At 58.3% G+C, this 112,196-nt stretch carries 106 protein-coding genes and 16 pseudogenes (1 of these 122 running past the window's edge); 46 read left to right on the forward strand and 76 right to left on the reverse strand.

The features are described from left to right. Nucleotides 1-6: 6 nt before the first annotated feature. From LPU83_RS62185 to LPU83_RS62195, 3 genes are all read right to left on the reverse strand, one after another. Nucleotides 7-999, reverse strand: coding sequence for a hypothetical protein (locus LPU83_RS62185; protein WP_051509113.1), 993 nt, complete (start codon nucleotides 997-999; stop codon nucleotides 7-9). Nucleotides 1,000-1,466: 467 nt separating this feature from the next. Continuing rightward, a complete protein-coding gene (locus LPU83_RS62190) occupies nucleotides 1,467-1,670 on the reverse strand; it encodes a hypothetical protein (protein ID WP_244656157.1) in 204 nt (67 codons plus the stop codon). A 266-nt stretch (nucleotides 1,671-1,936) separates the two neighbouring features. Then, entirely contained in the window at nucleotides 1,937-2,212 is a 276-nt protein-coding gene (locus tag LPU83_RS62195; protein ID WP_024314161.1) for a hypothetical protein, read from the reverse strand. 676 nt (nucleotides 2,213-2,888) lie between these two features. Here LPU83_RS62195 and LPU83_RS62200 point away from each other — a divergent pair. Then, nucleotides 2,889-3,728: a hypothetical protein gene (locus LPU83_RS62200; protein ID WP_024314160.1), complete on the forward strand. Its 840-nt coding sequence runs from the start codon at nucleotides 2,889-2,891 to the stop codon at nucleotides 3,726-3,728. A gap of 176 nt (nucleotides 3,729-3,904) precedes the next feature. After that, nucleotides 3,905-4,141: a hypothetical protein gene (locus LPU83_RS62205; RefSeq protein WP_024314159.1), complete on the forward strand. Its 237-nt coding sequence runs from the start codon at nucleotides 3,905-3,907 to the stop codon at nucleotides 4,139-4,141. A gap of 147 nt (nucleotides 4,142-4,288) precedes the next feature. On the opposite strand, the pseudogene LPU83_RS75930 reads toward LPU83_RS62205, so the two are convergent. The 4 genes and pseudogenes from LPU83_RS75930 to LPU83_RS73225 form a co-directional block, all read right to left on the reverse strand. Continuing rightward, nucleotides 4,289-4,669: pseudogene (locus tag LPU83_RS75930) on the reverse strand (DUF1254 domain-containing protein); the annotation flags it as partial. Nucleotides 4,670-4,853: 184 nt separating this feature from the next. Next, nucleotides 4,854-5,396: a DUF1643 domain-containing protein gene (locus LPU83_RS62215; RefSeq protein ID WP_024314157.1), complete on the reverse strand. Its 543-nt coding sequence runs from the start codon at nucleotides 5,394-5,396 to the stop codon at nucleotides 4,854-4,856. Between the two features lie 867 nt (nucleotides 5,397-6,263). Then, nucleotides 6,264-6,449, reverse strand: coding sequence for a hypothetical protein (locus LPU83_RS62220; RefSeq protein WP_024314154.1), 186 nt, complete (start codon nucleotides 6,447-6,449; stop codon nucleotides 6,264-6,266). Beyond that, nucleotides 6,446-6,613: a hypothetical protein gene (locus tag LPU83_RS73225; protein WP_167371596.1), complete on the reverse strand. Its 168-nt coding sequence runs from the start codon at nucleotides 6,611-6,613 to the stop codon at nucleotides 6,446-6,448. The genes LPU83_RS62220 and LPU83_RS73225 overlap by 4 nt, the downstream gene beginning before the upstream one ends. A 280-nt stretch (nucleotides 6,614-6,893) precedes the next feature. On the opposite strand from LPU83_RS73225, the gene LPU83_RS62225 reads away from it, so the two are divergent. Then, nucleotides 6,894-7,235: a hypothetical protein gene (locus LPU83_RS62225; RefSeq protein ID WP_024314153.1), complete on the forward strand. Its 342-nt coding sequence runs from the start codon at nucleotides 6,894-6,896 to the stop codon at nucleotides 7,233-7,235. A 351-nt stretch (nucleotides 7,236-7,586) separates the two neighbouring features. Beyond that, complete coding sequence (locus LPU83_RS62230; protein WP_024314152.1) at nucleotides 7,587-9,872, forward strand: PBP1A family penicillin-binding protein; 2,286 nt, start codon at nucleotides 7,587-7,589, stop codon at nucleotides 9,870-9,872. 787 nt (nucleotides 9,873-10,659) lie between these two features. On the opposite strand, the gene LPU83_RS62235 is transcribed toward LPU83_RS62230, so the two are convergent. The 3 genes from LPU83_RS62235 to LPU83_RS62245 all read right to left on the reverse strand — a co-directional run bounded on the left by LPU83_RS62235 (nucleotide 10,660) and on the right by LPU83_RS62245 (nucleotide 14,667). Next, nucleotides 10,660-12,042 (reverse strand): IS701 family transposase, encoded by a 1,383-nt coding sequence (locus tag LPU83_RS62235; protein WP_037068948.1) that lies wholly within the window; start codon nucleotides 12,040-12,042, stop codon nucleotides 10,660-10,662. 979 nt (nucleotides 12,043-13,021) lie between these two features. Continuing rightward, the gene (locus LPU83_RS62240) at nucleotides 13,022-14,026 is read right to left on the reverse strand and encodes an inorganic phosphate transporter (RefSeq protein ID WP_024314151.1); all 1,005 of its coding nucleotides are present in this window, start codon (nucleotides 14,024-14,026) and stop codon (nucleotides 13,022-13,024) included. After that, the gene (locus tag LPU83_RS62245) at nucleotides 14,026-14,667 is read right to left on the reverse strand and encodes a DUF47 domain-containing protein (protein ID WP_024314150.1); all 642 of its coding nucleotides are present in this window, start codon (nucleotides 14,665-14,667) and stop codon (nucleotides 14,026-14,028) included. Before LPU83_RS62245 ends, LPU83_RS62240 begins: the two co-directional genes overlap by 1 nt. A 121-nt stretch (nucleotides 14,668-14,788) precedes the next feature. Between LPU83_RS62245 and LPU83_RS74495 the strand changes: the two are divergent. Together LPU83_RS74495 and LPU83_RS62250 are read left to right on the forward strand one after the other, a co-directional pair. Next, nucleotides 14,789-14,968: pseudogene (locus LPU83_RS74495) on the forward strand (LacI family transcriptional regulator); the annotation flags it as partial. 314 nt (nucleotides 14,969-15,282) lie between these two features. Further along, nucleotides 15,283-15,810 carry an NUDIX hydrolase gene (locus LPU83_RS62250; RefSeq protein WP_024314149.1) on the forward strand — a complete coding sequence of 176 codons (528 nt, stop codon included), beginning with the start codon at nucleotides 15,283-15,285 and terminating at the stop codon, nucleotides 15,808-15,810. 38 nt (nucleotides 15,811-15,848) lie between these two features. On the opposite strand, the gene mctP is transcribed toward LPU83_RS62250, so the two are convergent. The 9 genes from mctP to LPU83_RS62295 all read right to left on the reverse strand — a co-directional run bounded on the left by mctP (nucleotide 15,849) and on the right by LPU83_RS62295 (nucleotide 25,441). After that, entirely contained in the window at nucleotides 15,849-17,330 is a 1,482-nt protein-coding gene (gene mctP, locus LPU83_RS62255; protein WP_024314148.1) for a monocarboxylate uptake permease MctP, read from the reverse strand. Further along, a complete protein-coding gene (locus LPU83_RS62260; RefSeq protein ID WP_024314147.1) occupies nucleotides 17,320-17,520 on the reverse strand; it encodes a DUF3311 domain-containing protein in 201 nt (66 codons plus the stop codon). The genes mctP and LPU83_RS62260 overlap by 11 nt, the downstream gene beginning before the upstream one ends. A 199-nt stretch (nucleotides 17,521-17,719) precedes the next feature. Then, nucleotides 17,720-18,370 (reverse strand): two-component system response regulator MctR, encoded by a 651-nt coding sequence (gene mctR / locus LPU83_RS62265; RefSeq protein WP_024314146.1) that lies wholly within the window; start codon nucleotides 18,368-18,370, stop codon nucleotides 17,720-17,722. Next, on the reverse strand, nucleotides 18,367-19,746 hold the full coding sequence (gene mctS / locus LPU83_RS62270; RefSeq protein ID WP_024314145.1) for a two-component system sensor histidine kinase MctS: 1,380 nt from the start codon (nucleotides 19,744-19,746) through the stop codon (nucleotides 18,367-18,369). Before mctS ends, mctR begins: the two co-directional genes overlap by 4 nt. 590 nt (nucleotides 19,747-20,336) lie before the next feature. Continuing rightward, a complete protein-coding gene (locus tag LPU83_RS62275; protein WP_024314144.1) occupies nucleotides 20,337-21,074 on the reverse strand; it encodes an ABC transporter ATP-binding protein in 738 nt (245 codons plus the stop codon). Further along, on the reverse strand, nucleotides 21,074-21,916 hold the full coding sequence (locus LPU83_RS62280; protein ID WP_024314143.1) for an ABC transporter ATP-binding protein: 843 nt from the start codon (nucleotides 21,914-21,916) through the stop codon (nucleotides 21,074-21,076). Before LPU83_RS62280 ends, LPU83_RS62275 begins: the two co-directional genes overlap by 1 nt. Beyond that, nucleotides 21,903-22,805 (reverse strand): ABC transporter permease, encoded by a 903-nt coding sequence (locus LPU83_RS62285; RefSeq protein ID WP_024314142.1) that lies wholly within the window; start codon nucleotides 22,803-22,805, stop codon nucleotides 21,903-21,905. The genes LPU83_RS62280 and LPU83_RS62285 overlap by 14 nt, the downstream gene beginning before the upstream one ends. Beyond that, nucleotides 22,802-23,830: an ABC transporter permease gene (locus tag LPU83_RS62290; protein ID WP_024314141.1), complete on the reverse strand. Its 1,029-nt coding sequence runs from the start codon at nucleotides 23,828-23,830 to the stop codon at nucleotides 22,802-22,804. Before LPU83_RS62290 ends, LPU83_RS62285 begins: the two co-directional genes overlap by 4 nt. A gap of 15 nt (nucleotides 23,831-23,845) precedes the next feature. Beyond that, a complete protein-coding gene (locus tag LPU83_RS62295) occupies nucleotides 23,846-25,441 on the reverse strand; it encodes an ABC transporter substrate-binding protein (protein ID WP_024314140.1) in 1,596 nt (531 codons plus the stop codon). A 131-nt stretch (nucleotides 25,442-25,572) separates the two neighbouring features. Between LPU83_RS62295 and LPU83_RS62300 the strand changes: the two genes are divergently transcribed. The 3 genes from LPU83_RS62300 to kdgD all read left to right on the forward strand — a co-directional run bounded on the left by LPU83_RS62300 (nucleotide 25,573) and on the right by kdgD (nucleotide 28,305). Then, the gene (locus LPU83_RS62300) at nucleotides 25,573-26,283 is read left to right on the forward strand and encodes a FadR/GntR family transcriptional regulator (protein ID WP_024314139.1); all 711 of its coding nucleotides are present in this window, start codon (nucleotides 25,573-25,575) and stop codon (nucleotides 26,281-26,283) included. A 66-nt stretch (nucleotides 26,284-26,349) separates the two neighbouring features. Continuing rightward, nucleotides 26,350-27,330 (forward strand): mannonate dehydratase, encoded by a 981-nt coding sequence (locus LPU83_RS62305; RefSeq protein WP_024314138.1) that lies wholly within the window; start codon nucleotides 26,350-26,352, stop codon nucleotides 27,328-27,330. A 45-nt stretch (nucleotides 27,331-27,375) separates the two neighbouring features. Then, the gene (kdgD, locus tag LPU83_RS62310) at nucleotides 27,376-28,305 is read left to right on the forward strand and encodes a 5-dehydro-4-deoxyglucarate dehydratase (protein ID WP_024314137.1); all 930 of its coding nucleotides are present in this window, start codon (nucleotides 27,376-27,378) and stop codon (nucleotides 28,303-28,305) included. A 763-nt stretch (nucleotides 28,306-29,068) separates the two neighbouring features. Here kdgD and LPU83_RS75935 read toward each other — a convergent pair. Both LPU83_RS75935 and LPU83_RS62320 read right to left on the reverse strand, forming a co-directional pair. After that, nucleotides 29,069-29,368: a DUF982 domain-containing protein gene (locus LPU83_RS75935; RefSeq protein WP_024314136.1), complete on the reverse strand. Its 300-nt coding sequence runs from the start codon at nucleotides 29,366-29,368 to the stop codon at nucleotides 29,069-29,071. Nucleotides 29,369-29,413: 45 nt separating this feature from the next. Then, entirely contained in the window at nucleotides 29,414-29,653 is a 240-nt protein-coding gene (locus LPU83_RS62320; RefSeq protein ID WP_024314135.1) for a hypothetical protein, read from the reverse strand. A gap of 441 nt (nucleotides 29,654-30,094) precedes the next feature. Between LPU83_RS62320 and LPU83_RS62325 the strand changes: the two genes are divergently transcribed. Next, a complete protein-coding gene (locus LPU83_RS62325; protein WP_024314134.1) occupies nucleotides 30,095-30,298 on the forward strand; it encodes a CsbD family protein in 204 nt (67 codons plus the stop codon). A 1,465-nt stretch (nucleotides 30,299-31,763) separates the two neighbouring features. Beyond that, complete coding sequence (locus LPU83_RS62330) at nucleotides 31,764-32,210, forward strand: adenylate/guanylate cyclase domain-containing protein (RefSeq protein ID WP_024314133.1); 447 nt, start codon at nucleotides 31,764-31,766, stop codon at nucleotides 32,208-32,210. 129 nt (nucleotides 32,211-32,339) lie between these two features. On the opposite strand, the pseudogene LPU83_RS72845 reads toward LPU83_RS62330, so the two are convergent. From LPU83_RS72845 to oiaX, 19 genes and pseudogenes are all read right to left on the reverse strand, one after another. Then, nucleotides 32,340-32,487, reverse strand: a pseudogene (locus LPU83_RS72845) (transposase domain-containing protein); the annotation flags it as partial. A 58-nt stretch (nucleotides 32,488-32,545) separates the two neighbouring features. Continuing rightward, complete coding sequence (locus LPU83_RS62335; protein ID WP_024314132.1) at nucleotides 32,546-33,616, reverse strand: ABC transporter ATP-binding protein; 1,071 nt, start codon at nucleotides 33,614-33,616, stop codon at nucleotides 32,546-32,548. A gap of 21 nt (nucleotides 33,617-33,637) precedes the next feature. Beyond that, entirely contained in the window at nucleotides 33,638-35,158 is a 1,521-nt protein-coding gene (locus tag LPU83_RS62340) for a DUF5060 domain-containing protein (protein ID WP_024314131.1), read from the reverse strand. A gap of 34 nt (nucleotides 35,159-35,192) precedes the next feature. After that, a complete protein-coding gene (locus LPU83_RS62345; protein WP_024314130.1) occupies nucleotides 35,193-36,077 on the reverse strand; it encodes a carbohydrate ABC transporter permease in 885 nt (294 codons plus the stop codon). Then, entirely contained in the window at nucleotides 36,074-36,973 is a 900-nt protein-coding gene (locus LPU83_RS62350; protein ID WP_024314129.1) for a carbohydrate ABC transporter permease, read from the reverse strand. Before LPU83_RS62350 ends, LPU83_RS62345 begins: the two co-directional genes overlap by 4 nt. 90 nt (nucleotides 36,974-37,063) lie before the next feature. Next, entirely contained in the window at nucleotides 37,064-38,317 is a 1,254-nt protein-coding gene (locus LPU83_RS62355; RefSeq protein ID WP_024314128.1) for an ABC transporter substrate-binding protein, read from the reverse strand. 69 nt (nucleotides 38,318-38,386) lie between these two features. Beyond that, nucleotides 38,387-39,034: a dihydroxyacetone kinase subunit DhaL gene (dhaL, locus tag LPU83_RS62360; RefSeq protein ID WP_024314127.1), complete on the reverse strand. Its 648-nt coding sequence runs from the start codon at nucleotides 39,032-39,034 to the stop codon at nucleotides 38,387-38,389. A gap of 3 nt (nucleotides 39,035-39,037) precedes the next feature. After that, entirely contained in the window at nucleotides 39,038-40,042 is a 1,005-nt protein-coding gene (locus tag LPU83_RS62365; RefSeq protein WP_024314126.1) for a dihydroxyacetone kinase subunit DhaK, read from the reverse strand. Between the two features lie 55 nt (nucleotides 40,043-40,097). Further along, on the reverse strand, nucleotides 40,098-41,969 hold the full coding sequence (apnL, locus tag LPU83_RS62370; protein WP_024314125.1) for a D-apionate lactonase: 1,872 nt from the start codon (nucleotides 41,967-41,969) through the stop codon (nucleotides 40,098-40,100). After that, nucleotides 41,966-43,000, reverse strand: a complete 1,035-nt coding sequence (locus tag LPU83_RS62375; protein WP_024314124.1) for a Gfo/Idh/MocA family protein — start codon at nucleotides 42,998-43,000, stop codon at nucleotides 41,966-41,968. Before LPU83_RS62375 ends, apnL begins: the two co-directional genes overlap by 4 nt. A 1-nt stretch (nucleotide 43,001) precedes the next feature. Continuing rightward, on the reverse strand, nucleotides 43,002-44,066 hold the full coding sequence (locus tag LPU83_RS62380; protein ID WP_024314123.1) for an ABC transporter permease: 1,065 nt from the start codon (nucleotides 44,064-44,066) through the stop codon (nucleotides 43,002-43,004). Further along, nucleotides 44,063-45,613: a sugar ABC transporter ATP-binding protein gene (locus LPU83_RS62385; protein WP_040680813.1), complete on the reverse strand. Its 1,551-nt coding sequence runs from the start codon at nucleotides 45,611-45,613 to the stop codon at nucleotides 44,063-44,065. The genes LPU83_RS62380 and LPU83_RS62385 overlap by 4 nt, the downstream gene beginning before the upstream one ends. Further along, nucleotides 45,610-46,254 carry a DUF2291 family protein gene (locus tag LPU83_RS62390; protein ID WP_024314121.1) on the reverse strand — a complete coding sequence of 215 codons (645 nt, stop codon included), beginning with the start codon at nucleotides 46,252-46,254 and terminating at the stop codon, nucleotides 45,610-45,612. Before LPU83_RS62390 ends, LPU83_RS62385 begins: the two co-directional genes overlap by 4 nt. Before the next feature lie 73 nt (nucleotides 46,255-46,327). Then, nucleotides 46,328-47,269: a D-ribose ABC transporter substrate-binding protein gene (locus LPU83_RS62395; protein ID WP_024314120.1), complete on the reverse strand. Its 942-nt coding sequence runs from the start codon at nucleotides 47,267-47,269 to the stop codon at nucleotides 46,328-46,330. Nucleotides 47,270-47,348: 79 nt separating this feature from the next. Then, the gene (locus LPU83_RS62400) at nucleotides 47,349-48,176 is read right to left on the reverse strand and encodes a phosphogluconate dehydrogenase C-terminal domain-containing protein (RefSeq protein WP_024314119.1); all 828 of its coding nucleotides are present in this window, start codon (nucleotides 48,174-48,176) and stop codon (nucleotides 47,349-47,351) included. Between the two features lie 76 nt (nucleotides 48,177-48,252). Then, nucleotides 48,253-48,699 (reverse strand): D-erythrulose-4-phosphate isomerase, encoded by a 447-nt coding sequence (derI, locus tag LPU83_RS62405; protein ID WP_024314118.1) that lies wholly within the window; start codon nucleotides 48,697-48,699, stop codon nucleotides 48,253-48,255. Between the two features lie 11 nt (nucleotides 48,700-48,710). Beyond that, nucleotides 48,711-49,499, reverse strand: a complete 789-nt coding sequence (locus tag LPU83_RS62410; RefSeq protein ID WP_024314117.1) for a triose-phosphate isomerase — start codon at nucleotides 49,497-49,499, stop codon at nucleotides 48,711-48,713. Nucleotide 49,500: 1 nt separating this feature from the next. After that, complete coding sequence (locus LPU83_RS62415) at nucleotides 49,501-50,838, reverse strand: four-carbon acid sugar kinase family protein (protein WP_024314116.1); 1,338 nt, start codon at nucleotides 50,836-50,838, stop codon at nucleotides 49,501-49,503. A 5-nt stretch (nucleotides 50,839-50,843) separates the two neighbouring features. Beyond that, the gene (gene oiaX, locus LPU83_RS62420) at nucleotides 50,844-52,100 is read right to left on the reverse strand and encodes a 3-oxo-isoapionate-4-phosphate decarboxylase OiaX (protein WP_024314115.1); all 1,257 of its coding nucleotides are present in this window, start codon (nucleotides 52,098-52,100) and stop codon (nucleotides 50,844-50,846) included. A gap of 177 nt (nucleotides 52,101-52,277) precedes the next feature. Between oiaX and LPU83_RS62425 the strand changes: the two genes are divergently transcribed. The 3 genes from LPU83_RS62425 to LPU83_RS62435 all read left to right on the forward strand — a co-directional run bounded on the left by LPU83_RS62425 (nucleotide 52,278) and on the right by LPU83_RS62435 (nucleotide 54,389). Continuing rightward, complete coding sequence (locus tag LPU83_RS62425) at nucleotides 52,278-52,982, forward strand: transcriptional regulator NanR (protein ID WP_024314114.1); 705 nt, start codon at nucleotides 52,278-52,280, stop codon at nucleotides 52,980-52,982. A gap of 767 nt (nucleotides 52,983-53,749) precedes the next feature. After that, the gene (locus LPU83_RS62430; protein WP_141652548.1) at nucleotides 53,750-54,175 is read left to right on the forward strand and encodes a hypothetical protein; all 426 of its coding nucleotides are present in this window, start codon (nucleotides 53,750-53,752) and stop codon (nucleotides 54,173-54,175) included. Between the two features lie 49 nt (nucleotides 54,176-54,224). Next, nucleotides 54,225-54,389 carry a hypothetical protein gene (locus LPU83_RS62435; protein ID WP_157997381.1) on the forward strand — a complete coding sequence of 55 codons (165 nt, stop codon included), beginning with the start codon at nucleotides 54,225-54,227 and terminating at the stop codon, nucleotides 54,387-54,389. 782 nt (nucleotides 54,390-55,171) lie between these two features. Here the strand turns inward: LPU83_RS62435 and LPU83_RS62440 are convergent. Then, a complete protein-coding gene (locus LPU83_RS62440) occupies nucleotides 55,172-55,414 on the reverse strand; it encodes a hypothetical protein (RefSeq protein ID WP_024314112.1) in 243 nt (80 codons plus the stop codon). 170 nt (nucleotides 55,415-55,584) lie between these two features. On the opposite strand from LPU83_RS62440, the gene LPU83_RS62445 reads away from it, so the two are divergent. Then, a complete protein-coding gene (locus LPU83_RS62445) occupies nucleotides 55,585-57,585 on the forward strand; it encodes a BTAD domain-containing putative transcriptional regulator (RefSeq protein ID WP_024314111.1) in 2,001 nt (666 codons plus the stop codon). A gap of 367 nt (nucleotides 57,586-57,952) precedes the next feature. Here the strand turns inward: LPU83_RS62445 and LPU83_RS62450 are convergent, their stop codons facing one another. Both LPU83_RS62450 and LPU83_RS62455 read right to left on the reverse strand, forming a co-directional pair. Beyond that, complete coding sequence (locus tag LPU83_RS62450; protein ID WP_024314110.1) at nucleotides 57,953-58,954, reverse strand: NADP-dependent oxidoreductase; 1,002 nt, start codon at nucleotides 58,952-58,954, stop codon at nucleotides 57,953-57,955. A gap of 56 nt (nucleotides 58,955-59,010) precedes the next feature. Then, nucleotides 59,011-59,826 carry an oxidoreductase gene (locus tag LPU83_RS62455; protein ID WP_024314109.1) on the reverse strand — a complete coding sequence of 272 codons (816 nt, stop codon included), beginning with the start codon at nucleotides 59,824-59,826 and terminating at the stop codon, nucleotides 59,011-59,013. Nucleotides 59,827-59,917: 91 nt separating this feature from the next. On the opposite strand from LPU83_RS62455, the gene LPU83_RS62460 reads away from it, so the two are divergent. After that, complete coding sequence (locus LPU83_RS62460) at nucleotides 59,918-60,349, forward strand: winged helix-turn-helix transcriptional regulator (protein ID WP_024314108.1); 432 nt, start codon at nucleotides 59,918-59,920, stop codon at nucleotides 60,347-60,349. 189 nt (nucleotides 60,350-60,538) lie between these two features. Here LPU83_RS62460 and LPU83_RS62465 read toward each other — a convergent pair whose 3' ends face one another. Then, nucleotides 60,539-60,910, reverse strand: coding sequence for a VOC family protein (locus LPU83_RS62465; RefSeq protein ID WP_024314107.1), 372 nt, complete (start codon nucleotides 60,908-60,910; stop codon nucleotides 60,539-60,541). 975 nt (nucleotides 60,911-61,885) lie between these two features. Between LPU83_RS62465 and LPU83_RS62470 the strand changes: the two genes are divergently transcribed. Together LPU83_RS62470 and LPU83_RS62475 are read left to right on the forward strand one after the other, a co-directional pair. Continuing rightward, nucleotides 61,886-62,281: a DUF1236 domain-containing protein gene (locus LPU83_RS62470; protein WP_024314105.1), complete on the forward strand. Its 396-nt coding sequence runs from the start codon at nucleotides 61,886-61,888 to the stop codon at nucleotides 62,279-62,281. A 92-nt stretch (nucleotides 62,282-62,373) separates the two neighbouring features. Beyond that, nucleotides 62,374-63,276, forward strand: coding sequence for a DUF1236 domain-containing protein (locus tag LPU83_RS62475; protein WP_024314104.1), 903 nt, complete (start codon nucleotides 62,374-62,376; stop codon nucleotides 63,274-63,276). A 556-nt stretch (nucleotides 63,277-63,832) separates the two neighbouring features. Here LPU83_RS62475 and LPU83_RS72850 read toward each other — a convergent pair. Next, nucleotides 63,833-64,267, reverse strand: coding sequence for a hypothetical protein (locus LPU83_RS72850; protein ID WP_024314103.1), 435 nt, complete (start codon nucleotides 64,265-64,267; stop codon nucleotides 63,833-63,835). 75 nt (nucleotides 64,268-64,342) lie between these two features. Between LPU83_RS72850 and LPU83_RS74505 the strand changes: the two are divergent. Then, nucleotides 64,343-64,528: pseudogene (locus LPU83_RS74505) on the forward strand (hypothetical protein); the annotation flags it as partial. 299 nt (nucleotides 64,529-64,827) lie between these two features. On the opposite strand, the pseudogene LPU83_RS62485 reads toward LPU83_RS74505, so the two are convergent. The 5 genes and pseudogenes from LPU83_RS62485 to LPU83_RS62505 form a co-directional block, all read right to left on the reverse strand. Beyond that, nucleotides 64,828-65,478 (reverse strand): annotated as a pseudogene (locus LPU83_RS62485) (hypothetical protein). Between the two features lie 357 nt (nucleotides 65,479-65,835). Next, the gene (locus tag LPU83_RS62490; RefSeq protein WP_024314101.1) at nucleotides 65,836-66,030 is read right to left on the reverse strand and encodes a hypothetical protein; all 195 of its coding nucleotides are present in this window, start codon (nucleotides 66,028-66,030) and stop codon (nucleotides 65,836-65,838) included. Between the two features lie 10 nt (nucleotides 66,031-66,040). Then, nucleotides 66,041-66,187: a hypothetical protein gene (locus tag LPU83_RS62495; RefSeq protein WP_157997382.1), complete on the reverse strand. Its 147-nt coding sequence runs from the start codon at nucleotides 66,185-66,187 to the stop codon at nucleotides 66,041-66,043. Nucleotides 66,188-66,506: 319 nt separating this feature from the next. Further along, nucleotides 66,507-66,746 (reverse strand): hypothetical protein, encoded by a 240-nt coding sequence (locus LPU83_RS62500; protein ID WP_024314100.1) that lies wholly within the window; start codon nucleotides 66,744-66,746, stop codon nucleotides 66,507-66,509. Nucleotides 66,747-67,029: 283 nt separating this feature from the next. Next, on the reverse strand, nucleotides 67,030-67,308 hold the full coding sequence (locus LPU83_RS62505; protein ID WP_024314099.1) for an HU family DNA-binding protein: 279 nt from the start codon (nucleotides 67,306-67,308) through the stop codon (nucleotides 67,030-67,032). Between the two features lie 372 nt (nucleotides 67,309-67,680). On the opposite strand from LPU83_RS62505, the pseudogene LPU83_RS62510 reads away from it, so the two are divergent. The 4 genes and pseudogenes from LPU83_RS62510 to LPU83_RS62525 all read left to right on the forward strand — a co-directional run bounded on the left by LPU83_RS62510 (nucleotide 67,681) and on the right by LPU83_RS62525 (nucleotide 70,914). Beyond that, nucleotides 67,681-68,603 (forward strand): annotated as a pseudogene (locus LPU83_RS62510) (ArdC family protein). 346 nt (nucleotides 68,604-68,949) lie between these two features. After that, the gene (locus tag LPU83_RS62515) at nucleotides 68,950-69,489 is read left to right on the forward strand and encodes a hypothetical protein (protein ID WP_024318498.1); all 540 of its coding nucleotides are present in this window, start codon (nucleotides 68,950-68,952) and stop codon (nucleotides 69,487-69,489) included. Next, nucleotides 69,482-69,898, forward strand: a complete 417-nt coding sequence (locus LPU83_RS62520; RefSeq protein WP_024318499.1) for a phage holin family protein — start codon at nucleotides 69,482-69,484, stop codon at nucleotides 69,896-69,898. Before LPU83_RS62515 ends, LPU83_RS62520 begins: the two co-directional genes overlap by 8 nt. Further along, nucleotides 69,898-70,914 (forward strand): DUF3618 domain-containing protein, encoded by a 1,017-nt coding sequence (locus tag LPU83_RS62525; RefSeq protein ID WP_024318500.1) that lies wholly within the window; start codon nucleotides 69,898-69,900, stop codon nucleotides 70,912-70,914. The genes LPU83_RS62520 and LPU83_RS62525 overlap by 1 nt, the downstream gene beginning before the upstream one ends. 895 nt (nucleotides 70,915-71,809) lie before the next feature. Here LPU83_RS62525 and LPU83_RS74510 read toward each other — a convergent pair. Continuing rightward, nucleotides 71,810-71,911: pseudogene (locus tag LPU83_RS74510) on the reverse strand (AzlD family protein); the annotation flags it as partial. 121 nt (nucleotides 71,912-72,032) lie between these two features. Here LPU83_RS74510 and LPU83_RS62530 point away from each other — a divergent pair. Together LPU83_RS62530 and LPU83_RS62535 are read left to right on the forward strand one after the other, a co-directional pair. After that, on the forward strand, nucleotides 72,033-73,811 hold the full coding sequence (locus LPU83_RS62530; RefSeq protein ID WP_024318501.1) for an adenylate/guanylate cyclase domain-containing protein: 1,779 nt from the start codon (nucleotides 72,033-72,035) through the stop codon (nucleotides 73,809-73,811). A 19-nt stretch (nucleotides 73,812-73,830) separates the two neighbouring features. Further along, nucleotides 73,831-74,266, forward strand: a pseudogene (locus tag LPU83_RS62535) (LbetaH domain-containing protein); the annotation flags it as partial. A gap of 230 nt (nucleotides 74,267-74,496) precedes the next feature. On the opposite strand, the gene LPU83_RS62540 reads toward LPU83_RS62535, so the two are convergent. From LPU83_RS62540 to LPU83_RS62555, 4 genes are all read right to left on the reverse strand, one after another. Continuing rightward, on the reverse strand, nucleotides 74,497-75,351 hold the full coding sequence (locus LPU83_RS62540; RefSeq protein WP_024318503.1) for an aminoglycoside phosphotransferase family protein: 855 nt from the start codon (nucleotides 75,349-75,351) through the stop codon (nucleotides 74,497-74,499). Between the two features lie 196 nt (nucleotides 75,352-75,547). Next, nucleotides 75,548-75,739, reverse strand: a complete 192-nt coding sequence (locus LPU83_RS62545; protein ID WP_024318504.1) for a hypothetical protein — start codon at nucleotides 75,737-75,739, stop codon at nucleotides 75,548-75,550. 156 nt (nucleotides 75,740-75,895) lie between these two features. Then, entirely contained in the window at nucleotides 75,896-77,302 is a 1,407-nt protein-coding gene (locus LPU83_RS62550; RefSeq protein WP_024318505.1) for an adenylate/guanylate cyclase domain-containing protein, read from the reverse strand. Nucleotides 77,303-77,759: 457 nt separating this feature from the next. Next, the gene (locus LPU83_RS62555) at nucleotides 77,760-79,640 is read right to left on the reverse strand and encodes an ABC transporter ATP-binding protein (protein ID WP_024318506.1); all 1,881 of its coding nucleotides are present in this window, start codon (nucleotides 79,638-79,640) and stop codon (nucleotides 77,760-77,762) included. 450 nt (nucleotides 79,641-80,090) lie between these two features. On the opposite strand from LPU83_RS62555, the gene LPU83_RS62560 reads away from it, so the two are divergent. From LPU83_RS62560 to LPU83_RS74515, 3 genes are all read left to right on the forward strand, one after another. Next, complete coding sequence (locus tag LPU83_RS62560) at nucleotides 80,091-80,453, forward strand: DUF982 domain-containing protein (protein ID WP_374046223.1); 363 nt, start codon at nucleotides 80,091-80,093, stop codon at nucleotides 80,451-80,453. Between the two features lie 138 nt (nucleotides 80,454-80,591). Beyond that, the gene (ligD, locus tag LPU83_RS62565; protein ID WP_040680814.1) at nucleotides 80,592-81,632 is read left to right on the forward strand and encodes a non-homologous end-joining DNA ligase; all 1,041 of its coding nucleotides are present in this window, start codon (nucleotides 80,592-80,594) and stop codon (nucleotides 81,630-81,632) included. 666 nt (nucleotides 81,633-82,298) lie between these two features. Next, entirely contained in the window at nucleotides 82,299-82,502 is a 204-nt protein-coding gene (locus LPU83_RS74515; RefSeq protein ID WP_024318509.1) for a hypothetical protein, read from the forward strand. Nucleotides 82,503-82,623: 121 nt separating this feature from the next. On the opposite strand, the gene LPU83_RS62575 is transcribed toward LPU83_RS74515, so the two are convergent. The 10 genes and pseudogenes from LPU83_RS62575 to LPU83_RS62620 form a co-directional block, all read right to left on the reverse strand. Next, nucleotides 82,624-83,061: a hypothetical protein gene (locus LPU83_RS62575; RefSeq protein ID WP_141652617.1), complete on the reverse strand. Its 438-nt coding sequence runs from the start codon at nucleotides 83,059-83,061 to the stop codon at nucleotides 82,624-82,626. A gap of 304 nt (nucleotides 83,062-83,365) precedes the next feature. Beyond that, the gene (locus LPU83_RS62580; protein WP_040680815.1) at nucleotides 83,366-83,737 is read right to left on the reverse strand and encodes a DUF2934 domain-containing protein; all 372 of its coding nucleotides are present in this window, start codon (nucleotides 83,735-83,737) and stop codon (nucleotides 83,366-83,368) included. Between the two features lie 430 nt (nucleotides 83,738-84,167). Beyond that, nucleotides 84,168-84,449, reverse strand: coding sequence for a response regulator (locus LPU83_RS62585; protein WP_231052431.1), 282 nt, complete (start codon nucleotides 84,447-84,449; stop codon nucleotides 84,168-84,170). A 106-nt stretch (nucleotides 84,450-84,555) separates the two neighbouring features. Beyond that, nucleotides 84,556-84,678: a DUF2934 domain-containing protein gene (locus tag LPU83_RS76075; protein WP_082321293.1), complete on the reverse strand. Its 123-nt coding sequence runs from the start codon at nucleotides 84,676-84,678 to the stop codon at nucleotides 84,556-84,558. Between the two features lie 593 nt (nucleotides 84,679-85,271). Next, nucleotides 85,272-86,861, reverse strand: a complete 1,590-nt coding sequence (tnpC, locus tag LPU83_RS62595) for an IS66 family transposase (RefSeq protein WP_037069545.1) — start codon at nucleotides 86,859-86,861, stop codon at nucleotides 85,272-85,274. A gap of 54 nt (nucleotides 86,862-86,915) precedes the next feature. Then, a complete protein-coding gene (gene tnpB / locus LPU83_RS62600; RefSeq protein ID WP_037069548.1) occupies nucleotides 86,916-87,269 on the reverse strand; it encodes an IS66 family insertion sequence element accessory protein TnpB in 354 nt (117 codons plus the stop codon). After that, the gene (gene tnpA, locus LPU83_RS62605) at nucleotides 87,250-87,669 is read right to left on the reverse strand and encodes an IS66-like element accessory protein TnpA (protein ID WP_037069550.1); all 420 of its coding nucleotides are present in this window, start codon (nucleotides 87,667-87,669) and stop codon (nucleotides 87,250-87,252) included. Before tnpA ends, tnpB begins: the two co-directional genes overlap by 20 nt. Before the next feature lie 33 nt (nucleotides 87,670-87,702). Continuing rightward, a pseudogene (locus LPU83_RS75940) lies at nucleotides 87,703-88,295 on the reverse strand (chemotaxis protein CheB). 354 nt (nucleotides 88,296-88,649) lie between these two features. Next, nucleotides 88,650-89,423, reverse strand: a complete 774-nt coding sequence (locus LPU83_RS62615) for a phosphodiester glycosidase family protein (RefSeq protein WP_024318722.1) — start codon at nucleotides 89,421-89,423, stop codon at nucleotides 88,650-88,652. A 132-nt stretch (nucleotides 89,424-89,555) separates the two neighbouring features. Further along, entirely contained in the window at nucleotides 89,556-89,843 is a 288-nt protein-coding gene (locus tag LPU83_RS62620; protein WP_231052432.1) for a DUF982 domain-containing protein, read from the reverse strand. Between the two features lie 744 nt (nucleotides 89,844-90,587). Here LPU83_RS62620 and LPU83_RS62625 point away from each other — a divergent pair. Further along, a complete protein-coding gene (locus tag LPU83_RS62625) occupies nucleotides 90,588-91,019 on the forward strand; it encodes a hypothetical protein (protein WP_024318725.1) in 432 nt (143 codons plus the stop codon). Between the two features lie 561 nt (nucleotides 91,020-91,580). Here the strand turns inward: LPU83_RS62625 and LPU83_RS62630 are convergent. Further along, complete coding sequence (locus LPU83_RS62630; RefSeq protein WP_024318726.1) at nucleotides 91,581-91,736, reverse strand: entericidin domain-containing protein; 156 nt, start codon at nucleotides 91,734-91,736, stop codon at nucleotides 91,581-91,583. A 375-nt stretch (nucleotides 91,737-92,111) separates the two neighbouring features. Between LPU83_RS62630 and LPU83_RS62635 the strand changes: the two genes are divergently transcribed. Further along, nucleotides 92,112-92,348 carry a hypothetical protein gene (locus LPU83_RS62635; protein WP_029710515.1) on the forward strand — a complete coding sequence of 79 codons (237 nt, stop codon included), beginning with the start codon at nucleotides 92,112-92,114 and terminating at the stop codon, nucleotides 92,346-92,348. Between the two features lie 118 nt (nucleotides 92,349-92,466). Here LPU83_RS62635 and LPU83_RS75945 read toward each other — a convergent pair whose 3' ends face one another. Beyond that, on the reverse strand, nucleotides 92,467-92,709 hold the full coding sequence (locus LPU83_RS75945; protein ID WP_024318728.1) for a DUF6894 family protein: 243 nt from the start codon (nucleotides 92,707-92,709) through the stop codon (nucleotides 92,467-92,469). Between the two features lie 512 nt (nucleotides 92,710-93,221). Between LPU83_RS75945 and repA the strand changes: the two genes are divergently transcribed. The 9 genes and pseudogenes from repA to LPU83_RS74520 form a co-directional block, all read left to right on the forward strand. Further along, nucleotides 93,222-94,439 (forward strand): plasmid partitioning protein RepA, encoded by a 1,218-nt coding sequence (gene repA / locus LPU83_RS62645; protein ID WP_024318729.1) that lies wholly within the window; start codon nucleotides 93,222-93,224, stop codon nucleotides 94,437-94,439. Then, nucleotides 94,436-95,434, forward strand: a complete 999-nt coding sequence (gene repB, locus LPU83_RS62650; RefSeq protein WP_024318730.1) for a plasmid partitioning protein RepB — start codon at nucleotides 94,436-94,438, stop codon at nucleotides 95,432-95,434. The genes repA and repB overlap by 4 nt, the downstream gene beginning before the upstream one ends. 176 nt (nucleotides 95,435-95,610) lie before the next feature. Further along, entirely contained in the window at nucleotides 95,611-96,903 is a 1,293-nt protein-coding gene (gene repC / locus LPU83_RS62655) for a plasmid replication protein RepC (protein WP_024318731.1), read from the forward strand. A gap of 570 nt (nucleotides 96,904-97,473) precedes the next feature. Continuing rightward, nucleotides 97,474-97,790: pseudogene (locus LPU83_RS62660) on the forward strand (cupin domain-containing protein); the annotation flags it as partial. A 32-nt stretch (nucleotides 97,791-97,822) separates the two neighbouring features. Further along, nucleotides 97,823-99,139, forward strand: a complete 1,317-nt coding sequence (locus tag LPU83_RS62665) for an epoxide hydrolase family protein (RefSeq protein ID WP_029710519.1) — start codon at nucleotides 97,823-97,825, stop codon at nucleotides 99,137-99,139. Nucleotides 99,140-99,158: 19 nt separating this feature from the next. After that, nucleotides 99,159-99,317, forward strand: a pseudogene (locus LPU83_RS62670) (alkene reductase); the annotation flags it as partial. Continuing rightward, entirely contained in the window at nucleotides 99,317-99,739 is a 423-nt protein-coding gene (locus LPU83_RS75455; RefSeq protein WP_210163846.1) for an SDR family NAD(P)-dependent oxidoreductase, read from the forward strand. The pseudogene LPU83_RS62670 and the gene LPU83_RS75455, both read left to right, overlap by 1 nt. After that, entirely contained in the window at nucleotides 99,736-100,197 is a 462-nt protein-coding gene (locus LPU83_RS75460; RefSeq protein ID WP_210163847.1) for a Rossmann-fold NAD(P)-binding domain-containing protein, read from the forward strand. The genes LPU83_RS75455 and LPU83_RS75460 overlap by 4 nt, the downstream gene beginning before the upstream one ends. Before the next feature lie 19 nt (nucleotides 100,198-100,216). After that, nucleotides 100,217-100,501 (forward strand): annotated as a pseudogene (locus LPU83_RS74520) (VOC family protein); the annotation flags it as partial. Nucleotides 100,502-100,722: 221 nt separating this feature from the next. Here the strand turns inward: LPU83_RS74520 and LPU83_RS62685 are convergent. From LPU83_RS62685 to LPU83_RS62700, 4 genes are all read right to left on the reverse strand, one after another. Then, a complete protein-coding gene (locus tag LPU83_RS62685; RefSeq protein ID WP_024318734.1) occupies nucleotides 100,723-101,583 on the reverse strand; it encodes an MBL fold metallo-hydrolase in 861 nt (286 codons plus the stop codon). A 418-nt stretch (nucleotides 101,584-102,001) separates the two neighbouring features. Beyond that, nucleotides 102,002-102,238, reverse strand: coding sequence for a BrnA antitoxin family protein (locus LPU83_RS62690; RefSeq protein ID WP_024319207.1), 237 nt, complete (start codon nucleotides 102,236-102,238; stop codon nucleotides 102,002-102,004). 31 nt (nucleotides 102,239-102,269) lie between these two features. Continuing rightward, entirely contained in the window at nucleotides 102,270-102,533 is a 264-nt protein-coding gene (locus tag LPU83_RS62695) for a hypothetical protein (protein WP_024319208.1), read from the reverse strand. A 474-nt stretch (nucleotides 102,534-103,007) separates the two neighbouring features. Then, entirely contained in the window at nucleotides 103,008-103,259 is a 252-nt protein-coding gene (locus LPU83_RS62700) for a substrate-binding domain-containing protein (protein WP_231052434.1), read from the reverse strand. A gap of 54 nt (nucleotides 103,260-103,313) precedes the next feature. Here LPU83_RS62700 and LPU83_RS62705 point away from each other — a divergent pair. Next, nucleotides 103,314-103,731: pseudogene (locus tag LPU83_RS62705) on the forward strand (GMC family oxidoreductase); the annotation flags it as partial. A 29-nt stretch (nucleotides 103,732-103,760) separates the two neighbouring features. Here the strand turns inward: LPU83_RS62705 and LPU83_RS62710 are convergent. After that, a pseudogene (locus LPU83_RS62710) lies at nucleotides 103,761-104,131 on the reverse strand (NUDIX hydrolase); the annotation flags it as partial. A gap of 153 nt (nucleotides 104,132-104,284) precedes the next feature. Here LPU83_RS62710 and LPU83_RS62715 point away from each other — a divergent pair. From LPU83_RS62715 to LPU83_RS62725, 3 genes are all read left to right on the forward strand, one after another. Further along, the gene (locus LPU83_RS62715) at nucleotides 104,285-104,530 is read left to right on the forward strand and encodes a type II toxin-antitoxin system prevent-host-death family antitoxin (RefSeq protein ID WP_024319210.1); all 246 of its coding nucleotides are present in this window, start codon (nucleotides 104,285-104,287) and stop codon (nucleotides 104,528-104,530) included. Continuing rightward, nucleotides 104,523-104,918, forward strand: a complete 396-nt coding sequence (locus tag LPU83_RS62720) for a hypothetical protein (RefSeq protein ID WP_024319211.1) — start codon at nucleotides 104,523-104,525, stop codon at nucleotides 104,916-104,918. Before LPU83_RS62715 ends, LPU83_RS62720 begins: the two co-directional genes overlap by 8 nt. Nucleotides 104,919-105,325: 407 nt before the next feature. Next, nucleotides 105,326-105,640, forward strand: a complete 315-nt coding sequence (locus tag LPU83_RS62725; RefSeq protein ID WP_040680818.1) for a DUF736 domain-containing protein — start codon at nucleotides 105,326-105,328, stop codon at nucleotides 105,638-105,640. 45 nt (nucleotides 105,641-105,685) lie between these two features. Here LPU83_RS62725 and LPU83_RS62730 read toward each other — a convergent pair. From LPU83_RS62730 to LPU83_RS62745, 4 genes and pseudogenes are all read right to left on the reverse strand, one after another. Beyond that, nucleotides 105,686-105,962: pseudogene (locus LPU83_RS62730) on the reverse strand (HU family DNA-binding protein). Nucleotides 105,963-106,067: 105 nt separating this feature from the next. After that, nucleotides 106,068-106,308, reverse strand: a pseudogene (locus LPU83_RS62735) (WGR domain-containing protein); the annotation flags it as partial. A gap of 112 nt (nucleotides 106,309-106,420) precedes the next feature. Next, a complete protein-coding gene (locus LPU83_RS62740) occupies nucleotides 106,421-106,648 on the reverse strand; it encodes a hypothetical protein (RefSeq protein ID WP_037069868.1) in 228 nt (75 codons plus the stop codon). Further along, nucleotides 106,645-107,256: a ParA family protein gene (locus tag LPU83_RS62745; protein ID WP_231052278.1), complete on the reverse strand. Its 612-nt coding sequence runs from the start codon at nucleotides 107,254-107,256 to the stop codon at nucleotides 106,645-106,647. The genes LPU83_RS62740 and LPU83_RS62745 overlap by 4 nt, the downstream gene beginning before the upstream one ends. A 1,000-nt stretch (nucleotides 107,257-108,256) precedes the next feature. Here LPU83_RS62745 and LPU83_RS62750 point away from each other — a divergent pair. The 3 genes from LPU83_RS62750 to LPU83_RS62760 all read left to right on the forward strand — a co-directional run. Further along, complete coding sequence (locus tag LPU83_RS62750; protein WP_024319021.1) at nucleotides 108,257-109,051, forward strand: hypothetical protein; 795 nt, start codon at nucleotides 108,257-108,259, stop codon at nucleotides 109,049-109,051. A gap of 646 nt (nucleotides 109,052-109,697) precedes the next feature. After that, nucleotides 109,698-111,698 carry an ABC transporter ATP-binding protein/permease gene (locus LPU83_RS62755; protein ID WP_024319020.1) on the forward strand — a complete coding sequence of 667 codons (2,001 nt, stop codon included), beginning with the start codon at nucleotides 109,698-109,700 and terminating at the stop codon, nucleotides 111,696-111,698. A gap of 291 nt (nucleotides 111,699-111,989) precedes the next feature. Then, nucleotides 111,990-112,196 carry the 5' end (the start) of a N,N-dimethylformamidase beta subunit family domain-containing protein gene (locus LPU83_RS62760; RefSeq protein ID WP_040680819.1) on the forward strand. Its footprint extends 4,716 nt past the window's final position, so the window shows 207 of its 4,923 coding nt (coding positions 1-207); its start codon is at nucleotides 111,990-111,992; its stop codon lies beyond the right edge, outside the window.

Consider the following 112,196-nt stretch of genomic DNA (forward strand, 5'->3'; position numbering starts at 1 on the left):
TCTCGATCACTTCGGATCGCGCAGAACGTCATAGAAGTTGCGTATGACCTTGCAGGAACCGAGTTTTCGCACGATCGCTTCCATCTCGCGGATGTCTTCGCCGTCCTGTTCGTGCCCGGCATGACCGTGGGCGTGTCCGCCCATCGCTTCCCGACGGACTGAAGCAGTGAGGGCTTCAGGTGCACCGTGCGTCCAGCCCTCTTCGAGCTTGCCGGTCCAGGTCCCTATACAGGCAATTTCGCTCACTCTGTTGGCTGCGGCCCAACGGTCGATGCGGGAATCGACCCATCCATGCAGATACCAGAAGATCGGATTGACATGGCTCGAATTGGTGTCGCCTAAATAGTCGTAACTGGTCGCGTCCCATTTGGGATCAATGTCGCGTGTGTCGTCGAAGTTGGGCGAAGGCATGTAGCCGATCGGCACGCTGGCCCAGCGCATATGCAGATTGTTATGGATGGTCATCTCGAGCAGATTGCCCAACGCTCCGAGCGACAGCTGCGCGAGGTTGGCGGGGTTCGTATAAAATGCCTCCCACGTCACGATCGTGTCGCGGAAGTAGGCGTCTGATTTGACGCGCTGAAGCCTCGCAGTCATAGCCGCATTCGTCGCGGCGCTCTCCGAGGGATCGTCATAGCTCCAGGCCGGCGGAAGCGCAAAGTCGGGGTGTCCACCCGGCTTTGGGATGGAGCGCCAGAATGTGAGCGACTGCTCTTCCAACTGATCGAGGAGTTCACTGACTTCCTTGATCATCTGCCGATGCATATAGAGGAAGTCCTCCCCAGAATGATTGTCCAAGATTAGCTTTCTCTTGGCATCCAGAGGCACCCGGTCATTGGGTGGGCCCCAACCCTTGTCCCTGATGAAGGCTTTGACCTCATCGGTAAGCTGAGGATTGTTCCAGGCACTGCGCACCGCATGCCATAGGAAATGGCGCAGACGGTGGCGTCTGGAGGCAAGCATCTCGATGATCTGTGAAGGCAAAACCCGAATTGCCATTGGCCCCCCGGTCAAGACATAGGTTAGTGCACGAAAATATTATACTGGTGTGACGGCCAGCCGCTTTATTCGCACGTCGTCGAGCCTGCTCTTGCGAGATTTTGAATGGCGTCGAGCTCGACGATATTCTCGGATTGATCGCGTGAGTTTTCGGCACATTACAACCGAAAGTCAAGTCGCTCGTTTGAAGCGCTGCCAGCCCTTGCGGAATATCATCGCCGGGGAGGCGACTGCCTCCCGTTCGCAGAGATCATTAATGCTCGGTGTGATCGGTCCTGATCCCGCGTTCGTATATTTCGGAAGTTCGCCAATCAGCATCCGAAACGGCACAGACAGGATCGGGACCGTTCAATGTCCAGCTGTTTTGCCGGTTCGCGCAAATACCGCCCGCTGACCAACCACTTGCGTCGTTGCCTCGACGCTAAGACGTCACATCGCAGCAAACCGCTTCTTTGACGTTTAGGTCTTTAGTCGTTGATCGGATTCGCGTGGGATGGTGTCTCGATCGCCGTATTCGCCTCTTGTTGAAGGCGCATCGCCCTCAGCCGAGCGGTCTTCTCATTCCTGGCTGTCACGAGCGGGTCGATTTTCGAGCTCTCCCGCGTGCGGGTGAGAAATTGTGTCTGCGTCAATCCGAATGCCGCTTCCGCGCGTTCGCGGCTTTTGCTCATCGGTTCCTTCATAGATGGCTTCCTAGTTTTTATGGGGCTCATTTTCATGGCTGTTTTGGTACTGGCAACGGGCTTAACTACACTTCGCTCAGGCAAGGCCGACCTACATTCAACGTCAGAGGCTGTGTCCGTGACGCAGCGATGAAGTGCGTGCTTCCGGCAGACCTGCTCTATTGACTTCAGGACGATCGATCTTTTCGGTGTTCGGGCTCTGTTGGGAAAAGATCCCTCTAGCGTGAAACGCGTGCTGTCCGAGATGACCGGGGTTAGCGCGGTCGATTATTGGCACTTGCATCCTTCGCCTGGGCCGCTTCAAGTTCCTGTGGCGACACTCGCAGGCGCTGCCTGGTGCCAACGCGTGTTGCAATCGCGGGTATCTCAAGTTGGGTGTTGGTTCTCCTGAAGGCGGAGAACGATAGGCCTTCGATCTCTTCCTCATCGATAATCAGCCGATACGTTCCCGCTTCAAGCGGAACCATTAACGAACCGAGAACGAAGGGATGGGCGAAAGTTATTTCAGTTTCTGTCGTACGTTCCATCATGGGCGATTCCAGCAAGCGGCTTTTATGCTGTCCGGCAGCGACGGCACCAACCGAGGCTGATGCGTGTAGGTCAATTTCAAAATGCTCCTACCAGAGGACTCCCTTGAACGTGACATAAACAATGAACGCCACACTGATTGCCGGTGTCGATTTGATCAGAAGCTCCACATAGCGAAACCGCGCGGCGGCTCGCATCAGATTATTCTTAGGGTAGATACTGGTGGAGGCGGAAGACATCTTGTCCTCCTTTGTTGGGGCTGGAACGCTGTTGGCGTCCGCACCCGGCAGCGCCCGTTTCAGATGCTTCCGATACCACACATATGGGGAGTCTGCCTGTGAATTGCAACGTGCTAAATATTGCGACTTCATCCACCCCGCGCCGATGAACCTATTCCGGTTTTGAATTCGCTGGCGGACGCCGGATTGAGCGCTTCAATTGGCTTCACGTTGAAAATGAGTTTGAAGAGCTTTGATCGCCGAACGGCCTATGATGTAAGCACCGCATGAGCATGAATCATTTAAACGCGAGGCCGAATTGTCACCGAAAGCCGCCCATGAGACGCACCAACTCGGTATAGTGGCGCGAACGCTCGACGAACGCCTGGATGCAACTGGACCGCAATGTTCGGTACGCCCGACTGAAGGGCATTGGCGCATCTACTTGAATGACGCGCCCATGGAAAAAACGTTTGAGACATCTCGAAAGGCGTTGGCGGCCGCCCGTCACTACAAGGCGGATATGCATCAGCGAATTGCCGACGAATTCTTCAAGACAACAGGGCTCTCTGCCGATCAGTGGTCGCTGAATGCCCATGCGCTGGTCAACCGGGTCGATCCGGCAGAATTTGTTGTCTTCTATCGTCGGAGCTATATGGCCCACATTGGCTGCCATGCACTACCTTCACGCAAGACCATGCAGGAAGCGATCAAGCTCATCAATACGACGTTCCACCTTCCCGGTCCCATGCTTTTCGCGCTGGAGCAGGTCTATGGCGGGCAAGGCAAGCGCTTCGGTCCAGGAGCCGTCAACTGGTCGCTGTTCAACGTCTTGCAAGAGAAGGGCTTTATCAGCTTCGACGAAGGCGAGGAAGACAGGCACGTCCATTTGACGGCGGCCGGTCGAGCCGCCCTCACTCGTGATCCTCGCGGACTTTCACTTGAGCTTCGGGAAATCATCTTTACGGGGGCGTTGCCCGAAGAGCGGGAGTTGCGGTCTGTGTGGAACAACCTCATCGGATCCTCCATCTCAGGACAAGTGAACGCGCAAGGACTTCGCGCAGCCTTTGCCAATGGCTACGAACTTCGTGTGGAAGATGGCTCTGACGAAGGCAAGGACATCATTCTTCGCGGTAGCGGTACGGAGCCGGACGGGACGCCGATCACCGATCTGATGGTTGCGTCCTTTCCAAGTCAGTGGGAACCATTCAAGGTCGCCTCGAAAGGTTTGGCAGAGGCGATCGTGCGGCAGCAGTCGATATTGAAACGGCCGCCTTCCGCACCGGGGACAGTAGGCTGATCTTGTCGCTTCACGATATCCCTCCTTTGGCGGTGGTCGTGATAGCCCTATAGTTCTAGGCATTCATCCGCTAGGTGCGTGCTACGTCATTGTAGTTGGGAGACGGGGCCCAATGTTCGACTGGCCACGTTGACGCCGCAGTCGTAGTTTCTAGATTTCTCTGGACGGAGGCATCTATGACCAAACAGCAGGATTCTGAATTCAGATTGATGTCGGAAGCAGTCCAGGCCTGGTACCGCTTCTACGAAGCGCCACCTGACGATAGAGCCTCCCGCGTCCTCCGCATCGCGGCGATCGACTTGTACAATGAAGGATACAAGACAGCGGAAGACATCGCCTTCGTTCTCATCGGAACATATGTCGGCATCTGTTCGACGAAGATAAACGCCCCGACTTCGGCATCGGTACACTAGCAGTCCCATCGGTAGGCTATCTGTACCTCTACAGCTGGCGCGTCGTGCTGAAGACGAGTTGGCGGCCTACAGGACATTCCGGCGGATGATCCTAAGCCTGGAACGGGGAGAGATGAGGGCTGTTATTTAGGAGTCCCCACCAATCCAAGAATTGAGGCGTGTGTGCCACGAGTACGCGGTTTTCGAGGCGAGGGTTCGAGCACCGGTCGGCGGCAATGGTGCGAAAAGGCCTTCTTTGGTAATCATCGGCGGCGGCGTTTCCAAATTTGCACCACCCTCCCGCAGCATGTTTCCCCACATTGAACCTGGATAGTACAACCAATCTGGATGGGGCTCGCTGAAAAGCCAGCTTAGCGCACGGCTGGCCGCATTTCCAACCGCTGCGGCGTCGGTCAGAATTTTCTTCAACCGGTCGTCCGGCTTGAACTCCTTGCTTTTCACGATGCCGATTACTGCCAATTGCCCAGCAAGCTCAGGATTGTAGGAATCGGCGGCCTCGTCCTGAACATTGGCGTTGATCAGCCCGAAGTTCCTCCGGAAGATCTGACCCCAAAGCGCTGCGCCGGCTTGCTTGCCTCCTTCGGATATCGCCTTGGTACCGGCGCAGAGATCTCGAAGCTGACTGCCGAGAGACGGACCAGTCCTGCTTGCTTCGCCGTGACTTTGGCGGATCTTTCGAAGGCGCTGGATGTCGGCTTCTGATGCAATCACGCTACGGTAGCGCATCGCGAAACATGATGGGCTGCTGGTCGCGCGGAATGCGGTGCCGGCCACGTGACATCGGGTGCTTGGGCGAGCCGTCCCTGTTCTTGCCGAGGCAGATCAGGGCGACGGCGTGAAGGCGGGCGCGCGCAATGAACCATTCGTCGCGACCGAGGTGGTCGCCGCCATTGCCCCACGCGACGAGTAACGGCGTACCCTGATGGCAGGCAAAGGCGAATGCGGCCTCAATGAATTCGCTATTCTTCGGGCCGACGCACGCGGTCTGCGCCATCATCTCGCCAGGATGCGCGGCGCGGAGAGCATTGAGGTTGACGACGCTCAGACCGCCATAGCCCCAGAGCTTCGCGAAGTAGATCAGTTCGTGCAGTGTCGGATCGTCCGTCTCGTCGTCGGCGGTGGACGGATTGAGCATGCAGACGACCAGGAGGCGCTTTCGAGCATCCCAGATGCGGCGCAGCTCATAGCGGTAGCACCTGCAGTCGGAGATGACGGCGCTCTTGTGTACGGAAGGTCCAAGAAGATCGGTCTGCATCAGCATATCCCCATCGTCATCAGGATATAAAACTCGTCGAGTTCCGTCGTAGGTTCGCCTTGCCGGCGATCTGTATCGCGCCATGTGCCAGGGGCTGCAGGTCACCGTAGAGTGCGCATAGAGACGCGCGGACGGAAGCCGCCGAACAACGAGACGCGACCCACCTGGCCGCACGCATGACGCCGGATCAATTCGCCGAAACCAACGAAGTCGGCATTTCCTCCGTGCGCTTGCATCTGCCACGCTACGGTCTTATCGACGTTCTCAGGCCGCCGCCGCGCGCCCCGCAATCGCATTCGCCTGCAGGACGCACTTTCTCAAAGATGTTGATACCGTCGCTCCGACCACTGCCTAGCAAGGAACTCGCGTACACTTGGTAGGCAACCGGCAGGAGACCGCTAGGCCAGTCCCATCGTGAAAATACGATGTCTAGGGTCTCCTCTGGCGATCGGAGCCATCAATACAGGTGGCTTTTAGACAACATCGAAATTGCTGTCGATCGAGAACGCTCGCTCAGTTGCCATGCCCTGTCTCGCGGTCCCGAACGAACGAAAAATCTGGCGGAAAGCACTGCGCTGCATATTTGCAGCCGCCGTCAGCCCCGCCGGAGCCTCCCCAAAAGGAACCTATTGCCGGTGCGGTTCCCGCAGCAGGAACACTTCAATCTCTCGGCGATATTGGCAACGGGCATACGTTTTCCCAACAGCCGGCCAAGTTCCCACCGATCGATTGGCGTGCTATTCAGGCATGAGGGGCAGGCGGCCGCAAGGACAAACATCTCCGGCAGCGATGCGAGTGTCTCGTTCTCCAGGCTGACGGCATGGTTGGCAACTGACGCCAGATCGACGCTCCGGCGGTGGCGCATGTCTATCTCCGTTCGAGCATAGGCTTCCAGCCGCGTGTCATGCCACGACTCATGGCGCGTTCAGTCAAGACAAGCTGCTGACGCAGATGGCGGATATCCTCCAGCAGCGTAGCGATCGTCGCATTCACGTTATCGTCGTGCCACGCCAGGGCGGCCTGTACTTCAAAATCGACGTCTTCCTTTGTCATTGCAAATCCAGACTTAGTTGCTGGCCCTTCAGTGCGGGCAAGGGGCGACCGATCTCGATCTTTCCGAAAACGCGCTTGCGGCGTTCGGCGTCGCGTTCCCGCTCCGCTCGGCTGGCCGCGACCGCTGCTAAAGCATTCGCAATGACTTGCTCGGTGTGAGTCATGAGAACCTCCTTCGTCTGTTCCTATTTTGTTCTCATTGTTGGGAAAGTCAAGACCACCGTCCATTGCCAAGGAATTCCGCGGAATTAGCACCATCAGACTCCTCTGCGCTGAACTCTCGCGATCGTCGCGATCCTAAGAGACAATGGGTTCAGCAGCGCAACGAATATTGCTTTAGGCTCAACGGAATCTGCCACAAGAATTCATCTCATCGAATAAATACAGAAACTTGACCAGTATCCGGGATACGCCCATATTGCCCAGTACACAGGAGCAACGGCCATGTCCGCCAAAGAGCGCATCAAGAGATATAGGGAGACCGGAGGAGCTGCCGATCTTGTGAGGGTAGAAGTGCTGGTGCCAAGAGCACGTCGAGATGAGATCGTGAGTGTTGCCGCAGAATTTCGCTCCAAGCATCGCATCGAAAAGGATCGCCTCGGGGAATTCATCAGGATGGCGACTGAGCGATATGGCCTGAGGGTGTTCGACAACATAGATATCGACAAGTTAAACGATCTGTCGCAGAAGGCGCGCGTTGTCGCCAACGCTCTCATGGAACGGGGTGATGCGCAAGCTTATGCGATGGGACGCAAAATGGTCTCTGAACTCAGAGATGCACGCTGATGGCACTGACGGAGATCCAAAAGAATATCATGGCGTCCATCGCCGGGAACAGGTCCGACACCAGCTACATTGCTGGCGACTTGGTCTTGAATATAGATTGGCCACGACCGACCGAACGCGGCTATCCTTTTTGCTCTTGTCACCGGCCATGATATTCTCCTTCTCACGGTCTCGAACATTCGTGACCGTGGCGCGGTTCCCGCGAGCGTGACGCGTGACTTGGAAGAAAATTGCCACACCGACGCGCATCATTGACAAAGTATCAGCGACAGCTGTTGACGTCGGGGAAACCACCGGGGCTACCTTTTCTCTGCTTCACGAATTTGGTGAGGGTAATCAAAGAGAGCACGCATGGAGGAGACCACAACCGCATCGGGCAGCAGTCCCGAGAGCGAAGCGCCCAACGACCCTCTGTCCAACGAGAAGCCACATGCCGGGTTCGATCGTGCGGCGTTCGCGCGGACGGGAACAGCGCTTGCCGAACTTGGCCGAGCACTGCGGGGCGACTTGGCTGCCGCGTCGCGTCTGGCGGCCAAAAAGCTCCGAGCACTCGGCAGCCAGGCCCTGTCGCGGCTACGGGACATTGATTTTCAAGCCGCGAAGATTAGAGCCGCCGAGACCGCGGGGCGCTCTGCGGCAGTTTGGTCGCGGGTGTGGCTTTGGCGTTTGCGCTCGACTGATCAGCGAGCTGTCGGAGAGAAGCGGTCCCGCTGGCGGCAGTTTGGGTTGCGGACCGTTGCGACAGCAGGTGTCGCATGTCTTGTGCTCCTCGCTGTCCTCTTTTCTTGGGCACTAAGCGACGTGCCGTGGGAACAAATTGCGGATGGCTCGCTCAAGCCGGTAGTGTTGCTCGAAACGGCAGATGGCAAACCGCTGGTAAGACAGGGGCCGATCCAGGGACCCTTTGCGGCGAGAGAAGAATTTCCCCGCTATCTAATCGATGCGGTGCTCACCCGTGAGGATCGGCGATTTTACGAGCATTCAGGCATCGATCTCAAGGGCATTCTTCGCGCTCTGTTTAGGAACATCCGCGCCGGCGAGGTCGTCCAGGGCGGCAGCACAATCACCCAGCAGCTTATAAAAATTCTTTATCTCGAGCAGGACCGTACCTGGAAGCGGAAAATCCAGGAGGCGGTGATCGCATTCTGGCTAGAAAAGAAGCTAGGCAAGGACGAAATTCTTACGCGATATCTCAACAATATCTATCTCGGCGCAGGTGCAACCGGCGTTCCGGCGGCGGCCCGCATCTATTTCGACAAGGAGGTGCGCGACCTAGATCTCGGCGAATCCGCGATGCTTGTAGGCATCATTCGAGCGCCATCACAGCTCAATCCAATCAGCAATCCACAGGGCGCTCGTCGACAGGCAAGCCTTGTGCTCGACGCCATGGTCGAACGCGGCAAGACCACCGCCGAGCAGGCAAAGGTTGCGGTTGCAGAGTTGGCTGACCTTCATCCGATCAAGCCCGCGGCAAGGTCGGGAGGTTGGTTTTCGGACTGGGTGATGCAGGAGGCGCGCGAGCTTGCCGGCCCGTATCGAGGCACGATAAAAATCAGAACCACGATGGTGCCGCGGCTGCAGGTAATTGCCGAAAAGGTAGTCGCCGAAGCGCTCAAGCAGGAAGGTGCGGCAGCGGGCGCATCGCAAGCTGCCTTGGTTGCAATGACGCCTGAAGGCGGCGTGGTTGCCATGGTTGGCGGGCGCGACTACGCCAAGAGTCCGTTCAATCGCGCGACGACAGCGATGCGGCAACCCGGCTCAGCCTTCAAGTTGTTCGTCTACTATGCCGCGCTGAAGGCAGGCCTCACGCCTGGCGACTGGATCGAGGATGCCCCGATTGAGCTTAACGGATGGTCTCCCGAAAACTACGGCGGAGGCTATCACGGACGCGTTACCATTGCGGAGGCATTCGCACGGTCGTTGAACGCGGCGACGGTGGCGCTTGCAATGGAGATCGGGATCGACCAGGTTATTGCTGCGGCGCGGGAATTAGGAATCGATTCAAAGCTGGCGCAGACGCCAAGCTTGGCGCTCGGCTCCTCGGAAGTAAACCTGCTCGACCTTACCAGCGCCTATGCATCTATTAGAGCAGGCATGGCACCGGTGGAGCCGTGGGGAGTTGTCTCCTTTCATGCCGACGGCCAGCCGCGCGCCTTCCGCGTCGGGCCGCCCAAGCGGCCCTCGACAGATCTTCGCCAGTTTCAGCCGGACATGATTGGCCTGCTGAGGCTGGTTGTCGAACGAGGGACGGGTCGCGAAGCTGATTTCGGAGCCTTTGCGGCCGGCAAGACCGGGACTAGCCAGAACCATCGCGACGCCTGGTTTGTCGGCTTCACGGAGTCACTGGTGGTGGGAGTATGGGTCGGCAATGACGACGAGACGCCGATGAACGAGGTGACGGGTGGCAAGCTGCCGGCCAGGATCTGGCGGAATTTTATGCGCGCTGCCACCGCCGTGCATGACGGCGGTGCGCTCTACAGTGAGCCCGACGTCGCTGCGGATAGTTCCTCCGACGATAGCGGTCAAGCATCGGTCACCTGCAATTTTCGAGACTGCGCGGGTGCTTATCGCTCGTTCCGCCCCGCCGACTGTACGTTTCAACCCTACCGTGGGCCGCGTAGGCTGTGTGAGAAATAAGGTCAAACTCGCAAGGGGAGCGTTCAAGCCGACTTCGGTAATCTCGGACTGTCCGATAGGATTCGTGCTTGTGCTACCGAAACACCATAGGACGCCATCAGCCATAGGCTGAGTGCAACGGCACGAGGTATCGGCTGATCCGCCGACGCCCACCGACGGCTCGTGAGTTCATCGACGCCAAAAAGCTCTGCGGCGACGCTTGCGGTCAATCCGGTGACAGCCAGCGCCGCCCTGAATTCGGACGGGTGTCATTTGATGCGTTCCCTGCGCGATTCACGCGCGCTTTATTTCGCTATGCCGCGCCTTTAGCTTCCAATCAATTTCAAGATATCTAATATACGGCATTTGCTGGTCATTTTACGACATGCTCCTTTTGCTTAAAGTTCGAGGCTTCGCAGCGGCCAAAAGCTTCAACTGCGCCGGATCCCGCATGCCTCCACGAAAGAGTTCGATAATCATCCTAGCCACCCGCCGGCAAATCCAATGAGATGTCGTTTCAACCAAGTGCAGACGTCGAGGTATCCTGAAGCTAACCGATTATCGCGGATCGAATTCCAGTCGCGATTTCATGCGTAGCACTGCCCTACAAGCGGCCCTGTTGTCACCGCCACGACCACAGCGCGCCCCTGGACCTCATCAACCAGCGGGTTTTGTCGCAAGGCAACTCTATATTAGGATATTCTTAACTTTGGCGGTGCAGTCTGCTCATGTCGCAGATGTAATCGGTCGCGACAGGCAACATCGACTATATGTGAATTCGGTCCGTCTCTTTGCTCGACTTTGTACATTATGCAGCGAAGCAAAGTGCTTGTGTCATCCGCTTGAGGCGGCTTGGTTGAGTTTCAGGAATGTCCGGGTCTGGCGGGTGCTGTCGATAAATATCCTGATCCCACAGGATCATGCGAACCGCACCGATGGCATCGGAGAAGGTGAACTCTGTTTTCTTGTACCAGGCGGCGGCATAGGGAAGGACGCCATGACCGAGCAGATCGCATGCCCAGAGTGTGACGAGGCTGTAGAGCGCCAGCAGCGACGGGGTCGTGCGCATGATGGCTTTGTCGTTCCACTGCCGTTGGGTTTCCACGCCAAGATGCGCTCGCGTTTCGGCGAAGGTGACCTCGATCTGCCAGCGCCGAACGAAATAGGCAATGATCTGAGCGGGCTCAAGGTTGACGTTGGTGCTCATGAACGCCTGGGGTTCACGACGGCCTGATGGATCGCGAACGAGAACCCAGCGAATTGGTCTTGGGGGCGTTCCACGCCGATACCAGAGGCCGGTTCCTGATGTGACATCAAGGGTTTTGTCGGTTTGCTTGCCGTACCAGGACGATGCGACGATGCGCTGCCACTCGGTCTTTGCGTCTTTGAGGAGCGTTTTCAGTTTCGGCAATGGCCTGCCTTTTTGCGCCGGTCGCCCGAGCGTATGTTCGTGCCGTTGATCTGGTGGAGCAAAGAGACTGGCATCCAGACGCAACCGCGTGATGAGAGTGGCCGTGTCGGGAAGAGCCGCAGCCAGTGTATGAACGGCAAAGCTGCTATCGCCGACAAAGATGATTTCGCGGCCCGGCAGCCAGCGGCAAAGCTGCAAGACGCCTTGCCTTGCCCAATCAGTCAGCAGCTTGTGCTTTCGGCCCTTCTTCTGATCATGGCGCTCAGAGGGACACAGGATCGTCAGCACCGGCAGGGCTTTAATACATTTTGCCCATGGGACAGGTGAAAGAACCATGAAGCTCAACCATCTCAAGCCGCTGGCTTTGACAAAGTGGCCATGGCTGGAGCGCACCGGGTCACGATAAATTCCACGCGCGGCGATGCGTTGGCCCCAACGCCGTTCGATTGTATCATCCATGCCAATCACGACAGGGCCCTCGGGCACGAGCCGGGCAACAATGATGGACAGCAGACGGGCCGCCAACGTGCGAGGGTTCCAGCGGGCTCGGTTGAGGAGTTGATGATAGGCGGCAAAATTACTTACCTCCGCGCGTCCGGTGATGCGCAGGCAGGCCGTCACCGTTCGCTTGCCAGGCGAAAGGAGCGCACCCATCACCAGGACCAGCAGATGCTCCCAGCTTGGCGCGGTAAACCAGAAACGAAACGGCGACAGCCATTTGCGAAGGATGTGGGGGACCGCGTCTCCCGGCTCACGGCTACAATCATGTTGTTCGCTCATCCATTCGTTCGAATCCGATCAAACGAATGGCGCAAGGCCGGGACCCTGCGGCGAATTGATTCACCCAGGGCTGCTCAGATGCCCCCGAAATCACCACCGATTTTGTACAAAGTCGAGCTTTGGAGGCGGACCTTTTTCTTTGAGAAGAGCCCACCGAAAGCTCGAGGAGGGGCGCCGCGGAGGCTCGCACCGGCGGCAGCGCTGAAAAGTTCAGCGATCGATTTGCACAAACCGCCCGCGATCCAGCTCGGCAGCAAAAGCCCGGCGGGAGGGACTCGGCGCCGGGCCTTTGAACGGACCTGCATAAGGGCGATGCTGGCCCACAGCGTGTATTTGAAGCGCTGCACTCCAAAAAACTAGTACGTGGCGCAAATGTTCCAGACCGCGGCAAATAATTTATCGCTGGCGGTGGCATCGGCGGATGTCGCCCATACTTGCGGCACGCTGGCGGGCAACAGCGGGTGCGTGATTTGCGCAGCGCATCAGTGATCGCGCTGCGGACAACGCCGATTAACTGCTCGATGGCAGGTCCGGCTGCATCGGGTCTGCGCATCCTGATCGCTTCAGGCACATCCTGATGCTTGAGGATCGCCTGCTCATGCGACTGGCTGGCACGGTTCGTCAGCCGGACTCTCGCCAGCAATGCGGCGCGAATGGCGGTCGCACTTGGCGGTTTACCCAACTCCCACCCCGTCGATGATGGCGGTGTGGAACTCCAGGTCGGCCCTCGCCACATAACCGATGGACATCACGCGACGATATGATCGCAGCTGGAACTGCAGAGCTGGTGTCTTGACCCATCATCGGATCAAACGTGTGCCAATCGTGCACAGCAGAGCGTTTGGCGCCAAAATCTCCTTTCAATCTGGTACGGACCGGCAACCGTTCCTGGCCTGGTCTTACAATCGCTCAACGGTCGCATTGTCAGCACGATGCCGTCGGAGACCGAAGTGTCGACATTGGTTCGGCCGTCTCCGAGTCACCCGATACTGTTCACGATCTGATAGGTTAGTGCCGCAATGGCCGCAGTAGCGGGCAGAGTTATCACCCACGCGACGACGATGTTGCCCGCCAATCCCCACCGTACCGCGGAAAGGCGCCGTGCGGCGCCGACGCCGATGATTGCACCTGTGATCGTATGGGTCGTCGAGACGGGGATACCGAGCCATGTCGCGGCAAACAACGTCAGCGCGCCACCTGTCTCCGCGCAGAAGCCCTGCATTGGATTCAGCCGTGTGATCTTGGAGCCCATCGTATGAACGATCCGCCAGCCGCCGAACAATGTTCCGAGCGCCATTGCGGATTGGCAGGACAGGACGACCCAGAAAGGCACGTGGAATTCCCCTCCGCCGTAACCCTGTGAGTAGAGAAGCACGGCGATGATCCCCATTGTCTTCTGGGCGTCGTTACCACCATGGCCGAGCGAATAGAGGGAAGCGGAGACAAACTGCAGGACGCGAAATGTGCTGTCGACGAAAAAGGGCGTCTGCCGGAGGAAGATCCATGTCACGCACAGGACAAGGAAAAGCGCCAGAACGAAGCCCAGAAGCGGAGATAGCACGATAGCGCCGGCCGTTTTCAATAACCCCGACCATACAATGGCGCTCGTACCGGTTTTGGCCAACCCGGAACCGACCAGGCCACCGACCAGCGCATGCGAGGAACTCGACGGTATGCCGAACATCCAGGTGACGATATTCCAGACGATGGCGCCCATCAGCGCGGCGAAGATGACTTGCGGCGTGACGATACCTGGATCGATGATACCGGTGCCCAGTGTTTCTGCCACATGCAGGCCGAAGAACAGGAAGGCGATGAAATTGAAGAAGGCGGCCCACAATACCGCATATTGCGGCCGCAAGACCCGGGTCGAGACGATGGTGGCAATCGAGTTGGCGGCATCGTGCAGTCCGTTCAAAAAATCGAAAAACAACGCGACCGCGATAAGGCCCGCAAGAAGCGGGAATGCGAGGGTGGCCTCCATCAGACGTTCTCGATCACGATGCCGTTGATTTCATTGGCGACGTCTTCGAAGCGGTCGACGACCTTCTCCAACTCGCCATAGATCTCGCTGCCGATAATGTAGGCCATCGGGTTTGTCGCGCCGTGGCGGCGAAACAGATCCTTCAGGCCTTGGTCGTGCAGTTCATCGGAACGACCTTCAACCTTTACCACCTCTTCGGTCAGGACGCCGAGGTGCTGCGCATTGGCGGCCATGCGATCCAGAAGGGGAATTGCTTCGGCCACGAGCTTGGCGGCCTGAACGATGACGCCGCCCATCTCCTGCATGCCGGGATCGAAACTGGTCTGTTCGAACAATCGGATGGTCTTGACCGTCTTGTGCATCATGTCGATGGCGTCGTCCATCGACATGATGAGATCCTTGATATCTCCCCGGTCGAATGGCGTTATGAAACTTTTCCGGACTGCGAGCAGTACCTCGCGCGTAATGTCGTCCGCCTCGTCTTCGAGCGCGATGATGCGTTCACAATGCTGTTGCGTATCCTTTCCGGCAAGCAAGGCGTTCAGCGCTTCTGCCGCGCTGACCGTTGTGCGCGAATGCCTCGCAAAGAGATCAAAGAACCGATCTTCTCGCGGCATCAGTTTACGAAACCATTTCACTATTGGTGCTCCCAATTCCAGCTGTCATAAATCCGTCATAAAAGACCGAGCACGACATGAAAAGGTGACATGCCTTCGAAACGACGTCCTCAACAGGTTCGCAATGGGATTCGAGCCGCCTACCCCGGATCACCTCTGCGTCGCCGGTTTTGATGATATCGAGCAATCGTCATGGTCGTCCTGCCAGTTGACAACGTTCGCACAGCCGGTCACTGCGATTTGATTGGGAGGTACAGAACTCGATGGGCGTTCGGTGGAATTGCATGCGGATCTGATCTGGCGCGACTCAGTGCGGGCAGGGTGAACACGAGCCTCTCATCCCTAATCGACCAAGAAATCGCTTTCATCGTGAGCGGTTCCCCGACAGACGACAGATGATCGTGGCGTTATATATGATTGTTTATATGGGATAAAATTGTTTTTATGACAGTTTTGTGACAATGCGTCTTGCAAACACCATCGTCCTGCAGAAGCATAGTCAGCTAATGAACATTGACGGTCTGTCACTCGTGCCAGATATGCGGTGACGATGTCGGATTGTCATCTTGAGGATTGAACGGGGCGAGCTTCTCCAGAGCCGGACCATTAAGCCGGATGGGAGGCCCGTGGTGGAAACGAATGCCTAAGAAGAAGAATAAAACCTATCTCGGGCAACTGGCGGAAGCGGCAGACAAGCTGTTTCATGGCCAGGCGGTCGATCAGTACGCCGCCATTTGCTACAGACGGCGGCCGGATAGCCAGGCGATCGAGGTTCTGTTGATCACGTCGCGTGAGACCGGTCGCTGGGTTATTCCGAAGGGCTGGGCCATGGACAAGCGGCTGCCGCATCAGGTTGCTGAGCGGGAGGCTTGGGAAGAGGCTGGTGTTAAGGGCAAGGCGAAGAAGAAGCCATTTGGTTATTACACGTACCTGAAGACGCTGGACACTGGTGGCAAGGTCCCCTCGATCGTGCAGGTCCACTTGGTCGAAGTCGTTGCACTGCAGACGGAGTTTAAGGAGAAAGGCCAGAGGTCGATTGCCTGGTTCCCGCCTCATGAGGCGGCGACGCACGTTCGGGAACCGGAACTCAAGGGACTGTTGGGAAAGGTCGAGAGCTTATTGGGGCGTCAGGCAACCGGTGGAACGGTGGATCGTAAAGCAAGCTGAGATGGCGGCCGGAAACAAGCCCGGCCGCTGCCCTTTTCTTATTGCTGGGCCAGGGGGCTCGCACGTTTCGCCAGTAGGCTGTTCACAGCAGCGGCTACCACGATGTTTGCAGCGAGAGCGAGAAGCCCGGTGTACATCGTGAAACTCGTGTCGCCGATGGAAACCATATGGAGCGGCTTCCAACCGGCATCCCAGACCAGGAACGTGCCGCCGAAGAAACCCACGAACCACCCTGCGAGCAGGCCCGGCGCACGGAACCAGTTGGTGTAGAGGCCGAAGACCAGCGCCGGAAGCGTCTGCAGGACCCAGATGCCCCCGAGAAGCTGAAGGTCGAGCGCAAACTGCGTCGGCAGGAAGATGATGACGAGAAGCGCGCCGACCTTGACGACGAGCGACGTCACCTTCGCGACCTTGGCTTCACCGGCATCCGTCACCTGCGGATTGACATAGGCCTTCCAGAAATTGCGGGTGAAGAGGTTGGCCGCCCCAATGCTCATCACTGCCGCCGGTACCAGCGCGCCGATGGCAATCGCCGAGAAAGCAAAGCCCGCAAACCAGCTGGGAAACAGCGTCTGGAAGAGTGCCGGAACGACGTCGTTGGCGCTGTCGAGCTTCAAGCCGGCGGCGTGTCCCATGTAGCCGAGCAGCGCCAGAAGGCCGAGCAGCAAAGTATAGGCCGGCAGCAGCACTGCGTTCTTGCGGATCGTGTTGCCGCTGTTGGCGGCGAAGACGCCGGTCAGCGTATGGGGATACATGAAGGCCGCAAGCGCCGAACCGAGCGCCAGCGTCGCGTAGGCGACATACTGGTTGGGTGCCAGGAGCAGGCTGCCGGAGCCCTTCGCCTGGAACGCCGCATCGGCGGCGGCAAAGACATTGGCATAACCACCGAGCTTCGAGGGAATGAGCGCCACGGCGGCGATCACGACGATGTAGATCATGATGTCCTTGACGAAGGCGATCAGCGCCGGCGCCCGCAGGCCTGCCGAATAGGTATAGAGCGCAAGCACGATGAAGGCGATCGCCAGCGGCACCTCGCCGTGCAGACCGAGCGCCTTGAGCGCTGCGGTCATGCCGACCAGCTGCAAGGCGATATAGGGCATCGTGGCGATCACACCGGTTGCAGCGACGGCCAGCTCCAGCCCGCGCGAACCATACTGGCCGTGAACCACATCACCTGCGGTCACGTAGCCGAAATCCCTCGCCCGTTTCCACAGCACAGGCATGACCATGAAGACGAAGGGATAGACGACGATGGTGTAAGGCAGCGCAAAGAAGCCGTAAGCGCCGACGGTATAGACCAGCGCCGGGACGGCGATGACCGTATAAGCGGTGTAGAAGTCGCCGCCGACAAGAAACCAGGTGATCCAGGTGCCAAAGCTGCGGCCGCCAAGACCCCATTCGTCGATATGGGCAAGCGTTTTGGGCTTGCGCCAGCGGGAGGCGACGAAGCCCATGACCGTGACGAGCACGAAGAAGAAGATGAAGACGGCGAGCGCCGTGCCGTTGATCTCAGTCGTCATGGCGCGTGCTCCGGTAGGCGATCCAGGTCAGGAAAGCTGTGATCGGCACCCAGGCGAGCTGGTACCAGTAGAAGAAGGGGAAGCCGAAGATAACCGGGTCGTGAAAGTTATAGAAGGGAACCCAGAGGAGCCCGATATATGGAACGATGAGCAGCCAGAGCGCCGCTCTCCTGGTGGAGTTTGTATTCACAATTGTTTCCTCTCGTCTTGAACGCTCAAGTCACGAGACTTGACCAGACGGAGATGTGCAAGCCTGCTAGAGTCGGCCACACGTTGGCTCCGACCGCTGGCTTTCCTCCTCTGGGCACAGATCCTCCCCTGTGCGCCAAGACTGGCTAGCTCGGCGGCCGGGCGACAGCAAGAGAGGCAGGAGGCTGTCTTGTTTCGTGCTACCCACCAGTGGGTAGGTCAATCAGGAGGTCCGGATGTTCGAGCACGAAACGTACGAGCTCCGCGGTTGATGACAGACCCAGTTTCCGCTTGATGTGCTTGCGATGGGTCTCGACCGTATTCTCACTGATGGCGAGTTCCGTTGCGATCTCTCGATTGCTTTTCCCGGCGGCGATCAAGACAACAATTTCTTGCTCCCGGCCTGTCAGGCTTACGGATTGCCCCCGGCCATCCAGCAGAAGATCACGGACTCCGCTGGAGAAATAGGTGTCGCCACCCGCAACTTTCGTTATCGCCGTAACGATCTCATCGGTGGCAACGTCCTTGAGGATGTAGCCGGCAGCGCCACGCATGATCGAGGAGGAGATGTATTCTCGGCTGTCATGCATCGACAGCATGATGACTTTGGTCTCAGGACTTTCATTCCGGATCAGCGCAATCGCGTCGATCCCGTTGATCTTCGGCATGTTGATGTCAACGAGAGCCACCTGTGGCCGACGTTCGCGGATGAGGGGAAGGGACGTCGTCACGTCGTGTGCGAAACCGACCACTTCAATATTTTGATATGTATCCAGGACACCTTTGAGCCCCACCACGACGACCGGATGGTTGTCGATCAAGATCACTTTGATCGGCGAAGCGCTCGTCATGCCGCCTTCCCAATCAACGAGGGATCGCCGCCGGCAGATTTTGGAAGCATCACAAGTAAACTCGTTCCATCGTTTCCGCTGTCGATAATCATTAATCCGCCGAAATGGGCAACACGTTCGCGCATGTTTTGGAGACCAAGGCCCTCAGCCTGTCCCGACGGCTTGGGGCCAAGCCCCCGACCGTTGTCCGATATCTGCATGCGTGCTCGTCCCTTCTCGGTCCACAACCTGATTTGCAACCGAGTGGCCTTCGAGTGGCGCTCCACATTGTTTAACGCCTCCTGGGCAACCCGGAAGATCGCGGTACGCGCGGCAGGTACCAGATCATCGATGAATTGCTGCATGTCCAGCGATAATTCAACACCCGTGCGTGCAGCGAATTTCTCCGCCAGGTTCTTGATCGCGGCCGTCAGCCCCATGTCGTCCAGAGCTCTTGGCCTCAGATCGTGTGATATGCTCCGGATCTCGCGGATCGTGTTGCTCAGGGCTTTCACACTTTCGTCAATTGCCGACTTGAGATCTGCCGTGGTGTCCGTTGTTCGACGTCCAGCCAGTTCCATCGCAAATCGTACGCCGAGCAGTTCCTGCGAGATCCCGTCATGCAATTCGCGAGCGAGGCGGGATCGCTCGGTCTCCTGCGTATCGATGACGCGTTGAGTGAGCTTCTTTAGCAAACCGTCCGCCATCTTCCGCTCGTCGAAGGTGACATAAAGACACGTTGAGAAGACAACCAAGACTGCAGGAACAGCGACCAGTGCGACGATAGCGAAGCTTTCCCGCGTTCGCTCCTGCATGGCAATATTTGCAGCTTTGGTCTGAGCGTAGACATCGTCGAGATACGCGCCGGTCCCAAGGATCCAATTCCATTTGGGAAGAGCCAGAACATAAGAAATCTTGTCTGCAGTCGCCCCCGTTGAGGGCTTTTGCCATTTATATTGATGGAGCCCGCCGCCATCGCGAGCCGTCCTAATCAGCTCGCTGATGACCCGGTCGCCATCGGAGTCGACCAGTTCGAGCCAGTTTTTTCCGTGCCGGAACAATTGTCGTGGGTGAACGACATTGTTGCCATCATAATCGTAAACAAAAAAGTACCCGTCCTTGCCGTAGTCGAGTGAGGCCAATATCTGCGCGACGCGGCTTTTTGCGAGTTCGTCGTCAGAGGAAGCCTGGTCGTAGATCGACTGGATGGATGACAGCGCAACACTTGTCAGATTTGCGATCTCCGCTTCCTTCGATTTCAGCATGTTTTCCTGGAAAGCATCGATATTGCTTTGGGCAAGCCTGGTGGATTGCCATGTCAGAAACAACGTGACGCAGACGGTGACGACGATCAGGGGCACAACTGCAAGCACCAAAAGCTTTTGCCGAAATGTCATCAAACTCCTGTCCTTTCCAATCGCTCCGCCCTGTATAGCCTGAATGCTTCGGCGTTCGATCGTTCGCCGATGGTAATCGCGAGCCCGACCGCCGACCTCTTCTGGAGGCTGTTGTCTAAAAGCATGCGGCAACGGCTAAGTCTCGCTTATCGCGCTCATTGCTCAAGGCACGCAGTTAGCCGTTCGATGCTCAGCCGCAGATAAACCCTACCCAGTTCTGATCGTGACTCTGCAAGGAAACGGAACCCGTAGCGTTCAAAGTTCTTAGTGCATGAGGGTGGCGCATTGGTCCAGCCCTTTTTCATTCAGACAAGGGCCTGCGCCAGTCGCTTGGCGGCAGCTGCTATTGCCACCAAGATTTCAAACCGTCGATAAAGAGCGCGGTTGCGGCTGTTTCTCCATGACCTTGGTGCGATCGATCCGCAGTGATCCGGTCGCAGTGATGGGAGCGAAATGCGCCGCGCCAATTTGAAGCGCAGCAAGATCTGCAATTCAGCCTTGCACCGGGCCGCGCTCTGTACCCTTTGCCAAAGGTAAGATCGCCGTCGAAGAGCGACTTGCCAGCTGGCGATTTGACCGCACAACCGTGCTCAGATGAAGCTTGCCCCGAACAATTCGCGGGCATAGGCGTGGTGGGTCACCCCTGTCTGCAGATCCGCCTTGGTGAGTTCGTCGACGAAGCGGCCGTCCTTCATGATCAAAACGCGATCGCACATATGCGCGATGACGGCGAGATCGTGACTGACAAGCACATAGGTCAGACCTCGCTCGTCACGCTGATCGGCCAGCAGGTTCAGAATTTCCGCTTGTATCGAAACATCGAGCGCCGAGGTTGGTTCATCGAGCAGGAGGATGGGCGGGGACAGTATCAGGGACCTGGCGATGGCAACGCGCTGGCGCTGCCCACCGGAAAGCTCGTGGGGGAAGCGGTTTGCAAAGCCTGCCGGCAGACCGACCTGACGCAGGGCCTTGTCCACCTTCTGCCAGATATCGACATGGTTCATGGCCTTCAAAGGTTCGGCGAGCGCAGTTCCGATCCGGTGGCGCGGGTGAAGGGAACCGTAGGGATCCTGGAAAACCATCTGCGCACATTTGAGATCTTCGCGGCTGCGCGTCTTGCTGACGACCCTGCCGGCGAGCGCAATCTCTCCCGACCACCCCCGTTCCATGCCGGCAAGGCAGCGCAGCAAGGTGGACTTGCCGCAACCAGACTCGCCGACGATGCCCAGGGTCTCACCGCGTGCCACCTTGAAGCTCACCTCCTTGACCACGTGATTTTCCTGCTTGCCCGAAGCAAACACGACATCAAGATCGCGTACTTCAATCATCATGCATTCTCCAGATCGAGCTTCGTCCGGTCGAGAACAGCAAGGCGCCGCACCGGGTTTTTCGGGTCCGGCATCGCCGCCATAAGTCCTCGCGTATAGGGATGGCGCGCGTCTTCAAGCCGGGTCAGCGTTTCGATCACGCGCCCGGAATACATGACGATAATCCGCTCGCAAAACGCTGCGACCATGCGGATGTCGTGGCTGATCAACAGCAGACCGGAATTATTCTGCCGGACGAGCTCATCGAGCAGCGTCAGCACATCCTTCCTGACGCTGACATCGAGGGCCGACGTCGGCTCGTCGGCAATGACCAGTTTCGGCTTCGCAAGAAGCATCATGGCAATCATCACGCGTTGCCCCATGCCGCCGGAAATCTGATGCGGATAAAGCGTCATCACGCGTTCCGGGTCGTTGATCCGCACGCGCTCGAGTGCTGCTCTTGCGGCCGCAAGTGCGGCCGGGCCGCGCAGATCAAGATGCAGGCGGGCGGCCTCGGCGATCTGCTTGCCGACCGTCAGCACCGGATTAAGCGAGTAGCGAGGATCCTGCATGATCAACGCGATGTCCTTGCCCCGTATCTTGCCCATCTGCCGCTCGGGCAGCGACAGAAGGGGGCGCCCGTCAAGGTCGAGACGGGCCGCCGTGACGTTCGCACTCGGCGGCAGAAGGCGCATGATCGCGCGTCCCGTCGTCGATTTGCCGGAGCCGGACTCGCCGACGATCCCGACGCGCTCACGCCCGACGTCGAAGCTTACATCGGATACGGCTCGAACCGCGCTCCTGCCAAAACTCACGTTCAATTCCTGGATGGAAAGTACGGGTTTCATCTCATGATCTTGCATGGCGAGGATCCAGAATGTCGCGAAGCGCATCGCCCGCGATATTGAAGGCAAGACTGGAAATCAGGATAGCCAAGCCAGGCATGACGGCAACCCACCAGTAGTCCAGCATGAACTTGCGTCCGTTCGAGATCATTGCACCCCACTCCGGCGCCGGAGGTTGCGCACCCAGTCCAAGAAAGCCGAGTGAGGCTGCCGTCAAGATGATCCCGGCCATGTTTAATGTCAGGCGAACGATCACCGAGGGGATGCACATGGGCGCGATGTAGACGAACAGGATGCGCGGCGGCGAGGCGCCGTAAAGCTGCGCAGCGGCGACGTAGTCGGCGTTTCTGACGACCAGAGCCTCGGCGCGCGCCAGCCGGGCAATCGGGGGCCAGGCCGTCAGGGAAATGGCGATGATCGCCGTCGTCAGACCGGCGCCAAGGGCAGCGGCAAATGCGAGCGCCAGGATCAGCGAAGGAAACGAAAGAACGATGTCTGTCGCTCGCATCAGCAGCGCATCCGTGCGGCCTCCGAAGAAGCCGGCAACCACGCCGATCAGGAGACCGATGGGACCAACAATCAGAGAAATCGAGAGTACCGTCTGGACGGTGATCCGCGTTCCGTAAATCAGCCGGCTAAGAATATCGCGCCCGAACTCGTCGGTGCCGGCCAAATGCGCAGCGCTCGGCGGCTGCAAGGCGTCGGAAAGAACTTGGATATTCGGCTCGTAGGGCGCAAGCCAGGGGGCAATAATCGCAACGATGCAGAGCAGCCCGAGAATAACGAAGCCTGCAAGACCGAGCGGCTCCTGCACAAGCTTCGAGACGATACGCGCCGAAGATGTTGTAATCCGTACTGGAAGGCTCGGTGGACGTACAGGAAGATTGGTGTCAATTGCCTCGCTCATCGCGCTGCCTCTCTCGTGCGCGGATCGAAGATCGCATAAGCGATATCCGCGAGGAAATTTAGAAACATGAAGATGAAACCGATAATGATCGTGCCTGCAACGACGGCATTCATGTCGCCGATCATCAGTGCGTTCGTCATGTATTGGCCGATGCCGGGCCATGAAAAGACGATCTCGGTCACGACCGCGCCTTCAAGAAGCCCACCGTAGGAAATCGCCAAAATGGTGATGAGCTGTACGGCAATGTTGGGAAGAACGTGGCTGATGACGGTCCTTGCCGGGCCTACGCCTTTTGCGCGCGCGGCAATCACATAGTCCTGGCTTAGCTGTTCCAGCGTGAAGCTGCGTGTCATCCTGGTAATGTAGGCCATGGCCGCATAGGCAAGGATGACAGCTGGAAGAATGATGTGGCCGAGTGCGTTCCAGAAGATTTCGGTCTCGCCCTGCAAAAGGCTGTCGACCAGCAAGAGGCCCGTCTGCGGCGTGACCAGGCCCTCGTAAAAAACATCGATACGTCCCGGGCCACCAACCCAGTTCAAACCCGCATAGAAGATGACCAGGCCGACAATTCCGAACCAGAAGACCGGGATTGAATGACCGACAAGCGCGATCACGCGCGCAATCTTGTCGATGAAACTGTCGCGAAAAAGGGCTGCAGTCAGACCAAGCGGTACACCAACGAATGTCGAGATCAGGATTGCCAGGGTGGCAAGTTCGAATGTTGCAGGAAATGCCTGGGCGAGATCGGCCGATACCGGATTGCCGGTCAGAACCGCCGTCCCGAAATCGCCTTGAGCCAGCCCCTTCAGATAGATCAGAAATTGCTGGTAGATCGGCAGGTCAAGGCCAAGCTTCTGGCGCATGGCGGCGTAGGCAGCCGGATCTGCAAGCTCGCCGACGATTGCCCCGACAGGGTCGGCCGGCAAGACGCGGCCGATCACGAAAGTGACGCACAGCAGGATCAACAGGCTGAGAGCGAGATGCCAAAGCCGCCGTCCCAGTTCGGTTACGGACAGTTCTTTCATGATCGGCGACCTTGTTTATTCGGTCTCGGCCTTGGTCACGCCTTCAAGGCGCGTAATCAGATTGGGATGGCCGACATAGCCCTGAACCTTGCTGTTCAGGACGATCGGTTCGAAACGCTCGAACATCGGCAGCACCGCGGGCTTTTGGTCGATGAACATCTTCTGCATCTCAACGTAAAGCTCGCCGCGTTTTTTGGGGTCAGGCTCCATCGACGCCTTTGCCGTCACTGCGGTCAATTCCGGAATGTCCCAGGCCGAGCGCCACACGAAGTTGCCGGCATTGTTGGCTTCAAGCGAATTGTCCGGATTGGATGCAAACTGCTCCATCGAGCCAAGGACGTTCGGCATGTAGGCACCCGTCTGCGGGATCAGGAGATCAAAGTTTCTCGCCCGGTGCGCCGAAATAATGTCGGAGCCATTTCCCTGCTGGACATCGACCTTGATGCCGATCTGGCCGAGTGAGGCCTGAATCGCGGTTGCCAGATCGACACGGGGTGTTTGAGCAATCGTCTTCAGCGTCAGCGAAAAACCATCCTTGAAACCTGCGTCGGCCAACAGCTGCTTTGCCTTGGCCACATCGAGGTGCCAGTCCGGGCTCGGTACTGCATCCTCATAATTCTCTGGTACCGGGACCGTCCTGACCCGGCCGTACGGCCCCATGATCGTCTTTTCGATACCCTGATAATCGATGCCGTACGCGATTGCTTCGCGCACCTTCGGATTGGCGAGATACTTGTTGCCCGCGTTCATCGCCAAAACATAGAAACCGCCCGTGGGGACGCGCTGAACCTCAAAGCCCTTTTTGCCGTTGAAAATCGCCAGATCAGATGCGGTCAGGGCGCTGGCGAGATCGATGTCGCCGCGCTCCAGCATCAGGCGTTCGACCTGGCTTTCAGGCACATGCCGGACAATCACACGACGCATCTTCGGCGCACCAGCGACATAGCCCTTATTGGCGTCAAGAATGACGAGCTCGTTCGGCGACCAGCGATTGAGCGTGAACGGTCCGGAACCCGCAGAATGGGTTCTAAGCCAGGCGTTTCCATAGTCGTCGTTGACGACGTGCTTCTGCACCTCGACGCTGTCGACGACACTCGCAATCGCCATGGCGAGCCGGTAAAGCAGAAGTTCCGACGTTACCGCATCGGAAAGATCGATGCGCACGGTCTTGTCGTCGATCGCTTTGACCAGCTCGTCGACATTGTCTTTCGTGTAGCCGACACGCTTCAGGTTTGCTGCCGCAGCCTGGTCGAGCTTTAGAAGCCGCCCTAAAGAATAGACAACGTCCTTCGACGTGATCGGATTGCCTGAGGCAAAGGCTGCGTCACGCAGCTTGAAGGTGATCCCCTTGTCATCGACCTGCCAGCTTTCTGCAAGCTGCGGCACGATCTTTCCGTCCGGCGTCGTCGCCACCAGCCGATCGTAGAGGTTTGACATGATCTCGACGGCCTTGCCTTCCGTCGCCTGCTGCGGGTCGAGCGACAACACCTGGGCCAGCGATGTCCCGATCACAAGCTGGTCAGCGGGCGTGGCCGCCTTGAGCTCCTGGGCCGCCATGGTCAGTGCGCTTAAGGCGACGCTTACAAACAGACTTCTGGAAAAATACTTCATTGCAACTCCTCCCTGAGTTACTATACGAGACATAATATGTCGTCCGTATGTCGTATTATGATTTATCGAAGATCAGAGCGCTTTGCAAGCGTCATGCGGACGAGACCGGATGGAAATTGGGGACGGGCACGATGGTAACGATCAATCGCGGCAGACAGCGGCTGGCACAGCAGGTCATCGATCAACTGCGCTTGCAGATCGAGACGGGTAAGCTGCGAGAGGGGGATCAACTGCCAACCGAGCCGCAGCTTGAGGCTGCCTTCGGCGTCAGCAGGACTGTCGTCAGGGAGGCAATTGCCGACCTGCGCGCGGCAGGCTTTGTCCAACCGGTTCAAGGCAAGGGCGTCTTTGTCGCCGATCCGAAAACCAAGACGGGTCTGTCGCTCACGCCGATCGAAGTAAAAAGCATCCCGGAAACCCTTGAATTGCTGGAATTTCGAATGGCTGCCGAAGGCGAGGCCGCGGCCATCGCAGCCTATCGCAGGACAGCCGAGCAAGAGGCTGCCATTCGCGCGGCCAACAGGAAAATGGCGAATTTGATCGAGGCGGGACTGCCGACCGTCGAGGCCGACTACGAGTTTCACATGGCCATCGCTGCTGCTACGAACAACCGGTTTTACGTCGACGTTCTCCGCCACTTCGGTCCTCGTGCGATACCGCGTGGACAGTTTCCAACCTTGCCTGAAGCCAATGACCGCGCCTACCTCGAAAAGGTTCATGCCGAGCATGGGGAGATTCTGTCGGCCATCGCAGATCAGGATCCGGATCGGGCCCGCCAGGCCATGCGCGCCCACATGATGGCAAGCCAGCGGCGCTACCGAATGCTCGCAGAGCAGCAATAGTGCTCGACAGTCTCCAAAATTCATATTATGTCATATGATACGGTTGAATCATTCGGGAGGATGGGCGTGTATTTGGGAACGCAGGTCGCAGTGCGCGACGATGACGATTTTCGTGTTTTTGCTCAGCTGGGGGTGAAGCACATTTCGGCCGATCCGCCAGGCGCCCCGTCGAGCTGGACGCTGGATGATCTCGAGCGTCATCGCGATCATGTGGAAAGCTTCGGGCTTGTGCTCGACATGATCCAGCTTCCTCTGCCGTCGAAACCGATCGAGAAAGCATCCTATCCCGATATCCTCTTGGCCGGGCCCGAGCGCGACCGGCAGATCGATGCTGTCTGCCAGATGATCGAGAACTGCGCCAAGGCGGGCATACCTGCGACCAAATACAATCTCAATTTGATCGGCATCCCACGCACCGAGCTCGAAAAAGGCCGCGGCGGATCGCTCAACGAAGCATTCCGCTGGGAAAAGGCAGACCAGGAGGCGGCACCAGGGCTCGCGGGAGTGTTGCGTGAGGACGAAAACTGGGAGCGCATCGACTATTTTCTCGAACGCGTCGTTCCCGTTGCCGAAAGCAACCGCATCCGCCTTGCCTGCCATCCCCACGATCCCTACACGCCGCCCGGTTATCGTGGCGTCACCCGCGTGCTTGGGACGGTCGACGGGCTCAAGACGTTCGTCCAGATGCGGGAAAGCCCCTATCACGGTTTGAACTTCTGCCAAGGGTCGATCGGCGAGATGCTCGATAATCCGCGCGAGGAGATCGACGACATCATTCGCTGGTTCGGCACACGCGGCAAGATCTTCAACCTGCACTTCCGCAACATTCGCGGCGGCGCGCTCTCCTTCATGGAAACCTTCCCCGACGAGGGTGACATGGACATGGTCCGGTCGCTGAAAGTGTATAAGGAGGTCGGCTACAAATACATGGTCATGCCGGATCATGTACCGGCCATCAGCGGCCGCGATGCCAACGGTGTCGCCTTCAGCTTTTGCTATGGCTATATCGCCGCGCTGCTTGAGGCCATGGAAGCCGGGCATCTGTGATCGCCCCCAAATCCTTCGATAGCGCAATAACTCAAGGACATTGACATGGAACCCGATGCCATCAAGAAAGCCGTCGGCGACGGCTTGCTTTCCTTTCCCGTCACGCATTTCGACAGCGACAACAAGTTCGACGAGGCGGCATACCGCAAACACGTCGACTGGCTGGCCGGCTTTGGGGCAAGCGCTCTTTTTGCTGCCGGCGGCACCGGCGAATTCTTCTCGCTCAATCCTGCGGAAGTGCCGCTGGTGGTGCGTGCCGCAAAGAACGCAGCCGCCAAGACGCCGATCATTTCGGGAACAGGATACGGGACCTCTCTTGCGGTCGAGATTGCACGATCAGCCGAAAGGGCGGGCGCCGATGGGCTGCTCCTCCTGCCACCATATCTGATGTTTTCGGAACAGGCCGGCCTGGTTGCGCATGTAAAGGCAGTCTGTAACGCAGTCGGAATCGGGGTGATCGTCTATAACCGTGATAACGCCATCCTGTCGGCAGATAGCCTCGCGCAGCTGTGCGACGAATGCCCCAACCTGATCGGCTTCAAGGATGGGGTCGGGGATGTCGACCGCGTCATCGAGATCACCACCAAGATCGGTGACCGCCTGGTCTATGTTGGCGGCATGCCAACCCACGAAGTCTATGCTCAGGCCTATTTCGCGGCAGGGGTTACGACCTATTCGTCAGCCGTCTTCAACTTTGTCCCGGAACTGGCACAACGTTTTTATCAAGCGCTGCGAAGCGGCGACCAGAAGACCGTCGACCGCATCTTAAAGGATTTCTTCTTCCCATTCGTTGCCTTGCGCAATCGAAGAAGAGGCTATGCCGTCTCGATCATCAAGGCGGGACTAAAGGTCATTGGCCGCGATCCCGGCTCGGTCCGGGCTCCGCTCACAGATTTGACGGACGAGGAAATTGCCGTGCTGGAGAACATCGTAGCGGCTGCCGATACCGCAAATCTCACACTTGTACCTGCTTAGAAACGCTTTGCTTCAGGGCGTGGATCGCAAGCCACAGAAGTGCAATGTCAAAACGAGCAGAGTGCCCCTTATATCGGATATCGGCTATGTCGGCTATATCGGCGCGACGCCCGAGCAGGGCGGGTCGAACCCGTCTTGCGCCCGCTCTCCTCTGGTTACGCGGGGGCGACAAGCTCGAGGGAACGTCGGTTCCATAGCACACGATCGCAACAAAAAAGCCGCCCCGTTGAAAGACGGGGCGAAGTGGGGTCGTGTGTCTTGCCTTGGAAAATGGGATAGTTCCCAAGACATTCGAATAACACGCCGCGCGCGTATTTGTTCCGCTTCGCCAGAATTTCCGACGGTGTCGGTATTTAGCGCGACTCGTGAACATCCGAGATTGCGCTGTTGTGCGTCTGGTTGCGCATAAAGGTAAGATCGCTGCCTTCGCGGCGTTCGAGGTCGTCCAGGATGATTGCGTCCACGACGACTGGAAGGCCGGTGAAGATGTCGGTTACAGCCCGACGATCCGCCTACTTTTCGCTTGCTTCTACTGGAGACCTAACATGCAGACGCACAGCGGTCAAAAAGATGAGGCTCTGCGGTGGGCGCGCAGAGCCTCGGGGATTTTCGGGCAGACGTCGAGGGCGACAAACACGATGGGAGCGCGGTCATCCGGTAATAGTTCCGCTCAAAAAAACCCCCGCAAATTTGCGGGGGCAATTCCAGGAGAGATATATACTGGAAACGCCGTCGATCGGGTTTGGTTCCGCAAAGCGCAGCACTACCCGGTAGATAGGGTGAACCGGATGTGGGCCTCTGTAAGAGCAAGCAAAAATACACCTAGGGCGTCGTTTTCCTCCACGGTTCTGGCCTCAACGCCTTGGCAGGCTTCCAGGGCGGAGATATAGGCCCTTCCGTCGGAGGTGGGCCAGCGCTTCGTCAAGAGTTCGAACGCCTGTCGCGACGATTTGACGGTATGGGAACGCCGCCCCAGTCGGATCGTCACCGTTGAGTCCCACACGACGCATGCCTTCCACAGCTTATGAAAAAGCGTCTCCACCAAGTAGTACCGGCATCTCATTGCGATAACATGGCTTCCCGGCTGGCGTGATGCTTAAACAACGCATCAGCAAGAAGGTTCCCCATCCTTGTTTGCCGACATTTTCAGGGACAGCGCCTTCAGCAACCCCTCGCAAGACGCGGACGGGTCACGGCTGAGAAGATCAATCGCAACAGCCGTTGCAGCACGGGCGCATTCACTTTCCGCGTCAACACCGTTTAATCCACACCATGCCTTAACGGCCTCGGTAATGGCGTCAACCTGGCTATCGGAATAATCAAAGATATTGAAGAAATTGAGCGGCACAGTCGTTGCTCCACTTCACGCAGGAACGCATCCCATCTCCCACTCAGGCCTTGCGCAATACTCGATCGCCAGCTGCAGAAGAGGATACACCTTGCTGTCAAAGCCTCCACTACTTTTCACAGTGGACGCCTTCCTGGTCAAACAGGCTCGTCGTCCGCGTTGTCACGCGATTGATGAAATGATTTCGGTGGTTGAAATCTTGCAGTGGCTTGCCTTCCCTTCCAGTCATGCCCGGCTGTTCGTGCTCATTTGCGGCGGGGTGATATGCAGGCATGCGTCATCGATTCCTACAGGCTTCGTTGCGCTGCTGAATGGCCAGAGCTCGCGCCGGAGCCATGTCTGAACTCCTTCATATCGCTTGGGCCAAAGGCGCTCGAGCCCAGGGAACACTAATGTTGCTGCCTCGTTACCTGCACAGTCGCAGCATGAAGGAGAAGCGAAATGGATTGGAATCGTGTCGAAGGAAACTGGAAGCAGATGAAAGGCAAGGTCAAGGAACAGTGGGGCAAGCTCACTGATGACGATCTCGATCAGATCGCCGGCAAACGCGACCAGTTGGAAGGCAAGATCCAGGAACGTTACGGTATTGAGCGGGATCGCGCTCGCCGCGACATCGACGATTGGTATGGCAGCCAGACCTGGTAGTAACGCTCGATCAGCCCGGATTTTTCGTCCGGGTCTATTCTGGCCGCGACGAGGCACGCGAAACGAAAAAGAATAGTGATTTGGCGTGCCTCCGCCTCACGATTTGCAAACATCATGATTTGGCTCGTCGGCGCGATCCGCGCCGTGATAGTCATGGAGGAGTCGGAGGCCGCCGCCGCAGCGGCGACCTGGCTGTAGAGACAGGCACACAAAGCCTGACAGGGGTTCGACGGCCTTGTGTGTTAATCCTGCTCACAGAGGGATGGATCTGAGGAGCCTTTAGGATAGCGTTTTGCAGCCGGAAAAAGGATGCATCCGTTCGCATAGGCGGCTTTAGCAAATTTGGTGAGGAAGGCGTGAAAAGTGAGAGGTCCGCAGGGGTGATAGCGGACCCTCAGCACTTTTACAGGGAAACTGGCCGTCTTTCGGCCGCCGCCATAAGAGCACAACCGGGCACGGCTCGCACGTACGCCTTTAGCGGTACGCGCACCTACCATGACGTGAGAAGACCTGAAGATCCGGGACGCAGTTGTTGCGCTCCAGCAGCTTGTTGTGCGTCGCGCTATTGCGAGCTATCGTCGGTCTCAAAGTGCCCTCGGATCAGGCGAGAGACAGATGTTGGAAGACTGGTTCACAATGATCGTCGGCAAAGGCAACGTAAACGAAGGCCTTCTTCGGATCATCGTCTTCATAGCCATATTTATCGGCGGTTTCGGAACGCTTTTTTGGTGGCTTCTGCGATAGTTCGCTCGACCCGAGTGAATGGTGGCGGACAAAAAGAGTACGCCGACCCCTCTCGCCGGGTTTTGCAGAAGCTGTCGCCGGGTCGTGGGACCCAGGCTGTGAGCGTAAGACAATTCTCAGGATCACCCGAATGGCGGGTGCTCCGACGGGTAGCCTACATCAGTGCGCCTGCATTTTAGTCGGCACAGACGGTCCTGTATTTCGTTATCTCATGGTTGTGACTGCGAACCTGGTATGGCTGCCTCCAGCACCTCGGCCGTTCGTATCGTGACGGATAGTACCGATCGCGATAATACCGAGGAGGCGCGCGGTAGAGCCTTGGTGAATCATCGTCGTAGTAACGCGGGCTATCGCCGAACTCAAAGTATATTCCTTGAGCAGACGCGGGCGAGAAGTTGGAGACGACGAATTGTTCAAGCCCAGCTCTTATTATGACTTAGGAGTTTTCTTCCGGGCTAGTGCGAACACCAGGCCTGACTTTCAAATTTGTCAGGATTACCCAGGAGAAATTGCCTGACTGATCGCCGCAACCGAGGCCTGTCTTGTTCGTTCTGCCCGAGGGCAGCATCGGAAAAGGCGGCACTTTGCGCAGGACACGGCATGTCTTCCGCCCCAAAGGATCTTTCAACGGTTCACGTTTTCAGAGCGGCGCTTTAATGGACTTCTCGGGGCGGCAAGAATACCAGTGGCGGGCCAACCCCTGTCGAAGCGTGTCACAGAGATGGCTGATTTGCCCGTCCAGCGTCGACTTGCCGCCATCGCTGTCGCCGATGTGGTCGGTTACTCGCGGCTGATGGGTGCCGACGAGATTGGCACGCTGGCGGCGCTGAAGCAGCGGCGGACGGAGATACTCAACCCCACGGTGCGCGATCATGGCGGGCGCATTGTCAAGGTGATGGGCGACGGGGTGCTCGTGGAGTTCGCCATTGCGATGAACGCCGTCACCGCGGCGATCGAATTGCAAAGCAAGATGGCGGAGGCCAACGAGCCACTGCCGGAGAACCGTCGCATCGTGCTGCGTGTCGGCATCAATCCCGGAGACGTCATCGGGGAGGGCAGCGATATCTATGGCGACGGCGTCAACATCGCCGCGCGGCTGGAAGCAATGGCCGAGCCTGGTGGCGTTTGCATCTCGGGCAAGGTATTCGACGACGTGCGAACCGGGTGACCGAGCGGTTTCGCGACTTGGGCGGAAGACGCTCAAGAACAGCCAGGCCGGTGCGCGCCTATGCTCTGAACACGGCGCCCGCGCCAGCGATCCCGCCCGTCGGGCACGAAGTGTTTCCCTCGCTCGCCATAGTTCATCGATCCTGTTAATCGGATGATCGGCAGAGACGTCACGAAGGTATGCTCCGGGATCAAGGCCGTTGAGCTTTACAGCCTCGATAAGCGACAAGGCCGCGGCGGCGCGTTCACCGCCATCCGGCGAATATCCAGTTCATCCTCACAGCGCTGCGCTGACATTGGACGTGGCGGTGCCAGCGACAATCGCTCCAAACAACGTCAGCCGTTCAGGCGTTGCTGTGTCTGTCGGTCGAAGAAGTGAATCTTGGCCGTTTCGAAAGAAAGCTTCACCCGTTGCTCCGGTACCAATTCGACCCGTTCGCGCACGACCCATGTCAGCTCCTTGCCTTCGAGCTCCACGGCGACATGGGTTTCCGATCCCGTAGGTTCGACAACCTTGACCACCGCGTCCACGCCGTTCTCGCCGCCCAAGGCGATATCCTCCGGACGAATACCCAACGTCATTGGTCTCTTTGCCGAGTTGGCAGGAGCCCGCGACAGCTTCAGGCGTGAACCGCCCTGCAGCGACAGCGTGGGAGCTCCGGCGTCTTGCAGTGTTCCCTCAAGAAAATTCATTGCGGGAGAGCCCAAGAAACCTGCAACAAAGATGTTGCGCGGTCTGTCGTAGAGCTCGAGCGGGCTGCCGATCTGCTCGACGCGACCACCGTGGAGCACGACGATTTTGTCAGCCATGGTCATGGCTTCGATCTGGTCATGGGTGACGTAGACGATCGTGGTCTTCAGGCGTTGATGCAGTGCTTTGATCTCCGCTCTCATCTTCACGCGCAGTTTTGCGTCCAGATTCGAAAGAGGTTCGTCAAAGAGAAATACCTTCGGATCTCGAACGATAGCGCGACCCATGGCGACGCGCTGTCGCTGTCCGCCTGACAACTGCGCCGGCTTTCGATCGAGGAGGGGCTGCAATCCCAGAATTGCTGCAGCCTCACCTACCTTTTGCTCGATTTCCGGCCGTTTGGCGCCAGCGAGCTCAAGAGCAAATCCCATATTCTGGGCGACCGTCATTTGCGGATACAATGCATAGTTCTGGAAGACCATCGCGATATCGCGGTCCTTCGGTTGCAGATTGTTCACCACGCGACCGTCGATGCTGATTTGGCCAGCCGTGATCTCCTCGAGTCCCGCGATCATGCGCAGCAATGTCGACTTGCCGCAGCCAGACGGGCCGACGAGAATGGTAAATTCACCGTCGGCGATCTCGACGTCGACACCATGAATTATGTCCACCGCGCCGAAGGATTTCTTGACGTTTTTGATGCTCAAGCCAGACATTTTGGGACCTCTTGATATCCTCTAGCGCTTCCTGCGTACGCGCAGGGCCTGATATGGCTTGCGCGGAATCTTGACGCCGAAGGCAGCGTCCGGCTTGCCACCCCTGACAATCGCGCCATGGCGTGTGGGATGGGGAACAGGGGCCTCCACTTTCCGAAGCGGTGTGATCGTCATCTCCCATGTGTCGATGAGATCGACCTCATAGTCGTCGCTGTCGACCGGAAGTCCCGAAGACCAGATGACCGGCTGATGCTCGCCGAAATAGATCAGGCGGAAATCGCCGTCACCGTCACGCACGCCAGACACGCGGGACCAGGGCCACTCGCCGACCGACCCGAGCGGCTCGAGGCCGTGCGTCACATCCGCTTCCAGAAGATCCCTGAGGAAGCCGATGCGCTTCCATGCTTCGCCATGCAATTCTCCACCCTTAGCCCACCAGATCAGGTCGTCTGGATGGGAATAGGTTTCGCCATGACCGGCATAGCCGCCGCGCGCCATCGTGATCCAGAAGCGGTGCACGAGCTCCTGGGCGCTGAGGTTTCCCCATGACTGCAGGATGTCGCCCTCGTATTCCGGCTCGTCGTTGACAACAGGCTTGCCGTAGGCGTTGCGCCACTCCTGGGTCCGCTTGACGTCAGGATTTTGAATGCAGGTGTGCGTGACCCATGGCTTGCGATGATCGAAATTCGCAGTCACGTCGCCATTGTGGATGGAACGCAGGTGCTGGTAAGGGTCGTTTTCTTCCAGGATGTGGAAATAGCGATCCCACTGCGCCATCGGCTTCGTGTCGATGAGGAAATCATACTCGTTGGCAAGCGACCACCAGACATTGCGGTAGGCGGACAGACGCGCGGCCAGATATTCGACATAGCGGAAATCCTGTTCGGCCGACATATCCGCATAACCCCACCGGTCGTAGGGGTGGAACATGATGATGTCGGCTTCGATCCCGAGTTCGCAAAGTGTTGCGACCTGTTTGTCAAAATGCTGGAACATGGCGGGATTTGGACGGTCAAAGTCCTCCTTGCCATCCGCTCCTCGTTCGAAGCAGGCGTGTAGCGGCTCGTTGACGCTGTAGGGATAGTCTTTGGGAAATACGCCCATCCGGATCTTGTTGAAACGCGTCTTCCCAAGGGTCTCGAGAGTTTGCCTTTGCATCTCCAGCGGCTGGTGCGTCCAGGCATAGCAGGTCGTACCGAATGACAAAAATGGAGTTCCGTCGGCATAGGCGAAGTGGAATTTGTTGCGTACCCGGACCGGGCCGTGATTGCCTGTCGATGGTGCCGTTGCGATCAAGGAGCCCGTTTTTCCGGCGAGTGCAGTAGTTCTGGAACGCGTTACAAACGACCACTCGCCCTCAACGTCGGGCATGAAGCGCATCCGGTACGTCCCGTTTCCATCATAAAAACCGGGGACGCGCACGTCCCGGCTCTTGTGGGTGAACACGGCATCGAATGCAACGTCGAGATAGGGATTCCCGTCGGAGGGTCCATCAAAGGAGGCCTCGAACACGCCCCATTTTTCGACTGTTGCATTAGGCATAGAATTCTCTCCTCGTGGAATACTTTTATGGTCTCTAGCCCTTGACCGCACCGGAGGTGAGGCCAGACACGAAGTAGCGTTGGAATATGAGATAGACGATGGTCGCCGGCAGGACGGTCATCACGATGGCCGCATTGAGCTGGCCGTAGTTGCTTGAGAACTGCCCCTGAAACGACATCAGACCGAGCGGCAACGTCCACATGTGCTGATCCTGGAGCAGCACCAGCGCCATGGCGAATTCGTTCCAGGTGGAGACGAAGTCGAGAATGAGCAATGCCGCAAGGACGGGTAGGCACACGGGCAGAAATATCCGTCTGAAGATGGTGAAGTGGTTCGCACCGTCAATGAGTGCCGCTTCAGAAAGCTCTTTGGGAATTCCCTTGAAGAAGCCGTGCAGGATGAAAACCTGATACGGAACGCCGAAGGCGATGTAGGGGAGAATGACGCCTGGGTAAGTGTCGATGAGGCCGAACGAGTTTACCAGGGTAAACAGGGGGGCAAGCATCACCTGAAAGGGGATCATCGTGCCGAACACGACAAGAAGCAACAGGGCCTGTGTGACCTTCAGCTTGATCTTGGCAAGGGCATAGGCGGCCATTGCGGAAAGCAGGAGCCCAAGCGGCACCTTGATGACTGTAATGATGGCGCTGTTGAAGAAGGAGCTTGCGAAGTTGCCGCGGCTCCATGCGGCGCTGTAGTTTTCGAACGCGAGGTCGGTAGGTGGCACGAAAGCACCCGTGTTCGTCACCGCCGCAGGCGTCTTCAAGGACGTGAACACGATGAAGACAAATGGCGCCACCCAGACAAGCGCTACGATGATCAGGGTTATCCAGAGACCGATCAAAATCGGATCCCGCTTCATCGACGATGGTTCGACCTGGAGCCGCAAGAGGGTCGTGTCAGTTGGGACTGCTGTCACGATTCAACCTCCTCGTGCTTTTGGGTCCGTCTGAGATAGGGAATGACCACGGTCATGGTGATCAGGAGCAGGACGACGGAAATTGCGGCGCCTCGTCCAAAATCGAAGATCTGCATGGCCTGTGTGAACGCCCAGAGTGCCAGCATCTGGGTGGACTGCGCCGGGCCGCCGCCCGTCAGACCGTAGACGATGTCGAATGCCTTCAACGACGAGATGATGGAAAGAACCAGAACGATCGTCACCGTCGGGCGCAATGCTGGCAACGTCACATGCTTGAACACCGCCCAACGACCGGCGCCATCGATGCGTGCGGCCTCGACAAGCGTTTGTGAGACATTTTGCAGGCCTGCCAGGAACAGGACCATCGAGAAACCCACCGTCTGCCAGAGATACGCCAGGAAGACGGAATAAAGGGCGATATCCTTGTTGCCCAACCAGTCCTTGATCCAGCCCTGCATGCCCCACGACGTGAGCAACTGACTGAAAAGGCCGAAGAACGGATCGTACATCCATTTCCACATGGTGGCGACAGCGATCGGCGCGATGATGACCGGCAGATAAAAGATCGCCCTGAGGCTATTGCGGCCAAAGATCTTCTGATTGAGACTGAGGGCCAACAGGAGTCCGACCATTGGCGGGAAGATCAGGCTCATCACCGTCCAGATCACAGTATTCCTAAAAGCGACCCAGAAAACCGGATCTCTCGTGAAAATCGCGGTATAGTTTGCAAGCCCGACGAATTGCCGATGCGGATCCAGTCCATTCCATTTTTGGAAGCTCAGGATGATGACATTGAGCATCGGATAAAGGGCGAACACGGCATAGATTGCCAATGCCGGCACAAGCAGGATGAGCGCTTGCACGCGCGGATCGTGTGTCGACTGTCGAAGTGACATGCTTTCCTCCTGGCAATGAGAGCCGCTGCCAGCTTATGAAATGGGCCAGCCGATCAACACGAGGGTCGATCGACTGGCGCCTGGGAGGAATTAGGTTCGGCTTGCGATGAAGCTCTGCAGCTGCTTGGCCGCGTCAGCAGGTTCAGCGTTGCCGGAGGCGACGTCATTGATGACGCGGAAGTATTCCGTCGTGACATCAAGCGGGAACGCCTGATCGCCGTTCATGTACACCTTGCCGTACTTTTTGAAGATATCCAGCCATTCTGCCTCGAGCGGCTTCTGGTTGGTATACTCTACGTTCTTGTTGACGGAGGTCGAACTGAGCTGACCGAGCAGATCCTGCTGCACCTTCGTGGACAGGAAATAGTCAAGAAACTTCGCCGCCATATCCGGATTCTTGCTCTTGGTACTGATGTAGTTGTACTCGGCGAAGCCGTAGAGACGATCGGTATTGGTCGGGAACGGGAAAATGCCGTAGTCGTCGAGATTGGCACCGGAGCCGTTAAGCTGGCTGACCAGCCAATCGCCTTCGAGCATCATTGCTGCACGACCTGCCGTGAAGAGGCTGTAGGACTGTTTGTTGTCGATGCCCATGAACGGCTGCAGCGTGTAGTCCTTCGTCCACTTCGCAAACTCCCCGAACGCTTCCGTCGCGCAGGGTTCCTTCGTCCAGTCCAGCGTCATCGCTTTCAGGGCGTCATGCTTTTCAGCGCCGCACTTTGTTTCAAGGATAACGTCCATGAGACGCATGACGTGCCAGTTGACCGTTCCGCCGAACGTGAAGGCAGGAATTCCTGCGGCCTTCAGCTTCTGCGCCGCTGCAACGAGTTCGTCGTAGGTCTTGGGTTCTTCCTTGATGCCAGCCTGGTCAAAAAGCTTCTTGTTATAGTAGACGGCTTCACCCTTGAACGTGAAGGGAGCGCCATGCTTGCCGCCGGCATATAAGTCGGCGAAAGCCGCTGCAGAGGGAAGCAGTTCGTCGTTCCATTTGTACTCGGTGTAGTACTTGTCGAGCGGCAGCGACAGACCGGCTTTCACGTATTCGCCGCCAAGGCCAAGGCCCGCCCAGCTGAAATAGATGTCGGGTCCTTTGTCGGAGCCTGCAGCGACGCGCAAAGCAGTCTTGTGCTCATCGACGGCGCGCTGGACAATCTCGACATGTGTCCCAGGGTTTGCCGCTTCGAAGTCCGTTGCTACCTTCTTCAGGGCCGTATTTGCAGCATTGTTGTCGAAGTTGAGCGTCCAGAGCGTGATATCTTCGGCAAGAACCGGCGTTGCAGACAGGGACGCGATCGCCAGCGCAACGATGCTCGTAGACTTCAACGTCGTGGATAGGGTCAGCATTACGTCCTCCTCTTGTAAAGCCGGCCCGTTTTCGCAGATAGTCATTGACATGTCAACTGGTATGATGAGCTAACCATCATGTTGCTGTGCAAATTTCGATATCGCGGCAATTATGATGACGGCCGACGCAGCGCCCGGATCGATGTGACCGATCACGCGATGCCCCAATCGCGAAGCGCGCCCCTTGCCTGCTGTCATGCCGCTCGTTGCTTCGCAGCCCTCGTGTGCCGCCTGCAGGGCAGCGTCGAAACATGCAGCGAGGGGCGTTCCCGACCGCCAGGAATCCTGCGCGGCGTCAGCTGACGGCCTCCAGGCATCAAACATTGTCTTTTCTCCGAGCTCTGCCTTGCCGCGCTCCTGGATTCCCTGGGCCATTGCCGCAAAAGCGCGTAGGAAATCGTCATCGGTCAATGCCTGCTTGTCCTTGGCGGCCGCTCCCGCGCGCATGAAGGCGGTGGCGTACAATGGGCCAGATGAAGCGCCAACTGCATTCAAAAATGCCTTTGCTGCGACGTTGAATACAGCCGTTGGCGCAGTCTGGGCAGGGTCGAGCTCGCCGACGGCCTTTGCGGCCGCTTGGCATCCTGCGTCCATGGCGAGCCCGTGATCGCCGTCGCCGATGGCGCCATCCAACTCACAAAGATGGTCGCGTTTCTTTGCGATAGCCTCGGCAATCAGGACAAACAGGCGCTGCAGATCTTTCGTCGTGATCGTCATCGATCACCTCGTAAACATGGCGCAATCGCAGGGGTGGTCGATCAATCGCTGTAGATCGTCATCGAGATGCATGACGGTCACCGACGCACCGGCCATTTCAAGCGACGTGCAGTAATTTCCCACGAGCGACGTATGGACGACGAGTCCGGCATCATCAAGCCGGGACTTCACGCGTCGCATCATGATGTAGAGTTCCATCATCGGCGTCGAACCGAGCGAGTTGACGAGCACTGCGACACGATCGCCGCGACTTGCCTTCATCTCCCGAAGAATGCTGTCCATCAGTTCGTCGGTCACCTCGTTTGCCGTTTTCAGCGGCTCGCGAGCCATCCCGGGTTCTCCATGGATTCCCATTCCGATCTCCATCTCGTCTTCGCCAATCAGGAAGTTCGGTTTGAGGGTCTGGGGCAGCGAACACGGCGAGAGCGCGACACCCATCGTGTAGGTTCGCGAATTGGCATGGCGGGCAGCCCGCTCCACGTCGTCGAAAGAATACAGCAGATCACAGGCCGCTCCAGCGGCTTTGAAAATGAAAACGTTGCCCGCCACGCCGCGTCGCCTGTGCCTCTGATCGGGAGGCGCGGAGGCGACGTCATCCGTTGTCAGGACAGTTCGCGCTTCAATGTCGTCCAAAGCGAGCATTTCAGCGGCCATGTCGAAGTTCATGACGTCGCCGGCATAATTGCCATACATGAACAGAACGCCGGCACCGCCATCGACAGCCTTGGCACACGCGATAATGGGATCGGGGGGCGGGGAGGCGAATACATTGCCGATCGCGGCAGCGTCTGCGAGCCCCTTGCCAACAAAGCCCAGAAACGTTGGCTCGTGGCCAGACCCGCCGCCGATCACCAGCCCGACCTTGCCCTTGCGCGGCCCGTTTTTGGCAATGATCGCGCGCGGCATATCGTCGACCGCGTAAAGATGGTTCGGATGCGCCGAAAGCACCCCCTGCAGCATCTCATCGACGGCGTCTGCACCGGAATTGATAAGCTTCTTGGTCTTCACGCCATCCTCCCCAGAACAAGCTTCGTTGGCATAGATGCAATTGGTACCGAGCGGGTCAATCCGCCAGTCGCACGACGAGGCTAGCCAGTGGAGCGAGCAACAGGTTCGTACCTGAATTCTTTGATGCTGGCTTGCATGCACCGCAGTCGACCGCTTTTTCCTCGCTCGTCAAATTAACGATGCAAAGCTTTTCTCCTGTGGCATCCCCTGCAACGAAAGCCAGCACCTCGGAGGGGGAGGAGGAGACACATTCCTGCCAGGATGCACCAGCCAATGCAGCCAGTGCCCGTACGGTATTAAACAGTGGGCGCCGCCCGCCTTCCTCGATCGGTTCTGCCGGACCGGCGATCAAACCAAATGGACCGGTCAATGCAGAAAGTGTCAGGCATTCGAGATCGGCATCCAGTACCCGTATCGCGTAAGCCAGCGCGAAAACCTCTGCGAAGCGCCCGTTATGGCGCGGGTCGCGGTTGGCCATCGGTACGCGTCCGCCCGAAGGATTGTCCATCGTGCGGCTGCCATAAGGGTTCTGCCGCATCGCAATGGTCGACGGGCCGATCCGGTAGGGCTTTGCGTCGTAGATCGCGCGCACGGATCGGGTTATGAACGGCAAGGCTTCCAATGTCTGCATGACGCTGAGATCGTCTGCTGCGTGGACGATCGGATTGGTGCAGTGGCTGACGAAGTCAAGCTGTCCATCGGGAACGCGCTTTCTGTTGAGCTCAGTGAAATAGCTCAGCATGCCGCCACCGATGCGAATGCCTGGAAAGGCTAAGTGGGCTGCAGCGTAGATCTCTTCGAGAGGCGGGCAATCGGGCCATTTGCTACCGGGCGGCGTCGACTGCCGGTCGATGGCAGGCGAGATCATGATCGCATCCGGCTTGAACTTTGCCAACTGCATCTGGTTGGCGATCTCGCCCACCTCGATGGACGGAGACCGCTTGCAGGCAAGTGCTATCTCCAGCGTCGAACGACCGCAATGGGCGGCGGCGATTGCTGCGAACCGCTTGAGCACGTCGACGCCATGCCCGGCACCAGGATCGAGATGGAAGAGAAGTTCCTGGGGAGCGATCTCCGACAGGACGGATTTTGCCGACAAGGTCGCGTCAGCGTCTTCGGGTGCAATAATCAGGCCGATCGCCGGCATGGTGCCGCTTCGCGCCCCGGGCTCGAGGTTGATAGCTCCACCCGAGGCCCCAGCAGAAGGGTGCTCTCGTAAGGGGCTGCGGCTGTCAGTGATGATCAGTGACGTTTTTTGCCGAACGGGCTGGTTGGCGGCGATCTGGTACGGCCACGGAAGGGCGAGCGGTCTGACGTAGGTCTTGTAGGATGCGTCCGACCAGTTCCTCTGATCCTCCATTTCAAAGATGTCGCCCTCCATCCGGCATTCTGCCTTCACGTCAGGCATTACGTCGTGGGTGATGGCGCGCATGTCCTTGAACGGCTGCCAGGGCTCGATCAAATCCGGAAACCGTGTTGCCACGACGGCGCCCTTAACGTGCTCGACCGTCGCTGGTGCGCCGGCCACTCCGACGATCGGATGCAAAATACAGAAGCCGCAGCGGTTGGTTTCGAAGCCGGTCTTGGCCACGGCTTCGGCCTCAAAGTCAAGTCGGTCGGGGCTTCCAACGATGCGAACGTCGATGACGAGTGTAGTCTCGTTCGCTCCAGAGCAGCAGGCGCGATAGGTGACCTCGAAACGATCCTCATTCTGCTCGATCGTAAGATTGTCGATCTGCGGGCTGTAGGTGCCCCAATCCCGGTCGCGAACAAGGTAAGAAATTGCTCTGAGCACCTCGGTTCCATTGTAGCGGATGGTGCGCAGGTTGCCATTGGCAAAATCGGCTACCAGTTTTCCGGCACGTAGTCGAACCGGTGGCGTTTCGACGATATGGGTGCCGTAGAGCTGGAACAGGTCGATCGTCATCGCAGCATCGCTCCGACGTCGATTGTCTGCCCCTTGGCTGCACTGTCATAGGCGGCCTCGACAAGGGCAAACGTCTTCAGATTGTCGGCCCCGGATGTTGAGTGCTCGGCGCCGCGCTTCAACTGATCGACCCAATGCTGCTGGATCGCGTGGACGCTCTCTTGGATGTTGTGCCATGGCCGCGAGGCCCATGGCAGCAACTTTGGAGATACGTCCGTGGTCGTCGTGCCCTGCGCGTTTGTTACCTGGAGGCCGTAGCCTTGCGTCAGACGGATGGTGCCCTCGGAGCCATCAAGCTCGATCAATGTCTCCGGGAACGGTTCCTTGGAGAGCTTCGTCGCGTAGCTGACGTCTACCACCGAGGTGGCGCCGTTTTCGTGGTCAAGGAGAATGGTCGCCACGTCCTCGCCCTTGATCTTCGGGTTGACCCGTTTGGTGCGAGCCGTGAGTGAGGAAACATCGCCAAGGATATAGCGGGCGATATCGATCGTATGGATGCCGAGGTCTTCGATGATGAACCGCTCGCCCTCTGCCAGGTACGGCTGACCGGAGAAGACGTCGTAACCCGAACGGAAGGAAAAACGCCCCCAGAAGGGGGTGCCGATGGCGCCTGCATCCAGCGCCTTTCTGACCGCCTGTATCGGTGTTTGCCAGCGGAAGTTCTCGTGGATCATCAACGCTACGCCGGCATGGCGGCACGCCTCGACCATCGCCTTTGCGTCCGATAGCGTCTTGGCGAACGGCTTCTGGCAGATGGCCGCTATGTTGCGCCTGGCAGCCATTTCCACGAGGGCGCGGTGGCTCTGTGCTGTCGTGGCAATGTCGACGAAATCGAACCAGCCGTCGGCGAACAACGCCTCGGCATCGCTATAGCGACGATCGATACCGAACTGATCGCCAACAACCTTCAGCCGCTCGGGATCGCGATCGCAGATCGCGACGATCCTGGCGCCTTCGACATCGTTCCAGGCGTGCATCTGGTTGATCGCAAAGAAGCCGCAACCGATCAATGCACCTTTCAATTCAGTCATTTCAACCTGCCTTTGCCATCTGCATGAGAGTGACGCGTTGTTGCAGGCGGCGCTGCGCCTGGTCGACAACCACGGCGATGATGATCACCAATCCCTTGATGACCATCTGCCAGAAGGACGAGACCCCCATCATCACCAATCCATCCGAGAGAATGCCGATCACGAATGCTCCGATGATCGTGCCGCCGATCGTCCCGCGTCCGCCCGACATCGACGTGCCGCCAAGAACGGCCGCGGCGATCGCGTTGAGCTCGAAGCTCTCACCGGTCGCCGGGTGCGAGGCCATCAACTCTGACGAGATGATGACACCGACGATCGCCGCGCAAAGGCCGGAGAACATGTAGACGAAGATCTTTACCAGGTCGACGCGGATACCCGACATCCGTGCGGCGCGCTCGTTACCGCCGACGGCAAAGATATGACGGCCAATTGGCGTCGAGCGCGCGACATAGGCGGCGAGCAGCGCAAGTACGATCAGAATCCAGATCGATACCGGCAGGCCGAAAATGCGCCCCGCGCCGAAGAAGTCGAAGCCGGTCGTCGCATATTCGGGCCGGCCGACAAGATTCGGAAAGGTCTGGCCGTCCGACGAGAGCAGCGCCAGCCCACGTGCGATGTAAAGGGTGCCGAGCGTCGCAATAAAGGGCGCGACGTTGAGCTTGGTAATCAGCAGACCATTGATGAGGCCGATGAGGAGGCCGATCGAAAGCGTGATGAATACGATCTCGAAGAGGTTGAAATAGATGGTGTAGCCGATTGGCAGTTCGATGCCGTAAAGGATCAGACCGCCGGCGACCATGCCGCAAAGCCCGACGATCGATCCGACTGACAGGTCGATGCCGCCGGTGATGATGACGAAGGTCATGCCCATCGCCAGGAAGGCGTTGAGCGCGACATGCTTCGACATCAGGATCATGTTTGCAGTCGAGGTGAAGTTCGGCGCGAAGATCGCAAAGAAGATGATAACGGCAAACAGCGCGATGAACGTCCTGAGCTTCATCAGCGTCAGCAGTACAGAACCGTTCGCGCTCGCAGGCGAAGTATTGGATGAGGTGGCCGCCGTCATGACGCGAGTTTCCCTTGATGTCCGTGTCCCTTGGCCGAAGCCGCGATGATGGCTTCTTCCGTGGCCTCGCTCCGGTCGAAGACGGCGACCAGCTGGCCGTTGCTTAAGACCGCGATTCGATCGGAAAGCGCCATGACCTCTTCGAGGTCAGACGTCGAAAACAAAATGGCGAGCCCGTTTGCCGCCAGCCGGCGCATGGTGCGAAAGACATCGGCCTTGGCGCCCACATCGATGCCACGGCTTGGCTCGTCCATCAAAAGCACCTTTGGATTGGTCATCAGTGCCTTGCCGATGACCACCTTCTGCTGATTGCCGCCCGACATAGAGGTTACTTCGAAATCCGGGTTGGGCGCCTTGATTGAAAGATCGCGGATCGCATCGCGAATGGCGTTCTTCTCGGCGCTGCCGTCGATATGGAAGAGGCGGGTGAAGCGGCCAAGGCTTGCCAGGGTTAGGTTGGAAGCGATGGAAAGGACCTGGACCAGACCCTCCCGCTGCCTGTCTTCCGGAATCAGGGCAAGTCCGCGTCGGATACGCCGCGTGGTATCGCGGGCGCGAACTTCCTTGCCATCGATGAAGATTTTGCCGGTCGAGTGCATGTGACGTCCGATCACGCATTCGAAGAACTCGCTGCGCCCCGCACCCATGAGGCCATAAATGCCGAGTATTTCGCCTGCCTTGACCGATAAGGAGACGTTGTTGACCGAAAGCCCACCCGTGGCTCGCGGCAGGCTGATGTTTTCGGCGCGAAAGACCTCGCTGCCGACGGCGTGGTCCACAGACTTTGCAAAATCCTTGGCGTCCGAGCCGATCATGGAGCGCACGATCCAACGCGTGTCGATATCGCGGACCATTGCCTGACCGGTGATTTGGCCGTCGCGTAGCACCGTGATGTAGTCGCCGATCCGCATCAGCTCTTCCAGTCGGTGCGAGATGTAGACGATCGCGACGCCCTGGGCTTTGAGTTCGGCAATCACCTTAAACAGGATTTCAACTTCAGCAGCCGAAAGAGCGGATGTCGGCTCGTCCATGATCAGGATACGCGCATTCAACGACATCGCCTTGGCGATCTCGACGAGCTGCTGCTGGCCGATGGGCAAATCCTCGACCATCGTCTCCCCGTCAATCCCGGCATCCAAACGCTTCAAAAATGCATTGGCTTTTTGGACCTGCGCCTTGTGATCGATACCGAAGAGGCCGCGCGTCATCTCGCGCGTGGCGAAGATATTTTCTGCGACCGACATGTTGGCAAAGAGATTGAGCTCCTGAAAGATCATACCGATGCCGTGCGCCTGCGCATCGGCCGGGCTGTTGAAAGATACCGGCTCGCCGTCAAGGATGATGCGGCCGTGCGTCGGGTGCTCGACGCCGGCGATGATCTTCATGAGTGTCGACTTGCCTGCGCCGTTTTCGCCCACCAGGACGTTGACCGCGCCCTGGCGCAGTTCGAGATGGGCGCGCTTCACCGCGACGATACCCGAATAGACCTTCGACACATCGTCGAGCCGCAGGATGATGCCGTGCGTCGATATCTTGTTTGCGGTCATGATCCCACCGTCAGTTCGGAGGGAGTGACGAATGGAAGCTGGCCGCCGTTGGGGAGCGGAAAGGCGCCAATCGCGGTTACTGTCTTGCCGACAAGGCCTTCGCGCGGGACGGCGGACAGGAAGGCCGCATTGGCCTTCTCGTTGAACGCCTTGCCGAACTGAGCCCACTCGATCTGGTTCTTGAATTCGTTGAAATTGACAAAGTCCAGCGTGTCGCGCAGCGCCGTGCCTCGCAGCGCCGGCCCGATCTGTACCTTCGCATCGGCCTTGCCATCGCCATCGGCGTCGACATCGAGCGTTGCCGCGCGCGAGGCTGTATCGGCAGCAATGACCTTGCCGTTGACTTTTACCGCATACGTCCACGGCGAGCTGCTCTGCTTGCGCGGATTGCCGTATTTCTCGCCCGCCTGATCGGGGCTGGAAGTGGCCAGTTGCACGACGTCTTTGAGTTCGCCGGAGCGCTTCTCGAAATAGGGTATGACCTCGGACTGCCAGATCGCCTCGACCTTTGCGTTCGGGTCGAAGGCGGTCTTGGCCGCTGCCGCCGCCTTTTCTTCTGCGGTTGGCGTCTTGATGATCTTGCAACCGGGCAACATCGCCACCACCACAGCAGCGAGTAGGGCGCCCTTCATTCTCAACATGCGGGTGAACCTCGACGTCATACGAAAGGAATTGCAGAGGGCGCAGCGCTGCCCCTCTGCAATTCACGGCTGATTAGTTCGTCAGAGCGAAGGTCTCGAGCTTGTCAACATTGTCTGCGTTGATGAGAACGCAATCCATCAACTGCTTCTCTTCCTTGGGCGTGGTCTTGTTCTTGATGTAGGCGTCTGCCTGCTCGACAGCCAACTGAGCCTGTGCATAGGCGGGCTGCAGAACGGTCGCCTTGATGCCGCCAGACCTGATGGAGTCGCGCACGTCGTTGGAGCCGTCGAAGCCGACGACGATCACGTCCTTGCGCCCGGCCGCCTGCAGTGCTGCGATCGCGCCCATGGCCATGGTGTCGTTGCCGGAGATGACGCCCTTGATGTTTGGATTTGCCTGCAGGATGGTTTCCATCTTCGAGTAGGCTTCCGTCTGGCTCCAGTTCGCCGACTGCTTGGCGACTGACTTCAAGTCCGGATAGTCGTCAATGACGTCGTGATAGCCTTGCGAGCGGATGCCGGCATTGGTGTCAGACTCCTTGCCGACCAGCTCGACGTAGTTGCCTTTCTCGCCCATCAGCTTGACGAATTCCTGCGCGCCGAGCTGCGCGCCCTGGTAGTTGTTCGAGACGATCTGGGCAACAGCCACGCCGGTTGCGTTGATTTCGCGATCGATCAGGAAGGAGGGGATGCCCGCATCCTTTGCCTTCTTGACGGCTGCGACAGACGCGTCCGCTCCAGCGTTGTCGAGAATGATCGCCTTGGCGCCGCGTCCGATCGCGGTGTCGATCATTTCCGACTGCTTGTTGGCATCGTCATCATGCGTCATGACGAGGGCTTCGTAGCCAAGTTCCTTCGCCTTTGCTTCGGCGCCGACGGCTTCTGCCTTAAAGAAGGGATTGTCATGCGCCGGCGTGATGATGGCGATGAGGTCGGCCGAATAGGCCGGAATGGCAGTTCCGAGCGCCAGTGCGCCGGCAAAGGCTGTAAGTGTCAGTCTACGCGTTAGTCTCATTTTTTCCTCCCGAGTGTGAACAAAGCCCCGTCTCCCTTGGGGCGGTTGAGGGGTAGCCTTAGGCCTTCCCCAAGCCGGTTCAGGTGATGCGCCGGATGCTTTCGGCGATCTCCTGTGGTTCGAATACCTTTTTCCAGTCGTCGCGCATCAGGGCTGGAATGCCGAATTCGATCGCCTTGTTGCAGGCATCTGAGAAGACGCCGTCGACTTCCTTAAAGATGACCGCGCCGAGCACGTTCATATGGCCGAGCAGGAAGTCGCGGGCAGCTTCTTCAGGCACGCCGCGTGCAACGCATTCATCCATGGCCTGTCGCATGACGACGAGCAGCGATGCGCACACCGTTTCCGACAGCCCAGGTTCGAGCATGGCAAGCTGGTCGACCGTGACCCGGTGCGAGCGCATGACTGGGGCCCAGATGAGCTTGGCGATTTCCTCACCGAGAGCGTAGGCGCTTTCGGGCCCCTGCATCAGCGCCGAGACAATGTGCTGCTTGGCGAACAGGCCGCCGAAGTGGTCCTTCTTCGCCGGCATGTCCGTTTCGTCGTTGAAGATTGGCGGATGACAGGGATGGGTGACGAAATAGGTGAGATCGTCGCGCTTCGGCAGGTGACCGGCAAAGGGGGCCGCAGCATCCAGCACGACAACCATGGTGTCGGGTTTCAGCTTGTCGACGACGCTTGCCGCGACTTTCCCGATCGCGCTGTCGGGCACGGCAAGGATAACCACTTCCGCGCCATCGAGGGCAGCATCGACCGGTAGGCAATCGAGGCCAAGATCATTCTTCAAACGGGTTTTACCTGCGTCGCTAACCTCAACGTGGCGCACGTTGAAACGCGAACCCTTGAGATTTTTCGCAAGCCGGTACCCCATTTTCCCGCCGGCACCGAAGAGGGCAATCTTAGTCATGTTTCCTCACCTTTTGAGTTTTGGATAGGATCATATGCTGGTATGATGAGTCAATCACCATATCACCACTTAATTGTTATGATGCGGGCTTTTCAGCGTCGAGCCTGTCAATTGCCTGGACATTTCCAGCCGACGGACCCTGCGGGTCGAATTCGGAGGCAAGCCAGACATCGACGATCGATTTCGCCAGTTCTGGTCCGATGACACGTGCGCCCATCGTAATGATTTGTGCGTTGTTCGATTTCGCCGCACGCTCTGCGGAATAGGTATCGTGCGTGAGAGCAGCGCGAATGCCTGGCACCTTGTTTGCAGAAATACAGACGCCGATGCCCGTGCCGCAAATCAGGATGCCGCGGTGATGTTCGCCGTTGACAATCGTCTGCGCGAGACGCTGGGAAAGGTCGGCATAGAAGCCGGATTGGCTAAGATCATGGACTTCGAGGTCGGCCTTGCTTCCAAGATGGGCAGCAATGACATCCAAGAGTGGTTTGCCGGCGCTGTCTGCGCCAATTGCGATCTTCATAACAGGTTCCTTCACTCGCCTGCGGGCACAGAAATTTTGCGTTCGATCGCCGCGCTAACGCGGTGAAGAATGTCGAGGTAACCGTCGACGGACCAAGCCGAACGGCCGATGAACAGCCCGCCGACGTGCGCCTGGCTGATCAGTTCCTCGCAGTTTTGCGGGTTGACGCTTCCGCCGTAGAGGACCGGCACCGAACGGCCAAGAATGGACCTGGCCAATTCGGCGATCTTTCCGTGCCGCTGCGAGACATAGTCGGCTGTTGCCGGAATACCGTTCACACCGATCGCCCAGACGGGTTCGTAAGCGAGCAGGATCGGAGCGTGGCCGGCTGCGCTGCCCACGCCCGCCAGAGCTTTCTCGACCTGCCGCCGCACGACAGCATCGGCTTGGCCTTGCTGGCGTTCCTGCAATGTCTCGCCGATGCAGATCACGGGAATGAGACCGTGACGGATAGCGGCCGAAACCTTGAGGCCGACGGTTTCGTCGGTCTCCCCGAAATGCTCGCGTCGTTCGGAATGACCCAACTCGACGATGTCGAGCTCACAGTCCTTCAGCATCAAGGGAGAAATCTCTCCCGTCCAGGCACCGGCATCCTCCCAGTGCATGTTTTGAGCGCCGACCTTCACCGAAGTACCGGCAAGCGCGCGTTTGACCTCGCCGACGGCGGTAAACGATGGAATGACGAACCGCTGTACGCGAACGTCGCGTTCGTAGTCTGTCTCGGCAAGGCGGCGCGCGAAGGCGAGCGCTTCGGCAACGGTCTTGTTCATCTTGAAGCTGGTGCCGACCCAGAAAACCATCTCAACTCTTCCTTCCGTCGCGTATCTGCGCGAAATAACCGTCTGTTCCGACCTGACCGCCTTTAAGAGCGATCTGCAGGCCGGTGGTCGGCGGATAGTCACCGTGAGCGAGGCAAAGCGGAGACCCCGGCGTCTGGGGAAGCGGAAGAAGGGTCGTCAATGCGTCGATCTTCAACCGCCTGAGTGCGTGACTGGACGTGTCGCCACCGGCAATGACGGCCCGAGCAAGCCCTTCTCTCTCGATCAGGCGACGCAAGACCGTGCCGAGTGCACGTCCGAGCTTGTGACGCGCGCCCGGATGTTTGTCGATGTCGGCACCGATGTCCGCAGATGGCCCGAGAGCGGTGTGGATGATCACGCTCTTGCCTTCCTTAAGCTTCTGGATGCCAGCCTGTACCGCTCCATCCACGCAGCGGTCGCCATCCTCCGAAACCAGTGCTAGCGGATCGAGGGCGACGCTCTCGAAGCCGTTATCGACTGCACTTCGGATTTGCCGCTCAGTCGTCGGCGATACGCTGCCTGACACGACCGCTAGGCGGTCGACGGGGCCGACGTCTGGAAACTCGACGCTGTTTTCGCTGATGAGGCCGTTATGGCGCCATGCACGCAGAAGGGCATATTCAACCCCCGATGAACCAGCAACGAAGCTCCCGGATCTGCTGGTGAGGCGGAGTAGCTGTTGGCCTGCAGCCTCTTGTGTCGCCGCAGAATCGACATCGATGAGCAGAATTCCGGGTGCATTCTGTGCCAGTTCGTCGATCCTGGCATCGGCGTCGGTCGAGGTGATTGCGTCAGGATCCGCGACCACGATCGGAACGCGGGTCTGTTTCGCCAGGTGGATTGCAAGATCGGCCTCGTCCATCGGTGTCACCGGATGGCGGCTCATCACAGGATGGCGATCGATGCGAAAGATACGGCCCTGGTAGGCGGCAAAGAGAGTGCCGAACGCCGTGTAGCGCCCCAATTGCGGCGCCCCGACGATGACGGGCGCGGTCGATTGCCCGAACGTCGCACGGCCTATTTCGATCGCCTTGCCGATACTGCCAATCTCGGGGCCGGAATCGAAGGTCGAGCAGACCTTGTAGTGACAGATGGCGGCACCAAGCGACTTTAGCCATTCGAAAGCAGGCGTCAGGTGCTGTTGCATCCAGGCGGGCGTCTCGCTGCGGCTTGTCCCAGCAATGCCGATTGCGCGACAATCTTTGAAGCGCGCCAGCATTTTGGGCGTGGGAATGTCGAGGAAGAGCACCGTCGCAACACCGTTCGATGCCAACGCCTCCATGACATCGGTGGATCCGGTAAAGTCGTCCCCGTAATAGCTGACGAGAAGTCGATCCATAACCGTCACGCGCCTTTGCCGTCGCCGAATTTTGCAATGGAGGCGGCGAGCTCCGGATGATCCTTCGCGTAGATGTCCAACGGGATGTCTGCAACGGCGGCCTGCCAGGCCTGCTGCACGGCCCGGACGCCAGCCGCCGGGCCGCCAGGGTGGCTGACAATGCCCCCGCCACACAGATAGAGAAGATCGGTGGTACGGCCGGTCCGTCGATAGGTCTCCGGGGCCTGTCCTCCCCACTGGCCGGAACCGGCAACTGGAAGCGGACAATCGGAGGCATCAAATAGCGGCGCGCTGACAGCCTTGAAGGACGAGACAAAGCTTTCGTCAGGCTCCCAATACTTGATCCTGATGCCGTTGATCTGAAACTGGTCGACCCCGAGCAGCCGCCAGAATTGCTGGTACACCTTGAAGTCCATGCCGGCGCCGGGATCGCGGGTCAGCACGTCCCAACCGTTTCGATGCGCATGCAACACCAGATTGGAGCGCTTGCGAACAAAGCTCATGCCGCCAAAGCCAATGGAGTTGATGTTGACGACGGCGCAGTTACCGCCAGCATTGGCAACAATGTCGTGGTTGCGCATCATTTCGTCGGGGTCGGCATGCGAGATGCCGAAGGCATACATCACCTTCTTGCCGGTCTTCTGCTCGTGATCGAGGATGCGCGGCATGATCGCTGCAACGCGCTCCTTGAGCGGCGAATAAGCCGGGCTCATCAGCTTCTCGTCGTCCTTGATGAAGTCGACGCCGGCCGCAATCAGCTCGCCGACGAGCTCTGCTGTTTCGTGTGGCCGCAGCCCAAGGGCCGGCTTGACGATCGTCCCGATGATCGGGCGCCCTGTAACGCCGGTCAAACGGCGGCTGCCTGATATGCCGAACTGTGGGCCCGGATGCGCACCCTTGAAGGCGTCAGGCAGCTTCATGTCGACGATGCGGATGCCGGTCATGCCCTTGATGGAATAGACGCCACCGATCGCGATGGTCATCAATGCGGAGATATCGGTCCCGATCGCATCCAGCGGAAAGGCGATGTCGACATCGGCGCGATGGATCTGTGTGCCGGGAGTGACCTCCGGCCAAGTCGGCTGGTTCGTACCTTCGAGCGGGCGGATCGCCAGCACGCGAGCAGCGACGCGTGATTTCAATTCCTCGGTCTCACCAGGAACGGGCACGAAGGTTCCGGTCGACTGGTCGCTTGCGATTTTGTCCGCCATCGTCTCGACGCTCCCAGGCGTCTCGATGCGGTAGGTCAGCGTAATCATCATGAATTGCCGGTTGCTCCTCTCGCCACGAAAGATTGTCATGGCGTCAACTCGTGATCTGGTATAATGAGTATTCCAACTGATGAAAAGCAAAATGTTTGGATGCGCGAATTTTCATCGCGAGCTTTGTTCTCAACATGGAAAATGCTAGGAGGAGACATTTTGAGCCAGCGAGATGTCATGACCCAACCCCTCGAACAAATCGTCCGTCGGAAACTGTCCGACGAAGTGTTTGATCGACTTGAGCGAATGATCACGTCGGGCGAGCTTCAGCCAGGCGATGAAATGCCATCTGAGCGCGTGCTCATGGAACGCTTTGGCGTTGGGCGGCCCGCCATCCGAGAGGCTATGCAGTCTCTCGCCAACAAAGGGCTTGTCAGTATTTCCCACGGTGAGCGGGCGAAGGTTCTCAGGTTGACGGCGAAGTCAATCTTTCGCCAGGTCGATCTGACCGCGAAGATCATGTTGTCACAATCGGCCGACTCGCTGGAGCATCTCAAAACTGCGCGCATCTTCTTCGAGCGCGGCATGGCGCGCGAGGCCGCCCAGCGTGCATCCGCAAGTGATATCGATGATCTGAGGAAGATCATCGAGCGCCAGCGCATGTCACTTGGGCGAGCCGAAGAGTTCATCGATGCGGATATGGAATTTCACACCCGCATCGCGCAGATTTCTGGCAATCCGATCTACGTCGCTGTCAGTGAAGCGATGCTCGCATGGCTGAAGGAATACCATACCGAGATGCTAATCTGGACCGGTAAGGAGAAGTTCACGTTAGCCGAACACGAGGAGATTGTGGACCGCTTGGCTGCGAACGACGTGGATGGGTCGGAGATGGCACTCCTCAAACATCTCGAGCGGTCGAGAGCGCTGTACGCGAAGTAGCACAATGTCACAGGCCGATCGGACGTAAGCCACTGATTTCGTCAGAATTTAATCGAATGGTCCATTAGGAACACGACGTGTAAACCGGGTGCTGGTTTCGTCAGAGGCGGCTGAAAGCGTACCACCACGAGGTTTCGCGACGAATATCATCTCAAGCGTCAGGCGCGCTGAATGTGTTGCGACGGCAATCACCAGGTATTTGGCGCTCGCAGCACATGGCCAAAAACGTCGACCACGAGATCACCACCGACATTCCCCCGCTTTGCACAGCCTTGCGCACTCCGACCGCCGTTCTGACCGGAGAGTCTACAGCAGATCTTCCTCAGCCCAAAAAACCGGAAAACCATCCCGCAAACAGCGCTAAAGCCACGGCCATCGCAACGAGTATCCATACACCGCAACCGCGCTTGGGCGGCTTCCCAGAATAGCGATCAGGATCAGCCATGGTGCTCGCCTCAAGATAGCTCGGACGCAAAGCCCAGCGTCAGTCAAGAACGATAGATGAAGGCTCTGCGTCCGGCTAGCGGTTCACTCGCCTCTCCCTTTACGCGGATTGTGTTCCCAGCACCACAGCGCGGCGGTAGTGTGAAACACAAAAGTCCTCGCAATGTCGGCGGCGCAAATCGCCGACTGAAAGGTCGCGTCAGAGAAGGGACAATCCTGACACGATCTATCCGGTAAACATACGGCTTGACGAATGGTTCTGTCGAACCGGGCTTCGGTTGCGTTCCTCAGGCTGTATCACCGGCTCAACGCCCCGGGTAGGGATGCTGGTCAGTCACGATATCGAGATGTTCGTCCGTGAGGTCGATGTTGGTTGGAAAGTTCATCCACGGCTCCTACACAAAGGTAAGAGCACATATGATCTCCCAATCGACTCTGGCCGGAAAATTTGGCCGACATGCGCACTGCGGATGCGCGTCACGCGCAGAACCGTAGACCCACCGCCAGCCACGCCGGAAGAGCAGCTCGCCGCACCTGTCGAAGCTATGGAGGCGGGCATGATTGCGGTGCGTAGTCAGGACGTCCGCATCGGGAATGGCAACCACATCATCAGTTTTCTCGAGCCTGAAAAACCCCGCATCGTCGAATGGCAGGGCGATGGACGACGAGGTCGAGCTAACGAAGAAGCTCTGCCCATCTTCTGCATTGTTCGCTTCAGCGCCTTCGATGACTTCAAGGAAGACCGTTGATGCCGCCATGCGTTGCTGACGGTTAGTGGATCATACGAGGGCCGGAATAATGCGGAAGAAGGCAAGCTATCTCGTCTTCAAGGCCCCGACAAAACTCCTCACTTTCGACGATCGAATCGAGGCTCGCGAACTTTCGCTGCCGAAGCTGATCCCGTTGCTGGAGAGCCTGACTGTAGAACACAAACATGTCATGCATTCGGTCGGCCTTGCATAAGTATGGACGAAGGTCAGGTCGCCTCATCAAAAATGAGGCCAGGCCATGCTTGAACCGATCCATCTCACCGTCATTCATCGTATTCGCCCGATGAGCAATTTTGAACCCTGTCTGGTCGCGCAAGCCTGAAGAGCGCTAGAGACAGCTTACACGGCCATTCGCAAAACGAAGATGTAGGTGACACTGTTCCGAAAGAGAAACGGAGATTTCACCATAGCACGTCAGTGCCGGCTTATCATGAAGCGTTTTGCGAGTTACCAGCGGTCCGGGCGGCCAGCGCAAACCGGACGTCAATTGCTTCCGAGCCGCGATGTGAGTGGTCGTGGTGTGCCAACGGCAGGGCACTGGGCGAGCCCGTAGCCGCGGCTGCGCGCTGACCCACAAGCCGTCCCGTTGGGATGCTCGACGATCGATCTTCCCAACGATCTCATCAGCGAGCGTGTGAAATCGGGGCCTCGCCGCCGCTAAAGCGCGCGGCGAAAACTCGGACAACTGCCCGGCCAACGGCCCGAAGGCGGACAGGCTCGAGCCGAAGGTGCTGGCGTTCATCGAGGAAGGCCGCAGCTATCGGTGGATCGCTCATGATCTTGCTGTCAGCAAGAATACAGTGGCAGATATCGCAAAGCGAAACCGACACACTACGAATGACGCAGTTTAGTCGATACCGGCCATCTGGCCGTTTTCCCAGCAGCGACCGGGCGGGTGGGAACTGTTCGTTCCCGTTCACCCCGATCAAAAGGGAAGTCGCGCCAAGTAAGCCGTCATTTGGGCCTTCGCCAGCCTTATCTCATCGACATCAGATTGGTGATGAGGCCCGCCTTAATATTGAGAGTGGGGCGAGGCGCCTCGCTATGGCCGATGTCCTTCAGCAGATCGGGTGTCAGGTCTGCTATCGCCCTGCGCCTTGCAACGGTCTGCTGCCACGCCGTGAAGGCAGCGACCATTGTTGCCATGCTTTTCAACGCTGTCCCTAGCAGCAGCCGGTTCGATGCGCGGTTCTCCGCGAGAGTTTCCGTGTGAGCCATTTGTGCCTCCCGTTCCAGATTGCGGTCGGAGCTTGCCACACGGGCGATTTGTGGCTGTTCGGCTAGGCGTGAACCACTGAGGCAAGTCCGGCGGGCTGCCGTCAAATCTGCGTTAAATCGACCGGCTAAGATGCTATTCTGTTGGCGCGGTCGAAATCTGGAGATGAATCGTGCGCATCCGGTTGCTTGGCGGTCTCGAAATTACGTCCCCGGAGGGCGCCCCCATCCGCTTCGCCACGCGCAAGTCTTCGCTTATTTTTGCCGCCTTGGTCCTGGCAGGCAGCCGCGGCCTCCGTCGCGAGTTGCTTGCCGAAGCCTTTTGGCCGGGACGGGGCGATCTGCAGTCGCGTAACAGCCTGCGCCAGGCGGTTGCTGACATCAGACGGTGGTTTCCCAACGGCAGCGATGCCGCCATCTTTGTCGAGGGGGATCAGGAAACGGTCGCGCTCGCAGCTAGTCCGCATGAAGCGGATATTTGGCTTTTTGATCAGAAGCTCGTTGAAGGCAGGACGGCGGACCTCGCCTTCGCAGCCGACCTCTACCGCGACGACATCCTTGCGGGCGAAGCCATTCCCGACGGCCCGGGTGAATGGTTCGGCCCGTATCAGAGCAGATATCAGCAGAAAGCGCAGCAGTTGGTGGAACGGCTGAGCCTTGCATTATCCGGCGCCGGGCTCAAAGCCGAAACGGCTTGCGAAGGACTCGCGGAAAGGTTGCTCGCTTCGGACCCGACCGCGGAGGCGGCCCATCGCGCGCTGATGCGAATCCACGCTCTTAGGGGTCACGAAAACGCGGCCTTGCGCCAGTTCGAGCTGTGTCGGGCGACCTTGCAAAAGCATCTGGGAATGGAACCTGAGGCACAGACAAAATCCCTGGCGGCTTCAGTGCAATCACGGGAGCGGGGCGGATACAACCAGACCGAGTCGCCGCACAATTCCGCGTTGCCGCCGCAGAGTTGCCAAGACCCGGCGAGACGGCACGATCGGCCGTCGGTTGCGGTGATGCCGTTCGACAATCTCGGTGGGACGGATGACGAATATTTCGTGGATGGCGTCGTGGAGGAAATTACCGCGGCCCTGTCTCGCGTTCGCGATTTCTTTGTCATCGCACGCCAGTCCGCCTTCACTTATAAGGGACGCTTCGTCGACGTGCGTGAGGTCGGCAGGGAACTCGGCGTCAACTATGCGGTCGAAGGCACCGTTCGCCGGGGCGGTGACCGGCTGCGCATATCCGTGCAACTGGTCGACGCCGAGACGCGGACCCAGCTGTGGTCCGAGCGCTACGAGGGCGCGATCGAGGACGTTTTCGAGTTCCAGGACCGGATCGCAGCGCAGGTGGCCGGTGCCATCCATCCGGCCATCCGCGGTGCCGAGATCGAGCTGGCCAAGCGCAAGCCGCCGGCCAGTCTGCGGGCCTATGACCTCGTCCTGCGCGCCTACCCGAACCTTTGGGGCCGCCGAAAGGATACCAACAACCAGGCGATCGAGCTGCTGCAGAAAGCGATCGCCATTGATCCGACCTATGGCCGCGCGCACGCACTTTTGGCGTGGTGCCACGCCTCAAGCGCCTCGTACCTCTGGACCGAGCATCCGAACCCCGAACTGGAAGAGGCGCTCGTCGCGGTTGAGGCTGCAGGCGCTATCAGCGATGATCCGACCGCGTTGGCCGCCGCCGGCGCGGCAATGAGCATGTGCGGCGACCAAGATCGTGCCACCACGTTTATCGAAAAGGCGCTGACGCTTGATCCGAACAATGCCTGGGCATGGGCACGCTACGGTTGGATTGCGATCTACATGGGCGAAGACACTCGCGCGACGGAACGGTTTCAGCGCGCGATGACACTGAGCCCAATGGATCCCCTCGCATTCAACATGAGATTGGGAATGGCCACCTCGCTAGCCAAGGCAGGCTCTCTTACCCAGGCGATCGCGATCGCCCGTGAGGTCATTGCCGGCCACCCTGACATTATCATGTCATATCGATACCTCGCCGCTTGGTCCGCGATGAGCGGCGACCTGGAGGCTGCCCGCTGGGCCGCGCAGAAGCTCTTGGCTGCCCAGCCAGGCTTCACCATCAACCAATATCGGTCGCTGCCTTTCTTTCGACACCTGCCGACATGGGCAGACCAAGTGGCCGAAGCCTTGAGGCAGGCAGGATTGCCTGACCGCTGATCGATGAAACGTCAGGCGAGACCGCGAGGTCCGTTGTGGCATGGAGAAATCCCCTTCGGCCGCAGTTCCCAGCGCCCGCTGCGGTGGCAACCGTTCCGGCTGCACTAGCACCGGCCCCAGCCAGCGACGTTTCGCGCGTCAAGGCAGCCCAATCCGTTAAATGACGAAGGCAATGCCGCTTACGATGTTACGGTCATCCACTCGCGCAATACCGCGTGATAATGAAACGTACGGCTTTGTTCGACGCATTTGCGCTTGGGATCACAGCATTAAATCATGCATTGCAGTGCCTCCTTCCACCGCAATTGAATTTCCCTCGATATGGCTGCAGTGGCAAATGCCGCCGGCTTCTATTTGCCCCCGAACGTCACTTCACAGCGACGACGACCTTCCCCTTCGCACGACCCGTCTCGACATAACCGAGCGCCTCGTTGGTCCTCGCGAACGGCAAGACCCGGTCCACTACCGGTCGGATGACACCTGCCTCGATGAGGGAGGTGATCCGACCAAGCTGCGAACCATTCGCTGTCATGAAGAGAAACGAATAGTCGATCCCCCGCCGTTTCGATTTTCTCCTGATCCCGAAGCTAAGTATGCGCATGACCTGTTGAAGCAGCCAGCCGGAGCCGCTTTGCCTCGCGAAGTCGGGATCAGGCGGACCGGAAATCGAGATCAGCTTTCCGCCGGGTTTCAGCACAGAAAGGGATTTCTCCAGCGTGTCCTTCCCAAGGCTGTTCAGCACGACGTCATAGCCCTGCAGCACTTTCTCGAAGTCATCCTTCGTGTAGTCGATCACGACGTCTGCGCCGAGACTTTTCACAAGAGCGATATTAGCCGTGCTCGTGGTCGTGGCGACATATGCTCCGAGATGCTTGGCAAGCTGGATCGCGATCGTGCCCACACCGCCCGAGCCGGCATGGATCAGCACCTTCTGCCCCTTTTGCACATTGGCCCGCTCGATCAGCACCTGCCATGCGGTTAGGGCGACAAGCGGAACGGATGCGGCCTCTTCCATCGTCAGATTGTTCGGCTTCATTGCTACATCGGCCTCGTCCATGGCGATATACTCTGCGAATGTCCCGATGCGATCCTGGGCCGGACGTGCATAGACGGCATCACCGGGCTTAAATTGCCGGACCTTGGCCCCGACCCGGACCACGATGCCGGCGACATCGTTGCCCAGCACCAGCGGAAGCCGGTAGGGCAGGATGAGCTTGAACTCTCCGTCCCTAATCTTGCTGTCCAGGACGTTCACGCCGGCGGCATGAATCTCGACCATGACGTCGTTCTCACGTAACTCCGGCAGGGCACTTTCGCCGAGCCGCAGAGCGCCGCCTTTCTCATAGCGATCGATCAGGAATGATTTCATCAGATTAGCTTTCGTTTGTGTGGTGCACCGGCAGCGTCGGGAGTGCAGCGGCAACGTCAATCGGGAAGTCTGTTGAATTTCCGAAGGTTCTTGTCGACGAAGGCCTCGGGCAGGAAGCGCCGTATAAAGCGGACCTGTCGTGCAGCCTTTCCAGCCGTGTAGCGGCGTTTCGGCGATGCCGCATTGGCGGCCCTTACGACGGCTTCGGCGACTACCTCGGGTGCATCGCCCTTCGCGACAATCTCGCGCATCAACCTTTCTGCGCCGGCGCGAACCGTATCATAGATGCCAAGTGGTCGGTCCGGCCGCGTGATGTTCTCTTCGAAGGAGGTGCGCGTGACGCCCGGCTCGACAAGCACGATGCGGGTGCCCTGTGTACGCACTTCATGGTCGAGAGACTCCGAATAGCCTTCGATTGCGTGCTTGGTCGACGCGTAGAGTGCATTGTAGGGGGCGGGGATCAGCCCGAGAATTGAACTGAGGTTGATGATCCGGCCTCGACGTTGTCGTCTCATCACCGGCAGGACCGCATTTGTCATGCGTATGGTGCCGAACACGTTCACGTCGAATACGGCCTTGGCCTGTTCCGTCGTGGATTCCTCAGCACCGCCAAGCAATCCGATCCCGGCATTGTTGACGAGAACATCGACCCGCCCCGCGCGCCTTAGAACCTCGTCGACGACGCTCTCTACGGCTGCATCGTTGGTCACGTCGCAGATGAGCATCGTGATCCCATCGGCAGTGTCGGGCATCGGCTTTCGGCTGGTGCCGAAGACACGGTAGCCATCGCGCCGTAGCGCTTGTGCCGTCACCAGCCCGATGCCGGAGGAGGCACCCGTCACCAGTGCAATGCCGCGTTGTATTTTACTCATCGGGCTTCCGCTTTCAATTTTGTCATGGAACATCGTTGAGCAATCAGTTACTATCAAATCGATAGCAAGTCACTACTAAAAAGATATCGACATGAAGAATCTTTCGGACCAACCGTGCCTGATTGCCCGCAGCCTGGCGCTCGTGGGCGATGCGTGGAGCATGCTGATCATGCGCGACGCCCATGCCGGGCTGACCCGCTTCGACGATTTTCGCAGGAGCCTCGGTATCGCACCGACGATGCTGACGGGGCGGCTTTCATCACTGACCGAGGAGGGGTTGCTGGAAAAACGCCGCTATTCCGACCGTCCCCCGCGGGACGAATATGTGCTGACGGAAGCGGGCCGCGACTTTCTGCCGGTTCTGTTTGCGATCGGCGCGTGGGGGCGCAAGCATCGCGGCGGCGGCGAGGTGACCCGTTTCTTTGACGCCGAGACCGGAACGGAGATTGATCCCGTCACCATCGACCGCGCGACCGGCGCTCCGGTCGGAACACGTCCCATTCGTATCGCCGCACCTGAATGAAGGGCTCCACGCTGATGAAGCAGCGCGCTGACAGCTCCTGTTGAAAACGCTCTCTTGCGGCGCAAAGTTGCAGGTTGGTAGCCCGTTCGTCGGGCGATGCTTCATGGCAGTTGCTGCAAAATGCTGATGTCAGATTAATAGGTCGTGAGCTTAACAGCAGACGTAACAGCCCGCCGCCATCAGCTTACGTCAGGCTCCGTCCTTCTTGAACTCGAATAGCTCGATGACGTTGCCCGATGGGTCTTCGAGCAAGATGGCCCGGCCGGCACCGCCGTCGCTGATTTTGCCGCGGAATCTTGCATCAGCCCGGCGCAATCGCTCAATGAGGACATCGATCTCGTTCGTAACGATCATAAATCGGTTCCACCCGCCCGGCTTCGGATCGCCGCCCGCCTGACCACCGCTCCCCGCACCCGGGGCGCTGAGATACAGCGTCAAGTCGTCGCGCTGCAGTGCGGCGAACTTGCCCGGACTATGCTTGTCGATCTTGAAATCGAGATTGTCTCGATAGAACGCGACCGCCTCGTTGACGTCTGCAACGATGTATCGGACGGATGCCATCCAACCTTCTCCTCTGTCTTGTCGCTACAACAGTCAACTCGCGCAAAGGTTCCCTGTCGGTGGAGCCGAGTGCAGAAGCGGGCTGTCTGGATGCCAGCCGAAGCAGTCGGATTGAGGGTTTGGGACGTAGGCCGTATCTCGGCGGTGTTTATGGCACCCCATACGACCGACATTGGGTCGCTTGCCGGATGGCGGCTTTCATATCGTCCCCAGATTCTGGCCAGGCGCATGACGGACAGATCGCAGCACGCTGCTAGACGATCTCGGCCCGAGCCGATCGTGCTCGCAGACAGAGCCTATGATGCCGATCGCATCCGCTCGCTCGTTGAGGAGCAGGGCTTCGCTGCCCTCGATATTGAAGGAACCCGAACCGGACGTGGCGAAAACAGCGGAAGGTCTGCCCGACTATGCAGACTCCGGTTTGTATTTGTCAGGGGCCTCACAGAGGGAGATCGCAGCGGGGGTTCCGCAACAACAGCCGAGACCTCCCTCTATATCCTTCCAAGCGAGGACAGCGGGAGAACTAGGACCAAACTGGTTTTCGAAAAGTCGGACCTAAGTCTGACCAGGCCACCTTCTCATCTCGCTCCAGAACGGGTGATCGCGGCCGGTTGAGGCCAAATCAGGAGGATCATTAATCTCTACATTGAAAGCTTCACAAATCACCAACATTGGTGCGCAATGGGACGATAGCACAACGTTCATCGTGCCGAGAAACCCAACGCTTTCTGCCGGTCGGACCCTCGATAGCGTCGATCGCTGTGCGGCGAGGGGCCAAGTCCAGCGAGACCGATCACGACAAGGCCGATTCCATCACAACTCGTGGCGACGGCTTGGGCATAGCTCCTGCTTGCGATGCAGTGATCGGACAAAGGTCCCAGAGACCTCCGACTGAAGTCCGAGCGTTGGAACAGTCCCGACACTTGTCTGTTCAAACGGCGAGCGGACAATGCCGCTTCAAATGGAGGAAAACCAATGCTCATCAGAATGATTGGAACCGCGACGACTGTTCTCTTGCTGTCAAGTTCCGTATTTGCGCAGTCGTCCACAGTGACTGGTGCCGCTGGTGGGGCCGCGACCGGCGCTATTGTTGGCGGGCCTGCCGGTGCCGCCGTTGGCGGAATCGTAGGTGGGGTGGCAGGAAGCCTCCTCGATCCCCCGCCACAAAAAGTAATCACCTATGTCCAGCAAGCACCCGCGCCTACGACGAAGGTCGTCGTCAAGGAGAAGGTCGTTGTTGGTCAACCGCTTCCGCAGACGGTCATCGTCACACCGGTTCCTGATGACCCGAAATACGCATACGCCATCGTCAACGACCAGCGTGTGATCGTAGAACCTTCCTCCCGGAAGGTTATCCAGGTCATTCAGTAACCTATGGCGGCTTCGGCCGCCTTTCATCAAACACAAGGTGCACGCCCGCCGTGCGGACGATAGGGTGCGCCCAAACACTCGGGAGATTCAAAATGAAGAGTAGTGGCTTGACGATGATCCTGGCGGCGCTGTCGAATGGCGTGTCGCCGCTCGCAACCGTTCCAGTCGTCGCCCAGCAGGACACACAGGGCAGCAGTCAGTCGCAATCCGGCTCTCAACCGGGAATGCAGCCCGAGGAGCTCCAGCCAGGCTCCAGCAACTCCGGGAAAGACTGTGCGTCGCCGGACGCATCGGGAGGTTGCCCGCAAGCGGGTGGGCAGTCGTCCAAAGGGAAGTCAGGCGAAGGTTCAGGCGTTCAACAGAACGCCCAGCCGCTCTCGACGGATGGTACCTCGTCAGGTGGAGCCACGTTGGGCAAGTCGTCCAGCGAGACCAAATCGAGCACTCAATCCGGATCGCAGGACGCTTCGGGAGACGCGGGCTCGATGAGCAAGCAAAAGCCGACAGCAGAATCCAGCGGCGGCGGGGGAAGTGAGACCACGACCTCGGGCTCCAAGACCAGCACGCAAGAGAGCTCAAAGCCTGCCGACGGCGCAAGCAACAACACCACAAAGGGCGGCGATGCGTCGAAATCGTCAGGCGATCAGAACGCGACGACAACGCAGAGGAACCCTTCCGAAACCAACGTCAACAGCAACACCACGACGAACAATCAGACGTCAACGAGCACGACGAATGTCAAAGTCTCCGTCGAGCAGCAGACCGAAATTCGGCAAGTCGTGGAGGAGGTTCACGTCGAACCGGTGCGCGAGGTCAATTTTGCCGTCTCCGTGGGCACGAAAATTCCCAAGAAGGTCCGGCTTGAGCCGCTGCCGCCACGAATTGTGAAGATCGTGCCGGAGTATAGAGGCTACCGCTTCTTTCTTCTCGCTGACGGCCGGATCGTCATCGTCGATCCTCAGGCGTTCACGATCGTCTACATCATAGCGGCCTAGCAACTGGCTCCTAGCGACGCGATCAGCGCCGCCGGGATCCGCAGGAGGATGAGATGCTTTATGATGACGATAAGCCGTCCGGCAGGGGCTTTCCACTCATCGCAATACACCTTGCAATCGCGGCGATTCTTTGCAGTCTTGTTATTGTCGGGGACCACCGCGAAGCCACGACCAATGTTTGGCTACCGGAGAATTCAACGGTGCCGTGATCACCTGGATCCGCCCGCAAACGCCAACGTCGGCAAGATATTCGCTAGCCAATTTCGAAGGCGGCTCAAAGCTGAGCTTTGCCTCAATGCGGGGCCAAGACATCGCATCTTGAGCGAAGCCCATCCATGTCTGTAAAGGTCGAAATGATCCGGTTCCATTTTGCTCATCGGTGCGCGAAAGTGTCCCTCTGTATTCCGGGAGGTTCCGGAGGGTTTCAATTCGCGAACATTCGCTCGGAACCTCCCGGGTGTCCAAATTGGGCTTGGACAAACGAAAGGTAGAACTTCGCCCTCGCTTGAAAAGCTGGACTAAAGTCCCGTACGATTCCGTACACACGGCCATTCTTTTAGTATTGTGCGCAAGGCCCCGATGACTTGGCTCTGTCGATTTTGACCTGATATATCCAGTGAAGCCCCATGACGGTAACGGGGGCGCCTTCTCCGCCGACGCCGAACTCGTGGCCTCCAAGACAGGGAATGATTGAACGTGCTAGACGTGCAAAGCTGTGCATGTCATCGCAGGCCCTGATTTGGGAAACGAAAATTGAGAAAAGCGTCTTCGATCGGAAGCGCTGCCTTCCCTTAACTTCGCTGGCGTTCTTTTCCAAACGTTCTTGCTGTAGCCCCGCAATACCCGGCGGAGCTTTTTCGCGGTGGCCGATCATCTTCGCACGCGGCTTGAAGCCGTGCCTTCGTAATATTAGAGTGTATGCATGTGCCGTTGGTAAAGACATCGAGAATGAAATGCCGACGTCAAATGTTTTTTGGTCTAGCCCTGTCATCGTTCGACTTCCGAGAAGTCATTTGAAAGTGCCTACGACACACTCGACTTCCTCGAACATGAGTGGCCAAGAGCCGACGGTGCCTGTCACGATGCCGCAGTCGTTAGCTGTAGACGTGTCCTAGGCAATCATACCCCGCCCGCAGTGGCTAAGGAGCTCTTCCTTGCGGCCTGTCTCGAGGCTAGTCTTACAATTCAGCGCAACAAACTGCCGGACCGCCATCCTTTTTCGTTCCCTCCAAGAACGGAGAAAAGCGTGTAAGACCGTATGCGCCCTCGCTGGCTCGGGCACATCCGCGAAGAAAGCTGGTTGAGCCAGTGGCTCCTTCCTGACGGAAGCCCTCAAGGGTTCAACACAGACCGCCGCGGGCGTCCCGCGAGGATTGCCGAGGAAGGCCTGGATATGCGGGGGTCCGATCCGCAATCCAGGCTCCCGCCATCGCCCTCGGAGAGAGGATACAATTCGATTGTACGCCCGCGAATGCACGATGGTAGTCGGACTAAAGTCCCAGGGACAAAGCCGCCTCAAACCCGGGGTCGGTTCGTCCGAGTTTTAGCCGCCTATTCGTCTGCGGCATCATCAGTCACTGATACGGCGAGCGAATCTCGAATCTGATCGATCTTGCCGACCGCATCGCCAACACCCAAGATCGTCTTGGCTTCATTGAGAACTGCCGGGCTGACAATGCCAGTCTTTGTGGCCGCCAACGCTTCTTCAAGAGCGTCGTCTCCAAGGATCGGGTCGTCTGAAGCAGGCTCAGTTCCGTTGTCCAGTTCGTACTGTGCATAAGCGGTGGCGTAGGCTGCAATGGCAGTCATACGTGGATCAGACGTATGCATCAGCGCCCTGAAATTCCGCTTCAGCGAGTCCAAACCTGCAAGATTTGCCGGGAGGCTTTTCTCTTTTCTGTCGGTTGCAGCCTTTTCAGTTTTGGTGGATTGAGATTTGCTGCTCGCGCCAGATTTGCCTTTCGTGCCACTCTCCGACTGACCACCGCTGGTGCCATGGGACGCCGTGCTGCCGCCTTGATTGCCGGCATCGTGGCTTCTCCCGTTCCCGTTGTCACCGCCGTTTCCACCCCGCCGCTGCCGCTGCCGCTGTTGCCGCCGCCTTTCGCCAGCGCGGACATACCCGGTCCGGCAACCGTTACCGGGCTAACTGCGACTGCCGAGGACAGTGCTGCAAAGGGACGCTAAGGTTGAAATACGCATAGTGCCTCCGAATCCGGCCCGGGTGATCTTGGCCGATTATCGTTAGGCGGGGCACAGCTCGAGTCTCGAGCTCGCCTAGAGATGGCAGGAAAGTTAGAGGGTCATTGGCGTGTTGACATCGGGCCGAGGTCCGGCATTCGGATGGACTTAGGTCCTGTCCAGTTCAAAAGGCCCAACAATGATCGATGAGCTCGAACTCTGTCTCAAAAAACAGGTTGAGCCGCAGCCCGGGGCACCGGATGATCCCGTTGGGTGAAGCGGCCCCCGCCCGAACGCCTTATCACCGCCCGGAATCACTTTGCATGGGTTCGTTCGAAGTGGAGGAGCGCGTCGCCTCACTTTTCAGGTGTTGATCCTTTATGCCGCATCTGCGCGAAGCTGGTCGATCGCGTCCAACGCTTCTTCGGCTGACCACCCGGCACGAAGCGCCGCCGCCACCAGACGAACCTCGACCTCTTGCTCAAGCTTCAGATAAAGCCCTTCGAGAGCTTCTCTAGCTGTCACGACGTGATCTCTTGGCGGTGTTATGTCAGGGATTCTTGCGGCTGGCATAAGGGATCCTTCAGTGGGTATTATTCTCGTGCGCTTGCATCCGAGCGGCCCGGAGGCGCTCGGTTTTTTCAACGCGCTCAAGACGTTCTTGCTCGATGATTTCCTTCACGATCCGCTCTGTTTCTTTGGCTCGTTCGATGCGTTCTTGCTGGAGCATTGGAATCCTCGTCGACAATGCGCCCCCAATTCTTGACCTAGGGTAGGTGGCGATGGGGTCAACCGAAAAACCGTAGCAGCGAGGCGTACGCGACCCGCTTTCGGCGCTTCGCGCCGAACTTTTTTGAAGCCATGCGGGATTCCGAGCTACGACCGACGACAGTCCCTATCCGACTTGAAGACCAAGCGGAAGGTGGTGTCGCTGGCCAGCTGCTGCTCCAACTGTCGGGCACACTAAACGCTCGAAAGGCCTGAGCTCTTTCGATTTCGGCTCGGATACCCTCTAAATGGCGGCGCCAATCGTGGTGGCGCCGCATCCATTAGTGGTGAGCGTGGTGTTCGTTTCGTTTGCGGGTGGCTGCTGCTTTTTTGCCGGAAGCAGAACGCTCTTCCTTGGTTCTCGACGCAGCTGCTGCGCCGCCTTTACGTCCACCTTTTTCAAAAGAGGCACGGCGCTCGGCTTCCTTTTCAGAAACACCACGATCCTCGTAGCGTTCTTCAATATGCTCGGCCTTGCGTTTCTGCTTGTCGGTGTATGCGAACTTGTCACCACGGGGCATAGAACGTCTCCGTTACAGAATGTGACGTAAAGAAACTGGCCCTTACATCAAAGTTCCGTATGAGCCTGAGCCGGCGCGGTGCGCCCCGTGGGACCGTTGGACGTAAATAGGCGCCATGGGGGCGCTAAGTGCGCAGCACAAGCGGGCGCGGTTCATCTCTGCGGCCGGAGACGGCGCCGGCAGGCGAAGCGCCTGGAACCGGCCTCGACCGACTATTCATCCGCCCGCCAGCCCTGAGTCATAACGGCGTTGCATAAATGCACGTGAACGAAGCAGGAGCGGCTTACTTGTTCAACGCGTCCTTGAGCGCCTTGGCTGGTGTGAATGCGAGCTTCCTTGCAGCCGCAATCTTGATCACCGCGCCTGTACCCGGATTGCGCGCTTCCCGCTCTGGTGTGGCCTTCACCTTGAACTTGCCAAAGCCCGGGATGGAGCTTTCGACGCCAGATGCCGCAGCTGTTGTGATTGCTGCAAACACCGCTGCGACGATCGCCTTGCTTTGGGCCTTCGTCAGGCTGTGTTCGGTGGCGATCTTGTCCGCAATTTCGTTGGTTGTGGTCATTGTTTCGAACTCCTTCTATCACGAAAGCCTTGGTGCGGCTTTTGCCGCCTATCACGTTGCCGCCGTCTTCTGCACCGTGTTTGAGAGCTTTTTCCACAATTTCCGCGCTAACCGTGCGATTTTGCGAGATGGTTCTTCGCCTGCCTGACGGATGCGGCGCCGTGTTGCCCCGTCGAACAATCCCCGCCTTGCCAGCGACCATTGCGTCCTGCCCCGGCTTCAGGTCCTGCCGGGCTCGCGCCGCCCCGCAACGGCGTTGCCGTCCTCCACCTGCGTTGCGGCCCTATCGGGTGCGGGCCGGCCCTTGCAGCCCGGCATTCGGACCGCCGTAGCAGGTCGCGATGGTCGCGACCTCGAAACGGAGGTTTCAACATGAGCCGGCAACAAACCCACCAACGAGCCGATCTCTATAGCCGCATCACCGACAAGATCATCGCCGAGCTCGAGCAGGGCGTGCGGCCTTGGATGCAGCCGTGGAGCTCAGCCCAGGCGACCGACCGGATCACCCGGCCCTTGCGCCACAACGGCCAACCCTATTCCGGCATCAACGTTCTGCTTTTATGGTCCGAAGCGATCGCCCGCGGCTTCACGGCGCCAACCTGGATGACGTTTCGCCAGGCCCTTCAACTGGGGGCGGCGGTGCGCAAGGGCGAGACCGGCACCACGGTCGTCTTTGCCAGTTCCTTCATCCGCACCGAAACCAGCGACACCGGCGAAGCGGTCGAGCACGATATCCCGTTTCTCAAGGCCTACACGGTCTTCAATGCCGAGCAGATTGCCGGACTGGACGCGCGCTTCCATCAGCTCGCAGCCGTTCAGGATCCGCTGGTGCGTATCGGCCATGCCGACCGCTTCTTTGCCAACACCGGCGCCCTGATCCGCCATGGTGGATCGACGGCCTACTATGCCCCGGTCCGCGATCACATCCAGATGCCCGCCTTCGAAGCCTTCCGCGACGCTGCCTCCTATGTTGCGATCCTCAGTCATGAACTGACCCACTGGACGGCGGCGCCACACCGACTGGATCGTGATCTCAGCCGCTATGCCAAGGACCAAAGCGAGCGCGCCCGCGAGGAACTGATCGCCGAACTCGGCAGCTGCTTCCTCTGCGCCGATCTCGGCATCGTTCCCGAACTCGCCCCGCGGCCCGATCATGCAAGCTACCTTGCCGCCTGGCTCAAGGTTCTCTCCGCGACAAGCGGGCGATCTTTGTCGCCGCCGGCCATGCGCAGCGCGCTGTCAGCTACCTGCACTACCTGCAGCCCGATCAGATAGACGACGGGGAGGCGGCGTAAAGCCGCCTGTCTCATCTCATCCGACCGTCGACGCGTTTAAATGACATACGCGGCCCCGCGGGATATCGCTCCGAGCGACATGACTGACCTGTCGAGTGCGAATTCGGTCAGGCGCAAATGTCATATCACGCCTCAAGGCTTCAATCTGTAGGACCCGACCGGTCAGACATTTCATCGATCGATCACCCTCTTGTGGGAGAGAGCGGTAACCGTTGATGCACCTACATCGGCTCTTCCACCCTAAATCCACCGTCGAAAAAACTGTCGCTTATGTCGGGGAACAAACCTTCAGGCCGGTGGTTCGTAGACGCGGCAGTTGCCGTTTGTTTCAGAAGTGGAGGCTTCTATGTCAAACGAGTTTTCAGGAATGGAGGGCGGCGTCGGATCGTCACCCCACTCGACGAGCGGCGAGTTAATCCCGCCCGCGAAGAGGCCAGCGGGGGTGGGAGATCTAAAGGAGCAGATCGTCGATGATCTCAGCGCTGCGCGCGACACCTTGAAGGAGGACGCGACGACCGCCGTCGATCGAGTGAAAGACGCAGTCTCGAAGGAGACAAGTTTTGCAGCCCGTCAGGTTGGCGGTATCGCCACCGCCCTCGAAAAGGTTGGCTCGGAACTCGAAAAATCCGACCAGCCCGAGGTCGGCCGGTATGCCAGGCAAATCGGAAGCAGCGTGCAAACCCTTGCAAAGCAGATGGAGGGCCGAGACCTCGGCGAAGTAGCCACAATGGCCGAAGACTTCGGACGCAAGCAGCCGCTGGCGTTCCTTGGTATCGCCGCACTTGCGGGCTTGGCGGCCAGCCGCTTTCTGACCGCATCGGCCAAACGATCGACGAGCGCAGCGTCTGGTTCTCCCTTGAAAAGCGGAGAATATACAAATGGCTAGGTCGCCCGAAAACACACCCTTGTCCGAACTCCTGGGCGGATTGGTGACTGATGTTGCTGGACTGCTGCGCAAGGAGATCGACCTTGCGAAGACCGAGGCATCGGAGAAAATTTCGCAGGCACTCAGCGGTATCGAGGTTCTGATTGTCGGGCTGATACTCGCGATCGGTGCAGTCGGCATATTGCTGAGCGCCCTCGTCGAGGGCTTGGCGGCTGTCCTCGTCAACCACAACATGACACAGTCCAACGCGAGCGCGCTTGCTGCACTTATTGTCGGTCTTGTCATCGCCGCCGTCGCCTGGGCAGTGGTGTCGAAAGGATTGAATGCATTGCGCGGAGATAAGTTGAGGCTGGATCGCACGACGACCTCACTACGGCGCGACGTCAACGCTGTGAAGGAAAAGATCTGATGGAAAACTCAATCGAAAGAACATCCTCGGAGCTCCAACACGAGATCGACGCCGATCGCCGGCGTATCGAGGATCGGATAGACGCCATCCAGGAGCGAATGTCACCGGGGCAACTCATCGATGAAATGCTGGCCTACGCCAAGAGCAGCGGCGGCGGTGAATATGTTAGGAATCTCGGTCAATCTCTTAAGGCAAATCCGCTTCCGATCGCTCTCATGGGGGTCAGCTTGGCATGGCTCATGGCGAAACAGGAAACCCCGTCATCTGGGGGCGCTGCATCTCGTCCCGGTTTCAACGGTGACTATCCTCTCTATCAGGTCGAAGGACCTGTGCGGCGTATCGGCCCCCCAGAAACAACGGAAAATGGCGCCCGCTACAGCCATTTCACGGATGCCTCCGGAAAGCGACTGAAAGCACTGACCGACGATGCCGGACGACGTGCCGGCCACTTCATGGACGAGGCAGGAAGTTCCTATCGAGGCTTCGCGGATGCCAGTGGCAGGCAGCTCGAGGAAATTGTCGACGAGACGGGGGCAATTTTTGACGCTGCGTCGGGATGGGCGTCGAAAACATGGGCTCAGGTCAAAGACACCGCAAGCACTATTGGGGCGCGAGCGTCGGATGCTGCCGGTTCACTATCGGAACGATCCGCCTCGGCCGGCGAAAGAGTGCAAGAGCATGCGAGCAAGTTAAACGCGGCCATTCTCACTCACTTTCGGGACCAACCGCTCGTCGGCGGTGCGCTCGCATTTGCTGTAGGGGCTGCGATTGGCGCGGCGCTTCCACATACTGAGACGGAAGACGAGTTTCTCGGCGAAACCGCCGATGCGGCACGCAACGCTGTCTCGGCCCAGGCGTCGACCTTGGTCAATCAGGGGGCGGAGATCGCGTCCGACGCCTATGATAAGGCAGTCGCAGTCGCGTCTGACGTTCATGAGGTTGCCAGAGATCGCGTGGTCGAGGAGGTTGACGCGTTCAAATCAGATATAGGCAGGCAAGAACCACAGTCCTCGTGAAACCGTCGACGGGCTGGGAATGCCCGTGCCCACTCAGATTGTCGAGCACAGTCGCCATCCGAGTTGGGGCGAGAGTGTTCGTCGCACTGAGTAGGGCGAATATCGATCCTTTCGACAGATCCACGCCGGGTCAAGCCGAAGCCGGCTAAGGAAGGAACGCGGCGTGTCCGGGGCCGTACCCGCGAAGCTGTTCATTCTGCAAGAAACCGCAGCAGACCTGTACATGCAATCGTAGGCACTCGCCCGAACGCTAAAGCGCATTTTTGCCGTCATCCGGCACGAGCGATAGCGGAAGACGGCCTTGGCTTGAAAGCGCCACATCCGGACCGGGATGCCGCGAGTCGCCGCTCGACTCGACGGGGTCAGTTCCTGCTGAGGGCGAAATGACGCCCTAAGCCTCGGTCAGCGTTGGCTCCGGGATGATCGCCAGATCAATAAACGGAACGTATCGCTTCCACCGCTATAAGGTTTGCAAGCTTCTCGGATAGTACCGGGTCCGATACAGCCCGAGCAAGTGTGACGCCGCCGGTAAGCAAGGTGACGCCGACCTTCCGCGAGACAGCTCAATGTACCTTGCATTGAAGACTTGGGTACGCGTTCCCTCGTGAATACGGAACTTTGCGATCTGGCGCTTCGTGCCGACAGGCTATGTCATCGATCTCCGGGAAATTCCGCCGCGAATGCCTGACCGCCGAGGGCAATGGCAACTGATCTTGGAAGCTCTCTCCGGAGCGCAATGCAACCAAGTGAGTCGTGGAAAAGGATAATCGATTGCTGTGAGGTCAGGTCGCGTGGCATCCACGACTTGGAATAGAGAGCTTTCCCTCAGGACACCCGACCCAGTGTTCCACCTCTTCAATCTCGGTCATCCAAGCCTCCGCCATCGAGCGTCGCATCAGCCAAGCACATGCCGGAGAATGCCCGCCGTGACAATTCCAATAATGACAGTAGGAAGAAGGGGCAGTCGCGGGGCGGCCAGCACGGTGACGCCCAAGGCATCAGGTCAGAATCGGCATTCGGCCGATGGCTTATTGGGGACTTTCTCAGCGAACGAATTCGAGATTGGGGAGCGTTGGCCGGGCCAGTATGCTAGTCTGTGCATAGCAGGAACGGGCGCTATGAGCGAGACGCGAAAAATTGCGGCGATCCTGGTCGCGGATGTAGTCGGCTACAGTCGTCTCGCTGGTGCGGACGAGGATCGCATTCTGGCGCGGCTGCGGGCACTGCGCAGCGATCTGATCGATCCGACCATCGCCGTGCACAACGGCCGCGTGGTTAAGCGCACCGGAGACGGAAGTCTCATCGAATTCCGCAGTGTCGTCGACGCCGTACGGTGTGCAATCGAGGTTCAGAGCGCCATGCTCGAGCGCAACGCCGGCGTACCGCAGGAGCGCCGTATCGAGTTCCGGATCGGCATCCATCTGGGCGATGTCGTCGAGGAAAGCGATGGCGACCTGATGGGCGACGGCGTCAACATCGCCTCGCGATTGGAAGGAATTGCTAAGCCCGGCGGTATCTGTCTATCTGAAGACGCCTACCGCCAGGTGAAGGCTCGGCTCGAGCTTCCTCCAACCGATCTCGGTGCGACGCAACTCAAGAACATCGCTGAGCCGATCCGGGTCTATTCGCTTCAGGTCGGCATCGTCGCGCAGCCAGAGCCGGCGATAGCAGAGACCGGTGTCCCCGCAGGACCTTCGGTGCCGCCTGTTCCTGGTAAGCCATCTATCGCCGTGCTTGCGTTCAACAACATGAGCGGCGATGCCGAACAGGAGTATTTCTCCGACGGTATCAGCGAGGACATCATTACTGACCTTTCGAGGCTGTCCGAGTTGCACGTGATCGCTCGCAACTCGTCTTTCGTATACAAGAAGGCAGCGGTCTCCGTGCCAGAGGTAGCAAGGGCGCTTGGCGTCCGCTACGTGCTCGAGGGCAGCGTGCGCAAGGCGGGCAACCGGGTACGCGTCACAGCGCAATTGATCGACGCGAGCAACGGCGGACATGTCTGGGCCAGTCGGTTTGATCGCGATCTCGTGGACATTTTCGCAGTTCAGGATGAAATCACCCAGGAGATCGTGGCTGCGCTCAAGCTGAAGCTGACGGCCGGCGACAAGGATCGCCTTTCCCAAGGGCGCGCAGTCAACGTGGAGGCGTACGAATTCTACTTGCGTGCTCGGGAGCGAGCGTCAGCGCATACCCGAAACGGAAATATCGCCGCGCGCAGTCTGGCAACCGCAGCCCTCGGTCTCGATCCGGGCTATGTGGCGGCCCACGCACTGATTTCGTTCACCCGTGTGCTCGACTACGTTAACGCCTGGAGCACCGACCCGGAAGGCTCGCTCCGGATTGGGCGAGAGCTCGCGCAACAGGCAGTGGAAATGGCCGAGGAGCAGCCCAACGGTCACTTCGCGCTGGCAGTGGCCAGCATGTGGAGCCGGCAAATGGACCGGGCGTGGGCCGAGGTGGAACGCGGACTCGCGCTTGCGCCAAACTCCGTCGATCTCCATATGGCGAAGGCCCATATGCAAATATTTTCCGGCGATCCGGCCGATGCGCTTGAAACGCTCGATGCCGTGATGCGGCTGGACCCGCACTATCCGGAAGTGCTGCTCCAATTTCGCGCGGAGGCGCTGTTTTCCCTCGATGAGTATCAAGAGGCGATTGATGTGATCAACGAGCGGCTCGAACGAAACCCGCAATCTGAGACGGCCTATGCCCTGCTTGCGTCGTGCTATGGTCACCTCGGTCGGCCGCAGGAGAGCCGGATGGCTTGGGAGCACGCGCTCCAGATAAATCCTGGTTTCTCTGTCGAGCGTCGCCGCCGCGTCCTTCCGTTCCGGAACCCCAACGATTTTGAGCGCCGCGTTGAAGGACTGCGCAAGGCGGGGCTGACGGTCTAACGCGCGCGGAGGTCGCACGGAATGCGCCAGATGCGACGAGGGAGCCGATAAGCTCGTAATCGGAAGCTTCTGCTCAATCGGATCGAGCGCCTCCTTCATTATGGCGGGTAATCAGGGGCACCGTAATGAATGGATCAGCACGTTTCCGTTTTTCTGGATGCCGGAGGTGGCCGAATTCAGCGGAGCGGAAAACGGATATCGGCGACACCGTGATCGGCAACGATGTCTGGATCGGCTTTGAGGTTATCGTCATGCCTGGTGTCGAGGAGCTACTTGAAGTGAAGTGGTGGGATTGGTCTGATGCCCAGTTGAGGGAGACGATGCCGATCTTGACGAACGGCGACGTGGAGGCACTTCATCGCCACTGGCGTCGCCCAATCGCCAAGCCTGACACGAACAGGTCGTCCGGAATTCGACCGGGGCGGACCGTCACACCTGCTGACAAGTTAACATAGCGGTCTAGAACATTTGCTCCCACCAGGGTCGGCCGAAAAGCGCGGGTTGCCGCGAACTTGGATTTCTTCAATACGATCCGCCAAAATCCGTCATCGCGGGTGATTGGAGAGCCTTCCGCGTTTCCACGTAGCGTCGAGGAAGGCAGGCGGTCTCAGTCGCTAAGTTCCGCCTTTTCCCGTTGATTTCGCCTCGCCGACCAAGCAGTCGATCCTACGCCCCGCAGGGCCGGTCACTTCCGGGATGCGCGAGCAGCAGCCTTCATCGGGATAGGTCGCGACCCCACAAGCGCTGCAGCGTGCTCCACAATCCAGGCGATCTCAAGCGCCGCCTCATCGAGCACACCGCGACGAGCGAGTTCCACCTCCCACTTGGAACCGTCGGCGACGAGCTTCCACATGTGTTCCTGCAATTGCCGCACCCGCTCGATTGCCGCTTGCACGACACCGACTTCAGACTCCAGCCCGTATGCGTGAAGCAGCAAACGAAAGCGGCGGGCCTTTTCGTCGACACCGGTCGCAAGTCCGTGTGCTCGACACTTCGCGTCACGCCAGAACGGCACCCAACGCCAGGCGATGAACCCGAGGTCCCACGCGCGAGGCCCTGGTGCCGCGGCGTCCCAATCGATGAAAGCAACCGGCAGGCCTGCGCGAAAGACGACATTCCATGGCGTGAGATCGTTGTGACAAACCGTCTCGACAGGTTGCTGAGCCTTTAAGCGCCACTCGCGGTCAGCCCACGGAAAGGTCGCCGCCGCATCGTGATAGGCACGTACGAGCGCGCCGAGATGCCCGAGCACGTCGTCGCGCCAGACATAGTCTGGGAGACGGACGTCGAAGCGGCCACCTTCGTCGGGGATGAACCCGGCGCCTTGGCCGACCTCGCCCTCGATATAGGTCAGAACCTCTCGCCCCTGGTCATCAAAGCCATGCGCACGCGGCGCCCCAGCAAATCCTTCACGTTCAATGTGCTGCAGAAGATCAAGGACGGCGGGAGACCAAGCGCGACCGCTGCGCCGAACTGTTTGACCGACCCGAACGACTCTCGAGTCCGCACCGCCCTCTAGGGGAATCTCTGGCTCAACCATACGTCCAACTAGCTCTCACTGTCGCGCGCTTGCGGTCTGGAAGCTTAGGCGCGGAGCAGATGATCGGTCAAATCGAAGATATCCTCGGTCCGAGAGCGGTCGGTCACTTCCGGATTGCGCCGCCAGAAATAGACGGTCGCGGCAATATGCTCGAACCTAGTGCCTTATCGAATAGGCTCGGCGACAACGGGCCGCATCACTCGTTTTTCGCATGCTTATCGCCGTTCGGAGCGTTCCGCTTGCGGGCCGGACGTAGCTTGTCGAAGCCCATATAGTGGTCGACATCCGACGTGTTCCATCTGCCGGCCAGATAGCTGATTGCAATCACCGCGGCAAAGATGAGCAAGGCATAGATCGCATCCATATCCCCAATGTAGCGCGCAAGCATCGGTTAGACACCTGTTGGCTTTTCGCTGGCACAAGCCCCGTTGGCATCACGGAACTGCTTGTGGCTGAGCTCGCTTATCGAGAGGGGCATGCCCGAAAACGACCGCTGTGGGCAACAAACTCAAGTGCCCATGAGACAGCGAGGGGCAGACAAAGCTCACGACAGGGCGAAGATTCTTACCTCCCGCCCGATGCCCTGAAGTTCCTCCATCCGCGACACCGATGTGATGCCGCTGTCTCGTAGGATCTCTGAAACTTGGGCATCACCGACAATCGCCTCCGTCGTCAGGATCACATTGGGATCAGCAAGGCCCTGTACGCGGGAGGCGATATTGACAGTCTGGCCGAAGTAGTCCTGCCGGTCGTTGAGGTTGACTGCGAGGCATGGTCCCTCATGGATGCCGATCTTCAGGAGAAGATCGTCGCTGCCGTGTTCGGTATTTAACCGTAGCATCGCCTCTCGCATCCGCAGCGCGGCCGCCACCGCGCGGTCCGGGCTCGGGAAGGTCGCCATCACTGCATCGCCTATGGTCTTGACAACCGCTCCGGCCTCTGTGGCGACGATCTCGTGGAGAACCCTGAAATGCGCTCGCACCAGATCGAAAGCTGCAAGATCTCCGATGCGCTCGTAGAGAGCGGTCGAGCCCCTCAAGTCAGTGAAGAGGAAGGTCAGGCTTGTGATCTTGAGGCGCTGGTCGACGTCAATTGTGTCGGTCCGATAGATGTCCCGGAAGCTCTGGTTCGTCAGTAGACGCTTGGCTGTCAGAAAAGCCCGCCTGCGGCCCAGTAGGTCGTGCAGCTCGTCTCCTGCGACGCAAACGTTCGGTACCACTCTGCGATCGGTGTGGTTCTCGAGGGTGAGCCGCAGTAGGCCAGGATGGAGGGTAACCGTTTCGTTCAACGCATGCACCTGACTGATGACCATTGAGAGGTTCTGACGTTCGTCGGTGGGCTCGCCCTTTACGTCGATGAACTGCGCCGAGTGTGTCACCGCATCGAAGATGATGACGAATTGCGCTGGCAGTTGTAGTGAGACGAAAGCCTTTTCGCCCGGATCCAACTCGATCATCTCCAATAGGATGCGTGCGAACCTCTCTTCGAAGTTCTCTGGCAAGTCGACTCCGGAGCTGAAGAAGATTTGGCGGTAGTACTCAAGTGGAGGCAACCGATCGGGATCGTGGGCAGCAATCCTGCGCACTCTCGGGCTGACCGTGAACGTTACCTCTACCATCTCGTCGAGGGTTGGTTCGTATCCGGCGGCGCAGAGCGCGCAATGGTACGCCTCTCGGTCGACTGCTTTCAGGGTTGTGCCGGTGTCAAGGACGCCGCCGCATCCTGGGCAAAGGACATTCCAGGTCATCTCGAACGCGCCTATGCGTGCTGCATGTAGAAGCGCTGCGATCGTTTTCTCTTCATCGAGATGATGCGCATCGGCGAAGGCGAGCGCATTGATGCGGTTGAGTTCGCGATCCGAGCCACCCATGACTACGTTCTCGATACACTCCACCGTCTGCGGGTCAGCCGCCTGTCGCAGGGCAGCAAAAAGCACGTCCACTTCGCTCATTAGACAAGCCTCTGTGCACGGAACGCTACGGCGGACGACGCCAGGTTACCGGGACTATAACACGGGAATTTCCTGATAGAAATCTCGACGAATGGACGCTGCTGGCTTCCCGATCTCCTTGGATTGTCGATACCGTCGTAAGCGGTCACGGATCGGTATTGCTAGAATGGCACCTTGAGCCGGTAAACACTCTTTCGATTTTGGTTGGCTGGACATTTCCGGTGTTCGACGAACGCGGAGCCCCTATTCGGGAACGGGCGTCACCAACTGCGCGAATTTGTATTTCCTTGGCTGCATTGGATGCACACTTTCAAGTCCAGCCTGCTCTTTGGGGTTGGTGAAGAGGCTGCCTACATTGCCGATCACATGGTCGCGAGAAGCCACGCAATTCAATGACGAGCGACCGCTTTGGCCGGAAAGCACAGCCTCGCCGACACAATAAGCCTCAGCCGACCGGTTAGGTCGCTGGCGATGCCGGCAAAGGTTCGTTGATTTCTTCAGGAATAAAGCCGCCGGTCTGGCGTTTCCACAGACGGGCAAACAAGCCATCCCGTTCGACCAGTTCGTCCGGCCTGCCTTCTTCTAGGATACGGCCCTGATCTAGCACGACGATGCGGTCCATCATGGCAATGGTCGAAAGGCGATGTGCGATGGCAATCACCGTCTTGCCCTCCATCACCAAGTTGAGTTTTTCCTGAATGGCGGCCTCAGATTCGCTGTCGAGGGCGGAGGTCGCCTCGTCGAGCACGAGGATCGGCGCGTCCTTCAGCAAAACGCGGGCGATTGCTACGCGCTGCCGTTGACCACCGGATAGCTTGATGCCGCGGTCTCCGACGAAGGCGTCATAACCCTTACGGCCTTCGCCGTCCGCAAGATCGGTGATGAATACATCGGCCCTTGCTGTCTTCGCGGCGTGTTCGATCTCATCCTTTGTCGCCTCCGGTCGGCCATAGCGTATATTGTCGCCGACCGATCGGTGCAGCAGCGCGACGTCTTGCGCGATGACCCCGATGTTGCGGCGAAGACTTGCCTGCGTGACCGTGCGGATGTCCAGACCGTCGATCAGGATCGCGCCGTCCCCGATGTCGTAGAAACGCAGCAGCAGACTCACCAGCGTCGTCTTGCCTGCCCCGGAGAGGCCGACCAGCCCCACCTTCTCGCCGGGCCGAACCGTCAGAGACAGATTATCGATGACGGGCTTTCCAGACTTGTATGCAAAAGAAACGTCTTGGAAACGAATTTCGCCGCTGTTGACCGTGAGGCTCGCCGCGTCAGGCCGATCGATGATGGTGGGCGGCGTCGTCATCACCGGCATCGCGTCCTTGATCGTCCCTATCGCCTGGAAGATCTGCTGGCCCATCTGCAGGAAGGTGAAGATCTGCGTGGAGAGCCGCTGGAGAATGTAGACCGCGCCGACGAACTCGCCGACCGTCAGAAAGCCGTTGACGAGACCCGAGAAACCGATCGCCAGCATCACCAGCCAGAGCGTCGTGTTGAGGACCACGACAATCAGTTCCGAGGTGCGGTAGATGCGCTGTTCTCCGTGCTGCGTGTGTATGGCCTTTCGGATGATGCGGCTGATGGCGCCGGCTTCGCTGTCTTCGGCGGCGAACTGCTTGATCATCTGCATGTTGGTGTAGAGATCGGTGATGGCGCCGGCCACCAAGCTGCGCTGCTTGGCGGTGCGGCGCGAACGCTCGGCAAAGATCGGCGCCATCTTGATGGTGAGCGCCACATTGAGCGCGATCCAGATTACGACTGGCAAGGCGAGCTGCCAGGACAGGCTCGACAGCAGGACCACTGAGCCGACCAGCTGCAGCAGGAAGCGCGGAATGGACTGGAAGGCAGCAATGATCTGCTGCTGGACGGCGGACGATACCTGCTGCAGGCGCGAGGCGACCTGTCCGGCGTAGAGATCATGGAAAAAGGCGAGATCCTGCCGCTCCACCGCCTTGTGCCCCTGCCACTGGATGGCGGCCGGCATGCCGATGCCGAGCGTATGCGAGTTGAGTGTGTTTAGAAGGAAGGAGGCGATTGGCATGGCCGGAAAGATCAGAAGCCCGAGAAACGTCAGGAGTGGCCATTCGCGGTGCAGGAAGGCGGATGCGCCCTTCTGCGATACGCCATCGACAATGACCGAAAGCCCCCAGACGATGGTCAGGTTGATGGCCTCCATCGCCATGGATGAAAGTGCGAGGGAAATCAGCACGCCACGGAACATCGAGATGAAGTGCACGAGGACGGCTACGGGCCCCTTGGAAGGCAGCGGCCGGTAGGGAATATCGAGCGGGCGGATCAGCGTTTCGAAGGGACGGTAGATCGCATCTGAAATCGACATGGGCCGCTCGGGTCAATAATCGGGAGGAGGGCGAGGGGACTCAGCTATGCAGGTCGCATAGGACCATCTTCCGATTGCAATCTCAATCAGAAAATCTCCGCAAATCTCCTGGAATGGGAAGGGTCGCAAATGTCGGATCTGAGATCGTGGGAGAGTGCCTGGGGCGTCCGACGTTCCTGCCTCGTTGATCTAGGGAACCTGCTGAACACCTGTCGGCCCGTGAACGTCCCTCGGGATCGATAACGAAAGGGCCGGTCTCTTCCGGAAAGTGTCGACAGCGTGTGTAATCCGCCGGTCCCACGAGGGCGATCCCAGTATCTCCCAGCCGAGATGAAGGGAGAGGACGATATTTTACGCTGCGTCAGACGTGTCGCTACGCTCAGTGACGAACTGCATGATCCATGTTCCATTTCTGTTCTAACTATTGACTGAGGGAGCTCCTAATGGGGCATGGCGGGGCTGGACGAAACGGGTCGCCTTGCCATTTACTGGATTCTAATAAAGTCGAGGGAGTTTAGGAGCATGGCTGGCGAGATCCCCGTTTTTATCAGCCCGATAGATGTCGAGATTGAAGGCAACACCGGCCGCTATCGACACGCTGATACAGTCGAGGACCTCGCCGCCATGCTCCTAAGCAGCAAATTCACGTTGTCAAAGGCACCTTCATTCCATCGTGCCCTCATGACTTCGCTGGAAGCGCTGGAATTCTTTACAGATGCGGCATGTGCCCGAGCGGCTTTCGTTGCCGCAGCCCATGAGGTAGGGCTGCACGTCCTGCCGGACGATGTCGCGGAAACGCGAAAAGCAGGCTGAGAAAAGAGAGCCCCACAAAGAGGCAGGGCTCAGGAAATGATGAGCAGTGCCCCAGAGCGGGCAACACGCGGACGATACGCCTCACATTCGAGGCCTTCAAGGTAAAGAACTCCCATCTTCATTTCGTGATGAGCATCAATGACCAAAACTCCGCGTCCTAAACCTTTGCTCACTGGGGAGGAGCCACTTCGCTCCAGTCCAAGAAAACCTCGTGACCCGTCGCAGCCACAGTTGCCCTTTGACCTTATGGCAACGCGCGTCGAGCCATGTCTGGCGCTCGTCAAGCAGCGTCCGCCCGCTGGTCCGGAGTGGCTCTACGAGATCAAATGGGACGGGTATCGCATTGCGGTGCATCTCGACAATGGCAATGTACGCATCCTGACGCGCGGGGGACATGATTGGACATATCGTTTCCCGGCGATCGAGGCAGCGGCCAAGAGCCTGGGTGTCGGAACAGCTATCATCGATGGGGAGGCAGTTGTCCTCGACGAGCAGGGGCGGCCCCACTTTGGCATGCTGCAGAATTCGCTAGGCGGTCGACGTGGGAAGCTTCCCTCGGGGCAGGCGATGATGATGGCCTTCGATCTTCTATACTTCGATGGGCACGATATCCGAAACATGGAGCTATCATCGCGTCGGTTCTTCCTAGAGTCTCTTCTGCGGGGCGAGGAGGGCGCTATTCGGCTCTCGGAGGCAATTGACGGAGATGGCCGGGAGATATTCACAGTTGCCTGCGAGCAGGGGCTTGAAGGTATTATTGCGAAGCATCGCGACAGCACTTACCGGTCAGGACGTCTTGGCGATTGGATCAAGGTCAAATGTGTGCAGAGCGACAGTTTCATCGTCGTCGGCTACGAGCCCTCATCGGTGGCGCGGGCAGGGATCGGTAGCCTCCTTCTTGCAGCCAGCAAGGGCCGCGAGTGGGTTTACGTCGGAAACGTCGGTACGGGCTTCACCGAAAGCAACGCGGAGTCGCTGCGCAATACGCTGGACCGCATTAGAGCGAAACGGCCGCCGGTCGAATACGATGGGCCGCGCAGTGACGTCGTGTGGGTGCAACCGACACTGATTGCCGAGATCGAGTACCGCGCCTGGACACATGACGGCAAGCTACGGCACGCGTCGTATAAGGGCCTCCGCGACGTGCAGGATAATGCAGCGGTCTACGAAATCGAGTGATCAGTCCCGACCTTGCGACCAAGGACAACGGCCCTGAATTCGGCCCGCTTCGCGACGCCTGGGCAAATGCGGTGATCGTGAACATGGTCTCGTCCGACGACGAAAGCTAGACATCGACACAATTCGTCATTCACTGCGACATCAGAGGAAGCCCTTCAGCGCCGCGCATTGAAACCATTTACATTGATGCCGACCCTGGCTCCGCTTTGCGTACCTTCTGCGCGGCGGTGGCAAATCCGCAACCATTGCTATCTCAAGGCCGTGCGTTGACGGACCCGCGTCCCGACATAGCGTAGGATCTGGCCACGCTGCTTTTTCTAGATGCCGCCTCCGTAGTATAGTCTCTCTTATTCGCAGGTGCGGTAATAGTAATACTAAAAGAAGTACTAAAAATATAAAGATAATAGTTGCTTGAAGGAGAATCCTAGGTTAGCTTTTGTCGTCAGAGGGACAAAGTATTTGACACATGAGCGTTCAGCGGTCGGCGAATGGCGACCGCTGGGGAGGAACGATGACAAGATCCGTTCGAATTCTTCTTAGAGCCTGGATGCATCGAAGAGTACACGTCTTCAATTCGATGCGAAGCGACGATCGCAAACATAGCGCGTCGTAAACATTTCATTCCAATTTGCTAATTTTGATCCGCGTCTCGGATTGGAGTGTTCTATGCAAAGGCAAGCTGTCGTTTTCAATGGTCAGGAAGTCGGTATAGCCGTTCCCTTTGACAACCGCTTGAAGTTCATCGCCGTCCGCTTTCATGTGATAGATCTTGACAACAAGCTGTTCGACACGGTCACGGATATCCGTCGGGCGATCACGGATCACCTAGCCGCCAGGACCAAAGGTGAACCACGCGCTGCAGTGCACTGATCTAAAGGGGCGTCAGCACACCATAGGACGCTGGCACCCTTTCAGCGGGTTCTCCGGTTCGGGTAGGATCTGCATTATCTCATCCCGGTCGAGGATTGGGGAGGTCGGTCTTCCCGTTCTCCTAATTGTAGGATTGGACGCACACACGCCGATAGAACTCACACAGGTGAACCCGTTCTTCGGCCGTGGCGATCAGTATGCGTTCCAACCTCCGTTCGAATGCGCAGGATCGCAATTGCGGGGATCGGCCGTGCGGGGTCAGTGGCGTCAGCCTGATCCGGTTGCCAAGACCAATTCGAAACTGAGCCAGCGTCATCCCCGCCTTAATGAGCAGCGCTCGGACAGTCGGCTGCCTCTCGGCAGCGATGGCGATGCGAAAAGCTTCGACAAGTGCATTCTTTTGCACAGGAAGCTCGATTTCGTCGATCAGGTCATTCCCGATCTCGTCCTCCTTCATGAAAAGCAAAAACTCATCGATCAAGTGATTGGCCATCAGGACATCGTCCAGCACATCCTGGCTGACTGTATAGACCGTTTGTCCCCGTACGTTCAGGCCCATGCGGATCTCCTTCAGCAAAGAAACGCCGTCGGGCGGCATTCGTTCGAACAACGGCTTTCAAAAGTGCAGGGTGGAAGTTCCGCGTGTATTCGAGTGGTCAGGCGCTCGGCGCAACCAGCTCTCCTGCTTCAAAATCGGTGTCAAACACCATCTATCGCCGAGCGGGACAGCGCCAGACGATCTGTTTCAACGACGAAATCCCTGCGTGCTAAAGCTCGTGTTTCCTTCTATCGCTTGTACGTCCACGAGTGTCTCTTCGGCTGCGTAAACGTCCCTTCCGCCTGAAGCATCGGGATCACCGCAATCATTGCCGTCGTTTGAATTGTCCTGTCTGTTCGTCCACGGCTGGTGTCGTTTCTCGCTTCTCGGCGCCCCCGGGGTCGGTTATGACCGCGTCGGAATGCTGCCTGGCCGATTCAAGCATGGTATCCAGATCGGAATCGTCGTCGGTTTTGAGTTCGTCGTTTCCATCAAGGATTTCACGCTCGGCCTGAAGCCAGTGATCGTCGTGTTGTCCAGGCGGGCTACCCTCGCGCTCCCATAGTTCGTAGGCCCGTCGTCGAATGCGTTCCGTGCGGTTTCCAACTTGGACACCATCACACCTTTCGCGCGATGTTGCGATGGCCGTTTCATCCGGACGTGTGCCTTGAATGGGAACCTTTGTTTCTCTTGCCATTTTCGCGCTCCTTTTAAAAGGTTGCGCATGCTAACGATGCCAAATCAAGGATGTTCCCTCCGGGCAAAGCTTCGTAATGAATCGTACAACGATGACGCAGCAAGCCAAGACTTTCCAGCCACTAGCCTTGGAGGGATGACGTCCATGCCCGGCAGCGAGGTTGGCGCCATATTTTCTTGTCTGCAGACCCAGCAAGCGACTTTCGGGAGGCATTCAGCCACGTGAGCCTCGAATTCGACGCCGCATGTGCACGAGTTCCGAATGACGAATGTCCCAATATTTGAAGTAGGCGCTGCTCGGGAACGAAGCCGTGATTGCGCAGTCCAGAGCGTGCAACTCGCTTCGCCGCGCAAACGCAAATTGCGTGGACGACGGCGAATGCTGACGACACGGGTTTGCTTGCTCGGCGCCATCTTAAAGTTCTTTGAATTTAGGCTGACTGCAACCGCCTGGGAACCTTGAGCATTTTAATCAAGGCGTCGAAAGTGTACGGCTTTGGAAGGAACGAAGCACCACTTGGCAGGTCGAAATGGCCGAGCTGAACATGCCCTGATGTCACGATAACCCGCGCGTCGGGAAATCGGGCTCGAATTAGGGAAACAAGGCCCAGGCCGTCAATCGAACCAGGCATGTTGATGTCGGTGAAGACGGCATCAGCCGAGCCGTCTTGAAGAAGCACCAGCGCCTCATCAGCGTTTGCTGCTTCAACCACATCGAAGCCATCCTGCTCAACCGCGTCGACGGCCGCATAGCGGATGAGAGGACCCACACCTTCTCAACCTTCGCATGGTCAGCACAATGGCCTTGATCCTCGCGTTCTAGCCCTTCGAACTCGGACATTGCCTGCAACCAGTGCTCGCGATCGCACCCGAGGGACAGCCTTCCTGCTGCCAGATCTGATGGGCCTGTCGGCTGATCCAATTGTATCTGTCTCCATCCATTTCCTGCCTCCGCTGATCCGAACGTGGCGAAGAGGATCCGGTTCCGCCGACGTATAAAAATCGGCCGAAGGTCGCGGCTCGTGTCGCTGAAAGAGTTTAGACAAAGCCGAAGAACGTCGCGTGCTGCATCGCCAGGCGGTACACCCGTCGCTATTAGCAGCATATCTGCTGTCAGGCGTAGGTCTCCAAGCCCTGGCCAAAGGATGCGCCGCGCTTCGGTTGCTGGGCGCGTTTTAATTGCCAGGCGAGAATCGGTGTCACTCGATCTCGACCAAAGCCGGCCGATCCCGGTACCCCTCGTATTGACTACCAGCGAGTGCTCCAATCAGGATTGTGATCCCAATAAGGACAATTCCGCTAATGTAGATCAACAAGGGAAGACGGTCTTGCGTGGTCATGTCTTTGTCTCCTTTCCCTATTGTTATGAACCTTGCGAAATCAGCTTGGTTCCAGATCCGCAAAATGATTAGCGGATCCGATTCCACATGGCCATCGAGCACTACAAACCGCCTTGGATGTAAGCGCGATTTTCGATGCGTATTGACGCCTGTTCCACACCGAACGGCGGATAGCATCGGTCGCGGTATCCGGCTCTATTCGGTCGTGGAGGTCTTGGAGAAGTTGAACGGGAGCAGGTCGCCGATGTCGGCATTCTCTTCGCGCTGTGGCAACTCGGTGAGTACGTGGCGCAGCCAGATCAGAGGGTCGACGCCACAGGCGCGGCATGTCAGCATCAGACTGTAAATCACAGCACTGGCCTTGGCTCCGTCAGCAGTGTCGCTGAACAGCCACGATTTTCTTCCGGTCGCAAAAACCCTGATGTCGCGTTCCAGGATGTTGTTATCGATCGGCATCCTGCCGTCGCTGGTGTAGCGCGTCAGATAATCCCATTGGTTCAGGGTGTAGGACACAGCATCGCCGAGCTTGGTATCCGGCACGACCTTCGGCGCGATGTTATCGAGCCACGTCTTGAGGGCGTTCAGGACAGGCAAACTGTGCTGTTGCCGGAAGCGGCGAATGCAGGCGGCCTGCGTTTCACCGGCGTCGGGCTTTATCTCTCGCGCCTGCCTCTCGATCCGGTAGAGCTGCTCGAAGAACCTGAGCGCTTGCTCCGGCGGGCCGCCGCCATTCTTTCTTGCCTTGAGGGCTTCGACGAAGCGCCGCCTGGAGTGAGCCATGCATCCGACATGGGTTGCGCCATGCAATGTGCGCCAGGCTGTGTAGCCATCGCTCACCAATATGCCGCGGTAGTCACCAAGGAAGGTCTGCGGGTGGATCTGGCCGCGCCCGGGCTGATAATCGAGCAGTACGATTGGCTGGTCACTGTCCTCGCCGCTGCGATAGGCCCACATGTACGATGTGCTGGTGGCCTCCTTGTCCTTTTCCTTGAGGACTTGAACCGTCGTCTCATCGCCATGAATGAGAGGCTGCGATCGCAACCGCAGTTTCAGCGCATCATAGATGCGGTGCAGATGCTTCTCGCTTGAGCCGATGACCCAGTGAGCGAGAGCGCCGCGGCTGATCGGAACACCAGCACGCTCGAATGTCTGAGCCACGCGGTAAAGCGGTGTGCCGTCGACGTATTTGTGGACGAGCGCGAAGGCTAACGTCGAGGCGGTAGCGATGCTGCCCGGCAGGGGCTGCGTCGGCATCGGTGCGATCACGACGGGTGTGTTGATCCCGGTGCGGTCGCAATGGCGGCAAGCGTACTTGAACCGCACATTCTGTAGGACCTTTGCCTTGACCTCGATATGGAGCTGCTCGGTAACAGCCTCGCCCATGCGATGCATCTGACCCTGGCAGCAGGGACAAGACTTCTGATCGTCGGGGAGGTCATATTCGACGCGCTCGCGTGGCAGGTCTTCTGGCAGAGGTCTGCGTCCACGCTTCTTTCCCGTTTGACCTTCTACCGCTGGCAGGCCGGTGTCCGGAAGCTCGACAACATCGCCTGCTTCGCTGCCATCCTCGACCGCAGCCTCTTCGGCCTCGTTGAAGAGACGATCAATGTGCTTTTCACTGCGGGGGGCAAAGCGATGGAGTTTTGCCAGTGCAAGCTCTTCTTCCAGCTTGACGACCCGCTGCGAGAGCGCTTCCTTCTCGGCTTTGAGCGCAGCGATTTCGGCAGCATTGGCTGCCAATTGCGCCATCAGTTCTGCAATGCTCGGTTCGCCGGTGCGAGTCATCAGATTCTTGAATCTGAACCGCCCAGCCGCGTCAACTGCTCAATTCGACATCCGTCAGCCGGCAATCTGATATTGCCGCACCGGATGGCGCACCATTGCGTCGATATCGATGCCATCGAGGATCCAGTGAAGCTGTTCTGTCGTCAGCATGACCACCGGCACCTCGCAACGGGGCCATCTGAACCTGTCCTCGGTCAACCGCTTCAGGACCATCACAAAACCGGAACGATCAAAAAACAGCAGCTTCATTCGGTCACGCCGGCGATTGCAGAAGGCAAAAACCGCAGGCGCAAACGGATCCAGCGCCATCGTCTCCTGGACCAGGACCGCCAGGCTGTTGATGCCCGCGCGGAAGTCGATCGGTTCGCGATGCAGGTAAACCTTGAGATCACCGCCCAGTCTGAACATGACCCAGCGCTCCTATGATTGCTTCCAGCACTTCCACACCGGCGCACTCGACGGTCAGGCTGACCCCGTTCGGCAGGAGTGCGCTCACCTTGGACGCGGGAAGGCACTGGCTCAATGGCTTGGTCTTCTTCAGATCGCCAGCAGAACCCGAGTGCATATCCGGAGCAATCTGAACCGGAACGAACGCCGAGGCCAAAGGCAATTGACGCTCCGCTCTGGACTTCTTCATCCACTTCCGGACGAGATTCGCATTGACGCCGTGCTCCAGCGCCAGCCGCGAGACCGAAACGCCGGGTTCTAAGCACGCCGCGACAAGCTGATCTCTCGACGCAGGGTCATATCGACGGCGGCCGTCGCGACCAACAAGCCGTACCTGCAGTTTAGGAGCATCTTCATCCATGATTTGGTGTCCACCTATTTTTTGGTGGAAGGTTCATGCCTCACAGCACTCCGCTACAGAAGGCGCACAGAAATTAGCGCTTACCCTTGGATTAGCTGCGATACAAAGTTGAAGTACCTCTGACCTGGACGGGGTCCGTCCTGGATTCGGCGTCGGCTGTCGCTTCGGTGGCTTACTGTCGAGCCGCAACCTTGAACCGCCTTTGCGCCCAGCGTGCCGTCTCCGTCGCCGCCTGACAAAATGACCGCCACCGAATAGTCGCCCCAACGCCAACGAAACCAGGAATATATCGATGGGCTTGCGCTCACGGTTCATTGGATCGAGTTCGCGGGTGCGAAGTATGCCCTTGTCAATCGTGAGGGTTACATTGCAGGGCATCACATAGACATGATTGGACTCAACGCGGGTGTTGTTCGCCGCGACCGTTACCGGCATCGGCGTGTAGCGGCCAAGATCTCGTGTAAATAACTTTCGCGGTCCGGGCGAAGATGGGTGATTACTATGATTGCTACACCTGGATCTGCGGGCATTTGGCGAAAGAACGCGTCCAGGGCCGGGACGCCGCCGGCCGAAGCGCCCACACCGACGACAGGAAGTCTTGAATCCTCTGACATCGGACCCTTCATTGGAATCTATTACAACCCAGCAGACTATTTTATGCCGCGTTACATGGGAGCATATAGGGCGAAATCGTCAAGACGCATCAATTCACCGGGGGCGAGTGGCGTTCAGAAGCTGTCCCGTGGGTTTCTCGGTCGAACGGCCCCTCCGCATGCAAAGTCGGAATGGCGACATCGTCTCATGGCGCCTATGGCCGCACGTCTCGCTTAGGTCGAAAAACATTCTAGCGGACTGGGGAGGGTTCACGCGGCCGGGGGGCCGAGCGATTGTGCCTGGTTTTCAATTAATCGACCGGCAGCCAGAAATATTGGGCCATCAACTCGTGCTACCTGTAATTGCCGCCCATCGCCTTACCACTGTTATTCGACAACTCCGAAGACTGGGCCGAATCCGCCATGCCAGGATCGGTCATTGCGGCCCATTGCCGGATTGTAAATCCCCACGCCTCGTCCACCATCGAGGAACAATGCATTGGGGCACTTCAAATGATCACGGAAAAGCCGCGCGAAATCATAAAAATTCACCCTGTCTTCGCTGATCGCGAAGCGAACTGCCTTGCCGCAGAGCCCCACACCGCTCCGCCGCGTTCTATCTGTCGACCCGACAATAAAGATCGGATTCACCTTGTTCTGGATAGCGAGCATTGGACCGGACTGGGTGGCGAAACGCACCCTTTGCCGACGCTTCAGAAATTCATTCGTCGGCAGTATTCCGGCGCTTGCGTCATCGAGAAAGAACACCCCGTTCGGCTCTTTATAGAAATTCGGTACCGGGCCGAGGGAGCCTTCAGGCTCTGCGGTATTGGCGGATCTCAATTCCCGCCCGTTTTCGACGTAGAGTCCGATTGGTGAGAAATCCGGTAGGTACATGCCGGCGTTGACGGCAAACGCCAGCGTTCGCCCCTCGTCGCGGACGGCTTTCGCAACGCTTGAAAAGTAGCGGTAGGGCTCGCCATCGACGTTCTTCCAGAACAATCTCAGGTCGGCTTTACCCACTTCCACTGTGCAAACGACATATCTCGTCTCTTCGAAGGTTTGTCGCGCGCATTGTTGGGCAAGAGCGGATTGTAAGGATACTATTGATGCTGCCAGGACCATGGCAGCAACGAGCACACCATGTTTGAGATCGGGCATCGTTGCCGGTCTCCTTTTCAATCGCCAATGGATCGATCCTCTCAGTGATCGCACAACTTCTGAGCGCCGGGGCGATCCGGACTGTTTAGCCCAACCAAGCGCCCGCATTTGTGGATGATGATCGAGTGGCACCTAAAGACGAGGCGCTGCCGGCGCACCTTGGACGCGCTGTGTACAAACAATGCCGGCGGCGATTGCGGCCTCTACCAGAGCCTGCCTTGCTTCCTCCGCTGGAAGCTGTCCCTCAGTGACCGCCGCGCACGTTGCAAGCGCATACTCGAAGGCTGGACCAAAAGTTACTGGCCACCGTTCGGCGAGAAGCGCCGAAGCTTCGTTTGTACTCTTCACATCGACCGGATGCGCCTGACCAGGCAACCAGACTTCGAGCCCATACATCCAATCCCCGCGGACGACCATCATCATGAACCTCCTATGAGTCGCGATGGTCACCATACTGCCATTCCCACTCAGCCAATTTAAGGCAACGGGACCACAATATCGCAGTTTGCGAGCGGATGCAGGGGTTGGCGCAACTATCGCTTTTGTTACTTGTTGTCTGCTCCCAACGTAGCCTCGCGAGAGGGCAACTGATCGGGCATTAGACCCTTTGTGCCTCATTGGAACGAGTACGGGGATCTTTGAAGGGGCTGTCCAAATGGAACTTGATCGCCGGTGCCGGTGACCAACAGGGACTGAGGACACCTGCGACCATACAAACCAGAATCGCGATCATCACGATGCGCACGGACGAAGTCTTTCAGCAGAGCGCATCCGGGATGCGCGTAGTAGCCAGGTTCCGGATCATCATGGCACTGCCGTCTGAACCTGATAGTTGGGCATTCGTATAGCTGACCCAAACTTTCGTATGTGCCGACCTGAGCTTCACGTTCACTGGAAAGAAAACGCCCGCTACAACACCAGGCCCCAAAACGTGGAATTGAGTATGCGATGGAGCCGGTTTCGCTTGCAGCATGTGATCGCAGGCAGTTAATCTCGCTTGAAATATCTTCGTCAAGCATTCTGCGTACGCAACTGTTGCGAAATGCTATGCTTGCGGTGTCGCAAAAAACAGGCGCAAAGCCGCCGCGTTAATCGGGGAATTTCGCGACAGGAGCTTTTCGGCTCACGATCATACGGAACTAAGCTGCACTCGGAGGGGAAACCATGGAGGCCAGCGTAAGGAAGCTCTTCGAGCGATACGAACGCGTTTTCAAGCAGTCCCTCGATGGCGACATAGATATGGATCAGGTCGCATCGTTGTATGCCTCCGACTTCATAGCGGCATCGCCTGTTGGGGTGATGACCGGAAAGAACGACGATCAACTCAAGCAAGCCATGGCGCGAGATTATGCGCACTATCGGGCGATAGGGACGAAGCAGATGCGGATACGCAATATCCGCCTCTCGCACATAGATGAACACCATTGCGTGGCCCATGTTGCATGGACGGCAACCTATGTCCGCAAGGATCAATCGGACGTAGCGATAGATTTTGACGTTCACTACTTCGTCCAGGAGCTGGACGGAGGGGCGAAAGTTTTTGGCTGGGTGTCAGGCGACGAGCAGGCGCTTTTAAGGAAGCGCGGCATCATCTGAAGTCCACTCACTACGCCGACGACGAGACCGCTCCGTCGCTGAAATCCCAATTTCGCAACTAAGCTGCCCCTCCTGAAGTTATAGCGGAATTTCTGTCGCAAAAGTTGGACGCAAAACGACACGCTTTGCGTCTGATTTTTGCGACGGTAAGTAGTCCACATTTTAGTTAGGGGCTGGCGCGACAACAGGCTCTCTTTCGGCGACGGAATCGTCCTTCGGATCGTCCGGTTGCTTCCGTGCTTGTCGGGATTTGTTGACTATTGCCCTTGGTCTTTCTTTTGGAGCGGATGCACTTATGGCAGTACCCTTGGCAGCCGCCGCTTTCGATCCCTCGGTCTTTTTGCGATTGCGGCCTTAGAGCCACGGGCGGTTTGAGTGAGCTTGGCGTCGGTAAGTTCGAGGGAGACGTTATGCGCCAGGTTGTACGGGTTACGAAAAGAGATGGCGCAGTACGCGCCTTGCGGACATGGCAAGGAAAGCCATCCCTGGCACAGGCACGTATTGAGCCGCGTGTCCTCCCAGGTGACCTTACTCAAAGGCAGACACGGACGCCGGCTTCTCTCAGTTTGCTGCGGCGTTTCCGACGCGGTGTCCAGCATTCTGGGTGGCGTTAACCGTATTTGCGGTATCGCGGCCAATTCCCTTGATGGTGTTGGCGCAAGAAGCCATGAAAACTATCAGAAACAGGGCGGCGGCTAGTCTCGTTACAACGGTCATGGCACATAATCCTTGTTGAAGACGGATAAGTAACGTCTCGTGCTTCCAATTTGTTCTCCCAAAAGGTCACGAGCATCGACCTCACGCACGGGTCGGTGAAATGTCGGCTAATGTTCCTGACGGTCGATGTTGGAACATCCTGATAGAACCGGAGTTGAGGGGTAAGCTTGGTCGTCATATTCCAGGAGAATATGACGGGTCTCAAGGCGATCGCGAATGCGACACCCAAAGCGAAGCGTGGCTGCGAGGGAGATCTCGATGAGTGATATGCCGAAGTTTTGCAGGTGCGTTTTTCTGACCTGCGACGTTGGAGCTCCAGAGGGACATGGCGATCTCGATCACCGGCGGCGATAACGTTTGAGCTGGGAGGATACTATGCCCAAGCAAGATGATCCCGCGACCTTCGCAGACCGCCTGTCGGCGATGACAGACGACGAGGTGTTTTTAAGGATGCAGGACCTCGAAAAGCAGAGCGAAGCGCTCTCTCGCGCACGGATGGACCTGGACGATACTCTCGCGTTTATTGCATTGGTGGAAACCGAAATCGAGCGGCGGTTCCCAGGTCAGGCACTACAACCATATAAGGAATGGCAGCGGAAGGGCTCCGAATAAGCCTTCATCGCCCGCCTCCAATCGACGTCAGAGCTCACAGACGATGCTTTTGGATCGAGCCCGTCGCGACATCGGATGTCGCGCCCGCAAAGCGGATCTTGGATGCTCAATCCGGCCGCTAGCTTTCGTTAAGGCGGAGAGCTTTCTTCAACGGGAGACATTCGATTATTCTTCCCGTACTGTCGGTAATCTCGAACACTTGACCATCGACAACGTCGCCTTGCAAGACCGCCTCGGCCAACATTTCTCGGGCCGCGACAATGGCCTCTCGATGAGCGGCGGCAGCGCTGTCAAGGTCTACGCCTTCCTCATCTTTGATAATCTCATTGCCTTTGCGGAGGTGGAAGAAATACTTGGTCATCGGCAACCACGGGAAAAGATTGAACCAAAAAAACGCATCGTGTCTTTGTTGGTTCCTAGCCTGTATGCAATTTCTCTATCCTGCCGTTCTGGGAGGGATAAAGCCTTGGAATGAGGCCCATATCGGACACACTCGCCTCACGCAGGCAGACAAAGCGGTCGCACACCTTGGGAGAGATCGATAGGCGCCGCGCTCAGGTCATAGTTCTCAGCTGAGAACTTTGGTGCGGTCGTATCCGAGGGCGAGATACTAAGACCCTGGTGGTCGTCCTCTCGACACCCTGCACGGGAAAGATCCCGTCAGAAGGCCCTGGCACCCTCACACGGCGTGGCACCTGCGCCGAAACTTCCTGATGAAGGGTCTTGATCTGAAAATCTATTCTGCCTGTGTTGACGAAGTCCGCCACCGCGCGGTTAAATTGCAGTTGAGCCTGTCCAATTCGCCTTGACCCGACTCGCAGACTCAGCGCAATTTACGCTCATTGTTCATTTTGAAGCAGAAGAGCGTTTATGATGCCGACCAGCGCGAAACCGCTTGCCGAACGCGATCAACCGGTTCGATCGCTGACGCGCCTCGTCGAGGCCGACGCGGATCTATTAAGCGCGCAGCTGCAGGCGTTAAGGGCGCGCGCATTCCCCCCCACATCGCAAAAGCAACTGCGCAAGTTCATGGCGGGAGAGGCGGCAAAGCTCATCGGCATCAGCGATGCCTATCTACGGCACCTTTCCCTCGAGGGCACCATCCCCGAGGCAGAAAAGAACGGCGCTGGTCGCAGACTTTATTCTCTCGAGCAGATCCATACCATCCGCCAGCAGCTTGCTTCGACCAAGAAGGGTTATTCGCCTATCCGAGCTGATGGGGACGACCTCCAAGTGATCGCAGTGACCAACTTCAAGGGCGGTTCGGGCAAGACGACGACTGCCGCTCACCTTGCTCAGTATTTCGCCCTTCGCGGCTATCGCACCCTTGCCGTTGACCTCGATCCCCAAGCGTCCCTGTCGGCTCTCTTCGGGCTGCAACCCGAATTCGACCTTGAACCAAACGAAACGCTCTACGGCGCCATCCGTTATGACGAGCAGCAGGTTCCTCTCGCCAGCATCATCCGCAAAACCTACTTCGCCGGCCTCGACATGGTTCCGGGAAATTTGGAGCTACAGGAGTTCGAGCACGATACGCCGCGTGTTCTCGCGGAGCGGGGAAGGGCGCAGGACAGGATGTTTTTCGCCCGCGTAGGCGGCGCGTTGCAATCGGTCGAGAAGAACTACGACATCGTCATCCTCGATTGCCCACCGTCGCTTGGCTATCTCACTTTATCGGCTCTCTGCGCCGCGCGAAGCGTGCTTGTGACGATCCACCCGCAGATGCTGGACGTCGCGTCCATGTCGCAGTTCCTCCATATGACGGCAGGCCTCTTCGATGTCGTGGAGAGGGCAGGGGGTGATGCGGACTATGATTTCTTCCGCTACGTCGTCACCCGATATGAGCCGAGCGACGGTCCTCAGAGCCAGATTGTTGGACTCCTACGCAGCCTCTTTGAGGAGCGTGTGCTGACGAATCCTCTTCTGAAGTCCGCAGCGATTTCAGATGCCGGACTGACAAAACAGACCCTTTACGAAGTAGGACGGGAGAACTTCCATCGATCGACCTATGACCGCGCAATGGAAGCGATCGATAATGTGAACTCCGAGATCGAGGCGCTTGTGAAGAAAGCGTGGGGGAGGGCATCATGAGTAAGCGGCGCGATGCAATGCGCGACATGCTGGCGCCAATTACCGGCCGCGCATCAGAAGCGATGCGGCAAGCTAAGCCCGCCGTACAGTCCGGGGCGCTGCTATCTATGAATCGCGCCTTCGAGAGCCTCACGCAAGACGCGGTAGCCGCCGAGGCCCTGCGGGCGCAGATTGCAGCAGGAGCTGCGATAGTCGAGCTTGATCCAGCCGACATTGAAGCGTCCTTCGTCAAGGATCGTCTGGATGGTTTTGCATCTCAAGATTTCCTGGAGCTGCAAGAAAGCCTGAGCCAGCACGGGCAGATCTTGCCGGTTCTGGTCCGACCTCATCCCACCAGCCGGGGCAAGTATCAGATTGCCTTCGGGCACCGTCGAGTCGAAGCCATACGCAGACTGGGCCTGAAGGTTAAAGCCGTTGTTCGCGAGCTTGACGATGACGGTCTTATCGTTGCGCAGGGTAAGGAAAATCTCGAACGGAAAGATCTCTCTTTCATTGAGCGGGCCCTGTTTGGCCTTCGCTTAGAGGAGAGGGGAGTGAAGCGGGAAACAATCCTTGCTGCACTCTCCGTGCACAAAGGCAACCTGTCGACGATGATTTCGATTGTCCGCAGTATCCCGGAGGCGCTCATCATAGCGATTGGCCCTGCGCCAAAGATCGGCCGACCGCGCTGGGAGCAACTGGCGGCCAACCTTGCTGCGCGCAAGGACGTCGATTGGATGGGCCTCGTCAATACGCCGTCCTACGAAAAGCTTTCGAGCGACGAGCGATTTGAAAAGGTCATGCGGGAAACAGCGCCAAGGCGCGTCCGCCCCGAAGCTCATAGCCATGTCGTTACGAAGACTGGCATCAAATTTGCCGAAATCGAGCGTGGCGCCCGAAAGACCAGGCTTGTCATTGACGAGCAGCGAGCACCGGAATTCGCAGCCTATCTCGTGGACCGTTTGCCCGAGCTATTGGAAACCTTCCAGGCGCAACGCCGCCCGGACAAGAATTGAAACACGCTAAGGAGCAGTAATCGCAAAAGAAAAAGGCCCCCAAACGACCAAAGTCGTGGAAGCCTCTCTCTGATTTCTAGACAAGATCGAGAATCGCATTTCCACGAATCGTAGTCAAGAGTCTTTGGCACCGTTTCGGTGAGCAAATTTCTTTTGCCTGATCGAAGGTGAAGGAAATGGAGAGTGGAACTGTGACGACGCCCTTTGGGCGGCGGTCGATGACGCTTGGGATGCTGTCAAGCCAAGTCGCGTCTCGCGAGATTGAGCCAGACAAGACGGTCGATAAATGGAAGCTGTATCGGGCTCTATGCGAGGCCAGGCCTTTGGTAGGGGTAACAGACCGGGCGTTGGCGGTGCTGAATGCCCTGCTGAGCTTTTATCCGAAAAACGCGCTTGCGCAAGAGCATGGGCTCGTTGTGTTTCCCTCGAACGCACAGCTGTCGCTGCGCGCTCATGGAATGGCCGAGCAGACGATTAGACGGCACCTGGCCGTGCTCATCGAGGCCGGGCTGCTGATCCGCAAGGACAGCCCGAACGGCAAGCGCTACGCTCATAAAGGCAAATCCGGCGAGATCGATGAGGCCTTCGGCTTCTCGCTGGCGCCTTTGCTTGCCCGATCCGAGGAGATCGAGCGCCTGGCCGCTGAGGTTGTTGCTGAGCGCGTGCACCTGCAGCGCCTTCGGGAACGCTTGACGCTGTGCCGACGCGATATCACCAAACTGATCGAAGCGGCCCTCGAGGAAGGCGCGGCTGGCGATTGGATGACGATCAGCGCGCATTTACGCGGTCTTCTGGAGCGACTGCCGAGAGTTCCGGCCGCCGGGCAACTCGCAGCGACCCTCGACGAGATGGAAATGTTGCGCGAAGAGGTGGTCAATCAGTTGGAAATACAGCTAAAAACGCAAAATCAAAGCGGCAATCCCGCTCAAGATGAGCGGCACATACAGAATTCAAATCCCGAATCTACTTCTGAACTTGAACCAGCTTTCGAAACAAAGCAGGGCGAGAGGGCAGTGGGCAACAATGACCCGAACACCGAGCCGTCAGATGAGCGAGGGCAGAAAGCACCACCTTCCGGCGGAGTGAGCGGTGGGGTGGCCGATCTGTCCGCCCGGCACAGCCTGAAATCGTTCCCGCTCGGCCTTGTCCTCCAAGCCTGCCCGCAAATCCTCGACTATGGCCCCGGTGGAACGATCGGCAATTGGCGAGACCTGATGTCGGCGGCCATCGTCGTGCGATCCATGCTCGGCGTAAGCCCCTCGGCCTACGAAGAAGCCTGCGCAGGGATGGGGGCTGAAAATGCCGCGACTGTGATCGCCTGTATCCTGGAAAGGGGGGGACAGATCCACTCGGCAGGCGGATATCTGCGGGATCTGACCCGAAGGACCGAAAGGGGTGAGTTTGCGATTGGGCCGATGCTGATGGCGCTTGTTCGAGCAAATGCCGGAGCGCGGCGCAATGTCAGCTGAGGGGTGGAACATTCCGGTTGTAGCCGAAGATGCCGGCCACGCCGCCGGGGTCGCATTGGCCCTCAAGCTGAGAACAGTCGTTTGCGCCGCCAACCTGTCCACATCACTCACTATGCCGACCGGGTTTCCGTCGACGTCGTAGCATTGGGCATCGGGCTGCTCGCAGGCAGTCCGCACGTTTCGGTGGAATCGACGTCATTCCCTTTGGGCTCACAGCCAAGCTACGCGCCGCAAGCGGCTGAAGCGGTTCGAGAATTTCACGCTGCGATCATTGAATCGACTACTGCACCAGATGATAGCGGAGCGGCTATCGACAAACTTTGATACAAACCGGCGTGGAGCTGAAACATTCCACGTACATCCAAGGCGCAAATTTCGCCGCAAGGGAAAAGGTTCTCGATCTTGTTCCTATTCCTCCGCAAAGGACCGGATGAAATCTGGATCCAGTTTACGAGTGCCACCTGACCGAAAGTCGAAGGCACTGCCAAACAAGGAAGCCTATCATGAAAACCTGTTTGCTCATCCTTTGCGCCGTCGCTGCAGGAGCCGTGTCTCTCAACTCGGCCGCAGGAAATACAGCGCACGGACCTCATCAAGGAAGGCATCGGCGTGCCTGACAAGGAAGTCGTTCAGGTACGTGTTGACTTCAATCCGGGAGCGTCGACCATCAACCATACGCATCCTGGCGAAGAAGTCGCCTACGTACTGGAAGGCAAGCTTCAGTATAAGCTTGAAGGACGCGACCCCGTCACGCTGAGGGCCGGCGGTTCTCTGTTCATTCCGTCGGGTGTGGCACACTCCGCGAAAAACGTCCGTGATGGCAGAACCTCCGAGTTGGCCACCTACATCGTGACCAGGGGCAAACCCTCGCCGTTCCAGTCAAGTAGGCGCAGACGACGTCAATACGGGATGCATTGACATGACACATAAATCACTTGAGAAGATAGAAGTCTCACGCCGGACGCTGCTCGTCGCCGGCACTGCGGTGGGCCTGTCTTCGGTTATCCTTCCATCGGCAACGGTAGCGGCGGACTGGAAAAATCCACGGCCGGCGATTGTCGACGGCGTGAGACCCTTCAAGGTAGGGGTTCCGGAGAAGGCACTAATCGACCTGCGCGGGAGGCTTCTCGAAACCCGGTGGCCCGAGAGCGAAACCGTAACCGACCGCTCACAGGGCGTGCAGCCGGCAAAGCTGAAGGAGCTGGTCGACTACTGGCGCACTTCTTATGACTGGCGCAAGGCGGAGAGAAAGCTGAACTCGTATGCGCAGTTCATTGCCAATATCGATGGATTGGACATCCACTTCATCCATGTCCGGTCGCTGCATGAGAATGCGTTGCCGCTTGTCATGACCCACGGCTGGCCGGGATCGGTGTTCGAACTGCTTAACGTGATCAGCCCGCTTACCGATCCGACGGCACACGGCGGCAGCGCCGACGACGCGTTCCATGTCGTTCTTCCGTCGATACCGGGGTTTGGCTTTTCCGAGAAGCCGACAACGACGGGCTGGAACCCACAGCGCATTGCCAACGCCTGGGATACCCTCATGAAGCGGCTTGGCTACGATCACTACGTTTCCCAGGGCGGTGACTGGGGAGCGATCATCAATGATGCACTCGCCCGTCAGGCCCCTCAGGGGCTGCTGGGCATCCATGTCAACCGTGTCGAGCGCGCGACTACCTTTCCTCCCGATGCCGCAGCGGCACTCAAGGCTGGAGGTCCACCGCCAGAGACGCTGTCCGCGGACGAGAGAGTTGTGTTCAACGAAGCCAAGGACTTCCTAGCCAATGGTTTCGGATACGCGGCGATCATGGGCACGAGGCCGGAAACGATTGGCTACGGGATTGCAGACTCCCCGGTTGGTTTGGCTGCCTGGCTGTATGACAAGATCGCCGATTGGGTTTATACGCGCGGCGAGCCCGAGAAAGTATTGTCGAAGGACGCAATCCTCGACAATATATCCCTCTACTGGCTAACCAACACGGGACCATCGAGCGGTCGGCTTTACTGGGAAAACATTGTCGCCGGGGCGAAACTGACGCCGAGCAAGGTGCCAGTGGCCGTAACCGTGTTTCCGGGCGAGGTCTACCGGCCGCCGAAGAAATGGCTTTCAAGAGCGTACCCGCAGCTCATCTACTACAACCAGGCGCCGAAAGGCGGACATTTCGCTGCCTGGGAGGAGCCCGAGGTATTCACTCAGGAAATTCGGGCGGGGTTCAGGAGCTTTCGCTCATGAGGCGCTTTCTTTCGCGCAGGCGACGATGGTGTTGGCGAACCCGGACTTCGTCGATCGACTGAAGGTCTGCGCGCCAATGAACGAGGCGGACCGCAGCACGTACTTCGGTGGGACGGCGAACGGCTTCACCGACTATCCCTCCTTGGGCGACGCCGCTGCGGACACTGAGGCCGTCTGATGCAGCGGGACAGCTCGATCACATGGCGTCGCATCGAGAAGAATTCGCTTAATCTGGCCGGACTTAACGTGGCCGTCATCGGTGGGACGGGCGGTATCGGCCGCTCCCTTGCCCACGATCTCGCCAAGCAGGGCGCCGACGTCCTCGTCGTCGGCCAGACGTTCAGGGACGCGGAGACGAAGAACATCAGCTTCCTGAAGGCCGATCTCAATCTCGTCATCGACGCAAAGCGTGTCGCCGATGAAATGCCTGCCGAGACGCTTGACCTCGTCCTCATGACGGCGGGGATCATGGCCGGTCCGAAGAGAGAGGTCACGGCAGAGGGCATAGAACGCGACCTGGCGCTCAGCTACTCAGCCGCTACGTCATCCTCAACGCGATCGCTCCACGTCTTGGCACGGGTCGCCCGCAACCGCACATGAAGCCTAGCGTCTTCGTCATCGGCTTTCCGGGTTCGGGTCAGTCGGCCAATATCGAGGACCTGAATTCGGAGAAGAGCTACGGCCGCATGAAGGCGCATATGAACACGGTCGCGGGCAACGAGGCCTTGGTGCTGGACGTCGTTCGGCGCTTTCCCGACGTCGACGTCGTCGCACTGAACCCAGGCTTCGTTAAAACGGGCATCCGGGGGAACTTGTTCGGGTGCAACAAGCTTCTTCTGAAGATCATCGAGGGACTCGAGCCGGAGGTCTACTCGACAAGGATTACACCCATGCTTGTGTCGCCGGATCTGGAAGGGCGCAGCGGGGCGATGTTCAACAACAAGGCGCACGCGATCCTACCAAGCAAGAACGTCGCCAACCCTTCTTACCTCCACGCCGTCGTTGACGCGTCGGAAAGACTGGTCGCACCGATCCTGACAACTGATCGACGAGCGTAGGCAATACAGGGAAACCCCGATGACAGATCAGAAGCCGAAGCTCGTCGGTCTCAACCACATTGCTCTCGAAGTTGGAGATGTTGATGAAGCGCTCCGCTTCTATGGAAAGATCTTTTCGTTCGAGCTGCGAGGCACTCACAGCGACGACACAGGAAGCTTGGAAATCGCCTTCATCGATATGGGCGACCAGTTCCTGGCAATGAGCCGGGGAAGGTCGCAATCTCCCGATACGAGCCGGCACTTCGGTCTCGTCGTGGATGATCGCAACGGTGTGATGGCGTTGGCTGTTGCTGCAGGCGCGACCGTTTTAGACGGCAGGCCATTCAACTTTCTCGATCCATGGGGCAACCATGTCGAGGTCGTCGAATACCGGGACGTACAGTTCACGAAATCGACGACTGTCCTCGACGCCTCGGCGTTTGGCCGGAGAGCGACGAGGCGAGGGCACAAATGGCCGCAAAGGGGTTTCTTTGATCCACGTGGTAGAGGACGCGGCGACGGCAAGCGCGCCGCGCCCGGTGCTTGTCATTGCCCCGAGGTCAGGGTCGGCTCCCATTTGAAGCGGTCGCCGTCCGACTGGATATGGCCGACGCCTGGGAACGGAAAGTGTGGGGCGAAGATGAGCTCGTTTGTTTGCGCGAGCTTCTTCAACGTATCGATTCGGTTCCTTTCGCCGTCGGCCACGTCGTTGTCAAAGCTGACCGGCCATTCCGGTTTGGCAAGCGAAATGATCGAGCTCTGGACGGTGTCGCCGATGTCGAACAGCTTCTCTTTGCCGGATACGATCTGAAAGCCGACATGGCCCGGCGTATGCCCTTTCAATCCGACCGAGGTAATGCCGGAGGCGACATTGGCGCCCGGCTTGAAGGTCTTCACATGGCCGAGCTGGTCATTTTTCTTGGCGAACGCCCACTCTGCCGACGACATGCGGATCGTCGCCTTGGGAAAGGCAAGCTTGCCGTCCTTGACGAGGCCGCCGATGTGATCGGGATGCGAATGCGTGATCAGCACGTCCGTGACGTCCTCCGGCTTGTAGCCAGCCTGAGCGAGAGACTGTTGAAGCGCACCGCCCACGCCGGTGTCGATGAGGATCAGCCGCTTCGGCCCCTTGACCAACAGCGCGTCGACGCTGAGCGTCACAGTATCCGTGGGCGCACCAGCCGCCTTCAACACTTCTCCGACTTCTTCAGGGCTGTGGCCAACGCCGAATATCTTGCTGTCGTTCGGTCTAACAAACTGAGCGTCATGCAAGGCCACAATGTCGAATGAGCCGAGTTTGAACGCTTTTGCATCTGGCTGCTGCGGAGGCATCTGCGCTGATGCGGTCGTGGCCAGTGCGGTGGTGAGGGCGAAACAAACGGCGAAGGAAGCTCTGGGAGTGAGCATGACCACAATCCTTTTCAGCGCGGGGACGTTCGCACAAGCATCTTCTTACGCTCAAATGCCTACTGCGGTCACTTCGAATTCTCATGAAGACCGGCTTCTCCGCCATAGCGACTGGCTCGCGCCGGACCGGTGGATACCGGTGAAACCGGGACCTTGACGATCGGCGGCCGATGATGGCGCCTCGGCGCCCCTCGGGCATGCTCTCTCGAACATGGAGGCCGGGCGTTTGAACTGTTGCATTCGATTGGACGATGCCGAAAGGCGGCTGGCATCCTACCGACCGCGCCCCGGAGAGGTATTCGCCTTCGGCGCGCAGCTTGCTCTGAAGCCGAGATGAATTTGCCGACATCGAACGCGATCTCGCCACCACGCGGGATAGCGAGGAGTGTAAACGGGCGGCCGCGTGACTGCGGCGTGTTCAGCGATCATCCTTCATGGCGGCACGCAGCGCATCGTTGATGCGGTCCTGCCAGCCTGGACCATCTGCCTGAAAATAGGCGAGCACGTCACTGTCGAGCTTCAGGGAGACCGGTTCCTTGACATTTGGCAGCGCTCGTCGCTCGACGGCAGGCGCCGCAGCTACCTTCTTTGCCGGCTTGAACAAGGCCTCCGCGGCGTCTAGAGGATTGACGGGGCGGCGTGGTGTTCGTGTCATTCTTGTCTCCAATGGCTCGGTGTATCTGCTGTCAGGGCGTCGCCTCATCAGCCGCCCCGGCGCTTGCCTGGACGGCCGTTCCTTCTGGCGCTTGCGGACTGATTTCGGAGTTGTGTTTGCCGCGCGAGCGTCGTTCCAGCAACGCATTGTACCGATCGCGCATCTCGGCTGCTTCGATCTCGCCAGCCACCCACAGCTCGACGATCGCCATGAATTCGGCGTCTCCATCAATCGGAGTGCCGCGGGTGCTGGCCTGCGCGATCACCCGCTCGGCAATGGATCTGCGAGATGTCATGCTGTCCCTCTACCGGCTTCAAAGACGCCGCCAACGGGCTCTGCGGTGGCGAGACGGCGTACGTCGAAGTGCGGAATCCCTCGGCCGGCCAGTGCTTCCCGGCAGCTGCCACGAGACCATTTCGAATGTACTTCAGTCAAGCGTGCCTGTCGAACTCTCCTGCGAGCAGGGCATGGGCGGCGCCCGTCTGACGCGGGTGATATCGGGCACCCCGGATCATAGGGACATCGTCCTGTCCGAAGCCGAGAGGGCCGCGAACGATCAGATGGCCATCTGCTGGTTGCGATCGTCCAGCCGGTTTTCGTCCAAAACCTCTGACGCTTTCCCAACAAGGTATCGCACGACGTGAAGATCATCGCGGCCAGCGTCCGCGGCTGGCGAGCTTCGTCTCGAACAGCGAGAGCGGCCGTTGGTTAGACATCGCCGAAGCAGCGGATGTGCTCAGTTTGGAAAGGCAGGACGGCAATGGGACGGTCACCGCGCGACACCTGCCATGCTCTTCCGCTTTACCAGTTTGCTCGAAATGACGATCGGACCCTGAGTTGCGTCGCCGACCGCGCCGCCATACCCGATAAGCATCAGCGCGGCCCGTTCTCCCATTTCCTCCATGGGCTGCTGGATCACAGACAGAGGAGGGGAGCAGTAGGCGCAGACAGGCGATCCGTCGAAGGACACGATCGAGACGTCGTCGGGAATGCGGTAGCCCTTCTCCTGCGCGGAACTCATGAAGGATATCGCCATGTCGTCGCTTGTCGCGATAACGGCGGTCGGCTTGTCCCTCTCCTCAAGAAGCAGGAGGAGATCCTGATCGAGACGATTAAAGGTGTGGGCGGCGAGCTAGAATTCATCGGTTCGCCAACCGGCCTAAAGGAGATGGGGCGAGGGGCGTTTCCGGATGCGGGATCCATTCAGCCGCTTCATGTTTCGCAGATGGTTCCGAAAGACCATGTGCATGGGCGCCGCGATCCATGAAACCGGCGGCGCGCGGATGGGGGCGTCCAGCAAGGATTCAGTCCTCAACGGCTACAATCGGTGCTGGGACGTTCCCAATCTTATCGTCACCGACGCCTCGGCATTTCCTGGTAGCGGCGTCGCCGGAACGACTCTTACGGTGATGGCCCTGACGATCCGGGCCTGCCGGCACGTCGTGCAGGGGCCCGCGGGCACGGGGAAGCGGTTCCGCCATAGGCGGATGTAGGGTGCGACGGCGGCGAGCTCCGGCCGGTACACCATCCTCAAGGCCTCCTCGAATGAAACCCAACGAAATTCGCTATGTTCGCCATTGATGACCACAGCTGCCCCAGCATCTACGAAGCCAACGAAAACCGGTAGCATGCTGATAGCATCGCGACCGACCTCATAGAATTGCTCGCATATGTCTGCCGAATAGAGGCGATCACAGTTCAGGCCGGTTTCTTCTTTGACGTCGCGTGGCGCGGCTTCCCATGCCTTCTCACCGTCCTCGATGCCGCCGGAGATCTGGCACCATTCGCCAATCAACGTGTGATTTCGACGCAGAAGCAGCACTTGTTTTCAGCGCCCGTAGCACGGAGAAGAACGACCGATACAGCAAAACAACGGATGGGAATTTCAGCCATGAGGTCATCAAACGCGCGAGAAGGGGCAAAAGTTAGGATAGCGCGACAGTTCCGGGCCCCGGATTGAGAGGACCGGCTTTCCGCGACGACGGCCTCCATTGCATAAATTGCATAGAATAGGTATTATAGGTAATTCAGTACGAGGCTTGGGCCATGAAGCAATTCACCTTCTCAGATATGAACCGCGCTTCGGGGGAGATCCTCGAAGCGGCTTTGATCGAACCTGTCACTCTCACGAAGCGCGGGAAGGACAAACTCGTCATTCTGACCGCCGAGCAATATCGCAAGCTCATCGGTCGTTCTCATACCGTTGTCTACGGCTTGATGGATGCTCCCGAAGACATCCACCAGGAACTTATGACCGGTCTTGAGGATATTATCGAGGGTGACAATGCTTGAGCCTGGGCAGATTGTCCGCTTTTTCTACCTGTGGAAGCGCCAAGCGGCTGCGGGTGAAGAGTCCGGCCGCAAGGCGAGGCCCGTCTGCGTCGTCGTTCGCACCGCGGCGGCGCCGGAAGCTGTGTTTCTGTTTCCCATCACATCGCAATTGCCCGACACGGAGCGGCTTTCTCTTGCCGTCAGCCAAATGGAATGCCGTCGCGCCGGCCTGGATTTTCCGTGCTGGATCGTTCTCGACGAGTACAATCGGGTTGAACTCGACAAGGCATTTGACTTCGAGACGACCACGCCCCTTGGCAGTTTCAGTCCTGCCTTCCTCAAGAAAATCGCACTCACCGTCAAAAATGCCGCCGCAGCCCGAAGGCTCACAGGTATCACGCGTTCCTGATCCTACGCTTGCCGCAGACGGGGAAAATGACACGCGCGGGTGTCGCGGCCTCGATGCTGGCGCGCCTGGATCCGCCATTCTCTATCCCTTCAATGGTTGCGCAAGGCAGGCCCACCGCGGTCTCGATGGGGCATGTCGGACCGGAGAACGCCTCACGCTGCTCGGCTCGATCGTCCTCCCGCAACGGCCGGCTCGTTTTCTTCCCCTGACGGCGACCACCCCACGTGACAGGTCACGCGGGGACCCCGGATCGCCGTCATTCCTCGCGGTAGCCAAGAAAGCCTCGGCCCATGGCCGTCCTCCACTTCGTTGCGGCCCTGCGGGTGCGCGCCGATCGTCGCCGGTCTGATCGACAGCCATCGAGACTGCGATGGGCGCGGCTCGAGCAACCGAAAAGGAATGCGACAATGGCTCAGATCGGCACCTTCACCCGCGACGAAACCGGCGCCTACAACGGCACCATCAAGACCCTCACCCTCAACGTCAAGGCAAAGATCGTCAGGGTCGAACGCGCCTCCGAAGGCGCCCCGGACTTCCGCGTCCTGGCCGGCAATGTCGAGTTCGGCGCAGGCTGGCAGAAGCAGGCCCGAGACACCGAGCGCGACTACATCTCGGTCAAGCTAGATGATCCGAGCTTCCCGGCTCCGATCTATGCCACGCTGACCGAAGTCCAGGGCCAGGAGGGCCTCCAGCTCATCTGGTCGCGCAACACGCGCCGGTAAGCAGAACCAGAAAGCCCCGCCACTCAAGCGGGGCTTTTCTTAATGTCACTTGTTGAGTGCATCCTTCAGCGCCTTTGCCGGCGCAAAGGTGAGCTTCTTGGCGGCGGCGACCTTGATGGTCGCGCCGGTCGCCGGATTGCGCGCTTCGCGCTCCGGCGTGTCCTTCACTTTAAATTTGCCGAAACCTGGGATCGAGGTTTCCTTGCCGGAGGTGGATGCCGCAGTGATGGCCGAACACGGCTTCCACGATCGCCTTGCCCTGTACCTTGGTCAGGCCATGTTCGCCGGCGATCTTGTCTGCAATTTCGTTGGTTGTGGTCATGGTGAACTCCCGATTGAAGCTCCGGAATCCTTTCCACCACGCGGCTCCTCTGTCATCGGCCACGATGCCCACCGAACTGACTTCGGCGGCATTTCCACAGCTTCCTATGGGCTTATAGCCCTTCGACCGTTTCCGGCGCGCGAGTTTGAGGAAGTGCGACGCCGCTGCGAGCTCATCCGAAAACACCTCCGTCTTTTCCCGACCGCTCGTCCCGATCCGGCCCCATGAACGAACAACAGCCGTTTCACCGAACAGCGTTGGCTCGTATCGACAGGGTGTGGAACCGTGCCATGTTCCTGCTTAGATCAGCGCGATGGCAATAGAGGCGATAGGGATCGAGCGACATGGACAACAGGATCGGAGATCTGGTGCTCGGCGTCCAACGACAGTTTTGAATCGGTCGCGCCGCATTGATTCACGTACTTCATAGGTCAAAATCGACGCCACTCCTCGTTTTTCTAGGGCAGGGGCGGCATGTCGCCCGCCAGACCCACGGTGTCATATCCGGTCGCGCGTCGATTATCCTGGCCAAGCTTTCGCAGAGTAGGGGCCTCGACCGACGGCGCAGATCCTTCTTCGGCGAGACCTTCGACCGATCTCGCGTTCGCACCCCCGGCATTGTGGTCGGCTTTGACAGCGTTCGATGCGATGATGAAGTCGTCAAGGTCCAGGCTCGGCTTGTTCATGCGGCAATGCCCTTGAGGTGGATCGATCGTTTGCTCTCGATTTCGTTGACGAGCGCCTGAACTTCGGCGCGGGCCTTTCGGACGCTGTCGGTCAAGTCCTGCATCTGCAATGTGCCGAGACCGTTTTGGATCGCGCGATAGATATTGCGCTCGAACAACTCCGTATCGAGAAGTGCAGTGCGATAGGCGGCTTGCTGCAAGCCGGCAACGAATGGCCGGATATAGCGATAGGCTTCGAGGTTGCGCCCCGGGATAGTCACGCGCGTTCTCACATTCAGATGCTGAATCTTGGTACCCGCTTCGTCGTTTATCTCGTTGACCATGGCGACCGCCTGTCCAGCCGCCTCGATCTCCTTGATCGCCGGCTGAATAGGAGAGATGACCAGTTCCGAGGCGCGAATGATGCTCGTCTGAAGTGAGCTGTCGACGCCAGGTGCATCGATCACGATGAGGTCGAAGGACGTTGCAAACCGCTCGATGGCCGTCTCGAGCGTTCGTGATGTCGATGCGGTCGTGACTTCGATGTTGTCGGGCACATTTTGCTTGTTTTGGCACAGTCGCCACCATCCCGACAGGTTCTGCCTGCTATCGGCGTCGATCAGAAGCACACGCTCGTTTCTAAGCGCATACTCCCCCGCCGCCAGGGTGACGAGCGTGGTCTGCCCGCGCCACCCTTATTGCTCACCGCGGCATAGATCCGGCTCATCTTGATCGACCCTTTGACAGCTGACGTGCTCAGTGTCTCTGTGAATATAACTCTATGCGTATAGCAACCGTCAACCAAAATGCTGGCGATCAAACACATTCTATGGGCGATCGCCCCTAGAGTGGGATCACATGCCAATGGCACACGATGTGATTACACGAGGTGTTTGTTCACACCCATTATATTGAAATAGCGTGTGAATGCTCGATGTGATTGCTCACATTGCGCACATGGCTGTTGTCCCTGCGAAGCTTCGTTCGTTCGCGGTCAGGCCCCATCAAGGCTCTCCGATGACAGCTTGAAGAACAATACTAAATACGTATAGTGATGTTTGGCCGTCGAAGGACCCAAAGCCCGAGGAGGCGGGCGGCAAACGGCCGCATGTGCACGTCCATGCGATCGTTGCCATGCGTTCGGATGCCGGCGATCGGATCGAAACGACGATTTCGGTGTTTCGTCGCTGGCGGGTGACGATGGCGGAAAAGGCACGCGCGCACGGCATCAATATGGAAATGACCGATCGGCGTGAGCGGGCGAGTGCCGCGGCCTATGGCAAAAACCAGGTGCGTCCGACAAATCGCCACGGGCGAACCGAACACGAGGCAACGAGCGAGGCCGCGCAGCGACGATATGATGCGAAGCGGTCCGACAGACATAGCTTGCCTCAAACAGAGCGAAGCCGGCGCTATACTGATTTCGCTAAGCGCCAATGGGAGGCCGTGGCCACAGAACATGGCGGAGAAGGAGTCGAAAGCTTCGCTCAATCGCAGCTTATCCGTTTAGAATCAGAAGTGGTGCGTGATCATCCCCGAGTGCCTGGTGGGCGTAAGACGGAAAGTTTGCGCTCGCAATTCATAACGCATCTGGTATCTCTGGATCAGATCGTTTCGAGGGATGAGCCAATGCGTCAAATGAGCCGATCCGAATTCGAAGCCTATGAGAAGCGTGTCGAGACCGCCCTGTTCCAGGCGGAACGCGTCATTCCCGCAAACGAGCGCGCAAACTTCGACGAGATTGCCTCTGCAGCCCGTGAGCATGTGAGTGTGCGGCGCGAACTGATGGAACTGCAGGAGCAAAACGGTGAGCGGATCGCCAGCGATGAGCCAAGGCTGCGCGAAGGTGACAACGATGCCAACGTGCGCTGGGACGAGGCGGTCGCGCGCCATGGGCTGCGGACCGTCGAAGCAGCAAACGAGATCATGCTCGAGGTGGAGCACTACCGTGAAGCGATCGACCTCGCGGATGCAGGCGAAGTCAATGCCAATAAAGCGTCGTTGCAGGCACGCCTGGACCTTGTAATTGCCCGTGTGGGTGAGCTCGGTGCCTCCGGCAATACATTGATCCGAGAAATCGCCGAGGTGGATCACGACCTCAGGATTGCGATCGAAGCGGCCGAGCGCTCGCGGCAGCGCGGTGGCAAGATGAGACAGGAAGGGAACGGCACCTCGGTGATCCAGTCACCAGCCGCCGAGGCAGCGTACCGCGATCGCGACGATGAGCCAGGCCGTGTTCAAACTGACGAGGAACGGGCCGGGCCGGTGGCCGATGGGACGCAGCAGACCCGGGATGGTCCCGGCCCTCGACCAGGTGACACGACGCGCACCGATCCAGCCCAGCAACTCATTCCGAGGCTCGAGCAGCTCCAGCGCGAGACCGATGAACGGCAAGAGCCTGAACGCGACGACCGCGAGCGATAAAGAAGGCTGGTCCATGCGAGACGAACGGCGCATCATTCAATCCTGAGCCCGCGCATAGGGCCGAGGATGGCCTCGCAAAAATTTTGGCATCATTTTTGTGGTGGCAATGGCGACGCAAACGGTTCGAGAAGTGACCTTCGCGGCATCCCCAGCAAGTTGAACCCACCGTGCTTTCCGGCCAAGGCGTCTTCCGCTAATGGCGGATAGTGTTGAAAAAGTCCAAAATCTGGGTTTGCCGAAAAGTCAACCAATTCGCAATTTGAGCGAATGTTGCCCCCTCGATGCTGTTTCATTTCCGCTGCAGGGCCTACCCACACGCTGCTTGAACGCAAAATTGGAAGGCCCCCAGCTCGATTTTCTGTGTCGGCCTCTACGGCCGTTAAAACATCAGAGTTTGCAGAAAACGGACTTTTTAACAATATCGGCCCTTACCCGACACTCACCAGCAGGTCCAAGGTTTGGTCGCTCGGTATGCACTTTAGCTGGCCGGGACTCGCCGCTGGCAGAAAAGTGGTCGGGGTGAACGTGCCCATTAGGGACCTTGTGGGTTCGAGCGGCGACTGCCTCACTTTCTCAGCAAGCCCTCCGATGCCCGGTTCGACACCGGCATCATGAAACCTTTTGATTTTTAAGCCGTTGTCGCGCTATGATCGACGCTAAATCCAATCAAAAATCGGTCGACGGCACCAAACCGCACGGTGCCGCGAAGTCGCGCCAAGAGGAGGCATCGACTGTCGAGGTCGTGCCGCCGCCAAATGTCATTGAACCCGATCCAGAGTTGACGCCCGAGGAGGCCGAGCAGGCGCGCAGGAGGTATTTGCTGACGCGTTTCTGGATCAGCGCGCGCCGTTACTGGGGTCGCGGCGGCGACAGGCTCGCTTGGCCGTGCTCAATCGGGCTATTGACCCTGATCGGCATCAATGTCGGCTTCCAGTATGGAATCAATGTCTGGAATCGCGCAATTTTTGACGCCATAGAGCAACACAATGCCCGCATCGTCTATTTCCTGAGCGCCGTATTCCTACCACTCGTGCTCGGAAGCGTCGTCATTGTCACTGCACAAGTCGCCCTTCGTATGATGATTCAGCGCCGCTGGCGTTCCTGGCTCACTACCGCAGTCATCGCGCGCTGGCTCGCGAACGGCCGTTACTATCAGTTGAACCTCATCGGCGGCGACCACAAGAACCCCGAAGCGCGCATTTCGGAGGATTTGCGGATTGCCACCGAAGCGCCTGTCGATTTCATCGCCGGGGTCATTTCTGCATTTCTGTCGGCTTCGACCTTCATCGTGGTGCTCTGGACGATCGGCGGGGCCCTGACTCTAACAATCGCAAGTTCGACCGTCACCGTTCCCGGCTTTCTCGTTATCACTGCGGTACTCTATGCCGCGATCACGTCCAGCTCGATGGTGGTCATCGGCCGTCATTTCGTCCACGTCTCAGAGGCCAAAAATCAGGCGGAAGCCGAATTTCGCTACACGCTGACGCACGTGCGGGAAAACGGCGAGAGCATCGCATTGCTCGGCGGTGAAGAGGAGGAGCGTAACGACCTCGACAAGACGTTCGCAAATGTGCTCAGGCAATGGGCGCTCCTTGCACGCCAACACATGCGCACAACACTTGTGTCGCAGGGGTCGAGCCTGTTTGCGCCAGTCGTGCCCGTTTTGCTTTGTGCTCCAAAGTTTCTCGAAGGCAGCATGACCCTTGGTCAGGTAATGCAGGCTGCCTCTGCCTTCGCCATCGTACAGAGTGCGTTCGGATGGTTGGTCGATAACTACCCCCGTCTAGCCGATTGGAACGCCTGCGCACGGCGCATCGCTTCGCTGATGATGTCGCTCGACGGGCTCGAGCGCGCGGAACAGAGCAACGCCTTGGGACGCATCAAGCGCGGTGAGACTGAAGGCGATGCGATACTCAGCCTAAACGATCTCTCCGTGTCGCTTGACGACGGCACCGCTGTGGTCAAGGAAACCCAGGTCGTGATCGAACCAGGCGAGCGGGTGCTCGTGGCCGGAGAATCCGGTTCAGGCAAGAGCACGCTGGTGCGGGCCATCGCAGGTCTTTGGCCGTGGGGTGACGGCAGCGTCAATTTCCACGCCGACAGACGACTGTTCATGTTGCCGCAACGGCCTTATATCCCTTCCGGGACGCTTCGCCGTGCAGTCGCCTATCCCCGTGCCGCCGATAGCTGGACGCTGGATAAGATCAAGGCGGCCCTCGACAAGGTGGGACTCGATTATCTGAACGACAAGATCGAGGAAGACGCGCCATGGGACCAGACGTTGTCGGGTGGCGAAAAGCAGCGGCTCGCGTTTGCGCGTCTCCTGCTACACAATCCCGATATCATCGTACTGGATGAAGCAACGTCAGCACTCGATGAGAAGAGTCAGGACAATATGATGGAGATGGTGATCCATGAATTGCCGAATGTCACCATCATAAGCGTAGCGCATCGAGCCGAGCTGGAAGCCTTCCATAGCCGCAAGATTACCTTGGAGCGGCGCGAGGGCGGCGCAAAGCTCGTCAGTGATATTGATCTTGTCCAGCGCAAGAGAAAACGGAACCTGCTTTTGCGCCTTTTGGAGGATCGGCGCTCCCTACCGAAAGGCAATACGACGCCGAATTGCGCCGGTCCGCCGGTCCCCTGAGGGCGCCCGCAACGGGCGAAAAGAAGGGCCGCAAACTCATCGCATCTTCGTTAAAAGTGCAAGCGCGGTAGATCTGCGTGATGCGAGGCGGATCCTTCGATTGTGCTACCTGGTATCCCACGAAGGGGAGGTCGTGCTCTACAGCAAAACGCATTCGCCAAACGGATATTCACCTGCCTTAGATCGAAGGGAGTAGAATATATTTTTTTCTTTTCGACTATAATTCCGGAAGGCACGCATTGAACGATCCTCATAGATTTGATCTTGGCAATTTCGCGAGAGGGGCATGCCATGTATCGCAAAGCTCGCCGGTGGGCTTCCCGCTCAGTACTATTGGATTCGTTGGTTCCCCGGTGGTTGGCTGCCGGTGGAAAGGTGAGGCCGCGCAATACTAGCTACAGGCGCGAAGAATCTTCTCAACTTGCGTCATCCGTACCGACTACAGATGCGAACAAGTACGGCACCTTTGGCGACAGTCCCGTCAAAAACTCTGCGCTC

The organism is Rhizobium favelukesii, assembly GCF_000577275.2.
GTDB lineage: Bacteria > Pseudomonadota > Alphaproteobacteria > Rhizobiales > Rhizobiaceae > Rhizobium > Rhizobium favelukesii.

Bases quoted from the DNA above. Each gene is read 5' to 3' on its own strand.
- LPU83_RS62185 (WP_051509113.1), bottom strand. From the start codon at position 999: ATGGCAATTCGGGTTTTGCCTTCACAGATCATCGAGATGCTTGCCTCC.
- LPU83_RS62190 (WP_244656157.1), bottom strand. From the start codon at position 1,670: ATGAGCAAAAGCCGCGAACGCGCGGAAGCGGCATTCGGATTGACGCAG.
- LPU83_RS62195 (WP_024314161.1), bottom strand. From the start codon at position 2,212: ATGATGGAACGTACGACAGAAACTGAAATAACTTTCGCCCATCCCTTC.
- LPU83_RS62200 (WP_024314160.1), top strand. From the start codon at position 2,889: ATGGAAAAAACGTTTGAGACATCTCGAAAGGCGTTGGCGGCCGCCCGT.
- LPU83_RS62205 (WP_024314159.1), top strand. From the start codon at position 3,905: ATGACCAAACAGCAGGATTCTGAATTCAGATTGATGTCGGAAGCAGTC.
- LPU83_RS62215 (WP_024314157.1), bottom strand. From the start codon at position 5,396: ATGCAGACCGATCTTCTTGGACCTTCCGTACACAAGAGCGCCGTCATC.
- LPU83_RS62220 (WP_024314154.1), bottom strand. From the start codon at position 6,449: ATGACAAAGGAAGACGTCGATTTTGAAGTACAGGCCGCCCTGGCGTGG.
- LPU83_RS73225 (WP_167371596.1), bottom strand. From the start codon at position 6,613: ATGACTCACACCGAGCAAGTCATTGCGAATGCTTTAGCAGCGGTCGCG.
- LPU83_RS62225 (WP_024314153.1), top strand. From the start codon at position 6,894: ATGTCCGCCAAAGAGCGCATCAAGAGATATAGGGAGACCGGAGGAGCT.
- LPU83_RS62230 (WP_024314152.1), top strand. From the start codon at position 7,587: ATGGAGGAGACCACAACCGCATCGGGCAGCAGTCCCGAGAGCGAAGCG.
- LPU83_RS62235 (WP_037068948.1), bottom strand. From the start codon at position 12,042: ATGAGCGAACAACATGATTGTAGCCGTGAGCCGGGAGACGCGGTCCCC.
- LPU83_RS62240 (WP_024314151.1), bottom strand. From the start codon at position 14,026: ATGGAGGCCACCCTCGCATTCCCGCTTCTTGCGGGCCTTATCGCGGTC.
- LPU83_RS62250 (WP_024314149.1), top strand. From the start codon at position 15,283: ATGCCTAAGAAGAAGAATAAAACCTATCTCGGGCAACTGGCGGAAGCG.
- mctP (WP_024314148.1), bottom strand. From the start codon at position 17,330: ATGACGACTGAGATCAACGGCACGGCGCTCGCCGTCTTCATCTTCTTC.
- mctR (WP_024314146.1), bottom strand. From the start codon at position 18,370: ATGACGAGCGCTTCGCCGATCAAAGTGATCTTGATCGACAACCATCCG.
- mctS (WP_024314145.1), bottom strand. From the start codon at position 19,746: ATGACATTTCGGCAAAAGCTTTTGGTGCTTGCAGTTGTGCCCCTGATC.
- LPU83_RS62275 (WP_024314144.1), bottom strand. From the start codon at position 21,074: ATGATTGAAGTACGCGATCTTGATGTCGTGTTTGCTTCGGGCAAGCAG.
- LPU83_RS62280 (WP_024314143.1), bottom strand. From the start codon at position 21,916: ATGCAAGATCATGAGATGAAACCCGTACTTTCCATCCAGGAATTGAAC.
- LPU83_RS62285 (WP_024314142.1), bottom strand. From the start codon at position 22,805: ATGAGCGAGGCAATTGACACCAATCTTCCTGTACGTCCACCGAGCCTT.
- LPU83_RS62290 (WP_024314141.1), bottom strand. From the start codon at position 23,830: ATGAAAGAACTGTCCGTAACCGAACTGGGACGGCGGCTTTGGCATCTC.
- LPU83_RS62295 (WP_024314140.1), bottom strand. From the start codon at position 25,441: ATGAAGTATTTTTCCAGAAGTCTGTTTGTAAGCGTCGCCTTAAGCGCA.
- LPU83_RS62300 (WP_024314139.1), top strand. From the start codon at position 25,573: ATGGTAACGATCAATCGCGGCAGACAGCGGCTGGCACAGCAGGTCATC.
- kdgD (WP_024314137.1), top strand. From the start codon at position 27,376: ATGGAACCCGATGCCATCAAGAAAGCCGTCGGCGACGGCTTGCTTTCC.
- LPU83_RS75935 (WP_024314136.1), bottom strand. From the start codon at position 29,368: ATGAGATGCCGGTACTACTTGGTGGAGACGCTTTTTCATAAGCTGTGG.
- LPU83_RS62325 (WP_024314134.1), top strand. From the start codon at position 30,095: ATGGATTGGAATCGTGTCGAAGGAAACTGGAAGCAGATGAAAGGCAAG.
- LPU83_RS62330 (WP_024314133.1), top strand. From the start codon at position 31,764: ATGGCTGATTTGCCCGTCCAGCGTCGACTTGCCGCCATCGCTGTCGCC.
- LPU83_RS62335 (WP_024314132.1), bottom strand. From the start codon at position 33,616: ATGTCTGGCTTGAGCATCAAAAACGTCAAGAAATCCTTCGGCGCGGTG.
- LPU83_RS62340 (WP_024314131.1), bottom strand. From the start codon at position 35,158: ATGCCTAATGCAACAGTCGAAAAATGGGGCGTGTTCGAGGCCTCCTTT.
- LPU83_RS62350 (WP_024314129.1), bottom strand. From the start codon at position 36,973: ATGTCACTTCGACAGTCGACACACGATCCGCGCGTGCAAGCGCTCATC.
- LPU83_RS62355 (WP_024314128.1), bottom strand. From the start codon at position 38,317: ATGCTGACCCTATCCACGACGTTGAAGTCTACGAGCATCGTTGCGCTG.
- dhaL (WP_024314127.1), bottom strand. From the start codon at position 39,034: ATGACGATCACGACGAAAGATCTGCAGCGCCTGTTTGTCCTGATTGCC.
- apnL (WP_024314125.1), bottom strand. From the start codon at position 41,969: ATGACGATCGACCTGTTCCAGCTCTACGGCACCCATATCGTCGAAACG.
- LPU83_RS62375 (WP_024314124.1), bottom strand. From the start codon at position 43,000: ATGACTGAATTGAAAGGTGCATTGATCGGTTGCGGCTTCTTTGCGATC.
- LPU83_RS62380 (WP_024314123.1), bottom strand. From the start codon at position 44,066: ATGACGGCGGCCACCTCATCCAATACTTCGCCTGCGAGCGCGAACGGT.
- LPU83_RS62385 (WP_040680813.1), bottom strand. From the start codon at position 45,613: ATGACCGCAAACAAGATATCGACGCACGGCATCATCCTGCGGCTCGAC.
- LPU83_RS62390 (WP_024314121.1), bottom strand. From the start codon at position 46,254: ATGTTGAGAATGAAGGGCGCCCTACTCGCTGCTGTGGTGGTGGCGATG.
- LPU83_RS62395 (WP_024314120.1), bottom strand. From the start codon at position 47,269: ATGAGACTAACGCGTAGACTGACACTTACAGCCTTTGCCGGCGCACTG.
- LPU83_RS62400 (WP_024314119.1), bottom strand. From the start codon at position 48,176: ATGACTAAGATTGCCCTCTTCGGTGCCGGCGGGAAAATGGGGTACCGG.
- derI (WP_024314118.1), bottom strand. From the start codon at position 48,699: ATGAAGATCGCAATTGGCGCAGACAGCGCCGGCAAACCACTCTTGGAT.
- LPU83_RS62410 (WP_024314117.1), bottom strand. From the start codon at position 49,499: ATGGTTTTCTGGGTCGGCACCAGCTTCAAGATGAACAAGACCGTTGCC.
- LPU83_RS62415 (WP_024314116.1), bottom strand. From the start codon at position 50,838: ATGGATCGACTTCTCGTCAGCTATTACGGGGACGACTTTACCGGATCC.
- oiaX (WP_024314115.1), bottom strand. From the start codon at position 52,100: ATGATGATTACGCTGACCTACCGCATCGAGACGCCTGGGAGCGTCGAG.
- LPU83_RS62425 (WP_024314114.1), top strand. From the start codon at position 52,278: ATGACCCAACCCCTCGAACAAATCGTCCGTCGGAAACTGTCCGACGAA.
- LPU83_RS62430 (WP_141652548.1), top strand. From the start codon at position 53,750: ATGCTGGTCAGTCACGATATCGAGATGTTCGTCCGTGAGGTCGATGTT.
- LPU83_RS62435 (WP_157997381.1), top strand. From the start codon at position 54,225: ATGCGGAAGAAGGCAAGCTATCTCGTCTTCAAGGCCCCGACAAAACTC.
- LPU83_RS62440 (WP_024314112.1), bottom strand. From the start codon at position 55,414: ATGGCTCACACGGAAACTCTCGCGGAGAACCGCGCATCGAACCGGCTG.
- LPU83_RS62450 (WP_024314110.1), bottom strand. From the start codon at position 58,954: ATGAAATCATTCCTGATCGATCGCTATGAGAAAGGCGGCGCTCTGCGG.
- LPU83_RS62455 (WP_024314109.1), bottom strand. From the start codon at position 59,826: ATGAGTAAAATACAACGCGGCATTGCACTGGTGACGGGTGCCTCCTCC.
- LPU83_RS62460 (WP_024314108.1), top strand. From the start codon at position 59,918: ATGAAGAATCTTTCGGACCAACCGTGCCTGATTGCCCGCAGCCTGGCG.
- LPU83_RS62465 (WP_024314107.1), bottom strand. From the start codon at position 60,910: ATGGCATCCGTCCGATACATCGTTGCAGACGTCAACGAGGCGGTCGCG.
- LPU83_RS62470 (WP_024314105.1), top strand. From the start codon at position 61,886: ATGCTCATCAGAATGATTGGAACCGCGACGACTGTTCTCTTGCTGTCA.
- LPU83_RS62475 (WP_024314104.1), top strand. From the start codon at position 62,374: ATGAAGAGTAGTGGCTTGACGATGATCCTGGCGGCGCTGTCGAATGGC.
- LPU83_RS72850 (WP_024314103.1), bottom strand. From the start codon at position 64,267: ATGACAGGGCTAGACCAAAAAACATTTGACGTCGGCATTTCATTCTCG.
- LPU83_RS62490 (WP_024314101.1), bottom strand. From the start codon at position 66,030: ATGCCAGCCGCAAGAATCCCTGACATAACACCGCCAAGAGATCACGTC.
- LPU83_RS62495 (WP_157997382.1), bottom strand. From the start codon at position 66,187: ATGCTCCAGCAAGAACGCATCGAACGAGCCAAAGAAACAGAGCGGATC.
- LPU83_RS62500 (WP_024314100.1), bottom strand. From the start codon at position 66,746: ATGCCCCGTGGTGACAAGTTCGCATACACCGACAAGCAGAAACGCAAG.
- LPU83_RS62505 (WP_024314099.1), bottom strand. From the start codon at position 67,308: ATGACCACAACCAACGAAATTGCGGACAAGATCGCCACCGAACACAGC.
- LPU83_RS62515 (WP_024318498.1), top strand. From the start codon at position 68,950: ATGTCAAACGAGTTTTCAGGAATGGAGGGCGGCGTCGGATCGTCACCC.
- LPU83_RS62520 (WP_024318499.1), top strand. From the start codon at position 69,482: ATGGCTAGGTCGCCCGAAAACACACCCTTGTCCGAACTCCTGGGCGGA.
- LPU83_RS62525 (WP_024318500.1), top strand. From the start codon at position 69,898: ATGGAAAACTCAATCGAAAGAACATCCTCGGAGCTCCAACACGAGATC.
- LPU83_RS62530 (WP_024318501.1), top strand. From the start codon at position 72,033: ATGAGCGAGACGCGAAAAATTGCGGCGATCCTGGTCGCGGATGTAGTC.
- LPU83_RS62540 (WP_024318503.1), bottom strand. From the start codon at position 75,351: ATGGTTGAGCCAGAGATTCCCCTAGAGGGCGGTGCGGACTCGAGAGTC.
- LPU83_RS62545 (WP_024318504.1), bottom strand. From the start codon at position 75,739: ATGCTTGCGCGCTACATTGGGGATATGGATGCGATCTATGCCTTGCTC.
- LPU83_RS62550 (WP_024318505.1), bottom strand. From the start codon at position 77,302: ATGAGCGAAGTGGACGTGCTTTTTGCTGCCCTGCGACAGGCGGCTGAC.
- LPU83_RS62555 (WP_024318506.1), bottom strand. From the start codon at position 79,640: ATGTCGATTTCAGATGCGATCTACCGTCCCTTCGAAACGCTGATCCGC.
- LPU83_RS62560 (WP_374046223.1), top strand. From the start codon at position 80,091: ATGGCGGGGCTGGACGAAACGGGTCGCCTTGCCATTTACTGGATTCTA.
- ligD (WP_040680814.1), top strand. From the start codon at position 80,592: ATGACCAAAACTCCGCGTCCTAAACCTTTGCTCACTGGGGAGGAGCCA.
- LPU83_RS74515 (WP_024318509.1), top strand. From the start codon at position 82,299: ATGCAAAGGCAAGCTGTCGTTTTCAATGGTCAGGAAGTCGGTATAGCC.
- LPU83_RS62575 (WP_141652617.1), bottom strand. From the start codon at position 83,061: ATGGGCCTGAACGTACGGGGACAAACGGTCTATACAGTCAGCCAGGAT.
- LPU83_RS62580 (WP_040680815.1), bottom strand. From the start codon at position 83,737: ATGGCAAGAGAAACAAAGGTTCCCATTCAAGGCACACGTCCGGATGAA.
- LPU83_RS76075 (WP_082321293.1), bottom strand. From the start codon at position 84,678: ATGGATGGAGACAGATACAATTGGATCAGCCGACAGGCCCATCAGATC.
- tnpC (WP_037069545.1), bottom strand. From the start codon at position 86,861: ATGACTCGCACCGGCGAACCGAGCATTGCAGAACTGATGGCGCAATTG.
- tnpB (WP_037069548.1), bottom strand. From the start codon at position 87,269: ATGTTCAGACTGGGCGGTGATCTCAAGGTTTACCTGCATCGCGAACCG.
- tnpA (WP_037069550.1), bottom strand. From the start codon at position 87,669: ATGGATGAAGATGCTCCTAAACTGCAGGTACGGCTTGTTGGTCGCGAC.
- LPU83_RS62615 (WP_024318722.1), bottom strand. From the start codon at position 89,423: ATGCCCGATCTCAAACATGGTGTGCTCGTTGCTGCCATGGTCCTGGCA.
- LPU83_RS62620 (WP_231052432.1), bottom strand. From the start codon at position 89,843: ATGATGGTCGTCCGCGGGGATTGGATGTATGGGCTCGAAGTCTGGTTG.
- LPU83_RS62625 (WP_024318725.1), top strand. From the start codon at position 90,588: ATGGAGGCCAGCGTAAGGAAGCTCTTCGAGCGATACGAACGCGTTTTC.
- LPU83_RS62630 (WP_024318726.1), bottom strand. From the start codon at position 91,736: ATGACCGTTGTAACGAGACTAGCCGCCGCCCTGTTTCTGATAGTTTTC.
- LPU83_RS62635 (WP_029710515.1), top strand. From the start codon at position 92,112: ATGCCCAAGCAAGATGATCCCGCGACCTTCGCAGACCGCCTGTCGGCG.
- LPU83_RS75945 (WP_024318728.1), bottom strand. From the start codon at position 92,709: ATGACCAAGTATTTCTTCCACCTCCGCAAAGGCAATGAGATTATCAAA.
- repA (WP_024318729.1), top strand. From the start codon at position 93,222: ATGCCGACCAGCGCGAAACCGCTTGCCGAACGCGATCAACCGGTTCGA.
- repB (WP_024318730.1), top strand. From the start codon at position 94,436: ATGAGTAAGCGGCGCGATGCAATGCGCGACATGCTGGCGCCAATTACC.
- repC (WP_024318731.1), top strand. From the start codon at position 95,611: ATGGAGAGTGGAACTGTGACGACGCCCTTTGGGCGGCGGTCGATGACG.
- LPU83_RS62665 (WP_029710519.1), top strand. From the start codon at position 97,823: ATGACACATAAATCACTTGAGAAGATAGAAGTCTCACGCCGGACGCTG.
- LPU83_RS75455 (WP_210163846.1), top strand. From the start codon at position 99,317: ATGCAGCGGGACAGCTCGATCACATGGCGTCGCATCGAGAAGAATTCG.
- LPU83_RS75460 (WP_210163847.1), top strand. From the start codon at position 99,736: ATGAAGCCTAGCGTCTTCGTCATCGGCTTTCCGGGTTCGGGTCAGTCG.
- LPU83_RS62685 (WP_024318734.1), bottom strand. From the start codon at position 101,583: ATGCTCACTCCCAGAGCTTCCTTCGCCGTTTGTTTCGCCCTCACCACC.
- LPU83_RS62690 (WP_024319207.1), bottom strand. From the start codon at position 102,238: ATGACACGAACACCACGCCGCCCCGTCAATCCTCTAGACGCCGCGGAG.
- LPU83_RS62695 (WP_024319208.1), bottom strand. From the start codon at position 102,533: ATGACATCTCGCAGATCCATTGCCGAGCGGGTGATCGCGCAGGCCAGC.
- LPU83_RS62700 (WP_231052434.1), bottom strand. From the start codon at position 103,259: ATGAGTTCCGCGCAGGAGAAGGGCTACCGCATTCCCGACGACGTCTCG.
- LPU83_RS62715 (WP_024319210.1), top strand. From the start codon at position 104,285: ATGAAGCAATTCACCTTCTCAGATATGAACCGCGCTTCGGGGGAGATC.
- LPU83_RS62720 (WP_024319211.1), top strand. From the start codon at position 104,523: ATGCTTGAGCCTGGGCAGATTGTCCGCTTTTTCTACCTGTGGAAGCGC.
- LPU83_RS62725 (WP_040680818.1), top strand. From the start codon at position 105,326: ATGGCTCAGATCGGCACCTTCACCCGCGACGAAACCGGCGCCTACAAC.
- LPU83_RS62740 (WP_037069868.1), bottom strand. From the start codon at position 106,648: ATGAACAAGCCGAGCCTGGACCTTGACGACTTCATCATCGCATCGAAC.
- LPU83_RS62750 (WP_024319021.1), top strand. From the start codon at position 108,257: ATGCGTCAAATGAGCCGATCCGAATTCGAAGCCTATGAGAAGCGTGTC.
- LPU83_RS62755 (WP_024319020.1), top strand. From the start codon at position 109,698: ATGATCGACGCTAAATCCAATCAAAAATCGGTCGACGGCACCAAACCG.